Raw genomic sequence first — 115343 nt, 5'->3', positions numbered from 1 at the left:
CTACATTGCGCCTAGGCTCACGCTATAGTTTTTCATTTTTTACAAATATATTTTGTATTTATTGCGGTTAATGAAAATATTTTAAATCGTTAAGCTTCTCATAGTGAAAATAAACGTTGAGGAGGCCAAATGGCTGATTTGTTTGAGTCAATTAATTTAGCAGGTAAAACACTTAACAATCGTATAGTGATGCCACCTATGACCCGCTCACGGGCGAGTCAACCTGGGGATATCCCTAACAATTTGATGGCAACCTATTACGCACAGCGTGCAACGGCTGGTTTAATTATTAGTGAAGGGACACAAATATCGCAACTCGGTAAGGGGTATGCTTGGACACCGGGGATCTATTCAGACGCCCAAGTTGCTGGCTGGAAACAAGTCACAAAACAAGTGCATGATGCAGGCGGCGTTATGTTTGCGCAGCTTTGGCATGTTGGACGAGTATCGCACCAAAGCAATACAGGTGGGCTTCAGCCAATTTCAGCTTCAGCAATTCAAGCTCGGGGTGTAAAGGTCTTCATCGATGAAAATGATTCACCTAATTTTATTCAAGCACAAACACCAAGAGCAATGACCCTAGCAGACATCAATAATGTAATTAACGAATATCGACACGCAGCACGCAACGCGATGCAGGCAGGGTTCGACGGAATTGAACTACATGCAGCGAACGGTTATTTGATCAATCAATTTTTAGACTCTTGCTCAAATCAAAGAACAGATGGCTATGGTGGCTCAATTGATAACCGCATTCGCTTTTTGCGTGAGGTCGTGACGGCTGTGAGTGACGAGATAGGCAGTGACAAAGTGGGCGTTAGGCTTGCGCCGCTTACTACCTTAAATGGTACAGTTGATGAAAACCCTGAGCAGACATACCTCGCAGCAATTCAACAACTAAATGCGCTCAACGTGTGCTACGTACACATCGCGGAAGCGGATTGGGAAGATGCGCCAGATATGCCTCGGCGCTTTAAGCATGCAATTAGGGAGGCATTTAATGGCGTGTTAATCTATGCTGGAAAATATACGAAAGCGCGCGCCCAACAAGCTCTTGATGAAGGTTGGGCTGATATGATTGGGTTTGGCCGTCCATTTGTCGCTAACCCTGATCTCCCCCACAGGCTAGCACATAATTTGCGCTTGAATAAGCATCAGCCTGAGACATTATTTGGTGGTAGTGAACAAGGCTATACGGATTACCAAACCCACGACTCAAATTCAATTAACACAAAGTAGACTAAAAGTTGGCTTTCAATCTGCGTAAACCTTGATTAGTGCTTACGCAGTGCCAACATTTGCTGTTTAAGGTGAGAAAAATTTATCTAACTGTCGTGCTCGCCTTTCCTAAATTATTACTAACGATTATATCTACCTATACATATAGATTGGCGTTTAGCCTGTAAATAGGGAATAATGTCGCCAAATTAAAGACACATAAAATAATCTACTTCTATCAGAAAATGAAAAATATAATTCTATTTGCCATAGCACTACTCTGCACCATCTCTGTTAAAGCCCAGTTACCCGTAGAGAGTTATGCACAACTACCTAATATGAGTAAAGTTTCACTTTCACCCAGTGGTAAGGCTGTCGCCTATTTACAAAATTACGAAGGCGATCTGGTTCTAACGACTTATGACCTTAAGACGCAGAAAAAAAGATATATCCTAAAAACGGACAACAAAACCATTACGTTAAGTTGGTATGACTGGGCAACAGACGAATTGTTAATTTTCGGCGCTGATTACACTGAGGTACAAAGAGGTGTTAAGTATACCTCATCGCGTTTATTTAAATATAACTTAGCTGATGAATCAGCGAAGTTAGAGCAAATCAATCAGCCTTATCGTGACCAAGTTTTAGCACAGTTTCAGGATAGCGTGATCAGTTTACTACCAGATCAACCCAACAAGGTCCTGGTACAAGCAGATTTTGATATCGTAAATAAGCCAAGTGTTTATCTTTTGGATATCAAAAGAGATCGACGTCAACTGGTTGTTCGGGGCAGAAGTAAAATTTCCAGTTGGATAGCCGATCAACAAGGTAATGTAAGAATAGGTTACGGGTTTGAGGGGATCAAAGCTTATTACATGCTCTATGATAACGAGACGAAGGACCTAATTGATTTCTACACCTTTCAGGCTCGTGGCCCAGAAGCTATCCATATTCTTGGATTTGATAAAGATCCAAATATTATTTACCTAACCGCACTTCATAATGGTAAAGATGCGCTCTTTAAAGCAGATATTACTAAGCGCCCGCTTTTACCTCAGCTCGTTTTCTCCGATCCAGATTATGACTTTGATGGCCGCATCATTTATTCACATGACGGCAGAGCCATAGGCTTCAGCCATTCCAACCTCGATAACTCGAGAGTTTATTGGGACGAAGACCGCAAACTCCTGCAACGTTCACTTAAAGCCGCATTGCCAAGTTATGACACTGTTGTAATAAGTATGAGTGCGGATAATAAAAAATACATTGCGTACGGCGATTCTGACCAAGACTCTGGCACATACCTGATTGGTGACAGAGAAACCAGCTCTTTAGCGGGGTTAGGACGTTTATATCCAGATATTACAGGTGACAATTATTTAGGCAAACAAAGGGTATCATTTAAGGCGCGTGACGGCCTTGAAATTGAGGGGTATTTAACCCTACCTAAAGCATTCGATTCGGCTGCACCGACAATAATCCTTCCACACGGTGGACCATACTCTCGTGACTACGCTGGATTTGATTACTGGTCCGAGCTATTTGCAAGCCGTGGCTTTGTGGTTTTTCAACCTAACTTTAGAGGCTCTTTTGGCTATGGCTTTGACTTCTTTAATGAAGCAAATCAAGGTTGGGGAGGAAAGATGCAAGATGATTTACAAGATGCAGCAAATTGGTTGGTTGCAGAAAAGTATGCACTCAAAAATAAAATCTGTATAGGTGGCGCAAGTTACGGTGGCTATGCGGCACTAATGGCTGTGGTAAAACATCCTGAGACGTTTCAATGTGCAGCAAGCTTTGCTGGCGTTACAGACTTAGAATCAATAGTCAGTCGCGCGCGCTTTTTCACAAATAAAGCGCTTGTCCGTGATCAATTTGGACAAGATACTGATAAACTTAAAGTACAATCCCCTGTTAACTATGCGAAACAAATTAACCGCCCTGTGTTACTTATTCATGGTGATGACGATAAAGTCGTGCCTGTTAATCATAGTCGTGACATGGCAGATGAACTTGAAGATCATGACAAAAAGTTCAAATATATAGAGCTTGAGGATGGCAACCATTATCTGAGTTATCAAGCACACAGAGTGAAGACACTCACTGAGTTTTTAGCTTTTTTCGAAAAGCATCTAAAATAACAAAGCGCCGCAAGTAGCGGCGTTTTTTATTGAGAGCGCGACTTCTTCTGTCATAGAGTTGATGTATGATAGGCTGCTAACATAAAGGAGAATTATTGTGCAGCTCGTTAAATTATTCGTCATGGCAGTGATGCCTATGCTCAGTGTATTCCAAGCCTCGGCAGCGTCCTTTTTAGTCTTTGGTGATATGCCCTACACGGAGATAGATAGGGCCATGCTGATGCCTAATGGTGCACTGCATGAAAAGGTAAACGATACACAGCATGATTTTATGGTGCATGTAGGTGATATGAAATCTGGTGCTGAGCCCTGTACTGATCAGCTTCTTAAAGATAATTATGCCCTGATCTCAAGTGTGAGTAATCAACCTTTTATATTCACTCCCGGAGACAATGATTGGACGGACTGCGACCGTGAGACCCTAAACCCTAGGTTTGATGAACTAGAAAGATTAGACTTCGTTCGTCAACACTTTGCAGTACAAATGCCTAACCTGCCAAAGTTCAGTCGCCAGCAAACAATACCGGAAAATCAATCTTGGATAGTGGGTGCTGTACAGTTTTTAACCTTACATGTACCAGGCACCAACAGTGGTCGCAGACAAATATTATTATCTGATAAAACAGCGGTGCACGCTGAGTCCTATCGTCGTGATGTCGAGAATATGAAGTGGTTAAATAGCTTGCTAACACCAAGCCATAAAGCCGCGGTGATATTTCTACAAGCAGACTTGTATCAAAAAGAGAAGCACTCAGGACGATGTCATAAAAACTCAAAAGCTAAATGTGATGGTTATCAATTATATCGAGAGACACTTGCAGAATATGCAGCCCGACTGAGTTATCCGTTGTTGTTGATACATGGAGATACGGGAGAGTTTTGCTTTTCTGAACAGTCAAAGAATCTATGGCGTCTAAATGCTCCTGGAGACTTTCAATATTTAGATATTGCAAAAGTTAAAGTTAAAGGGGATAAAAAGAAACCGTTCAAGGTAACAGCGCTGCTCTCGCAAGATAAAATAGCTAAATGTAAGGGGCTGTAAAGCCCCTTTACGCACCTTTTACTAAGCAGTAAATTAGTGTCTCGCGAATTGCTTTTAGTACCTAAAGTAAAAGCTCGCGCTGTTTATTGTGGCTTTCAAACTGCTCTTGCTTAACTGTATTGACAAAATGCCACTCACTTTCCACCTTCTCTTTTGTGAAATTAAGCGTTAAATAACCACGCTGATGAATATTCGCATACTCAAGGTCATCGACTAGTAATTGCAATACCTCAGCAAATTGTAGCGCCTGCTCATCGCCCAATTGCAAGTAATGCTCAAGCCCAGGGGAGCTGACAGAAGCTGTTGCGTATTCTTGGCCACAAACGGTTCCGCTTGCATCGCAGAGCTTACCAGACCACGCGTTGTGCGTATCTCCAGCAACGACAACTAAGTTTTTATTGGCCGCTTTTGCTGTTTGTAAAATCACTTCACGTTCAATCGGATAGCCATCCCATGCATCCAAGTTATAAGGAGCGGTAGACGTGACTCGCGCCTTTTCTTGTTCTGACAACGTTGAATCACCAGCAAGCAGTCTGCTCTTAATTTGAGCAAGCTCTGTTAATTGCGTCGACATTTGTGCAGAAGGATTTGCAAGAGACATAAGCAGCTCGGCTGGGATCACCATTTTGGTCATCAATACTTGTTGCCCTAAGACTTGCCACTTCGCTGCCGATGTCTTCATGTTATCGGTTAGCCAAGTCAATTGATTTATACCCAACAGCTGTTGGGAAGGCGCGGTGAGATCCGCCTGAAATCCGACAAAATCCACTTGTCCTGTTGTAGGGTCAATATAATCTTGATAGTCAAGTGCTTTAGCTCGGCTCTCGTGACGAGTATCTAGCATATAAAGTGACAACAAATCGCCAAATTCAAATTTACGATAGAGGCTCTCGAGTTGATCCTTAACCATCGGACGTACTGGCATCCATTCATAGTAGGCTTGCAGTGCGGCAAGCCTCCGGGCTGTGTACTCCCCTTCCCCTTCGTTATGGTTCTCAGCACCATCCATGTATGAGTCATTACATACCTCATGGTCGTCCCATACCGCAATAAATGGCGTACTGGCGTGGAGAGCTTGCAGGCCAAAGTCGGTACGATATTTAGCATAGCGACGACGATAATCATTTAATGAAATAATCTCGTTCGCATTATCTGCATCCAGCCCTCGGCCCATAGCGTCGGCATTTTCAGTGGCATACCCACCCATCCCATATTCGTATATGTAGTCACCTAAATGTAATACCGCGTCTAAATCACTGCGTTTTGCAGCCTCTGCGTAGACATGAAAGTAACCTGCCGGATAATTTGCACAAGACATCACGGCAAGTTTTACCTGAGTGACATCGTTAACGGGTAAGGTCTTGCATTTACCTATGGGAGAATGCGTTTCCTTAGTGACAAAGCGATAAAAGTAGCGGCTATTTGCAGTCAGGCCATTAAGATCTACTTTAACGGTGTAATCGTTTTTTGCTAATGCGGCCAGCTGGTGGCTTTGTAGTAAGACACCAAAGTCTTCTGATTCTGATACTTGTAGAGTGACATCCACACTATTGGGTGTACCTTCAGGAGTGACACGCGTCCACAATATAACGCTATCAGCTAAAGGATCGCCACTTGCGACACCATGATTAAATACGACAGCAAAATCGTTGCTTGCAACGGCTTTACTATCACTACTGCCGCAACCTACTAACGAGACGCTAATTGTTGCCGCGCCAACGCCCATTAATGCACTTTTAATAAAATCTCGACGGGTAAAACTTGCCATTATCATTGTTCCTTAACTTCAAAATGCGCCATATTAGGCGCACTTATCTACTGCTCGAAGGAACTAGCTTAGTTAAGCATTATTACATTTTAACGATTGGCCTTAATTAGTGCGGATTTGGAATAACTTGATTCCTGCCATTAACTTTGGCTTCTTGTAACATTGTATCTGCGCGACGCACAATGCTTTCAACACCAGTCTCGCCCGCGCCAAATTCAGCGACCCCAAAAGAGCTGGTAATATCGACCTCCTCTGCTACGGCAATCTGAAATGATGTCTGCTCAATCAGGTTGCGTGCTCGCTCGGCAACAAGGGTCGCGCCCTCTAACCCAGTATTGGGCAGCACCAACGCGAATTCCTCTCCACCTAATCGGGCTATTAAATCCGTGTCTCTTAACATTTCAGAGAGTAATGAGCTCACATGAACTAATACCATATCTCCCGCTTCATGACCGAATCGCTCGTTAATTGCACGGAAGTTATCAAGATCTGTCAGTATCACACTAAACGGTGTTCTGTAACGTTCATATAACCTAATTTGACTATCAATTTTATCGCTTAGCTGCCTACGACTGGCGACGCCGGTTAATGGATCAGTTTTGGTAATAAAATCAAGTTCTTTACGTAAATGTTCGAGTTCGCTACACATCGCCTTTGTTGTAGTGATATTGTCTCCGTAGATAGCAAAGGCATCATCTTGCAACGGAAAACATCGTAATTTAAAAAACTCACCGTTTAAGGTATCAATTTCAATTTCTGGATAGTCTAATTCACAGCCATTGCTTAAGCCTAAAAACCACTCGGTGAGTTCATCCCCATCGAGCCTGTCATCAAACGTATCGTCTGTTTGTGGGTCGAAGATATTACTCAGTGTGCGCCCAGTTAAATGAGACGAAGGTTGTCCGATTAGCTTTGCCATTGCTTTATTACAAAATTCAAGTACCGATTTGTTGCTGACAATAGCAACTGCATCGTCACTTTTATTCAGCAACACACTCAAAAGGGATTGTAAATGGTTGACGTTAGACATAATTCAATTCCATTAGACTTTTTGTTATTTTAAATCAATCGAGAGGATTTATCTTAGATCTCACGCAAATCACATAAAAAAATCATTTGATTTTTTATTCAAGTCAATTGATTCCAATTAAGCACCAATCATATTCCATTTTACTTATATTTAATGCAACAAATGAAACGTATAGTTACCTCCATACACAAAGGAGGAACTATGTTAAAACCAACGCAACTCGCAACGATTATTTCTGCTTTGCTACTGCTAAGTGCATGTGGCGAAGCTGAGCAGGCAAGCATTCAAACTCCGCCTATTCAACCAATTGATGTAGCTGCAACACCACAAATTAGCATTGCTGATTGGCATACCTATACAACACGTCTTTCTTCTCCAAACGAAGTCGCACTTCGCGCTCGAGTCACGGGAGTGATCAGCTCGGTAAACTTCAAAGAAGGAGATACGGTGCGCCAAGGCGATGTTCTATTTGAGCTGGACGACAGAACTTTCCTAGCTGAGGTTGCCAGCCTTGCCGCACAGGTGAAACGTGCCGAAGCGGCGCTTTCGCAAGCAAAAAGTGAGTCTGCGCGAGCGCTTCGATTAAGCAAGCAAAAAGCGATTTCGACCGAAGAGGTCGATGCTCGTGTTTCGCTTACCGCGCAGCGTGAAGCCGAACTAGATGCGCTTAGGGCTTCATTTAAAGCAGCCCAACTAAACTTAGAGTTTAGTAAGATCACAGCACCAATCAGCGGCAAAATTTCCTTTGCCGAGGTCACTCAAGGTAACACCATTAGAGCAAACGACACGTTACTTACTACGATAGTTGCAACCGATAAGATGTATGCGTACTTCGATATCGATGAACGCACTTGGAATAGTCAGTTTGCATCAGTGACTGAAGGTGAGTCGCTTCCTGTGAAATTACAGCTACTGGGCCGTGAGTCACAGCCAGTTATGGGTGAGCTAGACTTTATTGACAACGCCATTGATGACCATTCCGGAACCCTAAAAGTACGCGCTTCTTTTGATAATCGCAGTGGACAGCTACGACCCGGCTCGTTTGCACGAGTGAGTCTTTCATCCGGTGAGCAAAACGATCGAGTATTAATTCCAGACCGCGCAGTTGGTACAGATCTTAAAAATCGTTTTGTTCTAGTTGTAAATGAGTCTAATACACTTGAATATCGTCTAATCACACTCGGTAATCGCTATGGCAAATTTCGCGCTGTTGAATCGGGTTTAGCCGCAGGAGAGCGTATCGCGGTGAATGGTCCAGCGCGTGTAGGCCCAGGCATGCCAATAAGCCCAAATTCCGTGACGCTTACTTTGCCAGATAACATTGCCACAGAAGTGGTTGCGATGACGCCAAGCGATTCTTCACAAGGATTAAACTAATAATGAAATTTTCCCATTTTTTCATTAAGCGCCCTATTTTTGCGGCGATGATGTCACTCGTGATATTAATCGCTGGGGCCATTTCCCTTTTTCAGCTTCCCGTGAGTGAGTATCCAGAGGTGGTCCCGCCGACCGTTGTGGTATCTGCAACCTACCCCGGTGCCAACCCAAAAGTCATTGCTGAAACCGTTGCAACGCCGCTTGAACAAGAGATCAATGGTGTTGAAAACATGCTGTATATGTTTTCTCAAGCAACCAGTGATGGTCGTTTAACACTTACCGTGACTTTTGCACTTGGTACTGACTTAGACCGAGCCCAAGTGCAAGTACAAAACCGAGTAAATAGCGCTATTCCAAGATTACCGCAAGAAGTACAACGCTTAGGGGTTGTGGCTGAAAAGGCGTCACCAGATCTCACTATGGTGGTGCACTTGGTATCGCCAAGTGGCTCGCATGATACCAGCTACCTCTCTAACTATGCCGATATTTATGTCAAAGATCAGATAGCGCGTTTGCCGGGAGTTGGTGATGTAAAACTATTCGGCGGCGGTAAATACGCGTTGCGGATATGGCTAAACCCCGAGCAATTGGCTGAAAGAAACTTAACCGCAAGCGATGTGGTCCGAGCAATCCAACAACAAAACCGCCAAGTAGCAGCTGGCTCTTTGGGTGCTCAACCCACAACCAATGAAAATCAATTCCAAATTCTGTTAAACGTTAAAGGCCGTTTGGCAGATACCAGTGAATTTGACAATATTATTGTTAGCGTATCAGGCGATGGTGCGATCACTAGACTCAAAGACATTGGCCGAGTTGAGCTTGGACAAGATAACTACGCGTTAAGAGCTTTGCTAGATGGTAACGAAGCGGTGGCAATGCCGATTTTCCAGCGTCCTGGTTCTAACGCGATAGAGCTGTCGGATCAGGTGCGTGAAACCATGAAAGAGTTATCGACACGTTTTCCTGAAGGGGTTGAATACGATATCGTTTACGATCCGACAATCTTTGTTCGCGGCTCAATCGATGCGGTAATTTCGACATTATTAGAAGCCATCGTACTTGTGGTATTAGTTGTTATCTTATTCTTGCAAACATGGCGCGCTTCGATTATTCCGCTGGTGGCCGTGCCTGTATCGTTAGTTGGTACTTTTGCTGCAATGCAGTGGCTTGGTGTTTCTATCAATACGTTGTCGTTGTTTGGTTTGGTACTGGCAATCGGTATCGTAGTCGATGATGCCATCGTCGTGGTTGAAAACGTTGAGCGTAATATTGAAAACGGCCTTGCGCCCTTTGAGGCAACTAAACAAGCGATGTCGGAGGTGACAGGCCCTATTATAGCGATTGCATTGGTGCTTTGTGCAGTGTTTATTCCAACTGCATTTATTACCGGGTTGTCAGGCCAGTTTTACAAACAGTTTGCCCTCACGATCACGATTTCGACGCTGATCTCGGCATTTAACTCATTAACATTATCACCAGCGCTAGCTGCACTACTGTTAAAACCGCACGGTGCTAAACCTGACAAACTCACAGTAGTGTTAGATAAATTGTTTGGTCAGTGGCTATTCAAACCGTTTAATCGCTTTTTTGATAAGGCAGCTCACGGCTATGTTGGACTAGTAAAAAAACTTATTAGACTGAGCACCATTGTGTTGGTGGTTTATTTAGGGTTAATTTTTGCTACTACTAAGTTGTTTAGCACCATCCCTGGCGGCTTTATTCCGCAGCAGGACAAACAGTATCTTGTTGCGATTGCCCAACTGCCAGACGCTGCGAGTTTGGATAGAACAGAAGCCGTTGTACGTGAGATGGAACAAATTGCATTACAGACTCCAGGCGTTTTACATTCTGTGTCTTTCCCTGGGCTTTCAGTAAATGGTTTTACAAACAGCCCAAATAGCGGGATTGTATTTGTTGCCCTAGACAAATTTGAAAATCGCACATCGCCTGAGTTGTATGCGTCGTCAATCGCAGCGCAGCTTAATCAAAAGTTTGCCATCATAGATGAAGCGTTTGTTGCGGTGTTCCCACCGCCACCAATTCAAGGCTTAGGCACCACTGGTGGTTTTAAACTGCAAATTGAAGATAGAGCAAACCTCGGATTTGAAAAACTATTCTCGGACTTACAAGCAGTGATAGCAAAAGCGCAGCAGCAGCCGGAGCTAATGGGACTGTACTCAAGCTTTAGGATCCAAGTACCACAAATGGACATTGATATCGACCGTGAGCAAGCTATGGTACAAGGCGTACCGCTTGAGGAGGTGTTTAATGCATTACAGATCTATTTAGGTTCAATGTACGTTAATGACTTTAACTTATTTGGCCGCACTTATCAGGTCACCGCTCAAGCTGACGCTAACTTTCGCTCAGATCCAGCACAAATTCTGTCTTACAAAGTAAGAAATAACTATGGTCAAATGGTGCCACTTGGCGCAGTACTCAAAGTCACGCCGACAACGGGACCTGATCGTGTTATGCACTATAACGGGTATCCGACTGCCGAGTTAAATGGCAGCCCTGCGCCCGGCTATTCTTCGGATCAAGCGCAAATGGCAATTGAAGCAGTGCTAAACGAAACGCTTAGCGAAGGCATGGCATTTGAGTGGACTGAAGTCACCTATCAGCAGATCCTCGCGGGTAACGTGATGGTGTATATCTTCCCACTGGTTGTACTCTTGGTGTTTATGGTTTTGGCATCGCAATACGAAAGCCTAAAGCTACCATTTGCAATCATCCTCATTGTACCAATGACCATACTGTCAGCATTAGTTGGGGTGTGGCTAACAGGGGGTGACAATAATATCTTTACCCAGATTGCACTTATCGTTTTGGTTGCTTTGGCGTGTAAAAATGCAATCCTAATGGTGGAATTTGCAAAAGAAGAGTACGAGCAAGGCAAGACTAATTTGGAGTCAATTATTGAGGCATGTAAACTACGTTTACGTCCTATTTTGATGACGTCAATTGCCTTTACCGCAGGGGTTGTACCTCTGGTACTTGCAACTGGTGCGGGTGCTGAAATGCGCGAAACCATGGGTATTGCGGTATTCTCAGGAATGATAGGGGTTACCTTGTTTGGTCTATTGTTTACACCAATTTTCTTTATGGTGATGACTAAACGAATATACACGCCAAAAATACGCGAAGCACAGAGTCCCCCTAATACTATTCCTGTAAAGGATTAATTAACTTGTAATCATGTTTAAAGGCCCTCGGGGCCTTTTTTATTCCGCTTTTTATTGCCTTGTAACCACACTATTCACCTTAACTTCATCCGTCTGCGCTAGATTATCAGATACCGTCTTTTTCTCGTCGGAGTCTGTTTATGAAATCTCAAATTGCCTTTGCTATTTTAATTACCACTGCTCTCAGTGCATGTGGCGAGGACATATCAAATCGTAAAATTGAGCTGAGTGAAACACTTAGTCGCTACCAATGCGATAATAATTCGGTGATAAAGGTTGACTACAACGATAGTAATGAGGCAATTGTCCATTTTAACGAACAAGTGGTTAAATTGAAGGTTGCTCGTTCAGCCAGCGGGGCAAAATATCAAGGTGATGGGTTTGTGTGGTGGACAAAAAATAACGAAGGTATGTTGCTTAGACAAGAACAAGATAAAAACAACCGCATCATCGCGCGTTGCGAGATGCGGCCTAATGAAGCCTTGACAGTGAAGGCGCAATCAAACTGATTATAAATGCTCGTCCCAGTAGGTAACGTCACTTATATATAAAATTAGGATGTCTTATACCGACAACTTTTCAGGTGTAGCTAAAGTACTTTTTACAAACTCAATGGCAGCGCCTACATCAGCAAATAAAACTTGATCTAATGGCTCTGGCATACCTATTTCTTTGCGCATTTTTTCAATCTGGCTTTTCGCAATTGCCGACTTCAACACATACGCAGCACTAACACAGCCCAACTGCAAACAGCGCTTTGCTGTGTTTACCAGTAACTTATAGGCTTCTGGTGTCGCAGCTATGGCCTTTTCTGAATAACTCACGTAACCCCATGTCGAGGCGTGGATCTCAGCTCGACATTGCTCTAGCGCCCTAGAAAAATAATGGATCATAGACTCATTAATGTTTCCTTCGAAACAGGCAAAGAGGATATTTTGCTCGGTCCAGAGGGTTACTTTCCCGCACCGAGTTTGATAACTATATTTTGACATTAATCCTTATCCGGCTCCTTTCGAAGTGCGAATTATACATCAGTACGATAAGGTTAAAAAAGAGCAATTGCTACTTTTTTAACCTAAATTGTATCTAAAACTCATGGCTCAGCGAGCTGCCGTTTTGCTGCCTCAGATTCTTCTTTCAGGTAGTTATTAAACGACAACCCTAGAAACTGTGGCAAAGTTGCACTGACAGCCAAAGAAGACAGAGTTCCAATGAGAATGCCGCAACATAACGCCATGGCAAAGCTATTAAGCCCAGCACCGCCTAGCGACCATATCGCTAACACAGTAGTAAGCGTTGTCAAAGAGGTGATCAACGTGCGGCTCATTGAGTCCTTTATCGCTTGGTCTATGGTCTTGCCTACGGGACTGGTCTTCCACTGCTCTTCAAACAGCAACTCCCTAACCCTATCACCAATGACAATCGAATCGTTGAGTGAATAACCAATAATCGCTAGCAGCGCTGCAAGCACAGTTAAGTCAAACTCTACTTGCGTTATTGCAAACAAGCCAAGCGTTACAATCACATCATGGAAAAGCGCGATACTTGCGGAGACGGCCAAGCGCCACTCAAATCTAAACGCCAAGTAAATCAATACACTAAGTAATGCGAATATGCCTGCAAGGCCACCTTGTTCGATTAACTCATTACCCACCTGCGCACCAAGATAACTGGCATCTAATACGCTTGCTTGCCATTGTGTTTCAAGTCCTTCTATCCACTGTTTGACGTGTGTTTCATCGGTGGACTGAGGGGTTTGGAAAACTCGCCAGCTACCATCGTTTTGTAGAGAGATTCGCGCATTTTGAACACCAAGCTCAGCTAGCTTGTTTTGCATTTCTGTTTGGCTCTTTTGCTTGGGTAAGTCGATAACCGTAACGTAACCGCCGGTAAAGTCTTGGCCTAATATAATGCCTTTTTGGGTGATGGCTATGAGACTTGCAAGGACAAGTAACAACCCTGAAATTAGCCCGACGAATCTTGCCTTTTGCGTTTTACTTGTCATTTTACTTTACGCCTTTACGTGATTTTGAATAAAGAGATTCTGATAACATACCGGAGACAACCACACCGGCGAAAATACTGGTTACTATGCCCAGCGCCAAAGTGATCGCGAACCCTTTTACTGGTCCATAACCGATACCAAGCAGGATCAGAGCGGTTATCATCGTGGTTAAGTTAGCATCGATAATACTCGACATGGCTTGTTGATAACCTTGCTTTAATGCAGTAACCATCCCAATGCCTTTACGCCTTAATTCGCGAACTCGCTCGAAAATAATCACATTGGTGTCTACGGCCATACCAATAGTCAAAACTAGGCCCGCAATGCCAGGTAAGGTAAGCACAACACCAGGAAGCAGCGACATTAATCCAATCAGGCAGACTAGGTTTACCAATAATGAGGTAATGGCTACTGCGCCTAGCTTGCGATACCACACTGCCATAAACAGTAAAGTTAGGCTTAACCCTAATGCCAATGCTTTAAAGCCACTTTCAATATTTTTTTCACCTAATGAAGGACCAATGGTTTGCTCTTTAACTATGGTGATTGGTGCGTCAAGAGAACCCGCCCGCAACAATAATGCTAACTCCTGCGCGTGTTCCATTGACTGCATATTGGTAATACTAAATCGAGTATTTAATACTTGTTGAATAGTGGCGACTGAAATCACTTCTGTGTTGCGCTTAATCTCTCCTTTCGTATCCGCGTAATATTCACTGAATACAGTGGCCATTGGTTTACCAACATTGTTTCTAGAAAATCGATTTATCTTTTCACCACCTTGAGAGGATAAGAATAGCTGCACTAAAGGCTTTCCATATTCGTCTCTTCCTGCTGTTGCAGACTCAATTTCATCACCGCCAAAAATAGCAACTGGGTCGATAGAAACCAAAGCGCCAGATTTATCCTTTAATTTTTGACCTCCCACTTCCTGTAATGCATGAAATGAAAGCTTTGCTGTTGCTCCGATAATACGCTTGGCTTGTTCCGGGTCTTGCACGCCAGGCAATTCAATTCGTATATAATTAGTGCCTTGACGTTGAGTAACCGCTTCTGTGATCCCGAGCTCCTCAATACGTGAACGTAAAGTAGACAGCGCTTGGGTCATTAACTGCTTATCGAACTCTACTTTTTTCGTTTCTGCAAAGCGGAAGTTAACTTTCGTTAAAGTGCCCTGTTTATGAGTTGTACTGGTAAACTGTGGATAAAGATCGCGCAGTGTCGCCGTAAGCGCAACTAGTTCGTTTTGTCCTTGCGCTTTTGCGACGACCTCAACCTGCTCACCACTGATAACTTGAGGAATAGATAGGTTCCGGTAACGATTTTTGATCCGTAAGCTATTGGCCTCATCTGCGAGTGACTGCAATTTATTTTCGGCCGCTTGTTCTGTGTCAACCTTGAGTACGAACAACACGCCGCCGTCCAAGTCGAGCCCGAGCTTGATAGGTTTGAGTCCAGTACTTTCTAACCACTGTGGCATCGTTGAAGCACTAATTACCTTAACACTTAGCTTGGAGTGAGACTCTGCCATATACGCACGCGCCTCAGCGGTTAGCGTGCGGTTTTCAAGTTCAACTAAATAGCCATCTTGATGAGACTCGATTTGCTTGACTTTGAATCCCTCTCCTTCTAGCTGAGATTTAAGCTCAGGCAGCGACACAACCTCGTTACTACTTGCTTGAATTTGAATCAAATTCTTATTGGGATACAAGTTTGGTAGTGCACAAAGGATCAACAGGAACACAATAAGCGCTGTGAAAAAGCGTTTTGCACGCGCTGCGGTACCACGAGAGGTTGATATCCTCGCTGGTGAATTTATATCTTTCATATTTTTCTCATTATCTATCTGAGCGATACCTTTTTGCTAACGAATAGTGGTTATACAGACGTTAGAGTGGGTATCAAAAACTACTATTTGGGTGCTTTATTGGTAGTAGATAATGATTAAGAGGCGAAGCTTAGGCTGCCTTTGAAGGTTAGGTTTGCCGGTTTACAGTTATCGATAAAGCCATTATTTGGCCGAGTATCACACATATACCAAGGCATGGGCTTAGGTCTATTGGTGTCATAGACAGAGGCCGGTACATATTTTTCTGCTGCGAGTTCAAATACAAGCGCATACTCGGCTTGTTGTTTAGGATGTAGAAAATAACTAGGGTGGCTAGTACGCTCGCGTTCCGGCAATAAGCCCTTTTCGTGATGCGTAGTTTCACCACTGAGCTTAATTGGGGTCGCAGGACGAGGTTTACTTGGTAACTGATTGAAGTCAGCGAGGCCCTTATGAGCGATGTTTTCGAAGCTCGTTATATGAGTATCAGAAGTATGGGATAAGTTATCATCAGGCGTCCCTGTCGCGCACGCAGCAGCTACCCATGATAACATGAGTAATGACATAACGGCGAAAAGGTTAGAACGCTTCATGAAAACTGACTAAACAACTTATTAGATAAAAACTGTAGATTGGGGCGATGGTAGCAAATTCAAGATAGGGGTATCAATTATAATGAATATGATAGGCATAAAAAAACCTCCGACTTGGGAGGTTTTTCTCGTCCAGCGAGTGGATTAAGGATTTACTTGGTCTTTTAGGCCTTTACCTGCTTTGAATGAAGGAATGTTCGCAGCTGGGATTTGGATTTCAGCGCCAGTTTGTGGGTTACGACCAGTACGCGCAGCGCGCTCTTTTACTGTGAATGTGCCAAAACCAACTAAAGCAACAGAACCGCCATCTTTTAGTGTGTTAGTTACTGCGCCAGTAAACGCTTCTAAAGCACGAGTTGCCGCTGCTTTTGAAATCTCTGCGTCTGCCGCCATCTTTTCAACTAGTTGAGCTTTATTCATTATTAGATTCCTATAACTTTATAATTTGCCTAAGCAAAACCTATGTTTATGCATTTTGCGTTTATGTGCAACCCCCAAATTGCGAAATTCGCCGAAATATTTATTATTTTATTGCGTTTCGCCCCGGATCCTGTGGGTTTGTAATCAAACGCTATCAATTTGCTGGCAACTGCGCAAGCTTTGTACCCCATAAAATGCGATTAAAACTCACTATCAAGTAGAATCCCACACTCCACAGCGCGCCAAAAACTGGCCAAAAAACGTACCAAGGCATTGATATAGAAATGACGCCAAAGTTAGCTGCTCCAAGATAGCTTGGTGGCGCGCAAACCAAAAATATCACTAATAATATCGGCGCCTTGAGAGCTAATAGTTTGGAAAGTGCATTATTTATTGTCAGTACCAATGCAATCCACAAAACCCAAAGCCAAAGCGGAACTAATTCACTACCTTGATAATTGATAAGCTGGGTTTTGACCGCAATCAGTTCAATGCCCACTCCTATGGCAGGGCCTACGAGCGCAAGCACCAAGTTGAGACGTTTATTTTGATGCCCTGCGAGCATGACGAGACAGCCAACCAACATCAACCAAAGTGCGTCTGCTCGAAAAAATAATGCAGCAAACCAAATACTTTGGAAGAGTAGCGCGTTAGTAATCCAATGTTTGAGTACAGACATGTGACTGATATCTTGGTTTTCTGGCGACTAAATGTACTGCACTGGTTGCTCTTTGTTTAAACGCCCCTTCGCAGTAGCATAAATAAAATTGCCAAAGGCGATAAAAGCGCTCATCGAAACGTTTACCATCAAGTGAAGGCCATGCTTTTTCAAACCGAACACGCCAATCGTATAGCGTTCTGGCGTAGTGCAGACCGATATCATGGAGTTCATGGACAACCATATCTGTGGAATTTACGATTTGTTTGCTCATTTCACTCACGGAAGGAAGACAACCGCCGGGAAAAATGTACTGCTGAATGAAATCCGATTGCTTAAGGTAGTGCTGATAACGTTGACAAGCTATAGTAATAGCTTGAATAAGCATTGCGCCTGTCGGCTTTAATAAGTCGTTACATTTAGCAAAAAAGCCCGATAAATACGCGTGTCCAACTGCTTCAATCATTTCAATTGATACCAGCTTGTCGTACTGGCCATCCAATTCGCGATAATCTTTTTTTAGTAACGTGATATGCTGCTGCAACCCTTCTTTTTCAACCAATGCTTTTACGTACGCATGCTGCTCTTCTGAAATAGTTGTCGTGGTTATATGGCAGCCGTAGTTTTTCGCAGCATAAACCGCAAATGCCCCCCACCCTGTGCCAATTTCAACAACTTTGTCAGTTGACTGAAGATCCAACCGCTCACAGATTGCTGCTAACTTATGTTGCTGCGCTTCTTCAAGCGATGCCTCCTTTGAGGGATACACTGCACTAGAATAAAGCATTTCTTCACTTAAAAACGATTCATATAGGTCGTTACCAAGGTCGTAGTGGGCGACAATGTTACGCTTTGATCCTTGTTTTGAGTTTTTGTTTTTAAGATGCTTTATCTTATTCACAATGCCGGAGAAAAATGCAAACTTATTTTCAAAGGCATCCAGCTGAGCTTGGTTTAGGACGAAGATCTCAATCAGTTTGGTTAAATCTGAACAACTCCAGTGACCAAGAATGTAAGATTCCCCCGCTCCAACACTGCCGCCAAGTGCAAATAGCTTATACATTTGAGCTGAATGAACATGAATATCAACGCTTAGGCTTGTTTCTGGGTCACCAAAACAGTATTTTTGGTCGCCTTCGACAAGTACCACTTTTCCGGTTTCTAAAGTATTCAACGCGCCAAAGACGAGTTTTTTATACAATCTATCAAACGTAGAAAGCGAAATTGATGAGGATATTATCGTGGTATTTTCCATCTTATACTCTTCCGGGATGCCCAACAAAAGGCACTTTTTTTAAGAACAACTTCAACGCTTGCCAATAAATACCTTTAGCTATGCTCCATGTCATTGCAGGAAACCGCTTGAGCAATTGATTAATATTTGCTTCATTGAGTTCCTGCTTTTTGAGCGTCATCGTGGCATCAAATAGCAACTCGTCACCTTTTCTATTTTCAATATGAATTAGTGTCTTGCTACCAGGTGGCTTCACTTTCCAATGGTAGTGCATATCCAAATTCATAAAAGGTGATACGTGAAATTCTTTTTTAAAGTTCACATCTTTATTTAATTCAACTAAATAAAAATGACGCTCATTCCAAGGCGTGTTACTTACCTCGGCAAGCATATGACTAAAACCAGAGCCCTTTTCGTCTTCAAAAAAGTAGAAATTAACTGGACTGAAATAAAAGCCTAAACAGCGTATTTGCGCCATTAAATATACTTTTATTTGTGAAGAAACGGGCTTTCCTAGTGCATTTGACTTGGCACGTGCGCGCTCAACTAAGCTTTCCCCTTCTGTGATAATATAGTCAGCTTGGTTAAACTTAAGCAGTTTTAAACCAGATGTACCAAACTTTGGTGAAACGCTATTGAGTGCGTCAATTTCACTTAAATCTAGCCACATCATATACATGGGATAGGAAAATACGTGATTGGCATGGGCAAACCGCCGATGCCTGACTTTGCCCACCAGTATTGCACTATTCAAAATGAGATACCCAATTGCTCAGCCACATCTACTGCACTTCTCACACCATCTTCATGAAAACCGTTGAACCAGTATGCACCACAAAAATAACTATGGTGTTTACCATCAATATCAGCTTTACGTTTTTGAGCCGCAATGCTGGTGGTATTGAAAACCGGATGATGATAAACAAAACGGCGGATCACTTTGTCTTCAGCTATCCCTTCATCATGATTTAACGTGACGCAGTATTGATGTTTAGCGTCAAACCCTTGCAGTATGTTCATTTGATAGGTGACAACAGCGGCTCTGTCCGTCGCTTCGTTTAATAAATAGTTCCAACTGGCCCACGCCAGCGGACGTTTTGGCAATAACCGAGTGTCAGTGTGTAGCACTACAGAGTTTGCAGTATAAGGGATGGCACCAAGTATCGCTTGTTCATCACTCGATGGGGTATTTAGTAATGCTAAAGCCTGATCGCTATGACACGCAAAGACGACTTTATCGAAGTACTCATTACTACCATCTTTGAAGATGATGGTCACACCAGCCTCATCACGAACCACTGTTTCGATGTCAGCATTAAGCACAATATTGTCTTTAAATTCTGCCACCAATGGTTGAATGTATTCCCTGGAACCACCTGGGATAACATACCATTGAGGGCGATTGGTGATGTCCAAGAGCCCATGGTTGAAGAAAAACTGGACAAAGAACTTAGCTTCAAAGTCGAGCATTTCTTTGATACTAGTTGACCAAATCGCGGCACCCATAGGCAAGATGTAATGCAATTTAAAAAATTCATTAAAGTGGTGCTTCTCTAGAAGTTTGCCGAGCGTTTCAACACCTTCATAATCGTCTTTTTCATACAGTGACTTACAGAGACCATTAAAACGTACAATATCCTTTAGCAATCGCCAGAAAGTTGGTCTCAATAGGTTACGCTTTTGCGCAAATAATGTGCGGAGTGAGTGGCCATTGTACTCAAATTTGGATTGACTGTTGTGAACGCTAAAGCTCATTTCAGTTTCTTGACGACTAATACCGATCTCAGCCAGTAGTTTTTCAAATTTTGGATAGGTTCTGTCGTTAAATACGATAAAGCCAGTATCAATCGCGAGTTTTTCGCCTTGGTGTTCAACATCAATAGTTGCCGTATGACCGCCAATATAATCATTTTTTTCAAACACTTTTACGTCATGTTGACGACTTAAAAGGTATGCTGCAGTCATACCTGAAATACCGCTTCCAATTATTGCAATCTTAGCCACGAGCTATCCTTTTTGCGAGAGGTAACCACAGCGAAAATGGTAGTAACCTGAAAAATTTTAAAAATAGGGTAAATCTTTTCGGAAAATGTATTTCTTTTTTGCGTTTCTCTATTCCTTTACTGATGTAGTCAACGGCGTCATCGACGCTTACAATAAATGGCATCGGAAAATCGTTTTTGTCGGTTAGTGGCGTTTCTACAAAGCCCGGATGAACTAAGGTTACGTCTATTTTTTTTAATGTCGCGGTCAGAGTGCGGGCTAAATAACTCACAGCCGCTTTTGACGCGCCATACGCTTCAGCACGAGGTAAAGGTAAAAAGGCACTACTGGAACTTACGATACAAAGTTGCCCGCCAACTTTCATTTTTGGGAGTAATACGTCTAGGCAGTGTCCAATTGAGATGACGTTGATATTCATTACTCGTTCGAACAAATGGCCGTCGAATTGATTAGGATTATCAATATACTCGCAACCACCTGCGTTGAGGATCACTAGATCCAAGCCGTCAATGTCTTCAAGGTTGTGCTCCAACTCATCGCGATTTGTTAGATCAAATGCCCTGCCCTTCGTCCCTACGGTATTTTCTAATTCATTTAAAACTTCCGTATTGCGACCACAGACAGTTACATGATGAGACTGCTTCGCATAGTATTCAGCAAGGCCTTTGCCTATACCTGATGTTGCGCCGGTAATTAAAATATTACTCATGCCGTGATCCTTTTGTCTAAAAGCCGAATAACCCCCCCAAGCAGGGGAATTTGGCGATATAGCATTTGCGCACTGTCGAAATAATCCCGATGCTGTGACACTTTGTCACCGATAAAATTCAGACGACTATGACCATCGACTTTGATATCCTTGCCACCATTTAGCTTGCGGTGTTGGTATGTCATAGTCCAGTAAATGAAGCTAATGTCATCAACTTCATAACTGTTGGTAACAAGAAACTCTATATCGGAGACGTTCTCATATAACCCCTGAAAATAGCTTGTTAGCGCGTCAAGCCCTTGAATTTTATGAAAAGGGTCTACAAAGCTGATGTCCTCGGTGTAGATTGAAGCCAATTTACCAAGGCTGTGCCTGTCTATTTCATTATAAATTGCCACGAATCGCTGCGTTCTGTGATCCATACCTATTTAAACCTTAAATGCGTCAAGTGCTCTCGCCCTTGCCTCTTTATGTTCAACCAGCGGTTCTGCATAATCGTCGTTTCCGCCAAATGCAGCTAGATAGTCATGAGGAAAGTGTATATGCTTCGCTGGAACATTTTTCAATTCAGGCACATATGTACGGATAAAGGAACCATCGGGATCAAACTTTTCGCTCTGCGTGATGGGATTAAAAATACGAAAATAAGGCTGTGCGTCACAACCTGTGCTCGCAGCCCACTGCCAGCCACCATTATTACTGGCAAGGTCACCATCTATTAATTTAGACATAAAATAGGCTTCGCCTTCACGCCAATCGATGAGCAGATGTTTAGTTAAAAAACTAGCAACAATCATGCGTAGTCGATTGTGCATCCAGCCGGTTTTATTGAGCTGACGCATTGCTGCATCGACGATTGGGTAGCCGGTCTGACCATTGCACCAAAGCTCAAATGCCTGATTATCGTCCCGCCATCTAATCGCGTTGTATTTATCATTGAAATTGAAGCCCTTGCATAAACGCGGATAAGCGACAATGAGATGACGATAAAACTCACGCCAGATGAGTTCGTTTACCCAACAAAACTCTGGCTTACTTGGGTTTTCAAGCACTTCAGGGTAGTGAAGTTGGATCTGCGCGATGAGCTGCTTGGGCGATATAATGCCTAATGCCAAATAGGGGCTAAGTCCCGAGGTTCCTTTGATTGCTGGAAAATCACGGTCATCTTGGTAGTCTGCTAGCTTGTTCTTAATAAAGCGATTTACTATCGTCACAATAGCATTATCATCGGCTGGCCATTTTTCTGACTCATTGGTTATTTGGAAGAAAGCCGGCTTTTTGAAATTTGCATCGTGTTGTTTGTCCAATGGCCAGCTAGGGAAGTGAAATTGCTGCCCCACGAAAAGTTTTAACCATGCTTTTTTAAATGGAGTAAACACCTTGAACATCTCACCAGACCCTGTAAGCACAGAGCCAGGTTTGGCAACGAGATCACCGTCGAATAACTTCAACGTAATCACAGTTGCACACGCTTCGTCGCGCGCCACTTCATTTACTTCGTACTCTTTATTTGCATACAAGCAATCAATGCCGTTATCGTCACAAACCGTTTGTAGCTGCTCCGGTAGCTCAGCAAAAGTAGTGGCTTCAATTATATGTAAAGTAATGCCAAATTCGCTAAGCTGATTGCCAAGTTCAAGCAGCCTGCGCTCAAGTAGGTCGAGCTGAATACTTGCAACCCTGTGTGATTGCCACTGAGATTTGCAATAAAAAAAAAGCGCATCACGTGCGCCCTCATTCACGGCTTCAATCAAAGCCTCGTTGCCGTAAACCCTGAGATCACGGCGAAACCAAAAAGCTGTTTTCATTATTAAATTCCGAATCTTAAGCGCAGTTCATTGGGATATGGGTCAAAGTACACTTGGCTTTGCAGATATTCTTTGGGGTGCACAGTAAGGTGATGTTTGAGCAAGGTCAACGGCACATACAGAGGTACGATACCTTTGCGATACTGCTCTATTGCACCACACATTTCCTGCTTTTCGATGCTTGAAAGCTCGTTCTTGAAGTACCCCTGCAGATGCGTTAGCGTGTTTGCTTGGTTTTTACGATTGGCGGGCTTGCTGAGAGCAGACATTAAACCGCTTATATACTTCTGTTTCAGTACCTCTCTATCAAATTGCTTGCCATCGCCAAGTAAACGGCCTAAGTCTTTGTAAGCTTGGTAGTTATGGCTCATCAGCAGATACTTATGTTTAGCATGAAAATTCGTTAATTCATGTAAGCCAATACTTTCAGATTGGGTCAATTCCTGCCAACTTTTATAGACGAAAACCCGCATCACGAAGTTTTCTCTGAGGTGCATGTCGTTAAGCCTGCCATTTTCCTCACAGGGTAAAAGCGGATTGTGTTTCATGATCTGCTCAGCAAAAATACCAATCCCTTCGGATGTATTTCCTGTTCCAGCCTCGTTATATACCTTGACACGCTCCATTCCGCAGCTTGGGCTTTTAGCGCAAAATATAAACCCGGAAAGGCTTTGTGTTTGAGACGTCGCAACCTTTTCACCAAATTCTTTGAGCTTTGGTGCTACGTCTTCTTTACCATCGGGACGGCTAACTTTAATAATGTCCCCGACACGGATCTGCCTGATGGTTGGTCGTGGAATTGGCATGCCTATCGCGACTTCTGGGCAAAAGCGCGTGTATTCGACATGTTCAGCGAACTCATCCATACAAAAGTTTGAACGCTTATGACCAGAGTCAAAGCGAACTTTGTCTCCGGCCAAACAAGCGCTAATACCAATTTTTATTGGTGATGAAAACTTCATTTCGCAACTATTCCTTTAATAAATTAACTTACCAATTGGGTTTAACAATTTGCTTAAGCCTTTGTTAAAGTGTAGTGCACTACTCACTACAGTAAAGCACAAGCACCCATCTTTCGTCCGCGGAGAATGGTTGTGTTTACCATCTTGCCAAATAAAGTCGCCCGGTACATATTCCCCCGCTTCATCCGCAAAATCGCCGTCAAGTAGCAAGGTAATCTCAAAGCCTGTATGGGTATGCTCAGGGATGTCACCTTCAGCGCCAATTTGGAGAAGGCTTGAACGCAGGTCCCCGTCTTCTAACAATAACCGAGAGCGGGCGATTTTGCCTACACCTGAAAATTTGGTGCGGTCGATATTCGCAATAGCACGAGGTAACTGAACATCTCTACCTTGATAGTGAAATGTTGGCTGAATATATTCTTTAACTTCGTCGATTTCATTATCCACAGTTATAGCTTGCATCATTGCTTCAAAATCGCAGCTTAATGTAGAGTCGCTTTTTCCTCCAAGCTGAATACTCGCTTCTTGCGCTTCAAGTTGTTGAGTTTTTTTCCGGCAACAAGGACACATTTCGACATGAGCTGCAATTGCAACACTGATGCTTGCGGGCAAATTGCCTTCAACAAATTGGCTTAATAATGAGTCATTCGGGTGATGCTTAATCATGCTTGATCTCCCATTTCTGCGCGAAGTTTTTGTAAAGCGAGACGTAAACGTGATTTCACTGTCCCTACAGGTATATTAAGATGCTCAGCCAATTGCTCTTGAGACATTTCTTGAAAATACACGCCTTTTACTATGTCTCGTTGTGCTGGCGGCAACTTATTAATATATTTTTGGATTTGCGCGGTTTGCAAGTGATCTTGAAAACCGTCATCGTCAGCCTGAGAGTCTTGAATTATCGGCCATATATCTTCACTGATGTGTTCTTCTTTATTACTTTTCATCTTACGCAAAGCATCGAATGACGCGTTACGCATTACAGTATAGATCCACGTTGTGGCTGCACCTTTATCATGATGATATAGGTGGGCTTTACGCCATACTGACGTCATCGTGTCTTGCACGAGTTCCATCGCTTGGGCGTCGTTACCAAATTGTTTTACGCCAAAGCGCCTAATTTTTGGTGCAAAGTACTCGAACAAGAATGCAAAGGCTTTGCGATCTCGTTTTTCTGCAACCTTAACCAAGGCGTCTGATAACGCTTGAGATGGAGTTTCTTGCACTGCTTTGCGAGTTCCTGACTGAACGTTGCAATCTGTAGATTGCTGTTGGCCTAACATAGCTCACCTTCCAATTTATAATTATAAGCCTTGATACGTAGGTCAAGCTGGAACAGATCACTATTTTTCATCTAAAACAGTATGTAAGAAATCTGCCACCTGTTCAAATGTTTGTGCCTGTTTTATTTTCAGTTTTTGAGACATAGAAATAGGTAAGATTTCTAACCACCGATAAACGACCCATAGCGGTTGTGTAAAGTGTTTCTCACGATATAAATCATCAAGAACAGGATTTGCTATAAAAACACTGTGAAGCTTATCGACAAGCGAGTCGTCAATTAAATTATATGCCGCTTCACTACATTGCCATGGCGGGCCGTCAATGATCTCGCACTTTCCGTAACGTAGAGATTGCGAGTCAACTTCTACACCATTTATCGAGACACGTGATACTGCCTCAACATCGATAAGCAACTGGCCATCGTCGTCCTGTGAGAAATCAACAATTTTTACGTGCACTCCTTCACTAGGCACATTATATGGCATGTCGTCTACGTATGGGCATAACACAAATCCTTGCTCTGTTTTAGCAGCCTCTTTTATCATATATAAGTAGCGCTGCTCGAAAATCCGCAGCCGAGTGAACCCGCCTGGGAGCAAGAATATTGGCAATGGAAATAAAGCTAGTTTCATAATTCCCGTTCAAATACTCAAAAACTAACGATAATTACGACTACGCTATTTATCTGGATCAATTCACGCCAAAATTATAATTACTCCCAAACACAGCATTTAGCTATCACGTGATTCTTTGAAAACACAACGCCCTCAGCTTGTAAACGTGACTTTTGCTCCAAAAATTTAATACTATCTTGAGGAAATGAAAGACGCCGCTGGCTATTTACTACTCTATACCATGGTAACGTTGAGCCGTGTGGTAGATTCTTTAGCAATTGACCTACCTTTCTGGCATGTTTAGGAAAGCCAGCCAATCTCGCGACTTGTCCATATGAAGCCACTTTTCCAAATGGAATGCCGCCAATCACGGTAAAAATTTTTTCAGCTAATTCTTGCTGCTCGCTGCTTTTCATATTGAATATTTAACTCTTTTAGTTTGTCCCAGAAATATCGCGCAACGGGTCCATGATGAGAAATATGTAACCGAAACGCGTGAATTTCAGCTTCAAACTCATCATTTCTATCGACTACCCTAACTCGCTGTAAAATTCCGGACTCGATCTCTTCTCGGCATAGGTCTAGACCAATCAACGCATAGCCCATCCCCTGCAACAAATAGCGCTTTATGGCCAGCGTATCATCTAGTTTCATGACATTATTGCTGTTGCGGTATGCTAGGCGTTCACTATCAAAATTAAACTTGCTCTCTTTCATTGCAAGAGAAGGGTACTGAGCAAGTTCTGCAAAACTAAGTTCGGACGGCATGTAATCTGTCAACGACACTAAACCTAGCTTTACGCGGCCAATCGCCATAGACTCTAAATCCCCAGTAGAGTGAAATAAGTCGAACCACGGGCCGATCCCTAAATTGGCTAAACCTTGAGTTACCTGCTCTAGCGCGAAAAAACGCTTACCACTAGAAATATTCATTTCCGTTGCTGGGAATTTGACAAAAGCATTGCCCAAAACTTGATCAATTTGATTCTGATATACGAGTGGTTCGTAACAGATGTTAAATCTTGGCTCGTTGCCCGCCGCAAATTCAGTCGCGAGTAATGACAGATCTCTATGATGATTCAGTAATTTTTCGGCTTCGAAGTAAAAACGACGGCCCTGATCCGTTAACACATTGCGATATTTCTCACGTTCAAAAAGGGCAAATCCCAAAGATTGTTCTAATCTTTTAATTGATTGAGAGACCGCAGGCTGCGTCTTGTGAAGCTTATTTGCTGCTTCGGTAAGGCTAGATGCCTCAACAACGGTGCAAAACGCCGCTAAGTCCGAAATCTTCATAAATAAATCTTATGCAGTATAGAATGATTTATAATTTTTATTTTATATGTAATTCCATTATTCTGCACGCATTAAAACTGACGTTGTCATGGAGAACAATATGTTAAGAATGTTTTCTGGAATTGTGTTGGCTACTTTACTAATAGGTTGCCAAGAGCAAGCAGAACAAGCCCCAACAGAAGCCCCTAACCGACCGGTTAAGATTCACACGGTTTCGGATCCAAATAGCAGCACACTCCGCAGTTTCCCAGCTGAAGTGGTGGCAAATCAAGGCTCCTATCTTGCCTTTCGTGTGAATGGCGAACTCATCGAGTTTCCAGTTCTTGCAGGACAGGATGTGCAAAAAGGACAACTCTTGGCAAAGCTTGACCCCGAAGATTTCAATCTACAATATGAACAACGTAAAGCCCAATTTGAGCTCGCTAAATCGCAGTTATCTAGAATCAAGCCATTGTTCGAAAAAGGCATCGCCACTAAAGCTGAGTTTGATAAAGCTAATGCAGACAAACAGGTTGCCGAGTCTGCTTTTAAAATTGCTAAAACGAACCTTGAATATAGCGAACTAAGGGCGCCATTTAGCGGCACTGTCGCTAAGGTATTTGTGAAAAATTATGAAAACGTGGTTGCAAAACAAAACATCTTGCGCCTTGAAACACGCGATATGATGGATGTAATTATTCAAGTGCCTGAACGAATTGTGGCTCGCGTGGATAAAGATTCAGATTATAAGCCGACGGTTGTTTTTGATGGCTACCCAAGTAAATCTTATCCTCTCACCATCAAAGAATGGGATACGCAAGCAGATCCTGCAACCTTAACCTACAAAGTCGTATTTAGCCTTCCAATTCCTGAAGATTTCAATCTATTTGCAGGTATGACGGGCCATGTGTATGTTGACCCAAGTAAAATTACTAACAGTGAAAACACAGCAATCATAGTGCCCAATCAAGCTGTTTTCTCAGATAAAGAGCAAAGTGCTAATAGTAATAGTTACGTTTGGGTATATCAAAGTGACAAACAAACCGTCACTAAACGCCAAGTTACCGTTGGCGAACTTAATCACTCTGGTATCGAGGTGTTGTCGGGCCTTGAACCCGGTGAAGAAATTGTAGCTGCCGGTGTACATTATCTACAAGAAGGCGCAAAAGTGAGACCTTGGACTAAAGAAAGAGGTCTGTGATATGAGTTTAGCCAAATGGTCAATTGAAAATAAGGTTATCAGCTGGATGTTTGCCTTACTCCTACTTATTGCAGGAGCGGTATCCTATTTGGGTTTAGGCCAGTTAGAAGATCCTGAGTTCACATTAAAAAAAGCCATGGTCGTGACCATGTACCCGGGTGCCTCACCACAGCAAGTGGAAGAGGAAGTCACCTTTCCGATTGAAAATGCAATCCAATCTTTACCCTATGTCGACTACGTTACCTCCATTTCTTCCCCGGGAAAGTCACAGATCACCGTTGAAATGAAGAGTAAGTACCGTAAGAAAGACTTACAGCAGATATGGGATGAGCTTCGCCGTAAAGTCAATGATTTAGCACCTAAATTACCCCCAGGTGTTATGTCTCCAAGTGTTATTGATGATTTTGCGGATGTGTATGGTGAGCTGTATGCTATCACTGGAGAAGGTTATTCGTATGACGAGTTAAAAGACTATGTTGACTTCTTAAAGCGTGAGTTAGTGCTTGTTGAAGGTGTCAGTAAAGTTACGGTAGCGGGTGAGCAACAAGCGCAAGTAATAGTTGAAATATCCACACAGAAATTATCGCAACTAGGCATTCCACCCAGCCACATCTTTTCGCTTCTTCAAGCACAAAATACTGTTTCTAACGCGGGAAAAATTCGTGTTGGCGATGAATCTATTCGTCTTCACCCCACCGGGGAATTTACGGATGTCTCAGAACTTGAGGGATTACTAATCTCAAAACCTGGTGCCAAAGAGCTTATTTATTTGGGTGATGTCGCCAAGGTAACACGTGAATATGCTGAAGTACCTAGCCATATTACTCGCTTTGCTCAGCAGCGCGCACTGTTGGTTGGCGTATCCTTTACCTCTGGCGTCAACGTCGTTGAGGTAGGTAAAGAAATTGAGCATCATCTACAGCAACTAGAATATCAACGTCCGTATGGCATTAAGGTCAACACAGTTTACAATCAGCCTACAGAAGTTGAGACCTCAGTTGACGGTTTTATCATCAGTCTTTTAGAGGCCGTTGCCATAGTAATTATCGTTCTGCTTATCTTTATGGGTGTAAAAAGTGGCATATTGATCGGTGGTATTTTGCTTATTACTGTGCTGGGTACCTTTATCTTTATGAAGATATTTGCCATTGATTTACAACGTATTTCATTGGGTGCTTTGATCATTGCATTGGGTATGTTGGTCGATAATGCCATTGTTGTGACTGAAGGTATTTTAATCAACATTAAACGAGGTCAATCTAAGATTAAAGCAGCTGTTAACATTGTTGAACAGACAAAATGGCCGCTTCTTGGTGCAACTATTATTGGGATCACTGCATTTGCACCGATTGGATTAAGCTCAGATGCCAGTGGTGAGTTTGCCGGCTCTCTATTTTGGGTGTTGTTAATTTCATTACTACTAAGCTGGGTCACGGCTATCACATTGACTCCATTTTTTGCCAATTTGATGTTTAAAGGACCTAAACAAAAGTCATCAGATACCAACGAAGAAGAGGACGACCCTTACAAAGGAGTGATATTTACAGTCTATAAATCGATGCTGACCTTCTGTCTTAAAAATCGTGCTATTACCATTATTGCTATGATTTTACTTTTGGTTGCTGCCGTAGTTGGCTTTAAATCCGTTAAACAGTCATTCTTTCCGGCTTCGAATACACCGATGTTTTATGTTGATTATTGGCATTACCAAGGTGCAGACATTCGAAGCACAGCGCAGAATGTAGAAAAGATCGAATCATTTTTACTGGACGATCCATTGGTTAGCGAGGTAACCACAACTATTGGTCAAGGTGCGCCTCGGTTCATGCTGACTTACTCACCAGAAAAGCAATACGATGCTTATGGTCAACTCATTGTTCGTGTGAAAGACCGAGAAGCAGTGATAACAATGATTGCTAAGCTTCGCGAGTATGAACTTAAACATGAGCTTGATGGTAAACTGAAGATTAAACGAATGGAAATCGGTCCTTCTACAGATGCGAAAATTGAAGCTCGCTTCTCAGGCCCCGACCCGGTTGTACTGCGTCAACTAGCAGAGAAAGCAAAGGATATTTTTAGCCAAGATGATCGCGCTTTTAATATCCGCGATAACTGGCGTCAGAGGACCAAATTGATCCGTCCGCAATTTAATGAGTCTAAAGCCCGTAGATTAGGGATAAGTAAGGCTGATTTAGATCAGCTATTACTTACTTCAGTATCAGGTAACAAAGTAGGTTTATATCGAGATGGTACACAATTACTACCGATTATCGCTCGCTCTCCTGAGGATGAAAGGCTCAATGTTGAAAATCTTGGTGACTTACAAATATTTAGTCCCGTACTAAATGTTTATGTCCCAGTTTCACAAATTGTTGATAAATTTAGTGTAACTTGGGAAGATAGCTTGATAATGCGCCGTGACCGTAAACGCACTATCACTGTAATGGCGGATCACGACGTTATCGGAGACGAAACTCCGGCTAAATTATTCGCCCGAGTGAAAGCTGATGTCGAAGCCATAGCACTTCCTCAAGGTTATGAAATGCAATGGGGCGGTGAATATGAGAGCTCAACAGATGCGCAGTCAGCTATTTTCGGATCCTTGCCGATCGGTTACTTAGCCATGTTTATGATCACTGTGTTGCTCTTCAACTCAGTTAAGAAACCTTTAGTTATCTGGTCTACGGTGCCACTCGCAATTATCGGGGTAACGGCAGGCCTGGTACTATTACAAGCACCATTTAGCTTTATGGCGCTGTTAGGTTTACTAAGTCTGTCCGGCATGCTGATTAAGAATGGTATCGTACTGATGGACCAAATCAATATTGAGATAGAGTCTGGTAAATCTCCTTACCAAGCAGTGTTTGACTCAGGTGTTAGCCGTGTAAGACCCGTATCTATGGCAGCCATTACAACCATACTAGGCATGATCCCACTGTTATTCGATGTGTTCTTCCAATCAATGGCAGTAACCATTATGTTTGGTTTGGGTTTTGCGACCATACTGACATTGATCGTCTTGCCAGTACTTCACTGTGTCTATTTTGGTATAAAACAACCTGCAGACTAAATTGCTAACGTAGGTCCGCTAACAAAAAGCCCCTTAACACTGTCAAGGGGCTTTACATTCAAAACATTTTTTATTTCATTTACCACTTTTATTTAAAGATAAAGTGCCTTTAACTCTTTTTGCTGGCTTTTTACCTTCGTTAGGATTTTCTCTTCTAGTATTGTTACTCGGCGTTTTATTCTTATTTCTCGCTTTGGAGTTTCCAGCAAAGCCGTCTCGATTACGATTATCGGTATCGACTTTTCTATTTCTATCACCGTAAGAACGTTTGTTTTGCTTCGGATTGTCACCTTCACCCGATTCTTTTCTAGGTTTATCAAACTGCCTTCCCGCACCAGCACCAGCTGATGCTTCTTGCGTTTTACTTGACGACTCAGTGGCTTGATTAATCGCCCGCATTTCGTTGTCGTTAAGATGACGCCACTTACCAGAACTAAGACCAGTAAGATCAATATTCATGATCCGAATACGTTTAAGATGTGTTACTTCAAATCCTAGATATTCACACATTCTACGAATTTGACGATTTAAGCCTTGGGTCAACACAATAGTAAATGATTTAGCACCGGTTTTACTGACTTTACAAGGCTTTGTGACAGTGCCGAGGATTGGAACACCTGAGGACATACGTTTTACAAAACGCTCATCAATGGGTCTATCGACCACAACCTCATATTCTTTTTCATGGTTATTGCCAGCACGAAGGATCTTATTGACCATATCGCCTTGGTTGGTCAAGAAAATTAACCCTTCGGATGGACGGTCCAAACGACCAATTGGGAAAATACGCTCAGGATAGTTAATCGCACTGACAATATTACTTTTGATTTTACGCTCGGTAGTACAAGTTACACCGACAGGTTTATTATAAGCAATAAATACGGCCTTTGGCTTTGCCTTCAGAGGCTTACCATCAATGATGATAGTGTCGGCATCAGACACTTTGGTGCCCATTTCTGGCAGAATTCCATTTACTTTGACACGGCCTGAGGCGATTAAGTCATCAGCTTCTCGACGACTGCAGAATCCAGTTTCACTGATGTATTTATTGAGGCGCTTTTGCTCTGTCACGATACAACCACTTTGAGTAAAAACCCGTATTGTAATCGCTTCAACCGCTTTACACTACTGCATTTCTACTTTTGCAAACTTTTTCTTAATAGCTCAGGAGAAAAATGATACTGCTCTTTAGGTTTTCCTCTGAGACTCATTGCCTTGTAATCAATAGATTGCCAGTTTTTCGCTGACTTTACCCAGCGATAGTCTGCTAGATTTTCCTTAGTGATCAAACTTAGGTCGAAAGCAAGCTCGGTGTGATTCTTCCAAAATGGATGCCCATAATAATGATCGTACACCGAAATCAACGCCCAAGCCCCCATCATAAAATGGCCACCAACGGATGCTTGCATCTCATTATGTTCAATAAGGTCAAAAGTATCCGACAACCAATCAAACCCTCCAAATACGATTTTTGACGTGCTTGATGCAGCTGCGGTGATAGCCCCCATCGCCATCAAATCTGACGCACACCAAATAAGGTTTGTTTTTGGATAGCGTGCCAATAGCTTTTTTGTTTTATCAAATGCTTGTTCTTTTGACCACCCTGCGTATACAGTTTGCTGAACAACCACGCCAACTTCATCAAAAAATCGCTTTGCACCGTTGCTTCTAATGTCTGACTCTGTGCCATAGTGACCATTAATAGCAATAGGATAAATTGTCTCATGACCGTTAGTTTTAGCCTGTTGGTATAGTTGCTTAGCCAAATCGTAACCAGCCTGGTCATTATCGTGATGCACTTCCCCAAGCCAATACTTATAGTGTTCTTTTGGGTTACCTATTGCGAGCCTTTCTGGGCCAGAAATCGTTTCTTCTAAAGTAATATGGTTGATCCCATACTTTTCCAAAAGTTTTAGGCTTTCTTCGGCCCCACCGGGATAATTAATGAGGATGACGTAATCGGGCGTGGCACGATAACTCAAATATTTTTTAAGTTCAGCGAGCTGAATAATTCGATTCCCTTCTCCATAGATCACATCTAATCTAATATCGAATTGATCCGCTGCCGCTTCTGTAATACCTTGAACGCGCTGCCAAAATGGCTCCCCAGGCACAGAAGGGTTAACAAACAAGACATTTAAAGACTGCTTAGCATCAATACTAAAACACACCATCCATAGCACTAACCCAATTAATACTCTTTTAATCATAACGGGCTCTTCGTAGCACTAGTACCTTCAATAACTTTTCAAATGGACCTTGCTTAAACAGCTTACAATATATCACCGCAAGGGCTAATTGAATTATAGACGCAATTATAAATGCCGAGAAATAATCCACACGATCCCAAGTACTGATAGCGCTTGGGTTTATAAAATAAAAATAACTTACAAACACAATTGACTGGAGAAGATATAACGAAAGCGCTAGACGCCCAACACATTGGAGACTCCAAAGCTGATGTTTTGCACCTCGCATTGCAGCCTTAATTACAACGACGTAAAACAACGCAACCGGTACTGCAAGGATCCAATCTAATCCTTCAAAAAACTCGACGCCTAGTTTACGCTCAAGAACAAAGCCGACAAATGACAAAATAATAGCTACAACGGCAAACAAATTAATTTTATGAACGGGTTCAGTACGCGCTAAATCAAACATACCACTTCGATATAAGCGCATACCGAGTAGCATTAACCCTGCGGTGTACCACAAAGTAATTACCGGAATGAGCAAACTGATAATGACAAAATAAAGTCCATTTAAGGTTAGCAGTTCCAAGTAGTTTGCAGGTATCTGCTGCAAGAACTCGAGGTAGATTTCTGAACTTCTATTTATTTGTGGCTCTGGATCAATTAACAGCAATAAACTAATAGCAATAGAAGGAACTAAAATAAATCCTATCGCATAGCGATTTAACTTATTGTTGCTCGCATCTACAAAGCGTAGTGCAACGAAACCGCTAAGCGCATAATTAAATAAAATATCTCCCGGCCAAATCAACACACCGTGCACCACACCAAAGACCATTAGCCATGTTAGTCGATGCCTTGCAAGGCTATGACCATCTGACTTTGCTGTCTGAATGCATAACGCCGCTCCAAATAGCACTGCAAATAAGCTTCTGAATCGACCATCAAAGAAAATACTATTAACCATTGCGAAGAACGGATCAAGATAGTGGGCTGTTTGGGCTGGTACATAGCCCAACTCAAAATTGGCCATATGTACCATATTCATGGAAAGCAAGCCAAGTAGCGCGAACCCGCGGATCGCATCCATCGCAATAATTCTATTCATCAATACACACGGTTTTTATACATATCAGCCCAGTTTATCGCAGCAGCATGAAAATCAGGAAGGTTTTCGTCTTTGTAGTTTAGATAACTGCACGCATCCTGCAGCGTCCACCAGCTCCCAGACTCATAGGCTCTGACGATATTTAAAATATAATATAGCGTATTGGGTTTGCCTATCAAAGCATCATGGAGCTGCTCAGGAAAAGGTAGTTTGTTTACAACCTGCTCCATCGGCCTATCAAGAATAGCATCGAGCAGGGAAAACAAACCCGTCATAAAACTCATATTGGTAAGTCCCGGCGAGATTTGCTGTGCGATAAGCTCACAAAATCGCGAACGAACGATAGAAAGGCGTGTTAATTCTGTCGGCTTTCCCTCAGCTACGTGAGCAGTCATAATTAAGTTTACAAACTTTTTAACACGCTCGTTTCCTAAATATACCAAGGCTTGTTTTAAAGATTCAATCCGACTCTTAATTGGAAATACCCCGGAGTTGATTAACCTGAGCAATTTATACGCAAGCGCTGTGTCTTGGGCAAACAATTCGGCTAGTCGTGTAATACTCATATTTGGTTTAAGTGCTTCTTCATAAATAAGCATGACAATCACATAATTAATAGTAATGTCTTTTTGCTCAATCATCTTTGGTTTTGCAAAGAAGTAGCCTTGAAAGAACTGGAATCCCATCTTTTTAGCTTGCTCGAACTCTTCTTCGGTTTCGACTTTTTCAGCGAGTAGCTTGATGTTCTTTCGTTCTTTGATCATATCAATCACTGGTACTATGGTGTCCAGCGGATTTTCCATCACGTCAAACTTAATCAGCCGCACAAGCTTTAAGAAAGGCTCCCACTCTCTTGAGTATTGAAAATCGTCGAGGGCAAGTCTGAAGTTACTATGAAATAAGCCTCTTATTCGCTCATAATTTTGCTTTGTTGGTGGAATAGTCTCCAATAGCTCCAATATCACATCATTTGCTGGGAGAAACTCACACAGCTCCTGACGTAACGAGTCTGGACCAATATTAATTAGCGCTTTCTTTCCCGAAGTGAGATATCGCATGCCGAGGTTAAGTTGATTATTCATTATCAGCCTGGCTGTCGCTGCATCATCTGCAATATTTGGAAAGCTATTTTTTACACCATCGCGAAACAACAATTCGTATGCAACAACTTGTTTTTTACGATTAAATATGGCTTGGCGGGCCACAAAAACCTTCAAACAAAAACTCCTTCGTACCCAAAGTGAACGATCACACTTTTGGTTTAGCAATTTTTAGATTTTAACCCTTTATGATGATAAAGAAAATCAACCTAAGCTATTAAGAATCAAAATAATAGCTTAAAAGATAATGTAAAATGATAAAAAAGAAAGGCCAAAGCTATCTTTTGATACCTTTGACCTAGTTTTTTGTGTAGCAATTGAGCTAATTGATAAATACTTAAAACAGCGGCGCAAATTTTTTTATCTACATTTTCGCTATCTATATAATTGTTCGCAGTATTTTTGTGCAACGTCAGACCAATCGAAGCGCTGCATACGAGCTTGCTGCCTGAGTTGTTGATATTTTTCGCTATCCCCTACCAGATCAGCGAGTGCTAGTTCAAAAATCGCAATAAACTGACTACCTTGCTCAGCGAGCGTTTCTCCTTCAAAGCAATAGCCGGTTTCGTTGTGTTTTACCGTATCAGATAATCCCCCCACTTTGTGCACAATGCAAGGTTGCCCAGCACGCATCGCAAGCATTTGGCTAATACCACAAGGCTCAAAGGAGCTTGGCATTAAAAACAAATCACCTAACGGGTACAATTGCTCCCCAAGAGCTTTACCATAACCATTTAAAAACAAGACATTCTCATGCCGTGCCATGACCTCGGTAAACAGCTGCTCTAGAAATGGGTCGCCAGACCCAACAATCACGACGCGTGCTCCTTGATGCTCGGCTACTTTTGCGATGTCATCAAGCACAATTCCTGATTGGGTTGGCTGTCTTAAAATAAGTGCTTTTTGATCGGTAAGACGACCAACACTTGTAATAAGCTTGCCATTAAAGGCTTCACCGCGCCAAGCGAGTATACGTTGGTGGGCTATGTAAAACCGAGATAATACTTGGCTTGATTTTGCCATCCATTGAAACACATGCAGCTCAGCAAGCGCCAAGTAGTCAGCAAAAGTAAGATTCTCGTCGCTAGCTGACTCATCATACACACAACCGTTTAAAATACCAGCTAACCGTCCTTCATGTGAAGCATGCTGCATATCACTTTCTAACCCTTCACCACCAAAAAAGCCAAGCTCTGGATGACTTGGGATCATTACTTCTTTGGCGTAATTAGGAGAAACAACATGTACTTTGTCTGAAAGATTAATAGCAGCTCGCATAGGATTAAAACAATGGGGATATTTAGGATCGCATATACTGAGTCCATCATAAGTGAGCGTGGGAAACCAAGACTCAAGACTTGAAAAATCATGGTTAAAAGGTCGGATCCCCTGAAGTGCGAGGTTATGCACCGTATAAACTGTTTTTAGCGCCTTTAACCGTTTAAACCTTGGACTAAACTGGCGTAATACAGCAACGACGGCAGCATGCCAGTCGTGAAGGTGCACTACATCTATGTCCGCTATCAACTCATGCTCGATAAGTTCAGCGACTGCCGCGCTAAAAAACGCAAATCGATTTGCATCCGTGGCAAAAGGCTGGTGAGGATCATTACAATAAATAGCACCGTGATGCTCACTAAATAACGAGTGTGAAATAACATACTGGGTGACATTATTACTTTCTTCAACGGACCAAAGAGTCGCCGTTTCTAGGTGTTGCCGAAAAGGAACGGCAATATCAGCGACTAAGTTTCGAGTTAAAGCAGCTTGGCCATAATCGGGCGTGACCACCGATACTTTTATGCCAAGCTGCGCCAGTGCGTAAGGCACATCGCGTATCACATCAGCGACGCCCCCTACCTTACAATTTGGCAACCGATCGTTTTCGGCTGCCACTAAAATTACATGCATAGTACCTCTACACGGATCATTTCTTTTGTTTTTCCGCAAGCTCTGCGAGCATATCTCGGGTCACTAATACGATCCCCTTATTCGATACTCTAAAGCCGTTCGCTTTGTCTAAATCAGTATCGTAACCAATTGTCATCCCCTCTGGTATGTGACAACTGCGGTCAATGATTGCGTTTTTAATTTTGCAGTTACGCCCGATTTTGGCACCGGGTAACACCACGGCCCCCTCAATTTCACAATACGAATGAACGTGTACATTGGAGAACAGCAATGAACGCTTAACCTTGGAGCCAGAAATAATACAGCCACCAGAAACCGTAGAGTCTACGGCCATACCGCGCCTATCATCGTCATCAAATATAAATTTCGCCGGTGGTAACTGCTCCTGATAAGTCCAAATTGGCCAATGAGGATCATAGAGATCAAGTTGGGGTTCAGGAGAAACCAACTCCATATTTGCTTCCCAGAATGAATCCAATGTACCTACATCTCGCCAATACGGCTGCCCTTCGTGTGATGGGTCGCAAAATGGATACGCATACACATTATGCTCTTCTATGATGGATGGGATAATATCATGACCAAAGTCACGCCCCGACCCTTCTCGTTCCGCATCTTTTTTTAACTGCTCGAATAAAAACTCCGTGTTAAACACATAGTTGCCCATAGATGCCAAACATACACCTGGCTTTCCAGGAATTGAGGTCGGATCTACTGGCTTTTCATCAAAGCGACGCACCCGGTTGCTTTCATCAACGGTCATTACACCAAACGTTTTTGCCGCTTCTTCACAGGGCACTTCGATACAACATACGGTCATATCTGCCCCCGTTTCTACGTGCTTTGCAAGTAAACCACCATAGTCCATTCTGTAGACATGATCACCCGATAAGATCATAACGTATTTGGGAAGCTCATGACGAATAATATCCATATTCTGGAAAACTGCGTCTGCTGTGCCGCAGTACCACTCATCACCGTACCGCTGTGATGCAGGTAATATCTCTACAGATTCTCCCAGCTCCTTTTTAAAGTGTCCCCATGCACGATTAACATGGCGAATCAGCGAATGCGACTTATACTGGGTGGCAATGCCAACTCGACGGATCCCTGAGTTAATGCAGTTAGACAGTGGAAAATCGATAATTCGATGTTTGCCGCCAAAATAAACAGCGGGTTTCGCTCGCCAATTGGTGAGCTCGTGAAGGCGCGAACCTCTTCCACCCGCAAGTATTAAAGCATATGTTTCTCGAGTGAGGGTACTAATATAACGATTCGCATAATTAGGCATTATTTCTTCTCTCCATAACTTTTTGCGGTGACTACTGCATTGGGCTCAAGCGCCAAATATCATCGCTGTAATCTTGAATTGTTCTATCGCTAGAAAATTTTCCACTGGCTGCGGTATTGAGAATACTCATGCGCAGCCAATGCTCCTTGTCTTTATATGCCTGAGCCGCGTGCTCCTGACTCTCAACGTAGGAGGGAAAATCTTGTGCCACTAACCAAGGATCAGTACTACTCTTAATTGAGTTAATTACATCATCAAAGATATTAGGCTCAAATAGGTTAAAGTGCCCACTTTCAAGCAAAGCCATAACGCGTTTTAGGTCATTGTTGCTTTCTATTATCTTAAGGGGCTGATAATTTTGGCGCACTTGCTGCGCTTGTTCCGCGGTTACACCAAATAAGTAAAAGTTGTCTGCGCCAACGCATTCTCGTATTTCGATATTTGCACCGTCTAAGGTACCTATGGTGATAGCGCCATTCATCATAAACTTCATGTTGCCAGTGCCAGACGCTTCTTTTCCAGCTGTTGAGATCTGCTCTGATAAATCTGTTGCAGGGCAAATCACTTCCATTTTTGAGACATTGTAATTGGGCATGAAAGCCACTCGGAGGTAGGGCCTCGCTGCTGGGTCATTGTTGATAACATTGGCAACATTATTGATTAATTTAATGATTTTCTTCGCCATGTAATAACCTGGTGCCGCCTTACCTCCAAACAGTACGCAACGAGGAACAAGCTCTGCCACATCACCACGACAGATCCGGTCGTAAAGATGGATAACGTGCAATACATTAAGTAGTTGACGCTTGTATTCATGAATACGTTTCACTTGAACATCAAACATCATAGTTGGGTCAAACTCTACCTGACATTCATGAGCAATTAGCTCTGCAAGACGCTGCTTGTTGTTTTGTTTGACTGTTAGCCACTGCTTTTGGAAGGCGTGATTATCGTAAAAACGACGTAGTTCACTAATTTTAGAAAAATCAGCTTGCCATCCATCGCCAATTTTATCACTAATCAATTGTGCCAGTTCTGGATTACAATGCGATAACCAGCGTCTTGGCGTCACCCCATTCGTTTTATTATTAAACTTCTCAGGGCAAAGTTGATAGAAATCGTTAAACAACCCAGCTTTTAATAACTCGGTATGTAAAGCCGCAACGCCATTGACAGAATAACTACCAACAATCGCAAGGTACGCCATGCGAATTTGAGGATGACTGGACTCCTCTATGAGTGACAGCGCACGCTGCTTTTCGATATCACCCGGCCATTTTAATGCTACTTCCGACAAAAAGCGGGCATTGATCTCATAGATAATTTCTAGCAATCTAGGTAACAAGCGCTCAAATAGACTCACAGACCAGCGCTCTAATGCTTCGGGCAATAAAGTATGATTAGTATATGCCATGGTTGATGTCGTTATCTTCCATGCGGCATCCCACTCCAGCTCGTAATCGTCTAATAAAATGCGCATTAGCTCAGCTACGGCGATACTTGGATGAGTATCATTGAGTTGGAATACGTGATAATCAGCAAAATCACTGAAATCATCGCCATATTGCTCAACCCAAGTTGCGATCACGTCTTGTAGACTCGCGCTGGATAAAAAGTACTGCTGCCTTAATCTCAGCTCTTTACCGTTTTCACTAGCATCATTGGGATACAGCACCATCGTTATCTGCTCAGCGAGATTCTTTTTCGCCACCGCTTCTGAATAACTACCGGCGTTAAATTCGCTGAGGTCAAACTCATCGGTTGCCTCTGATTTCCATAGCCTTAATGTGTTTACCACCTCATTACGATATCCAGGGACTGGGACGTCGTAAGGCACGGCGAGTATATCTTGCGTATCAAGCCACTCACGATGCTGTCTACCATTTTTGTCGGTATGTACTTCAACATGACCAAAAAACTTAACTCTCCGGGCTTGCTCTGGTGCAGCAAGTTCCCATGGATGACCTTCTCGGAGCCAGTTATCTGGCTGTTCTACTTGATGACCCTGCTCGCAGGTTTGGTTAAACATCCCAAATTCGTAACGCAAACCGTAGCCGACAACAGGAAGGGCTAATGAAGCACAGCTATCCAAAAAGCAAGCTGCTAGGCGACCTAAACCACCATTGCCAAGACCTGCATCATGCTCAGCCTGCGCGACCTCTTCAAGCTCAGTACAGTATTCTTGCAATGCCGCTTGAACTTGTTCTTCTAAGTCGAGATTTAGCACCGCATTAGACAGTGCTCTACCCATTAAAAATTCCAACGAAAGGTAAGCTGCTTTGCGCGTTTTTTTACTCTTAATGTGCTCTTTCGTTGCACGGCAGCGAGCAACTAATCGGTCACGAATGGTCAAGGCTAATGCATGGTACAAATAAAGTCGCGACTCTCCTACTTTGTCTCGACCTAAGGTGTAGTAAAAGTGACGAGTTAAATCATCACTCAAGGTGTTTTCATCTATCTTTGGTGCATCTTGCCAATGTTTCACGACACATACTGGCGCACTTTTATTAGCCATGCTTTTCGTCCCCTTTGATTGATGTAAATATCCATGCTGACTTAGCTGGAACCTGTAAATAAGAATCTAACTCTGGTCTTTGCGGCTCAACCGCGGTGGTAATTGCTTGCTGCCAATGAGATGAAAATGCACTAAGTGGCAGCTTTATTTGCAGCGCATTCTCACTGGCGTTCAGTATTATCAATAAGCTTTGCCCTAACTGCTGATCGGTGATGGTGTAACTCAACCATTTACGGCTTGGCTCTCGCCATTGTTCGGGCGATAACGGCTTTGCTTGTTCATTAAACCAATTCACTGCAAAACGACTGTCACTGTCATGGACATAAAATGAGTGAGAAAACGCGGCAAATTGTTTACGGAGCGCGAGTAAATCTTGGATAAAAAAAGTTAACATGTGGTGTTGCTGATGGTTTTTCCATGCCAGCCAGCTAGTGCAGTTGTCTTGGCAGTAGGCATTATTGTTACCATTTTGCGTATGTGCCATTTCAGTACCCGCACAAATCATCGGGATCCCTTTGGATAAAAACAAAGTGAGTAATGCATTTTTCTGCATACTGAGACGCAATTCATTGATTTGAGGGTCGGCACTGAACCCTTCTACCCCACAATTAAATGAAAAGTTTTCACTGTGGCCGTCTCTATTTGCCTCACCGTTTGCTTCATTATGTTTATGCTCGTAAGCCGTCCAATCAAACAATGAGAAGCCGTCATGACTAGTAAGAAAATTTATGGAGTTCAAAGGACCCCGTAAGTTATGTTCAAACAGATCACTGGAGCCATGAATACGCATCGCAAGCTCTGGCAATACACCCTCATCGCCACGCCAGAAGCGCCTAACAGTATCTCGATATTTATCATTCCACTCACGCCAAGGAGAAGGAAATTGTCCAAGTTGATACCCACCAGGACCAATATCCCAAGGCTCGGCAATCAGTTTTACTTTGCTAAGCACCGGGTCTTGATGGATCGCTTGCAAAAACGCATGTTGATTTGAAAATCCCGAGGCTTGACGGGCAAGGATCGTCGCCAAATCAAAACGAAAACCGTCAACTCCCATATATTCTACCCAATAGCGTAAGCTGTCCAAAACAAGCCTTAATACCACTGGATTCGAGATATTCATTGTGTTTCCACAACCCGTGTCATTAATGTAGACATTGGGTTTACTCGGCAAGGTGCTATAATAAGTCAGGTTATCAAACCCTTTAAAGCTAATTGTCGGGCCATCCAAACCACCTTCCGCAGTATGATTAAACACCACATCCAAAATAACCTCTATACCGGCTTGGTGGAGCCGCTCTACCATTACCTTAAATTCGTTGATGTCGTCGTTAACAAGATAACTTTTGTGTGGCGTAAAGAAGTTGAGGCTGTTATACCCCCAATAATTTTTTAGCCCTTTAGTCGTAAGAAATTGCTCATTGATAAACGCATGCACAGGTAGCAACTCAATTGCAGTAACACCAATATGCTTTAGATGATCGATAAAGGTTTGCTCAGCAATCCCTAAATATTTTCCTTGGTGTTTACTTGGAATATCAGGGTGTCGAACAGTTGCTCCTTTAACATGACACTCATATATAACCGTTTTACTCCACGGCGTCTTGGGTCGCTTCCCTTGATACTTTTCAATCGCCGTCACTTTGCTCTTTGGCATATCACAGGCGTTATCAGAAGGGTTTAAATGACCTACTGGCAAATGACAAAAATGCCGTTCACTCCAAGTAAATTCGCCGAAAAAGTCACGGCAATATGGATCTAAGAGTAACTTATTAGCATTGAAAAGTAGCCCTTTTTCCGCGCTATATTCCCCGTCTACCCGATAGCCATATAAGTCTCCGACTTTTGCTCCTTCAATAAACAATGACCAATTTCCGCCTTCATGCCGAAACATCCCTATCCGATTCACTTCGCTATGGCCGCTTTTGTCGAACAGACAGAGGGTTACACGTTTCGCTTTCGGTGCATAAACACAAAAGTTAACACCTTTATCACTGGCCGTCGCACCCAGCAATTGATGATCGCCGCGATAACTGGTTAGCATGCGCCACCAGAGATCAGCTGCAAATACACGGTTGCCAAAGGCGGAACTGTTATATCGATACTTTGCTCAAGGCCATGGCTTGCTATGTTTTTCGATTCAATGAGTTGTTGTTTATGTGCAACGACTCCAACGCCACTCCCCCAAAACGCTTTGTCATCCGTGTTTAAGATAACTTGATACACACCCGCTGATGGCACGCCTAAGCGGAATTGGAAATGAGTTTGTGGCGTAAAGTTTGCGATCACCACCAGCGGTGTAACACCATCTTGTCCGTAGCGTACAAAACTAAATATACTTTGCCCAGCATTCCCCCCATCAATCCAATTAAACCCTGTTGATTTGTTATCGCACTCGAATAGTTGCGGCGTTGATTTATAGGTCGTATTGAGCGCTTTGACACACTCATACACGCCTTGGTGCGCTTCACTTTCAAGCAACTTCCAGTTGAGTTGTTGGTTATGATCCCATTCCTCTCGGGGGGCAAGTTCAGCGCCCATGAACAGCAACTTTTTACCTGGGTGGGCAAACATAAAGCCATAGTAGGCACGTAAATTAGCGAATTGCTGCCAATCGTCTCCTGGCATTTTGCTCAGTAGCGCACCTTTGCCATGTACCACTTCATCGTGACTTAATGGCAGGATGTAATTTTCAGAATAGGCATACACCATCGAAAAGGTCATTTCATGGTGATGGTACTTGCGATGAATTGGGTCTTTGGACATATAGTTTAGCGTGTCATTCATCCACCCCATATTCCACTTATAACCAAAACCCAAACCATCGTGTTCAACACTGCGGGTAACACCGGGCCAAGCGGTGGATTCTTCAGCGACCATCATAATACCTTCATCAACACCATAACATTTGGTATTGACTGATTTGAGGCATTCTATTGCACCTAGATTTTCGCGGCCGCCATATTGATTTGGCACCCATTCCCCATGTTTACGGCTGTAATCCAAGTAAAGCATCGATGCCACGGCATCAACTCGTAACCCATCGATGGCGTATTCTTTTATCCAGTACATCGCATTCGACAACAAAAAGCTTTTTACTTCAGCGCGGTCGTAGTTAAAAATATAGGTGTTCCAATCTGGGTGAAATCCTTGCCGCTTATCAGCGTGTTCAAATAGATGCGTACCATCAAATTTATGTAAACCATGAGGATCTGATGGGAAATGTCCCGGTACCCAGTCGATAAGTAATCCGAGGTCTTCACGATGACAGCACTCAACAAAGTAAGCAAAATCCTCCACGCCACCAAAGCGACTGGTTGGCGAGAATAACCCCACTGGTTGATAACCCCAGGAGCCATCAAAAGGATATTCACTGATAGGCATCAGTTGCAAATGGGTAAATCCCAGTGCTTTTACATAAGGGATAAGGTCATCCGCTAATTCTCGATACGTGAGATAGCGATTACCTTCTTTCTCTCGGCGCTTCCACGAGCCCAAATGTACTTCATAAATACTAATGGGTGCATTGATTTTATTACGCAGCGCCTTTTTATCATGGTAAGCTTGGCTCAATGTGAAAGCCGCAGGTCGAGCCTGAGTTATACTCGCCGTACCCGGTGCTTGTTCCATTTTAAATGCAAAGGGGTCGGCCTTTTCTATGCGTTCCCCCTCAAATGTGGTGATTGCAAATTTATAGCAGCAGTCAACCTCCAGTGCCGGAATAAAAAGCTCCCATACACCGCTGGCTGGATGTAACCGCATTGGATGCTGAACGGCCTGCCAATGATTAAACTCACCTATCACAGAGACAGACAACGCATTTGGCGCCCAAACACCAAATCGAAACCCAATTACCCCCTCTATTTCTACTTGATGTGCACCTAAATGCAAATAAGCTTGAGCTTGTGTTCCTTCATTGAATAAGTACAAGGCATCATCAGCCAAGCAACTATCAAAACTATATACATCCCTCCCAGTGACGGTTTGTTCTGGGTAGTACACTTCAAGCAGGTAATCTTTGCTGATGTCATCCGCTTTAAAATCTAATGTGAATAGCGCACTTTTGCGAAACCGTTCAAGCGCATAGCTACTATTGTTGGTAAGTACGTTAACTTCTGTCGCACCTGGAATAAAACAGCGCACGACTGAGCGCTTCGCATCTAGCTGGTGTAGCCCTAAAAAGGCAAATGGGTCACGACACTTACCTGCTTCCAAAGCGGCTAATTGACTGATGTAGTCGTCTACGTGGGCGTCTTCTATTTTTGCTCTTGTATTCATCTATTCTTTCCTGCTGGTTATTGCATCTCGGATCAGCGGCCGAGAACTTGCAATAATTTCCGCTGATGTCTGATTAAGTCGCCTTCTCCAGTTTGGGTACTCTTGATCAGTACCAGGAATATTCACTGGTAACTTCTGTTCGTCGAGGTCATCAAACTGAATTGTCAGCATTTTTGCAGGCGACTTGGCGAGCACATTGATAAGCGCCTGATACACATCACGGGCTTCGCTCGCAAGGGCGACACTCGCCTCACCATAGCAACTAAGCCAATGACAAAGCTTCTCTCGCTCGGATGTTCGCTCTTCATCCGCTTTTGTTAGTTGGGGTTCGCTCAATAACTGATATTCACGTCTCAACCTAAGGTCATCATGGCTCCACCAGCCAAAAAATGGCGGGACGTCATGGTTAGCAACCATCAGTAACGCATTGTGCTTATAGTGCGTGGGTGCTAAAAACTGACCGTGATAATCCTTTTCGAAATAAAAAAGAATATTGCTGTATATATGCGACTCAGACATTGCTTCTTTGATTTCGATTGGAACAACCCCTAAGTCTTCACCAATGATCATCACTTGGTGCTTGACGGACTCAATCTTAAGGATCGCTAAGAGGTACTCAAATGGATAATATACATAGCAACCTGTTTGCTGCTGTTCTTGATAAAAACACCACCATAACCTTCTTAGGCCCATCACATGATCAATTCTTAATGCCCCAACACCGGTGATGTTCGCTTGGATCAGCTGTTTAAAAAATGCAAAGCGCTGCGCTTTTAACTTAACGGGGTTTAACGCTGGTAACCCCCAGTTTTGACCGAGCTCAGCCCAAGGGTCCGGAGGTGCGCCCACACGAGCATGGTCGGCATACAAATTTTTATTGCTGTTATATTCACTTGAGCCGTCAGCACAACCTACGGCTAAGTCATTGATTAAACCTACGGCCATGCCAGCATTGAGTGCCAAAGATTGGCATAGCGTTAATTGCTCAAACGCAAGCCATTGCAAAAACTTGGCAAAGTCATCGTCCTCAAATGCCTTAAGCTCTTGCTGCTTAGCTTGGCAAAATCGAGTAAAGTCAGCACGCCACGCTCCAGTTTGGTCGCACAATAACTGCCACGCAAAACGTAACGCGTTAAGCTTGCTTTCCATACAGTGAGTCATATTAAGATATGTCGCGCTCAAGTTACTCTTTGAAACGTCTAAATAGTCGGCGAACACACTCACATCTAAGCCAAATTGTTCACACAAAAGCTCGATAGAAATGTAAAAAGGATGCAATAAGCGGCGGTCATTTGGGCTGTACGGGCTCGCTTTTTCTGGTTTATCAACAAACAACAAATGCAGTGGGTTTAACAAAATGTAATCAACCCCTTCAGCTGCGCTAGCCTCTACTAATTGCTTTAGCTCATAAAAATCCGCACTTAGCTTGCTGCCAGCAGGCTTTAACGAATATAGCTGAATAGACAATCCAAGGAGCTTTTTATGTTGTTCAATAGGGTCATAACACTGTCTAGGCGTCACCCAAAGTTCTGTCTCAAACCGCGCACCATTTAACATTACCTCAGCGCTATGATAACCGACTTCGATCGCGTTTATTGGCACTTCAAATTGAACATAACGTGTATCTTGATAGCGGTAATCCCCAATCGCGACTTGCTTGTTTGGATCGCAAACACAGCAATAACCCAATGCAGGGATCGACACAGTTAATTCGTTAATGTGCAGGCCGTCATCCACCCGTATCGTGATAGTTGGTGTCTCTTTGCAAACCAAAGTAATGGCTTCAACTGGCGTGAGCCATTTGGCAATATCCAACTCAAAGTTGAGCCTGTCTATTTCGTCTGGATTACTGACATCAACACCACACTCCTGCAAGGCCTGTAGGCGAGTTTGGTGATCAAATACCACATGATCACCGGTGTATTTATGGTACTCATAACCAATACCATAGAGATATAGAAGCTGAGCAATGTTGTCCATTTATAATGTTACGCTCTCGCTGTGGACACAACGCTGTTGTCTTCTCCAAAGCCATTTGGCACATAATCATCCGCTTGATGATCATTGTCCCATACTTCGCCATCAATCAAATATCTGAAGTGGTAATCTTTGTCGGTTGGTAAACGGTGTTTAAGCTTAAACGCACTGTCTTTTTTGATGAATTTCATTGGCTCGGGTTGCCAATCATTAAAATCACCAACAAGTTCCACCGTTTTAGCTTCTGGGTGTGAAAATGAAAATGTAATTTCCGCTTCGTCTTTTGTTTTGAAAAACCGTTTAGTGAGCATATAACCCCCGTTTACCTTTTGTGAGTCCTTATTTCACAGTGACGTACGCTAATACTGCAAACGACTGGTAACTGTGTACGATTCATGTCGAGCATATTGAAATTTTAATGAAAATAAATTGCAATTAGATGGCAACTCACCAATCGCTTTAAAAATCAACAGCCCTAAGTACAGCAAACAAATATTGAGTTTGTATGACAGTACAAATTTGGTGCAATTCTGCACCGCTTTGGCGCAATCTAAATCAGATAAGCAGTGATTTCAGTTTGCTACAGGTTCCTTGCAATCACTGAGCCAATCACATTAAGAGTCAACAAGAAAGCTAGTTGAGAACGGTTATCATGTAAAGTGAATTTAACTAATAATTGATCCTGCTCATATAATGTAGTTTGCTAATTGAAATTTTGAGTACTTTTGCGCTATGAGGTTTGCAACTGAATGCTAAAGTGTGTAAAAAACTAGGTTAGCAGCTATAATTTCAGATTACATTTTTTATGATAAACATATCATCCATGTGTTATTACTTAATAATACGCAAGAGTCTGAATTACTAAGGAAAGCCTATTCATGTCAAACGCAATAAGACTAACAAGTACCCTAATTCTGGGCGCTCTATTCGTTGTCATATTGCTGCACCTGTCTTTTAAGAGCCATGTGTTTGAACTGCTCGCTACAACCTCGGCAACTGAGCACCTTACAACATCAATGGTATCACCTTGGTACTCTCCACTACTGCACGGTTTGAGCTTTGCTGCAAAAGGTAATTCCACCTACGTTGTAGTCGAATCAACGCTCGGAACGCCTAAATATCTGGATGTAAATACGGTTTGGTATGCCGTGTTTACTTCACCCATCACACTGATTGCAATCACAACATTACTTGCAATTATTGCGTACCTTTTTAAATCAGAGCGCAGATATCGTTGCCAAGACGAAGATATTAACGAGGTGAATAATGACGTTGGAGGGATATTGGCGCGTTTAGAGGTAAGCAGCGCGCCACTGCATCATAAGTCTTCTCTTGCAAAGCTCAGTCATGCGATCCACGATTTATCCAGCCATCTTGCACGAGTAAAACGCCATTCAGAGTCTCAAATTTTTCAAGACAAGCTCACGAAACTAATCGATAGGCATGCCTATATTGATCATATCGAGGCAAAGTTAAAACAAGCAGAGTTAGCACAACAAAAGTGTGGGCTGCTATTTATCGACTTAGATGGCTTTAAACAGGTCAACGATTCATTTGGCCACAGTTTTGGCGACGAAATTTTGATCCAAGTTGCCGCTAGGCTCTCAAACACTGTCCGTCAATATGGTTTGGAAGATTGCCACCCTATCCATGGCCTTGAACAAAACCTTTCAAGACTCGGCGGCGATGAATTTTCGCTATTTATTCCCAAATTAAGCGATCCGAGCTTATGCACAGAAATCGCACAGTCCATTCTAAGTGATATAGAGCGTGACTTCTTGCTTGGCAATAAGCTTGTCAAAATTGGAGCAAGTATCGGCATCGCAGTATATCCAGATAGCGCCGCAACTCCGAACTCGTTACTACAGATGGCTGATGTTGCCATGTACAGAGCAAAAACAGATGGACGTGGGATTTTTAAAGTTTACTCCCCCGAAATGGGGTCGAAAATGCGCCGTTATCACTACCTCTTAGAAGAGTTACGACTCGCTATCTCTGCGCAAAGCTTTTATCTGTCATTCCAACCGATAGTACATGTTGAAGATTGTGCTATTGACTATTTTGAGGCGCTTATCCGTTGGAATCACCCAATAGAAGGGCAAATTCCACCAGCTGAGTTTATTCCAATTGCAGAAGAATCTAATTTAATTTTAGAGCTTGGTGATTGGATCTTACTTGAGTCGTGTAGACAAATGTGTGCTTGGCATAATGCAGGGATGAAAAAGGTAAAAATCTCAGTCAATGTTTCTGGAATACAACTAAAACATAGAAAGATCTTTGAATGGGTAAGTACTGCCTTAGAAAAGACCGGCTTACCAGCCACCGCTTTGATGTTGGAGATCACGGAGTCCACTCTAATCAAAGCTAGCAATGAAACTATTTCACAATTGCAACAATGCCGAGATGCTGGAATAAGCATTGCAATTGATGATTTTGGCACCGGCTTTAGTTCGCTGAGCACCCTTGCTGATTTGCCTATAGACGTGATAAAAATTGATAAATTATTTATCACTCAAGCCAACAGCAATCCTAAATATCGTAAAATCCTCAACTCCATCAGCGAACTGGGACAACAGTTAGAATTAAAAATTGTTGCCGAAGGCGTTGAACAAACAGAACAATTTGAGCTAGTTAAAAACTTAGGGATCAGTTGTGTACAGGGATATTTAGTTAGCCGGCCTGAAAGCTCAAATAATGTGGGTAGCAAAGTGTTAAATGGCAATGTTAATCATATTGCAGCGACCGGCACCAGCATTTGGTTACCAGAACAAGTTGGATAGCTCACTGTTAAGCGGAAAAGTTAGCTACACAACATCCTCCAAGCTAAGCAATCTATTATGCTAAAAGCGGAGCAATTGGTAAGTGGTGACGAGCGCTCAAAGTATTTATCCAGACACGGTAAGGTTATTTATCGCTTAAATTTGGTTTCTAAAATAACCGACGAATTGGTACGCTCAATCCCTTCTAAATTACCAATTTCATCTAGCAGATGACTCAACTGCTCCAAACTCTGTGCTTCAACAATCGCAATCAAGTCATATTCCCCACTAATGGCATAAAGTGCTGAAACATTTGGCAACTGCTGCAATGCTAAATTCGCCTTTGTAGTGAGTTTTTGTTTTACCTTAATAGAAACGTGTGCCGATACTAAATCGTCCATATACTGCTGCGCGAACTCCACGCGATAGCCTTTGATTACGCCATTTTGCTCTAATTTTGCGATACGATTTTGTACCGTGGTTCTGGAAAGATCTAACTTACGTGCCAACTCAGAGATACTCTCCCGTGCATTATTACGCAACAATGCAATAAGCTTTTCATCTTGTAAACTAATCATTTTGCAATTTAACCATGTTAATTTGACATAAATGATAGCAAATATGTGAATTATTGCACTGCAAATTATTACAAAAGCGCGTAATAATGAAGAAATAGCAAGTTGGCTGTGAGCAGAACAACAAGTAATCAGCTTCTGCCCGACAGTAATACCGCACAATGATAACAATTTAGGAGAAAGCGTCATGCAAGCAAATCGCGAATTATTCGATGAAGTCATGGTTCCAAACTACAACCCGTCAGCAGTTATTCCAGTTAAAGGTGAAGGTTCTCGCGTATGGGATCAGACAGGTAAAGAGTTCATCGATTTTGCAGGCGGTATCGCCGTGAACTGTTTAGGCCATTGTCACCCAGCGCTTGTTTCTGCACTTAAAGAGCAAGGCGAAAAAATTTGGCATCTATCAAACGTGATGACCAACGAGCCGGCGCTTCGCCTTGCTAAAAAGTTAACTGATGCAACATTCGCAGAAAAAGTCTATTTCGCAAACTCTGGCGCCGAAGCAAACGAGGCCGCTCTTAAACTTGCGCGTCGTTGGGCTCTGGATAAATTTGGTGCAGAGAAAACACAAATTATCGCATTCAATAAAGGCTTCCATGGTCGTACTTTCTTCACGGTAACGGTTGGTGGTCAAGCAGCCTATTCTGACGGTTTTGGTCCAAAACCAGCTGATATTACTCATATCGACTATAACGATTTAGCTGCATTTGAAAAAACAATCTCAGACAACACTTGCGCAGTCATGATGGAGCCGCTTCAAGGTGAAGGCGGGATCATTTCTCCAAATGCTGAGTTTGTGCAAGCTGTGCGCGAACTATGTGATAAGCACAACGCGCTACTTATTTTTGATGAAGTACAAACCGGTGTTGGCCGAACTGGTGACCTATATGCTTATCAGGGGCTAGGTGTAACACCTGATATCCTAACTAGTGCAAAAGCACTAGGCGGCGGTTTCCCGATTGGCGCGATGCTTACCACTACTGAAATTGCAGCTCACCTTAAAGTCGGCACCCATGGCTCAACTTATGGCGGTAATCCACTAGCCTGCGCGGTAGCAGAAGCTGCATTTGACACTGTAAATACCGAATCAGTATTAGCTGGCGTAAAAGCCAAAGAGCAAGTATTCAGAGATGGTCTAAATGCTATTAATGACAAATACAATGTATTTTCTGAAGTGCGCGGTAAAGGTCTTCTTCTAGGTGCAGTGCTCAATGACAAATTTGAAGGCCGTGCACGCGACTTTCTTGTAGCAAGTGCAGAGCACGGTTTAATGTCATTAGTTGCTGGTACTAACGTAGTTCGTTTTACACCTTCTCTTGTGATCACTGACGAAGAGATCCAAGAAGGCCTTGCACGCTTTGAACAAGCGGTTGCTGCAGTAGTAAACGGCTAAGGAGCTGGGGACCTCGGTCTCCTCTTTCTCATGTTAGTATTAAGACCAATACAAAAAACTGACTTCGACTCGCTAAAAACCATTGCGGTTGAATCTGGCCATGGATTTACCTCACTGCCAGTAGATGACGAATTGTTGTCTAATAAAATTAATCGCTCAGTTGAAAGCTTTGCAAAGTCAGTGTCAAAACCATACGACGAAGGCTATTTATTCGTCCTTGAAGACACACAAACGGGCGAAATTATAGGCACCACTGCGATTGAAGCCGCGGTAGGTATGTCTGTGCCTTTATACCACTATCATCTTGGTAAAACAGTACATCACTCAAGAACTTTAGGTGTCTATAATACCGTTGATATTCTGTCGATGTGTAACGACTACACTGGAAGCTCTGAGATCTGCACACTATTTTTACGTGAAGGTCATCGCCAAGGGTTAGCTGGTCGCTTTCTTTCAAGAAGTCGCTTCTTATTTATGGCTGAACATGCAGAACGCTTTAGCGATACCGTTATTGCAGAAATGCGTGGTGTAAGTGACGAACATGGTCACTCGCCATTTTGGCAGTGGTTACAAGAGCACTTTTTTAGCATCGAATTTCCGCAAGCAGATCACTTGGTCGGTCTCGGGGACAAAGTTTTTATTTGTGAACTTATGCCCAAGTATCCCATCTATGCAAACCTACTAAGTCCAGAAGCACAAGCCGTGATAGGTAAAGTGCATGAGAAGACCAAGCCTGCTTTGCGTTTGTTACAAAAAGAGGGGTTTGAACACCGTGGCTATGTTGACTTGTTCGACGCAGGTCCAACGGTGGAAGCCAGACTAGAAAACATTAGAACGGTTAGAGAGTCGTTTAAAGGTGAAGTTGAAATAGTCGCTTCACTACCTGACAAGCTCCCTAGTCTTGCTATTTCAAATGGTCGGTTAGACGCGTTTAAAGCCACGTTTACCGATCAGGCTTATCTGTGCGAAGCAGAAGAAAAAATTCAGCTGACCGCAGAGGTAGCCAATGCGCTTGATGTCACTCAAGGTGAACTGATAAACGCATTTAAACTATAGATTTCAATGTCGTGCTGATACCAATTGGTATAAAGTTTAACAAACTGTCACCAAGACAAAAAATTAGGAAACCATTATGCACAACAACGTAGATACATTATTTGAACACCTGTGGGACAACTACCTAGAAGTAACGCCTTCTGCAGTTAAAGTTCATGAACTACTCGGCTCAACGCAAAAAGACGACGTGATCAATGACCACATTGCACTGCGTACCTTTAATATTGAAAAAGTAGGCCTGGAAAAGCTCGCTGCACATTTTAAAGCTGTAGGTTACACAGAGTGTGGCGAATACCACTTTGAAGCGAAAAAGCTATATGCCAAGCACTATGAACATCAAGATCCAACTAAACCAAAGGTGTTTATCTCTGAGCTGCTAGTTGAAAAATGTTCAGAAGAATTACAAGCTATCGTTAAAGACATGGTTGAGCAAATCGACGAGTCTGCAGTAACAGCTGAAAACTTCCTGTACTCAGGTACTCACTGGAATGTGTCTCACGAGACATACAAAAAGCTACTGGCTGAAAGCGAATACGCTGCATGGATGTCAGCGTGGGGCTACCGCGCTAACCACTTTACGGTAAGCATCAATTACCTGAAGAACTTCACTACAATTGAAGCCGTAAACCAAGCACTTAAAGACAATGGTTTTGAGCTAAACACCTCTGGTGGCGAGATCAAAGGCTCTCCAGAAGTATTGCTTGAGCAATCATCAACACTCGCTGATCACCAAACTGTGAAGTTCAGCGACGGCGAATTTAGTATTCCAAGCTGCTTCTATGAATTTGCACTGCGCTACCCAAAACCAGACGGCGAAATCTACACCGGTTTTGTTGCAGCCTCTGCTGACAAGATCTTTGAAAGTACTAACGCAAGATAGTCTCAAAAAATCAGTGCTTGCTTAAGCACTCTGCCCAAATTGCAAAGCAGCCTTACTGGCTGCTTTTTATCTTAATTTCTTCACAAACTTGTGGCAATATCTCGTCAGTTAGGCCAGCAGGCAGCTGGGTTAGCGTAGTAGTGGCCAACGTAGCTACATTTTTGCCTGCAATAATACTGTCTATCCAATCAACGAAATAAGAAACGCGACTGTATATTTCAGTCACGCCGTAACGGCCAATTCTTCCGCCCTCGACTCGAGAGCTGACTCCAAGCACAACACCTTGACCACCTTTGTATTGATAGGCTGGACCACCGCTATCTCCTCCACCCGACACACCTTCCAAAGGCAGTGCCTTGTCACCGCGGTCAAAGCTAAATTTTAAAAGCGGGCCTTTGGCTACTATCACGGTATTTTGAGCCCGTCGCATTTGGCCTTGGTTAGCTAAGTTGTCAATCGTTTGCCCAGTTATACCGGTACCTGTCCCTCCCATACCAATAAACCATAATACTTTATCAAGCTCATCTATTTTTCGGTTAATCTTGAAAGGTTTAACATCGCTTACAGCTTGCTTGAGTTTGATAAGTGCAATATCGTGGCTTTGCCCAGGCATATAACCTGTGTGAACAAAAACTTGCTCAATCAAAGTAGGGGTATTATTGATTAGTATTGTCGAATTTGGCTGAAGGCAAAATGTTGCATGGGCGGCTGTTAAGACCCACTTTGAGTCAATTAATGTACCATGACCACCATCAATATAAAAAGTTGCTAACTGAGGCAACACATTGCTCGATACCTTGTAATTGGCATCATCGACATCATGGCGAATAACAATGCTATATGAGTTAAATGAAATACCTAATATTATCAAAAGCCAAAATCGCATTTTCTGCTTCCTTGAACTAGTTTTACTGTCATTCAAACGCTAACATCCCAACTATTATTTCATCATCATGACGTTGAGTAAAAAATATAGTTAATTTTATAAGTATACAGATTCACACTAAGCTAAACGCTATTTAATATCGCTGATTGAACAGTAGATAGCAAATTCAATATCCAAACACAGAACTATATAAGATGCTTATTGCACTAATACTGGCTAGTGATTTTTCTGCCTATCAATTTCAGCTCAATTACAGAGCTAACTAATTGTTATCATATTTATCACTGTAAAAGTCAGCGTTTATTCAAACTACTTACTTTATGGTGTGACAATTTTGATTTCGCTGGTGTGCTTGGTATGCTTGAGCTGCACTAAGGATAAATAAGTTACATACGGAAAGTCACCATATGGAAAATAAACAGATACATTCACTCTCCCACTTTGCCAACGTTAACCGCCGCAATATTCTTGCCAATAAATACACAACCATTCCCAGCCTCGCATTACTGTGTGTGGTAATGACTGGGTGTGACGACCTTGGCCAACAAATAGACGCGTTTACCGGCGAGCAAGACAAACAAGTGCAAGCACTGATTGAGCGCACTAAAGCCCAAATGGTGTTTGTTGAAGGCGGCAGCTTTATGATGGGTGATGGCGGTGGTCCAAATAACTTGCCTTGGACCATAGCCCGCGACAATAAACCCGCTCATGAGGTGACTCTTACCAGCTATTCGATGGGCGCTTATGAGGTAAGCTATGGCGATTTTGATTTATATACCGCAGTAAATGACCTGCCAAAAACCGTGTGGGAAGAATGGGATAGAGATGAGATTTGGCGCGCCCCTGAATTCCCTGCTGGAGTAAGTTGGTATGGCGCAAAAAACTATTGTTTATGGCTCGCTGAGTTAACCCAGCTGCCCTTTGATTTACCCACAGAGGCGCAATGGGAATTTGCAGCACGAAACCGTGGCGAAAATATTTTGTTTGCCACCAATACCGGTATGCTTGAACTCGGTGTAAATTACTCTCTCGCCGAAGAGCCAGAACCGCATATTAGTGGCACCTATCCGCCTAACCCATTAGGGTTTTATGACTTAAGTGGCAATATGATCGAATGGGTCAATGACTGGTGGGCAGAAGATTACTATCAACTCTCACCAGAGCAGGATCCTAAAGGGCCAAAAGAAGGCACAAAAAAGGTCATGCGAGGCGGAACTTTTATGGAATCGCCACGTGGCAGTAATGTTTATACACGGCAAGAGTCAAATGAATTAGACACTAGCTACAGGGATATCGGGTTTAGATGCGCACTAAATCAGTCGACTAAATTAAGTGTGCAACCAAACTAGCTTGGTTGCACGTATACAATTAAGCCATTGCGATAAAGGGAGTTGTATTAAGCATAGCTACTGCAACCGAACCGGAGCGTGCTCGGCTTGGTAGTTTGCGTCGCCATGCATCAAACTCACTCTGCTGAGCACCTTCTAAAATACTATTAAGCTGAGACAAGCCCTCCTCTCGGCTACATTTTTCACCGCCCTCTCCCATATGCTGCAATACTTCGTCTAACTCCTCTGTGCAAAGAATATGCTTTAGTACAATAATAATCGCATTCTCGCGCTGCTCATTTAAGCCCTGCCAGCTGTAGGTATCTGAGTCGATAAGGCTAGCGAGGTTAGGGTTCGCTAATAAGTTTAGAAAAGCTCCCTTGGACTCAGGTACCGTAAATTTTAACATTTCGGGCTCTTGTAGAATATTATCCATCATACCTTTCGCGCGTTCATGGGTTAAAACAGTTCCCCGCCACCATGTATCTACTTGACGGGCGCTAGAGCCCACATATTTAATTATCTCATTACCTGTTGCTATATGCATGGCTACTGCTTTATAAAGCACGTTAAATGCCAATGGCTGTATAAACTCAAGGTAATCATAATCATTATTTTTAAGCTGGTGATAAACAAATTGGGCAAGCGTGACGATTTCATCTACACCTATCTCACAGACTAATTCTCCGCCAGCACCTACGCCCCAGATAAGTCCCAATTTCGCGCGAAGTATAAACCTTCCGTCTTCATAACCAATAGAACATCCGGCATGTGCACCAGCGCCAAATGCGCCTTCTGCCTTTCCACCTAATTTAGCTAGATCACAAAAACTAGATTTACCAGATTTTTCTGGGTTATCCCACTGCAAAGCACCAGTTAACTCACAGCCTGCGGATACCCCAGCAAATGCGCTGAGCTCGCCTTTTACAGGTTCAAACTTGCGATCGGCGCGGCTAAGTGCTTTTACTTGTTCAGGGGTTAATCCCTCAAGCATCATTTTACCTTGCTTTACTGTACAGCCTACATTCGCCGCCGCTTGTAATTTCGCGCCAGCATAGCCAAAAAAGGCAATGGTCGCATTTAATCGGAGCGCGCCTAAGTTTATCTCACGCTCTTTGGTCGAATTTTTAAGTGGCATCATAAACTTAAATTCATACCCTTTTTTATTAGGGTAGTAACCACTCATTGCAGCTTTTGCTTCACCAACAGCAAAATCAACTTTGGCATCAGCTTGAAATGAAAAGACACCATCCTTTGGGCTAAAGTTTGCCGCAATGCCTGCACCATGGGTGTAGCGCATTAATCGCGCCTCTGCACTGGCGTCAAAATAGTCGCTTTTTTCAAACCCTTTTATATTTAGATCTTTATTAAGCTCTCTAGCCCATTCGCCCCATATGGTTGTATACGTGTCGACGAGCTTCTTATCATACTTAAAATTGACCTTTAGCTTGCTCAAATCATTTTTAAGCGCTTTGTTCAGTTTCTTACGGTCTAAGTTGCCATTCGCATCGCTAAAACGACGACCGTTTCGAATGTCCGTATCAATTTTGTAGCGTCTAAAGTGGTTGGCCATTTTATCACTACGCACATAGGTATACTTTCGGCCTTTAAAGCCAATGACTTCGGTAATTTTATTAACGGTAGGGCCTGAAACAAGTGGTTTTAAAGTCTCGTTTAACGCCTTTTTTGCGTCAATTACTTTATCATCTTGTTGCGAGAGGTCTTGTTGTCCAGCCAGCGCTTGCTTAAGCTGCTCCATGGGAGGGTTAAGTACTTCCATTTCTTGCTCTAAAATATCCGCAAGTGACTGCGTGACCGCTATAAAGCTGTTATCTTCTGGAATATATAAAAAGTCAATAATTTCCAGTTGATCTTCAGATTCTTCAACTGAAAAACTCACGGAGTGCGTTGCACCTTCGGCTTCAGCAGTTAATGTATATTCCCCCGCCACAAGCGGTAGTGCCAACTCCCAATCGTAGCCTCTGTCTGGTAGATATTTGCCATTCACTTGCTCCAATATGGCTGATTTCGAGCCCGATGTAGGCCCTTTCCAGATTAGGTTAACGCTGTTGCTGTTATAGAATTGCCCTTTAACTAGTACGTCAAAGCCGGTATTCACCCTGACTTTATCACCCGCTTTGGGAGGATTTTTTATAGTAAACTGAGGATGGTTGAAGCCATATATACGGCTTTCATTTGGTGTGCCAGTATACTGCTCGACAACACTCGCGGCAGTTTCTCCCGGTCCTAATACATGATTTGCAAAACGTCTTTTAGTGGCTTGGTTTTGTTCTAGTTTTACGATCTGCTTTGGATTAGGTTGACCAATAATGACAGATGGCGCAATGGTATCTATGGGCTGTGCTGTACTTTCTAGCTTAGTGGGTGTTTTTTGAATCCCAGCGTTACTCTTACCCATTGACGGGCGCGTTGTACCTGCTCCTTGGCTACTATTGAAGCCCACACCATCATTTTTTGAGTAATCGCTTGTAGCAGCATATTTAGCTGCAGCACCTAAATGTGCACCGTTTTGGTTTAACTCTCCCGCCCCACCCGAGAAGCCTCTACTGCCACCAGAACCGAACTGACCTTCCACTTTAGCCTCAAGCGCTGACTTTTTAATAAACGCAAAGATCTCCTTTATATTGCCTTGAGAAACCGTTTTGAGACGTTGTACTTGGTTATTTGAAATAACAAGTAGTTGTCTATCGTCATGATGATGAAGTCCACCATGCCAGTAACGAGCTTCTTTTGGGTCAATACGAATATAGTCAGTGTGATGGGGGTTAAGTGCTTTAAGAATGATGTTGGGCACTTTAGCCATCGGCAATCTGGTTGGTTGTACCGAATTTTTTACGTCTGAATCTGACTGAAAAAGTGAATCATCGAATGTACCTTGCTGTGCGTCTTGCACAAGTGCAGGCCACTTGTCAAAAGGCTTCATGCCAATCCTTCCTTGTTTATTCCGGTTGTTCCTCATCAATGCAATTTGCTACTCATCAATGAGCGCGAGATTTATTCGGAGTAAATTTTATACTGATGGAATCAGTTATTCAATCAAGGAAAAATTTTGCTATTTAACTGTTCTAAATGATGAGAAGTTTTTAACGCCGTTAGCGCCTGATTAGCTCCCTCAAATTAAGGAAGTGTAAGACAAAATGGTATGACATATCATTGTCAAAAAGTCCCTGTAGAGTTTACTCTAGGTTACTCTAACACGCTCAAAAGTTAGTTGGTGCGATAATATTTTCGCTTTGAAAAGCACTTTGATAGCAACAGGGCCAACTTAACCAAAGGCGATTAAAGGAGTTAGCATGACCAGTTATGTATCAGAAATAAAAACACTAAATCGCGGACTAAGTGTTAAGCCTCCCATGACACACCCCGCTATTGATTCAAAAAAACACTACAAAAGCGAGTTAAAGTACTGGCAAACTCAACTATTACACGTGCAACAAGCCTATTTTCATCAAGGGAAACGCGCTATTTTAGTATTTGAAGGGTGGGATGCGGCTGGTAAAGGAGGTGCTATTCGCCGCATGACTGAAAAACTCGATCCGCGCGGCGTTAAGGTCTACCCAATCGCAAAACCTACGCCTGAGGAACAAGGCCGGCATTACCTTTATCGGTTTCAAACAAAGCTACCTCCTCGGGGTACTATGACTATTTTTGACCGTTCATATTACGGCCGAGTGTTGGTAGAACGGGTTGAAGCGTTTGCTAGTGAGCAAGAGTGGCGTCGTGCCTATCAAGAAATCAACGAGTTTGAGCGTCTGCTAACAGATGATAACGTCCGCATTGTTAAGCTATTTTTACACATTAGCGAAGATGAACAACTCAAGCGCTTTACAGAGCGTTTAAATAATCCGTATAAGCGCTGGAAACTAACGGAAGAAGATATTCGCAACCGCCAAAAGCGACAAGATTATGAGCAAGCAATTGATGATATGTTTGCTAAAACCGATACAAATTTAGCGGATTGGCATTTGATCCTCGCGGAGCATAAATGGTATGCCCGCGTACAAGTGATGAAAACCATTGTCGAAGCGTTAAGCAAGGGGGTTGATATTAGTCCCCCACCTATCGATAAAGCCGTTGTAAAACTGGCAAAATCTCAATTGGGTATTGTTCAAAGGGAGGACTAATCCATGAATCGTCACGACTATCTTGCATCGTACTTTAATGAGCGTGAAGGTATCCACGCAAACAGTGAGTGCAGTAAATTCGACAAAATGAGACTCAGTCCATTTCGGTTCTTTCGTGGCAGTGCCGCGCTTATGTATAAGGATTTACTGGAGCAGCAACTGCAGTTGCCTGAAGCGGCCACCAGCCTGCCACTCACCTACATAATGGGAGATTGTCATACGGGCAATTTTGGCTTTCATAGTGAAGAAGGCAGCCATGGCGATACCTTAATCTTTGAACCTAATGACTTCGATGATGCCTGCGTCGGACACGCAGTGTGGGACCTGTTTCGCTTTTTAGTGAGTTTACCGCTTACCCAACTAGAAGGTGGACGTATTCAAGAACAAGCACAAGATATTAAAGACCGAAGTAAACCTTTAGTCAGTAAAGAGCTGGTTGCCCAAGCACAATTGGACTTTTTACACAGCTATCTAAAAGCCTGTCAGTTGTCGCTGGAACATAAGGTCGATAGCAACACAGGCCTAATCGAGTTTAATAACAACCATATATTGCATAAACGATGGCAAAAAGGGTTACAAAGAATGGCGGGGGGTGCCGCGTTTACGATAAAAAGCACACTTGCTAAGGAAATCGACCTTAGCATTAAGCCGCTACGTTTTCGCGAAGACAAACTGAAGTTTAAGCAACTTGATCCCGATTTAAAAGAAAACCTTATTCATCACTTTGCGCCCTACGTTGATGACGAAATTTTAGATTGTGTTGAGCGTATCGACCAAGGCACAGGCTCATTGCATCTGAGCAGATATTACTTGTTGGTTGGCCCAAACGTGCAAAAACCCACTAAAGATATTCTGCCGCTATGCCACATTGTTGAGGTAAAACAACAGCAGCTCGCTTCGCCTCTTGCTTATTTTTCAAATTTAAGCCCTGTGAATCGCTTAGATCCCGCACACTTAACCGTCAATAGTCAAAGAAAAATGCAGCGCCGCACCGATCTCATTTTAGATAATGCACTGTGGCAAGGCAGTCACTGGCTGGTACGCTCGCGCCATCATGCTCGTGTTGGTATAGACCCAGAAGACATCACCATTGGTAAGCGTGCAGCAACTAAATCCGGCTTTAGCCAATATGCAGAAGCTTGCGGTGAAGCACTTGCCCTTTCACATATGCGAGCAGATAGACGATCGTTACAATTTCAGGAGGATGCCGTCGCCATTTTACCTAGTCTCATTGATGACCTAGTCAAATCGGCCAGTCATTACAGCGAGCAAGTCGTAGCCGACTGGCGTTGGTTCTGCGAGCAATCCTAGAGCTAAGCGATTGCGCACTCAACTTGCTTTTGCTTTGGAATGTCTACAATTAGGCCATCCTCTGCAATGATGAGTGCATTGCTAAAGTGCAACTTGGCCTCTTCAATAAGAGGCTGCATCATGCCCTCGCCATGATAGCGCACGCTAAAGTGAGTGAGCGCGAGCATGGGTACTTGATGTAGTTGTGCAAATTGAGCGATGCGCATGGCATCGCTATGTCCTGTATGAAATCCCACTTTATGAAGATCAGCAGCGGTAAAGGTAGCTTCATGAACAAGCAAATCGACCCCTTTTATCATCTGCGATAGCAAGCCGGGCTTTTCGTTATCACCACAAATTATTACAACTCGAGGTTGCCAACTATAAAAACTGTAGTCATCCGAGGTTAAAAGTCGGCCTTGGTATTCCACGTCTTGGCCCTTTTGCAACAAGTTGTAGTGGCTGCCAGACGCAATACCATCTTGCTGAAGTTTGTCTATTTTTAACTTGCGAGGAATGCACTTTTCCGTGAGCTTATAACCAACACTGGGCACTCTGTGTTGTAGCGCTATGATGTCGATGTCGCAACATTCAAGCTGTAACTTATCGTTTATTTCTTCAAGTGCGATGGTTATTAAGTCAAAACTTAGCCTCACCTCTGTCAGTGTAAAACAACTTTGCACAAAATGAATAACGGCCCTCGGTGCAATTAATTTTAGCGGCGCTTTGCGAGAGTTTAACGCCATGGATGAAATAAGTCCGGGTAATCCATAGCAATGATCCCCATGAAGATGGGTAATACAAATCGCTTCGAGATGATATAGGGTTAACTCACTGTGCAGCAGCGCATGCTGGGTCGCTTCGGCGCAGTCTATTAGTACCCAGGCTTTGGTATTTTCAAAGCTTACTGCCGCTGCCGACATATTACGTTGCTTAGATGGGCTACCTGAAGAAGTGCCAAGAAAATGTACTTTCACGCCAAAACCGTTTACTTTTTAAGTGGGTATACCATTGTACCGAATAAATAACGTAATAGCGAAGCGCGCGTGCTCGCCTTGCAACGTAATCTCTAAGGAGAAGATGATGAATTTGATACCTTCGGACAGCATGATCTTAGTGATCGATATTCAAGAAAAATTTCGTCCTCATATTGAGGTATTTGGCGATATCGAGCGCCAAGTAACCACCCTGCTACAAGCTGCAGAACATTTGGCTGTTCCTGCATTGATTTTTGAGCAATATCCCAAAGGGCTTGGCCATACAGCACCGAGCTTACTCGAATTTAATCTCCCGGTTATCGAAAAAACCGCGTTTAGTGCCTACCACATTGAATCCTGCAAACAAGCTATTCAAGAATATAAACGCGACACCATCGTCGTAGTTGGCCTCGAAAGTCATATCTGTGTACAACAAACCGTCAATGACCTGCTTGCGGACAATTTCAACGTTGTGATAGTTGCCGATGGTATTTGCTCACGCAATCCAAAACACACTGATTGGGCGCTAATGCAGATGCAGGCAGATGGCGCACGCTTTTTGGCTTTAGAGTCTATTTTATTTCAGTGGCTAAAATCAGCCAAAAATGAACAATTTAAGGCAATTTCAGCGTTAGTTAAGTGATCGGCTAGCACAGTGAAAGCGTATTCCAAGTATCGAGGTGAACGATGAAAAATGAATTAGATAGCAAGTTTTTGTTAACGGTGTTCGAGCATATTCAAAAGCACGGTGAAGTAACCGAGGAAGGCAAACGCTATGAGGGCATAGTGGCCTATTCAGATCCAGATGGTTACACCATATACCTGCAAGGCAGTGGCGTGTTGCTACGCTCTGGGTTTCATAATACTTACCACTTGGACTATGAACACGATAAGCACAAAGACGATTTTATTAAGAAGCTAGATTACATTTTTAAAGAGGCTAATGAGTAGCTTATATCCAAATACCAACCGAGGACGTCGCGTTAGACGTCCCCGCCCCGAAAGCAAACAAACCCGAGCATACCTAAACAAGGTAGTCGAAGCGCTTAGGGAAAATCCAAATAAACTCAAAATAATCAAACAGAACTGCGATGAGTTTCGAAAGCAACGCTTTTTAAAACGTGGCTTTTTGCTCGCCATTGAACGCTTTGATTGGGTGTTTGCAGTGGATGATGATGTAGAGCGGATTTGCCAGCAGATCCTCGCCGACGACTACATAGGCAAACGCCTACGCCGTTACCCTTTATTGTTTAAGGGTGTGTTAGATGATTAATCTTGTTTGGCTCAAACGTGACTTAAGAGTGTTCGATCATAGACCACTTTACGAAGCGTGTAATAATGGCAGACCAACCCTAATATTGTATGTTATTGAGCCCGAATACTGGCAACTCCTCGATACCAGCGAAAGACAGTTTCAATTTGTGAAAGAGTCGCTGCTAAACCTTGCTGAGCAGCTGCAGCTTTTAGGTGGCACGCTGACGGTTCGTCAAGGTGATATCATTGAAATACTAGAAAAGATCCATCAACACATCGCGATAGCAACCCTTTATTGCCATCAAGAAACGGGGAATACTTGGACATTTGAGCGCGATTTGCGTGTTATTGCCTGGTGCAAAGAAAGACACATATCGCATGAAGAATATCGCCAACAAGCCGTATTTAGGGGGAAAATCAATCGTGATAAGTGGCAACAGCAAGCCGAAGACTGGCTGCAAAGCGACTGTCTACCAACTCCTTCAAAAATCAACCCACTGCTGCAACATCATAGTGGTATTACACTTTTAAATGACTATCCTGGGAATGACAACAACTCCGCCCCAAAGCCACAATTAGGTGGACTCAAAGCCGCGCAGCAAACCCTGAATAGCTTTTTTAATTATAGGATAGACAACTACCTATTTGGTATCTCAAGCCCGGTAAAAGCCGTAACCAGTAGCTCCAGACTCAGCCCGTATCTGGCCTATGGCGTGATAAGCCTCAGGGATGTTTTGCAACAAACTCTTGCACTAAATGTTGACTCAAAACGCAATAAGAGCGGTTTTTTATCCCGACTCTACTGGCATAGCCATTTTGTGCAAAAGCTAGAATCAGAGCCGCTTTATGCAGAACGTGCTGTGCATGCGTCCTTAATTGATATGCGTGCGAGTGAATTTAGTCACCAACGTTATGAACTTTGGGCTCACGGTAACACGGGAGTCCCCTTTATAGATGCCTGTATGCGCATGCTGATCACCACAGGCTGGATAAACTTTCGCATGCGCGCCATGTTGATGGCATTTTCAAGCTATCACCTATGGCTTGATTGGCAAAGGCCTGCCGCAAGACTTGCCGCTCTTTTTGTCGATTATGAGCCTGGGATCCACTATCCTCAGGTGCAAATGCAGTCAGGCACTACTGGGATAAATCCGTTTCGTATCTATAACCCCATAACTCAGGGACAAAAATATGATCCTGAAGGCCAATTCATTCGCCGCTACATTCCTGAGCTTGATCATGTTCCTACGCATTACTTGCATACACCTTGGCTTTATACTGGTTTAAAAGAAGACCAATACCAGCGCCCTGCCATATTACCCGATGACGCAGCAAAAATTGCCCGTGAAAAAATCTCTACGTTTTATAAACAGCACCTAGATAAAGACGAAACAGGCAGAGTGCGTCACACTCACGCTTCAAGACGTCGTTCAAGTCGTGGGCGCAAAAAGCAAGCGAGTTCTAATAAAAATCAGCTTAAGCTATTCTAACTGTTCTGTTTTTGCACAACGCCCCACCTTTCAACCCAGAAAGAGGACAAATAGCCGCTTAAGCATGACCTCATGTAAAAAAAATGCTAAGGTTGCGCCATTTTTTGGAACTGAGAATTTAGCTATGTCAAATGCTGTAAAGACGCAAGCTGATAGTCAAGACCAACAGGGACAAAAAGGGGGATTATTTAATCGCTTCTTGGCAACTGTTGAGTTCTTAGGGAATATGCTTCCCCACCCTATTACTTTGTTTGCAATGTTTTGTATCGCCATCGTGGTATTCAGTGGTATTGCCGATTGGATGGGGTTATCTGCCATCGATCCTCGCCCAGAAGGCTCCGCAGGTCGCGACCCCGATGGTGTTATTGAAGTAGTAAGCTTAATGAGTGCAGAGGGTTTGCAACGCATTGTGACAGGTCTTGTAACTAACTTTACTGGTTTTGCACCACTTGGCACTGTACTTGTTGCATTACTTGGGGTGAGTGTTGCAGAGCACTCAGGCATGTTATCAGCAGCAATGCGCGGTATGGTAATGGGTGCATCAAAACGCTTGGTTACGTTCATGGTTGTGTTTGCTGCTATCTTGTCTAACACCGCATCAGAACTTGGCTATGTTGTGTTGATTCCACTTGCCGCAATGATTTTCCATAGCCTTGGTAGACATCCACTTGCCGGTTTAGCCGCCGCATTTGCTGGCGTATCTGGTGGCTACAGCGCAAACCTATTGCTTGGCACAATCGATCCACTACTAGCGGGTATTACGACTCCTGCGGCGCAGATGATTGACCCTAATTATCAGGTGGGTCCTGAAGCGAACTGGTACTTCATGATGATTTCAGTATTCCTAATTGCTATCGTGGGAACCTTAGTCACCGAGAAAATCGTAGAGCCGCGCTTAGGAAAATATGATCCGAAAGAAGCAAGTGTTGATTTAAGCGAAAACAATATTGAGAAGCTTTCAGTAAAAGAAAAATCAGGTCTCAAATGGGCGGGTGTATCACTCCTGTTGGTCAGCATTCTGCTTGCGTTAACCATAGTACCGGAAGATGGTATTTTACGTCATCCGGTAACAGGCGAAGTGGCAGGTTCACCATTTTTAAAAGGGATTGTGGTATTTATCTTTGTTACTTTTGCTATCCCAGGTTTTGTGTACGGCCGCGTAGTTGGCACCATGAAAAACGACCGTGATATCATTGACGCTATGAGCAAAAGCATGAGCTCTATGGGCATGTATATCGTATTGGTATTTTTTGCTGCTCAGTTTGTTGCATTTTTTAAATGGACAAATCTAGGTACTATCCTAGCAATTAATGGCGCTGCATTGTTACAGGCACTCAACCTGACTGGTCCTGAAGTATTTGTACTATTTATTCTTATGTGTGCTCTAGTAAACCTAAGCCTTGGTTCATCATCCGCTCAATGGGCAGTCACTGCACCGATATTTGTTCCAATGCTGATGCTTATCGGCTATGCGCCAGAAACTATTCAAGCAGCGTACCGAATTGGAGATTCAGTCACTAACCTCATCACTCCCATGATGAGTTACTTTGGCTTGATATTGGCGGTTGCGACAAAATACAAAAAAGACATGGGTATAGGTACCCTAGTGGCAACTATGTTGCCGTACAGCATGTTCTTCTTTATCGGCTGGGTAGCGCTATTCTACGTGTGGGTATTTGGCTTTGGCCTGCCTGTGGGGCCAAACTCTCCTATCTACTATACACCGTAGGTAACAGTTTAAAATTATCTAAATGCCAGCATTTGCTGGCATTTTTATTTGTGAAAACCCCAACCCTCACCTAAAGTTGAATAGGAGACAACGAAGAAGGAGCCGATTTTGGATACCAATAACATTGATATTATTGCATTGGTATTGAGCTAACTTCACGTGATCACTGTTATTTTATGCCCTTTTCCTGAGTGATACACGTGACCTAACATTAGGTGAATTATGTATACACTCTTTTACTATCCACAAAGTGCGAGCCTTGCACCTCATATTTTATTAGAACTCATAGGCGAGCCGTATCAACTTGAACTAGTTGATATCAAAAAAAATGCCAACCGTAGTGCGCAATATTTAAAACTCAGTCCTGCTGGGCAGGTGCCAGCGCTCGTTGATGACGATTTTACCTTATTTGAAAGCGCTGCCATTTCTCAGTACCTTGCAGAGAAACACATCGACAAGCAGCTTATTCCAACTGAGCTAAAACTGAAATCACAGTGCCTGCAATGGATGCATTTTATGAGCGCTTCTATTCACAGCGACTTATTGATGTACACCTACCCAGAACGACATACCCAAAGTGCCTTGATGTATGACGATCTTATTCGCTCACAGCAAGGTCGATTAGAACAAGGTTTTGGCATCGTAGATGCTCTACTCCAAGACAATCATTACCTGTTTGCAAATCAATTTACACTATGCGACAGCTATTTATTTATGCTTTGTGAACGTGCGAAGACATTTTTAGAAAGAACTCCTTCACTTAAAAATTTACGTCGTTATTATCGCCAAATTTCGGCAACACCAGCTATCAAAAAAGCCTTAGAAATGGCTGAGTTTTAGCCTGAACGATTAACGTTAATAAGCACAATACCGGTCAGCACAGCAATCACGCCCAAGACCTTTTGTAGGTTAATAGGCGTATAAGGTACACCGAAAAGTCCAAGCTGACCGATCACCATAGCAACCACCATTTGACCACATAAGTAATAAGCCATCAGGTTGCCAATACCCATTTTGGGGATCAAAAAATAGCATAGCCCTACCCCCGTGGCACTTAGCACCCCACCAAAACACCACAAATACCAAGGTACGGCTTTCAGCTCTGACGGGGCTGGCAGCACATTATCAGATACCCGAAAGGCAATAAAGGCATAGAATGCGCTGACGGTAAATGCTACGCCAGCAGCTAATATCGGACTTTTTAACAAGCCGCCAAGTTGTGCATTCATACTCGCTTGCACCGCAATAGCGCCACCTGCGAAAATAGCAAGTAACCCAAAGATCATAACATCATCTCTTCGGTCAGTTGTTCTTGGGTCTTTCTAACCTTTGGTGCAATCGCACTTTTATCTGAAGCACAGCGGATCCCAAGCGGCACAACCAAAACCGTACTTAGCTGCTTTTCAGCAAGGCCCAGTTTTACATCAATCGCTTTTTTCTCAATTCCTGTTATTGGACAAGCATCTATTTCCATACTTGCCGCAGCAACGAGTAAAGTACCTAACGCTAGATGGACTTGCTCTGAGCACCAACGATACTGAGCCTCTGGACCCATCCCTCCAAGCACTTCTTTCATCCCAGCAGCCATCTGAGAATAGACATTATCGCTTAAGTCTCTATTACTCTTAAAGTCGGCCATATACCTGTCTATTTGTCGCTCCAGCGGCGACATGTCTGCTGCAAACAGTAAAAGGTGGCTATTATCTACCACTTTCTGTTGTCCGTAAGAATATGGAAACAAGGCTTGTTTGGTTTTTTGATCTGTAATTTGTAATATTTTGTATGATTGCAAACCATAAGAGGACGCACTCAAACCAGTAAGCTCAATTAATTTGTCTACCTTACTTTGCTCTACTGACAACGGTGAAAATTTGCGGACGGCGTAACGCCAATTTAATAATGATTCTAATTGTGATGTATTCATAAGTTGCTCTCCATTATGTGTTGAGGCAACTTTAACAAGGTGAAGAGCTTGGCTCATTTACCTATGTAAACGAGCCAGAGTTTTTTAACGATTTTCTTATCCGACTTAACTGCGTAGGAGTGATCCCAAGGTGTGACGCTAAATGGTATTGTGGTACACGCTCAGCAAGTTCTGGCTGCTCTTTTAAAAATGAAAGATAACGCTCCGTGGCATCTAACTGCACCATATAAAGTTCTCGCTTATCCTTTTCTAACAACCAGTTCTTCTCAAGATACAATATTTGAAACCGCATTAATTCCGGATTATCCATAAGCAGTGCTCTAAACTGTTTAAAATTAATTAGCACAACCTCAGTCGGTTCTAAGGCTTGGATCCCCTGATTAGCTGGTTCAGCACGGTGTAAAGCATGCATCACACCAGGAAACTCCCCAGCTACAAAAAAGCGTTTGTTGTATTCCTGCCCAGCAGCATTGGTGTTTACTAATCTAACTAACCCTTGATGTAAAAATGCAAAAGTTGTTAGGTATTCACCCTCTTGGTATAGCCACTCATCTTTCTCGAGTAGTTTGATGCTGGTGATCGCAGCAATAGCGGACCAGGTTTCTTGAGAAAGTGGATAATAGGCGTCTACTGCTTGTTTTAATCTTGTTAGTGCATCCATGAGTTCTAGCTTTATGATATTATTCGGATTAACTATTCCTATTTGCAGTGTCTATGTCAATCTCTAGCCATTACCAAGCACAAATTGAATGTGGAAATCTTACTCCTGATGCAGCGCAGCAATCTGCAATTTCAGCGTTAGATACCCTTTCTCATTCACTCGCTAGTGGTCATTCGACTAAAGGCATCTATTTTTATGGCCCTGTCGGGCGTGGCAAGACAATGCTGATGGATTGGTTTTATGAATTCACTAACGTCACAGATAAAACCCGCCTTCACTTTCATCACTTTATGCAGCAGGTGCATAAAGAACTCAATCAAATACAAGGCGTGAAAGACCCTTTAAAGCGGATCGCCAAAAATTGGGCAGAGCACACTTCGTTATTGTGCTTTGATGAATTTTTTGTCACCGATATCGGCGATGCCATCATCATGGCGAGATTGTTTGAAGCCCTTTTTGAAGCTGGCGTGACCTTAGTTGCAACCTCTAATTGTCACCCAACCGAGTTATATAAAGATGGATTACACCGAGACCGCTTTGAGCCGACGATAGCACTGCTTATAAGTCACTGCGATGTGATATCAGTATGTGGTGAGATAGATCACCGATTTAGCAAAGGCACAAAGGCAAACCACTACTTCGTCAGTGATAAACAAGCGTTTGGGGACGCCTTTATTAATGCCGGTGGCATATTCAAACCGGGCGTCCTGGAGATTAATCATCGTCTAATTAACGTGCTTGGCGCAAATGAAAGCATCGCGTGTTTTGATTTTATGGAGATCTGTTCAAGCCCTCGCGCTACCAATGACTATATCGAACTTGCACAGCAATTTAGCTGTATTTTTATCTCTGAGTTACCGCTACTTGGTGTTACTCCTGAAAACAAAGATGTAGCGCAAGGAACTGAGGAAGGCTATATCCGCCCAAGTGATACAACACAAGCTAGAATTGGTGATGATGAAGCCAGACGCCTGATTGCACTTATCGATGAATGTTACGAAGCCAAAGTACAGGTTGTCTTTTTGGCAGATGCGCCGATTGAGCAAATTTACCAAGGAGAGCAACTGGCATTTGCATTCGCTCGCTGTATTAGTCGAGTGACAGAAATGCAAAGTTGGTCTCTTCGCGCCTGCTGAGCTTACAATCTTTGTGATTATATAAATTACAACCGAGTGCAAACCTGGTGCAATTAATAATAAAAAGGGATATTTTCATTAAGAAAACCACACTCATTGCTCTTTTTATCTCATTCCCTTCACTAACAACAGAAGCACTATGCGACAACACGTGCATTTCCCGGTCGAAACGTTGCATTCAATACAGAGTAAATAATTTAAGGAAAATCATAATGAAAGTTCGATATGCACTGCTGCCACTCACGCTGGTTTCAAGTCTTTGCTCCGCAGAAGCACTGAGCTACAAGGTTAATGCTTACTTCGAGGCGCAAAAAGCCGTTGAACACCAATATTCAAAAGAGTCTGATGTTACCCACCTACTTACGCTTTTAACGCCAGACGCCTCATTCGAGCACCCTCGCTTTAATGCCGTATTATCAAAAGAAGAGTATAAGAAAGGCTTACTCAGCTATCTAGGCCAATACGGAAAATGCGATATCGAAGTCACAAACATCATTGAAGGCCTTAATGCGGTGACCGTTGAGTATTTGCATCCTTGCGTTGATCAGCAAGGCAACACGGATGAAAAAGAAAATAAGCAAAAGCTTATGACACTGTTTGAGTTTAGCGGCGGAAAAATAAAGCGCATTCGCCACTATTTTTAAGTGGTAATAAATACCCAACAAATAGACCACATCGACTACCTAAGTGGTCTATTTACGCATTTTGATTGTCACTCACCAAGTAGTTTAGTTAACCGCTCTTTGCGAGCAACAAAGACATCGTAGCCACCATCACCCTTCGATGACAATGCCAGCGCTTTGTTTACTTGCTCTAAAGATGCTTGGTATTGTTTGTCGGTTTCATAGCCATATGCTAAGCCGTTGTAGGCATCTGCATTATTTGGATAGCGTGAAACGCCAAACTTAAACAACTTAATTGCTTCTTTTACGTTACCCACGCTTACGTGGTAATAGCCAAGTTCTCTGATCACGGCTTCCTGAGGCTCAAAAACCTCGCCATATTGAGCGGATAGTTGTTGATAATACTTAGTAATAGAGCTTAATTCACCAGTATACGCACGCGCAGGCATTTGGGTTGGCAAAAACAGCTTTTGATACGCGCTAAACATACCAGCTGCAGACACAAGTCCATGAGGAACATTGTCGTAGGCCTCACTGAAAAAGCGCAAATCTTGTGGTTGATTCTCTGCTAAAAAGCGCGCCATATCGTCGTACCTTTCGCGCATCACGCCGCCTTCCTCACCAATTGTGATATATAGAAAGTTATCTAACTGCTTCGTTTTGGAAATAAACGCTTTAGTACTCTTTGCTGTCGCGCCAAAGTTCCACCATACCGCTGGACTATAAGCTATATGTGCTTGAAATAGCTCAGGCTTTGCCTGCAAAGCATAAAGCGCAAAAGTACCCGCTGCAGATGCACCTGCAATAACTTTAAAATCATGAGTGCGATAGGTCTGGTTCACATAAGGAATAAGCTCAGTCTCGATAAACTCTAAAAACTTGGGTGCTCCTCCACCAATATCCATAGGTCCTGCAGGCTCTTTATTCTTAGTTGGATAGAGATCTCTTAACCTGTCTGTATTTTCGATTGCAACAATAATAACTTCAGGTGCCGCAGAAACGTTTGCTCCGTGCAAACGCTCAAGTACTGCGGTCATCAACGGAAGGTTGCCTTTACCATCAAGGCGATAAATCACAGGGTATTCTTTATTGGGGTTGGTGTGATAGCTTTTGGGTAGTTGAATTGTAAAAGTTCTCTTTTCATCAAGCACTTTTGACATCAAGGTTTTTGTTTGTTGCTCATATCCTTGCTTTGTCTTTTCTTCGGACTCGGCCATCGCTGCTCCCGAAAAGAAAGCCGCAAAAATCACAGCAAACAAGCACCGAACTGCGTTACCTATTTTCATTATTATTATTCCATTTATTTGATTTCACTAACAAAGCTAGCATAACGGTTCAGGAATTGATAGCACCCCTCGTCCCTCTTTTTGCAGGCTTACGTTTGAGATAGTCTGCGCATGCACTTAAACGGAGAAATACAGCAAAGCGGCAATCACAAAGAAAACAACCCACTCAAAAAACACCGGCAACAATAACGCTGCCGGAATTATCATTTATGCCACTTCCTTTTATGGTTTGACCTAAAAAAGCGCTCAACTAACGCAATGGTTGGTTACTTACTCAAACCATCGACGTTTTTATCCAATACACTATAAATGGCTTTCATGGCGGGATCTACACCATTGAAGTAGCTCGTAGAGTCTGGCAATACCGGCATATGTGGTGCAATCCAAATACGGTGGTCTTCTGCGCGAGAAGTTTGATGAAACTGCGACGAAACGAGCCCAAACACCCCACTGAACGGTAAACGGAACCTTCCAGCTTCACCAATATGATTTGGCCGAGAGCCACTTGGTTCTCCAACCAAGATTGCATTGGTAAAACTATCGATATTGGTTAAGAGGTTTTGCGCTGCTGAAAAGGTATTACGTCCCATCACTACAAATAACTTGCCTGCTGGCTTTGCCGCTTCAAAATAAATAAGTGCCTTTAGTAATGGTGGTAAGATGGAGCCATTGCCACCACTATTGTGTCGTAAATCCAGCACCAAGTGGCTTACTTCAGCGTGTTTTATTTTCTCTATCAACTCCGCACTAAATTGCGCTAGCGACTGCGTTTTCATCTGTGCAACGGCATTAAACTGTACGTACAAAATCCCATTGCTCTTATCCACTTCGTACCAATAAGGTTTAGTGACGTTTTGCAGATATTGTGGGCTTTTTTGATGATTTTCTGGCAAAGTCGGAAAGCCGCGAAATTCAAATGTTCGACCTCTAAGGCGAATGGTCTTTTGCATATTCTGTGCATTTTCTACCGTGATAGACGCCTCATTTGACGCATCGCTTAACTCTAGTCCTGCGAGTACTTCGGGCATGGCGAGGTAATAAGGCGCAAGCCAAAGCTGCTGCATTTCATTATCTCGTGGATTAATTTCGGCAACTTTCGCCATTGCTTCTGCGGTTGGTGTTTGTCCAAAGGCTGTGACTTTATGGCCGATTAAATCACTAAACTCAGCTTCAGCATCAACAATGTAAAGGCCATCGATAAAGGCATAAAACTGCACTGGCAAACGAGTGAAATTCCCTTTTTCTCCGAAGGTCGGTACGATAAAGTTATGCCCGTTACCAAGCCTGCCTATCATTTGCATCATACCGAAGACAATTTGCTGATCAGTTAACTTGGGTATATCTGAGCGCAAATTATTTGCCAATGTAATTAAATCCGGGTTGTTACTTGCCTGTTCGTTAACATGCAATCGCTTAATTTCTGAGAGTAAGAAATCTAAATCCGCATTCCACTGTTGCTCTCGGGTGAGCGAAGTGTCTTTATAATTACCTGTAAGGTGCTGAAATTGCTGGTTACCTTTGATGGGGTCGAAAACACTTTTATTTGCTAAGCTACTGCGTTCGTCATACCGCGCTGACAAAGACTTACTCAGCCACTCATTAGCTTCATCCACTTTACTTAGCGCGGCATACGCGCCTGCAATCTTTATCATAATGTCATTTGAGGGGCGTGAACCAGTAGGTACATTGGTTAGGTTTACGCCCAGTGACAACGCCTTTTTCAGCGCAATGATAGCTTGCTCATATTGCGCTAATTGTATTTGCGTTAATCCCAATAGATACCAAGTGTCTCCGTCATCTTGATACGACCTAGTGAGCTTTTGTAGTTGTGGTAACGCCTGTTGCCAATTTTTGCTGCGTACCAACGCTAGTGCATTTATCCGTGTATTTAGATAATCCACTGGGGATTGAACATTTAGTTGCTGAGCAACATGCGCTTGTTCGCTCGTTGATGTCAGCGCCCGAATAGGTTCAGCCTTTGCAGGCTGCGCGATAAACAAACTACTAAAAGCCAGGCAAGTGGCCACATGAGTGAGAAAACTTGAATACATCATCTTTATCCTTGTTATCGATTTAACCCAAGATTACCTATAACGACTTAATATGGCGTGCAATATCAGGATTTTGTACTTCTACAACTCTTAACAAACACTCAAAAAAAGGCTAAGCAATTGTTTAATATACTTATATTAATTTTGAAAATTGACTCGGAGTGTAACCCGTTTGCCTTTTAAAAACACTGTTAAACGAGGATTTTGAGTTAAACCCAGCATTCATTGCTAGCGCTAACAAGTTGGGCGTTATTTGCTTTTCGCACTGCAGTTGCTGTTTTACCTCATCGACCCGCAGGCTATTGATATACTCATTAAAGTTGTAACCACCACAAGTATTGATGGCCCAAGAGATATCCTTTACCCCAAGTCCAACTACCTCAGCAACATCGTGAATAGTCAATCGTGGCTGGCGATATAAATAGTGCTGCATAATCGTGTTATGAATTGCATTGAATATCTCGGTTGGATCCTCTAACTGTTTATTCGCCTTATTGAGCGTTACTTCTTGAGCTTGCGTTATCGAATCTTCGAGGTGTGGTTGATTGTGTACTTTGACAACTAGGTAAAGATTAATTGCAAGTAACCACACTAAGTCAATAAAATACCAGAGTGCTTTAGTGCTGATACCGTTGTATGTTTGCATATTAAGCCTGACCAAATCCACCAGAGCAAAGATCATAAACAAGACAACCGTTGTTCTGATCCATTGTAAATCGCGCGTACTGACGTCCGCTCTGATCTCCGCGGATGCTCGCTGGTAACTACCAACAAGTTGTACCGTAAAAGCAAAATAAATCAACTGACTAACTGTACCAAACGCAATCACAAGCGGGGTGTATTCAGTAAATGGAAGCGCCAGCAAAACAGGTAAGAAATGGACTAACCTTCGCTCTTGCTTATGTTGATTGGCGTGCAGTAAATTTTTAAACAGAAAATAGACTAAAGGCCCAGTAGCTAGGGTAAATACAGGCGTGATAAGTAAATAACTTCTAACCCCTAACGTTTCTTCAGCGAAGTTGGTTGCCATCAGCACACATTGAAATAACAAATAAATGACGAGCATTCGTGCGCGTGGTTGATTGGCAAAAATTAATATTGCGAGGAGATAAGCCCCAACAGAGACGAGTTGAATTCCATTAACTGGAACAATGTGAAATGACTGAAGCACAAGCCGTATTTTTATAATTATTTTTCGCTATTGTACGCCACATTGGCTAAAAACAACAACGCCAGCGTGCTAGCTGGCGTTGTAAATAAAGCAAAAAAACAATCTTACTTCTTCTTTTGCTGCTTACGTACATTTGCAATACGAGAGCGGTTTTTTAATCTTGCTTCTGCACTGGCTTGATTCGAAGGCTTATTCACCCGCGCCTTACGACGTTGATGCGCTGGTTTCTTCTGGATTGTTTCAACCAGTCTTTCACGGTTTGCCACTTCGTAGCCTGGCAGATAATAGCGTGAAATTTGCTGCTCGATTAACTGCTCAATATGAATAAGATCAGATTCTTCTTCACGGCTTACAAAGGTGATCGCATAACCAAACTGACCAGCACGACCAGTTCTTCCGATGCGGTGAACATAATCTTCGGCAAGATAAGGCACATCGTAGTTAACCACACGTGGCAGACCAACGATATCCAATCCGCGGGCTGCGACTTCGGTTGCAACCATCACGCGTACTTTGCCTTCGGTGAACTCTCTTAAAGCGCGACGACGAGCGCCTTGAGTTTTATCGCCATGACATACATTTGCATCTATGCCATCCAGCTTTAGCTCTTCAACTAGCTTGTCTGCGGTTTCTTTCATATTGACGAACACCAGCACTTGTTGCCAATTTTTGGTCCCGATAAGCTCTGATAGTAACTCGCGCTTACGTTCTTCTTTAACTGGATAAACAACGTGGCGAACCGTGTCGGCCGTACTATTTTCAGGCGTCGCTTGGATTAATTTAGGGTGATCCAAGACTTGTTTCGCGAACTGTTTCATTGCCGACGGGAAAGTTGCAGAAAACAACAATAGCTGCTTTTGTTTATCCACCAGCTCAATGATTTTTTGCATGTCGGTGATAAAGCCCATGTCTAACATGCGGTCGGCTTCATCTAAGACTAAATGTTTAACGTTACTTAACGTGACATTACCTAAGCGGATATGATCTAACAAGCGCCCAGGGGTCGCTACTAAAATATCCACGCCCTGCTTTAAGCGCTCAGCTTGGCCATTGGCGTTAACCCCGCCAAATAGTGCCTGCACTTTTAAGTCTGTGTACTTTGTAAATGTCGCACAGTTGTTGGCGATTTGCTCGGCAAGCTCACGCGTTGGCGCTAAAATCAACGCTCTTGGCGTCGACTGTGCTTCAGCCTCAAGCAATTTTTGGATGATAGGCAAGGCAAAAGCTGCGGTTTTCCCAGTTCCAGTTTGCGCTGTTGCGAGCACATCACTACCTTGACGGACAGCTGGGATAGCCGCCTGTTGAATTGGCGTTAATGTATGAAAATTGATGTCTTGCAGCGCATCTAAAAGAGGCTGTGCGAAACTAAATGAAGAAAACGTTGCCATAATAACCTACGACCGAGTCAAAAACGGTCGCAGATTATAAATGACAAACCGACTTTTAACAAAACTTAAGCAAGGTTTCGTCAATTAATTTTGCTGTCGAGCCGACAAAGTCACTTTCTTTTAACTGAGAAAGGAGTTCAATCCCCTCTTTTTGCTGTGCTTGCGACAGTGGTACATAAGGCAACCTAAATACCGGTTTGACCGCGCCTGTCATAATCAAAGCCGAATTGATAGCAATTGGATTTGGTTCGCAGAAGAGCCAGTTCATTAACGGTTGCAGTGACTGGTTAAGCGCTTGGTTAGGCGTATCCATCAGTTGTCTGAATAAGCCCGGAATGATGTTTGAAGCAACTGAAATAACACCGTGAGATTGGCTGTTATGGCGGCTATCGTGAGCTTGGTCGTCGTTACCTGACCAACACGCAATGCCTTTCGCTTCATAGTGCGCGATACGCTCATCACCCGCACATTCTTTCATGCCGACGAAATGTTTATGACCTGCTAGTGGCTCAATAATATCTGGTGTTAGATCTTGTCCAGTTCTGCCCGGTACGTTGTAGATGAAAGCCGGGCCGATCTCCAATACTTCGTTTAAGTGCGCTTTTACTCCCGCAATTGAAGTTTTACCATAGTACGGATTGATCTGCAGTGCGCAGTGCATCCCTGATGCAAAGCCATATTCCGTTGCTTTTTTTGCTTCGCGGGTATTATTACTGCCAGTATTTCCGACGATTAGCAGCTTATCACCAAACTTATTTGCCGAGTGGGCAATCAGCATTAGGTGTTCTTCCCAATTCATCAATTGCCCTTCGCCAGTTGTCCCAGCAACGACAATACCATCAACGCCCGCTGCAATTTGCGCTTCAACAAGCTTGTCATAGGTATCTAAGTCAATTTCACCAGCCATAGTGTAAGGTGTTTTGATCGCGGTAATTAAACTCGCTTTTTTTATTGATTGAATTTGATGCATGGTCTTTCTATTACTCTTCCAGTTGACAGCCATTTTTACCATAAATATGACTGAGATCCGACCCATTAAACCCAGTAAATCAATTAAAACCAATGAATTTTACACTCAGCGCTTGTTATTTGCGTAAAGATCCAGCAGAATCTCAATTACTGTATATTTATCCAGTTTATTTTATGGGACTGACACATTTTTTAAATACGCACTTTTATACCACGGCTGAGCTGAGCAGCAGCTTAAAGATATCTGAAGAACAACTGTCTGATTGGCAACAAATGAGTCTATTTCCCAATCCCAGTTACAGCATTCAGAACCAAATTAAGTGTAGCTCTTACTTTGGCCTTTACGAGTGTGAAGAATACACCGATTTTTATGCTCGTGGTTTATTAAACTGGGGACAGCTATTGTTGAAGCACAAAGTTGACCAATCAAGTACTGCATTTGAATTGTTTCAACAACGCTACTGTGATGCATTGGCAAAGTGTATTGAAAAAGGCTTTTATACCGAAGATCCAAGTTTTAGTGATGACCTCACAGAGCATGTACAACAAGTTTGGCAACAGTTTTTATGTGGCAAATATGGGGTGATCAGCCAAAATGGTCTAGTAGAGGAAGCGCTTTATATTGATCTAGGCCGAGCGATTATCGACGATATCACAGAAGCAAGAACCGCAAGTAGTATTGCTCCAGAGCAGCGTAGTCAAGTACACAACGCCATGAAGCTACTAAACAAAGCGCTAGCGGCCAATACTCAAGCTGAGCAAACAGAGTCGCTACGCACTCGATACATTGACCAATTGATTAGTAAGTACGACTTATCAATCAAATAATCTGTTGTCTGGCGCACAACAGTTCTGCCAGACAATCTATGCTTACTTATATTTGTTGTTCGATGTGTGCACGAATTATCTCAAATGCTTTTAAGACCTTTAACTGATCTTTACATAAGCTGTCGTACCAAGCATCGAATAGTTCATCATCTTGCTCACTGAGTGTTTGATACTGCGCCAGTAGTGTCACTATGTCACTATGTGTACACGAGAGTGTGTCTAACTCTTGCTGTAAGGCGCTGTCATCGCTACTTTGAAGCTTAGCCAAAATTGAGTTATCTAACTCAGCATGTTTATCCATAATAAATGCTCTATATCTGTATTGCGTTGGCGAACAAAGTACTTTCGCGAACGTACTAGGTTTTAATTATTTGCTAGACCTCTCTCATCTAGTTAAGGTTATTAACCATTAACCTCAATTGAACCCACTCTTTTATCTCATATCTATCAAACCAACAGGCTTACATCGATAGCTATATTCCAAAAAAGTCTATTCGCTACTATTCCGGTTAAGGGCCAACACCAACATGACTACTTGAGAAACTATCTAGAACTAGTTATATCAGGCAATTTTAAGGAAAGTAAGCCCCTTTTAATCAACTGGTCAAGATGCACTCAGTTTAGTTCCGCATGCGTTGACAAATTAGGCGTATCGCACTAAATGGCGGCAACAACAAATTAGTTGTTGAGAATAGTTTTTATTTAATTTATATTGATACAGTATAACAACACATTATTTAGGAGTCGTTGTCGTGAAACCAAATATCCACCCTGATTATCAACTTGTTGCCTTCCATGATACATCGGTTGATAAATACTTTATTGTCGGTTCAACCATTAAATCGGACAGAACTGTTGAACTAGACGGTAAGACTTACCCTTACTTCCCAATTGACGTCTCTAGTGCATCTCACCCTTTCTATACAGGTAAACAGAAGTTGGTGGCAAGTGATGGTCGAGTTGCACAATTTAACCGCCGCTTTAAAAACCTTGCGACTAAAAAAGGATAAACCAGATGAAAGTACTGAGCTCACTCAAAAGCGCTAAAAATAGACCGGGGTGTCAAGTCGTAAAAAGACGTGGTCGGGTTTACGTAATTTGTAAATCTAATCCGCGATTTAAAGCGGTTCAAGGTAAAAAGAAGAAGAAACGTTAAAAGTCAAAATAAGCACTTTTTAAGGTGGGCATTGCCCACCTTTTAACTAAAAAGCTATTCTTTTGCTTCCCACAATGAGAATTCGCCTAGCTGAATTAGGCGTCCGCTAGCGCCGCCAATTCCACCGCCTTCACGGGTATGCTCAAGTTCCAAACGATAATGGGTATACGCATTTGGACTCTCGATAGCAAAGCTATAGTATTCCATCGTATTAGGTAGTTCGCTGAACTGTTGAGTATCTAGTGTAATCCAATTCGTACCATCATTTGAGCCCTGTAGCTGCCACGCGTTAGGAAAGCGATGAGGGTTGTCTCCCGCTGTCGCTAATGAGTAGTATTTTGCTGTTTTAGCGCTGTCAAACACATAGTTAACCTGGGCCTTATCAACCTGTTTTATCGGCAACAAGTCAGGTGCATATTGTGCAAGCCAAGCAGGGGCTTCCAACACCACATTAAATTTAGAGGTAATATTTCTATCATTAAGCTTATCTGCCCCCTCATTAAAAGGCACAAGTGCGGTTCCGTTTGTTGTTACCTGAGTGCTAGTGGGTGCAAAGTTCTGATACCCAAGTGGTACTGGTGGTAACTTACCGACGCTTGCAAGGTAGACTTGATACTCTTCAAATACCGCATCAATGCCACGCTGTTCACCAAATATAGATTTAAAAGCGGTGTCTAAACTCCACGGATCAAGCGTTTTTGCTGCCGCATTAAACTTGCGGATAAAATCCGTGTTACGATGACTGTTTTCTACCCACTCAAAGAAGAATGCTGTTTGATCGTAAGCATCAACATTGTAGTGCTCCATCCAGCGAACTCCAGCGCGTCTATGCTCTAAGTAACCAGCATCTATTCGAATAAAGTTAGCCAGCGCTTCAAGGTAGGTATGATAATCCGTGCCCGGACGATATTCTCCTTCTGCCGGAACACTATTGTAGCCATGAGTCAGCTCATGCCACAGCACGCCAATGACTTCGTTACGAATAGCCTCATCTCCAAGACCCTCTAGGTTGGCGATGTGCTTAACATCAAACCTAAGCTCCATAAATTTGCCTTCACCGGCCTTTGAAGCAGGCGCATCAAAGTCTCCAGTGATAAAAGTAACGTGCTCAAAAACATTGATTTCGGTTACATTATTAAATAAGCGCTTGGCAATCTTCAAAGAGATCTCATGAATAAGGGCATTTAGATCTGGTACCGCACGTTCAAGCGCCAGCTGTCCTGGGTGCTCTGGTAGTTCCTTTTTTACTTCAATTGCAGGCTCTGGAAACCCTGCCCATGGCGAGACTGGATCCCACACACGGATAAAGTCTTGCTGCACTAATGCCGCTTCCCCTTTGTCGTTACTTGCAACCAGTGTGATGGTTTTTGGCCCTAATGCCTCAAACTTAACCAATGGGTTTTGCTCTGTACTTGTTGCAGGAATACCATCTTCAAATGTCCACTGCCAGTGAGTCGGATTAACCAACGACTCATCTCTAAAAACAATATACTCAGAGACTTCAGGAGTCGTGTTTGTCGCATTAAATGCGACGATAGGAATATCCGATACCGTTTTGATTTCGAGTTCCGCTAGTTGCGTAATATCAGCACCATAGCTATCTGTACCACCATGTACTAAATCAAATTTGAAGTAGCGATACTTTTCGCCGCTTTCGGCCAATTCAAAATTGCGAGTCAGTCCTCGAGCAGAGAATACTTCTCCCGCTCTTGAGTCCAGCTCAACCCACTCTGTTTTATCATTTGAGCCATATACGACCCACTGTTTTGGATCTCGGTTCGCTTCATCGTTTGCTGACGTAAAGCTATATTCTCTAAGTTCAATCTCTGTCGCGGCTTTAAACACTACAGTGACGTTTGACGCAAAAGCCAGGAATTTTGTACTCGTGTTAGCGTCGATAAGTTTGTCGACACTTTCACCTGCAGGTGAGGCTTGTACACCATCCGCTAAAATAGCCTCAATCTCAACTCCAGTATCTGAGGTGATATTACGCAGTGCGCCAGAGTCTGGCTGCCCGGATGATTGAGTTTGTTCAGGCTTATCACGTTCAACAAATTCAGACCCATCATTACAGCCTATAAGTGTCGCAGCGACGGCCATTGCCACCGCTGATAGCATTAATTTTCTCATTTCGTTACCCTTTATTATTAAAATTGGTAGTTAACTTTTAGTAAGAACTCGCGCCCGTTCGTGTCGTAATTACCCGCTTTATAGAATGGGTAGCTTCTAAACGAGGCGTCCTGAGGCGGCATCGCATTTAATAAGTTTTGAACCGTAAACATCACTCGCGTGTTGTCATTGATATAGTGACCAATGGTTAGGTTATGCTTTATCCATGCTGGTAACTTTTCTCTTTGACCAAAATCAGCACCGTTCCAATTTTTTCCTTTATAATTTACCTGCCATGAAATTGCGGTCTTCTCCAACTGCCAAGTCAGGTTAAACGATGCCATATCTTTGAAGTTATAGTTATCTTGACTGTCTAGCACATCTTCAAGAGGATCTTCGGGACGAAGCTTTTCTTTTTTCTTTAAAACATGGCTGTAGTCAAGCTTATAAATGAAATCGCCAAATTCTGACTCATACGTGCCCTTCACACCAAAGTTGACGCCGCCATGCTGCCTTTCCGCGGCGTTTATATAACCTTCTCTGATAATAGCTGCGGTGTACGGTAACCCTTTTTTCGTGTTTCCTAACCAGTCGGTTGCCAAACCATCTTGGTCAAAACGCTGTACTCTGTCTTGCATATTGGCGCATTTAGCTGAAGACGAATCGATTAGGCCGTTTTCACACTTCCAGACATTATCAAGAATTTCGCCAGACCCAAGTCGAGTAATTTTGTCTTTTAAGACAATGTCATAAACATCAACATTGAATGACAGCTCAGGGGAGTACTCATACACCAGACCAAAGGTTAATGAATGACCAGATTCTTCTTTTAAAGTTGGGTCGCCTGCCGAGATTGTCTCAAAGTCAGCATCTAGCTTTGGCTCGTTGATATTTGTTGTGTCTAAGTCTGCACAACTGATAGTTAATGCATCAGCATTATATTGAGCGGGATCCCCTGTGGTTTGAAAACGTAGACAAGCATCTGCAATCACTCTGTCCGAGCCTCGTCCAAAGTTACCAGCAAACCCTTGATATACTGAACTCATGCTAGGACCACGGAACGTTGTTCCATATGCACTTCTTAGCATCAACGCGTCAGTGGGAGAGTATTTAAAACCAACTTGATAAGTGAATGCTCCACCAACATCAGAAATATCATCATAGTGGTCATAACGCAGTGCTATTTCACTAGAGATCTGTTCAGTAATAGGGATCATAAATTCTGTCGCAGCTGCATAACGGTTACGCTCACCATCGGTGATAACACCAGTTAGACCGACAAATTCTTTATTTAGTATTCTGCTATCTGGCGTCGCGCTCGTCCCTTCTTTCATCAGCTCAATATACGCTGCAAAAGACACAAATCCAGCTGGCAATTCAAATAAATCCCCGGACAGATCTGCAGTTAGGGTTTCATTGAACGATAAGCCATCGTAGGTTGCCCAATCAGCCATGTTATACATATTGTCTTGGGTCAGAGGCGCAAAAAAAGCTTGGTAATTCGGACGGTAGATTGGCATGCCATCAACCTCTCCCAACTTTGGTCCTTTTAGCCAGTTATTTCCTTCAACCGTGTGGTGCAAGTACCTATCAGAGAAATCGTATTGTGAACGGCTAAAACCAACGGAGTAATAGTAGTCTGCTATCTCCCCTTCAAGACCAAAACTAAATGAATAAGATTTATCATCGTATACCCGACCTAAACCATCATTTGTATATTCTGAATCATTCACTATTCGCCACATATACTTAACTGGAGCGCCATAGCCACCAGCTTTATTTTTGATATCAGGATCCCAATACATGGATCCGTGAATTGACTCTGCATGAGCAAAGAAGAATGGATTTCGTGCCCCTTTCTTTTCTTGGTCGATATAAAATCCGTTAACAAAAAAGCTGTGTTCGTCGTTGATACTGTACACCGAGTTGATATACAAACTCATGGTTTCAACTTGGTTACGGAGCAAATTATTACCGGTTTCATCCCACCCACAGCTTAGGCCGTAGTCATTGCGGCTAATAAAGTGCTGAACCGCAGTCGGGTGTGGATTGTCATCTGTGTTGCAGTACTGCGCTGAATATTGATTTTTGAACTCGGTGTTTTCTGCCCATACGGTAATTGAACGATTGAGCTCTCGCTTGTTTGTTGGGTCTGGATTATCCCAAACACTGTCATGAAAAGGTCTGTCGGCACCAGTTAACGCCTCTTCCGTCTTGTATTCTAGTGAGTAGTCAAACGTAAAGTTGTCTTGCTCAAAACCACCGACAAACGACAAGCCTTTTTTATCCCCTGTACCATAAGTATCTTGGCCGTAGAATGCTTCAACGACATGCTCGTCCATACCTTTTTTGGTAATAATATTGACTACTCCAGCCATTGCGTCCGAACCATAGATTGCAGAGCCGCCGCCAGATTGAATATCGATGCGTTCAACCATCGCCGTTGGCAACATATCGAGATTAACAAAATTAGTTTGGCCACCGTAAGGCATTGGGTAATAAGCCAAGCGCTTGCCATTAACGAGAATAAGTGTGTATTCAGGTCCAACACCTAATAGGTTTAACTCTTTGGCACCAGGTGTATAGGAGCCAGTTTCTACTTCACCGAGAACAGCGCCACTGGCTGCGGAAATGCTACTCAGTGCGTCATATACTGTGTTAAACCCACTTCTGACCATATCAGCGGAAGAGAGACTTTGAACATTGGTCACACCTTCAATGGCGATACGCTTGATACGAGATCCTGTCACCTCAACGCGTTCTATTTCTTTTGCTTGTTCTTCTGTTGCGGCTGTTACTGAGTTAGTTGCTACCGCTGCTAGAACAGCAGCGGCGATCAGGCTATGTTTATATATTATTGTTGTCATAAGACCCCCACAATTTAAAGGAACGTTCCAATTTTTTTATTAAAATTTTATTCCTCCCGTAGCAAAACCAACAAAGCTTCAGGAAGAAATCAAAAAAGGAACGTTCCAATTATGAGCAATAAAACAAGTCTGTCAACAAATTATGTACATTTACAGCACAGTGATGACAAATTGTAATTATTTAGTCCTTACTGATTCACTGCAATTTCTCGGCAGTTAGCTCACTTTGATAGCGAGACCAGAGCTTATCAAGAGACTCTCCAGTAACTGACTTTATTGCATCTGCAAATGACCAATCCTCTATTTCTACCGCAGTTTGATTAAAACGATAGGCAAAATCTGGATATGACTCAGCGAGCCATGCGAGAAAGAACCCGGTATTTGTGTATCCGCCAACCCAAGAATCCGACGGCTTAGGTGAACGGGTTTTATGATATCCCGCTTGAATGCGAATGAGATCCGCCATTCCTTCAATAAATGCATGTACATCGGGCTCAGAATAACTTCGCTCTTTTGGAAATAGCTGATATCCATGGGTAAGTTCGTGCCAGAGCACACCAAGGAGTTCGTATTCCACTTGCTCATCTGGTTGTGCAGCCAGTTTTTCGGTGATGTACTTTGAACTAAACACGATTTCCATATTTGTTTCGTCTCCAGAGCGATACGCTATTGTGTCCATCCACTTTAGCCTAAATGTAACTTGCTCAAACTCTGGCAGCTCTGCAAAGTGTTTGTACAACCTAGGGGCCAGTTGGCGAGTTACGTCATCCACCGTACTGGCTATATCAGGAAATAGTGCTTGCAGACGTTTCGACCCTGCCGACTCAGTATCTTCGATAACCACTTTGACCTTTGGCGGCTCAAAGCCTTTCCATGGTTGAGCTGGATCGTATATTTTTAGATAGTTTGCTCGGGTTTTAAGGTCGGAGCCATGCGCATTTTTAGTCATTAGAGTAACATCGTAGTTACCTGGCTTGTCATAAACTACTTCAACACTTTTTGTGGTTGGCAGCATCGTTTTGCCCTCAACCTTCCAACTCAGCTCTGTAGGTGAGTTTGCAGATATCGACTGCAGAGAAATTGGCTCATTAAGCTTGGCGACGGTTTTATCTGCAGTAAAATTTGCCAGCGGTAAGTTTGTTTGTGCATAGAGCGCCAGATCAGCGATTTGCAAAAAGCGGTCGCCCCACTGTGTTTTACCTTCTTGTGCTACAGTAAAGCGCACGTACCTCGCATCCGTTGTTTTGGGTAGGTCAAAAGCGAGCGTTTCACCCCGTCTTGAAAATACCATATTGTTGCGCTTATCAACCTCTTGCCACGCCTTGCCATCTATAGATACGGCTACAGTCCAATGCTTTGGGTCTCGGGCGGGTGCATCTTGGGCTGAGGTGAGACTATATTGTCTGAGCGCTTTTACGTCTTTCAGATCAAATACAATCTCAACTCTGGATTGCTTAGATAAGAATTTGCTTTTTTGTGACCTATCAACTAATTGCTCTATCCCCTCACCTTGGATCTGCTCCTTTACGTCACTCGTTACAGAGAATGTATCGCGTTCGGTGATGTCGTAGAGCGCATTGGCATTCGCTAATGAGGAGCTACAAAATGAAAGTAAAATTAGACTGGCTAATGAGGAGGTTTTCATTGAAATTTCCCAGATTAAAAACAAACATACTGGATCGTTCCAATTGATAATGCAACTTCTTTTGAGTAGATTTTTGCGTAATTTCTAATAAGTGCAGAAAAGGATAAGGCTATTTCATCGCTTTTGGATCTTATGGAGGACTAACGAGCCTGAGAGATAAAGCCACGGCTCGCTAGTATTTTGTCATGTTCAACTAAAGCCAAGATCGATAAGCCAAGCTGTTGTGATAGAACAAGAAATAACCACAGCGATAGGATAACTATTCGAATCTCAGGTTAACTACCGAATAATAATTCCCAAAAGCTCGGCGGCTCATGTAGTTTGTGGTATTGCTTTCTCAACTTATCAATTTTTAATAGCATTTCACGGGCTTTCTCAACTCTTCCCGAGTCTACTTCTTGGCTCGCTTTAGTAATGGTTTCGAGTACTTTATTCAAGCCCTCAACTGACTCGGCAGACACCTCTTGCTTAAACTGAAATTGCTTGCTTTCATTAACGAGTGTCGTTAGCTCAGTTAAGTGCGCTTGCATTTCATGAGCTGATTGCGCTTCCATAGCCTGCTTATAAATATGCCCCATTTCCTTCATGGTTTTATTCAGTTCACTTGACTCATGCGCAACCCCTGACATCGAAAACAACAACACGAATATAAATACGATTTTTCTCATCAAAGTCCCCTTACTCTTTGCCCGCTAGTATAAAGCAATTAACGCATGAGCTAAATTCAATGCTATGAAAAATATGCTTACCCTGAATAGCATTCAAAACACAGGCAGATAACGCTACAATTCTAGCGCAAACTATACTTGTAGCGTATTTAGCAGCACACTTTTTGAATATCAAAAAATGTAGAGACTTATGATCCGAAAATTGTTGTTCATCTTTTTACTCTTATCGCCGATGGCCGCGCTATCTGCACAACGATTCAACGTTCAATTTGTAAACCCCGGCTTTGCAACAAAAAACCCGACTGGGGACTTTTGGTATAACGTCAGCAACGTGATGACTGCGGCCGCTACTAACATGAATATTTCCCTCAAAATTAGTTATGCACAGCGCAACCATATTCTGATGAAATCGCTCGTAGAGCAAGCCTTGAAAAGTGATGCTGATTACCTTGTGCTGGTTAACGAAAAGTCGAGTGTCGTTCCCTATTTGTTAAACACTAAAGCCACCAACATTAAGATTATTTTCTTGCTTAATGGACCGACCAAAACAGAGGAAGTGGCTTTGTTAAAGGCAGGACACCAAATTATTGGCACCATTGAGCCAGACAATTTCCAAGCTGGTTTTAAATTAATGCGTCAACTTGCGCGAAAAGCGCTTAGGTCCTCCAATCCATCGCAACATGTATTAGCTTTGCTAGGTGACGTGGCGACGACTGCGGCATTAGACCGACAAAAAGGCATGCGTGCTTATCTTGAGCACCATACAGAGCTAGAATTAATCGCAGAGGCAAATTGTCAATGGTCTCAGAATGAAGCTTATCGACTCACTAAAGCGTGGTTACAGCGAGATCCCGCAATCACAACAGTTTGGGCTGCCAATGATCCTATTGCTTATGGCGCATTACTCGCTGCTAAAGAATTAAACCGTAAGATCGTCATAGGTGGGATTAACTGGGATGAAGGTATTGCGCCTAAGTTAGATGTTTCGATTGGAGGGCATGTGTTGCTTGGGGCCTATACCTTAGCTCGACTAGCACAATATCATAGAGACTTCACACCAATAGACAGCGTAACCTTATCTATTTTCGAATCGTTGAATGACGCTTCCCTACCTTTGTATCATGCCATACATGGAAACTTTCCTGAACACCTGGACTTTTTACGTTACATTAACGATCCAGCGCAATTTACCATTACAGAACTAACTCACTCACTTAATAAAAATAATCACAATAATAATGTAAAGAACTGAGGATTTAAGAAAGATTAATTAATGCATTAAACAAAACCAAGAAATATAATGCAATTTAAACCTGTTTGATCTTCGCACATTGACAGCGATGTCAACACCTGTTTTAGTAACAAACGTAAACAACATGTAAAACAGGTGAAATATGAAAAACAGTAATATAGTAGTAAAACTTCTTAAGCTTTCAACCCTCAGTGCCTGCGTTTGTGCAAGCCTTTCAGTTGCTCACGCAGATACACAGCGCGTTATCGTCACGTTAAAAGACAGTGCAACACCAAATGTTCTGCCAGTGCGCTTAAATCAAGCAGAAACGGTGCAGTTTAAAGCACAGGCGTTGTCTGAAGTTGCTTACTCAACCTTAGGTACAGCGGCAGTCAACACATTGCCAAGCATTAATGCATATGTTGCCGAAGTTTCTTCTGCGCAAATGCAACAACTACAAGCAAGCGGCAATGTTGCGCAAGTAGAAATTGACCCTAAACGTTATTTGCCAAGCGTAGAAACTTCAGCAATTGATTTACTTGCTGAAACCACACCTTACGGTATTAATATGGTGCAAGCTAACCAAGTATCTGATGGCTACAGCGGCAACCGTAAAGTCTGTATTATGGATACAGGTTATACGCTAGGTCATCAAGACTTACCTAACACAGGCGTTACTGGTAATGACGGCTATGGTAACTACGACACAGGTGTGTGGAGTAACGATGGTAACGGCCACGGAACACACGTTGCCGGCACAATCGCCGCTTTAGGTGGTAATGGTACAGGTGTAGTTGGGGTAAATCCATCAGGGCAACTAGGTCTTCATATTGTTAAGGTGTTTAATGACCAAGGCCGCTGGGCATATGGTTCCGATCTCATTAAAGCAATTGAACAGTGTGAGCAGGCTGGCGCCAATGTAACCAGCATGAGTTTAGGTGGTAGCGGCAGCTCTACAGCAGAGCGTAATGCGTTTGAACAAAGTTATCAGCGCGGCATGCTACATATTGCAGCTGCTGGCAACGCGGGTAATAGCTCGTTGAGCTACCCGGCATCGTATAATGCAGTCGTGTCTGTAGCAGCAGTAGACCGTTCTGAGTCAAAAGCCTCTTTCTCTCAATACAACAGCCAAGTAGAAATTGCAGGCCCAGGTGTTGGTGTAAACTCAACATGGAATAATGGCGCGTATCGCAGTATTAGCGGGACTTCAATGGCAACGCCGCATGTCTCTGGTGTCGCTGCCTTAGTGTGGAGCCACTTCCCGCAATGTACTGCTCAGCAGATTCGCCAAGTGTTGAATACAACAGCAAAAGACAAAGGCCAAGCAGGCCGTGATACGTCTTACGGCCATGGTATTGTACAAGCAAAAGCGGCGGTTGATTATTTAACAAATAATGGTTGTGATACCTCAGGTGCAGTCAATGCAAACTTTAACTTCAGCGTGTCCGGCCTCACAGCGACATTTAACAACCAATCAACAGCAGGTAGTTATCAGTGGGAGTTTGGTGACGGTGCAACAAGCTCACAAACCAACCCATCACACACCTACGCTAGTGCTGGTACATATCAAGTGACACTCACTGTGACAGCTGCAAACAACAGAACTGCTTCTAAGACCCTAGCAGTTACCGTTAGTGATGCACCGGCTGGGTGTAATGGTATCCAAGAATGGAGTGCAACTAAGTTCTATAATACGGGCGACCGAGTTTCATTCAAGGGTTTTGAATACCGTGCTACGTTCTGGTCACAAGGCGCAAGCCCTGAGATCTACTCAAACGTTTGGACTAAAGTCGCGCAATGTAAATAAGTGCGTTGTTTTAAGTGGCGCTTAAGCGCCACTATTTAACGCCAACATTGCACTACAACACAGAATAACGGAGATTATAAGCCATTCTTTTGTTGAAATTACCTCTTTAAAGAACCACATCCCAAGCACACTCGCACTGACTATGCCAATGGCTCTTTTCAACCCCTCAACAAGCCCCGGCTGAATTTCCGTTAACGCCTGCAATTGAAAGAGAACTGCAGCAGCGAATACCACCGAAGAAATAGCCCAGAGTAACCAATGTGCGCGGAAATTTTGATTTTTAAACTGTGGTCGGAGCAAGATCAGATTAACAAAAAATACCATAAAGGTTAGAAACCCAGCATGAAAAGAGAGCGAGCTGTATTGCAAAGCCTCTTTATCGAACACGATACAAAGCCCCCAGCAAACAGAGGTGATTGCAACTTGTTTTGCACCAGGTTCTTGAAAAGAGAATCTGCCTCCTTGCAATAAAAACGAAGCGAGGACAATCGCAGCAATTAGCACTGACTGCAGTAGGGTTAAAGGTTCTCCGAGCAGCAGCCAAGCAAACACGCCAGCAAGTGCTGGAGTGATGGATAAAAGAGGCAGGATAACCGCCATGCGTCCAAGCGCAAGTGCCTGAATAAAGTTTACACTACCAATTGCAGCCAAAACTCCGCTCGCTATCGCTGGCGCTAAATAAGCGGAACTTGGGAGCTGTTTGTCAACAACCAACCAATAACCAATGTATGCAGGTAAGACTAAGAGACTAAATATCACCGACATTTGCGCGGCTGAATAATAGCTTGCTAGCCTTTTTCGTAAAAAATCAAATGCAGCCCAATTTAACGCACTGAATAAGGCTATAGCCATTGGTTATCCCTGTTGTAATGCAATTTCCGTTTGAAATTTCATGTAATCATTAATTTTTACATGGTCCGGTTTCCAACCCAACAGAAAACGATAAAAGTCAGCCCACACTACCGGCCACAACAATTCCCACTCGGAAAGGATCTGAGCAATATCAATCGAGGCCGCTTTGCCCAATAATTCTATTCTCAACATATCCAAATACAACTTGAGATACTCATCGGCATGGAGGAGCTGCGCTTTTTCGTCCAGTACAGACGTAATAAACAGCATTAAATCTGACACACCAATCCCCTTTCCGACGTACTGAAAATCGAATCCTAGCGCTTGGTCACCGTTGAAGGCAAAGTTAGCAAGTTTAGCGTCGCCATGGATCCAAGTATGCCAATGGCTATTTTTGATGCGATCTCGTAATCGAGGTGCCGCTTGTTTAATACTACTGTGCTGCATTCGCTCAAGCTCATCTGGCCGTGTATCTAGGTGCCAATAGTTTCCTTGTTCCCACACATGCTCTGCGGGGCTTTGTAAAAAGTGAGCATGGAATTTAGCTAACCACCCTATCACCGCTAATATTTGTGACTCGGACGGCTTAGTAGTTTGCGAAAAACCTTGAGTTGAGAAGTCTCTAAAGATGATGTAGTCCATCCCTTCACTTACCCCTTCACCTAAATAACTAGGCGTATTGCAGGGTGAGAGTAACTCGCATGCATGATGCTTGTAAAAGTGACGTTCTACCTGATAAGACTTAGCTTTACGCGCAAGCGCCACTGAAGATTGTTCAATTCTCTGATGTGCAATGTCACTGGGGACTTTAGTGCGCTTAATTGCAAGCTTCCCAGCATCATGATCGATAAATAACATATCACCACAACCGCTCCATAATTGTTGCTCTTGCTGTGTTGAAATAGGCACAGAAATTACATCGCTTGGAATACTTATTTTCACTGTGTTACACCTTTTTGTTATTTAACCTGAGACTTGTTCAATAAAAGCCAATCTTTTTATTGTCCAATTCAGGTTACTCAAACACAGTACAACCCTTTACTTACTATCACGAATACCGACTTGCATAACTAAGAGATCTCTTTTAAGGCGAGAAAATCTTGTCGATAACACCGCTTCCGCATCCTGCTCACGCCAAGGTACCTACATCCATGTAGGCAAGGCAAAAGTTTTGCTATTTAGTTGTTCTAAATAACAAAACTTTAACGCTGTTAGCGTCAGATATGCGCCTTCAAATTGAGCGAGTATTAAGGCAAATTGGTACAATAAGCAAACCGTTTTACAGTGCTCGTTAATTATAGCTGGTGTTATTATCTTTACCCAACATGAAAAAGCCCTTAACCGAATGGTTAAGGGCTTTTACTTTTACAGAAAAGTTATTTGTTTAACTTACTCATTCACTGCTTGCTTGACTGTTTCTTTCGCGCTTTGTTCATCTAACAAGTTTAAATCGAAGTCGAACTCATCCACTCGAATTGCTTTTTCACGCTTGCGGTTGTAATCAACCAGTTTTGCGTACTCCTCCTCGTTGATAAGGTTACCAACGAGTGCATTATCTAAGGTTTGTTCGAAACGAACACCTGGTTGGATCTCACGCTTGCGAACTGCCTTTTTAACTTTGGCAAGCAGGTCAAGACAACCCATCTTAGCTTTATATGCTTGCTCATTGATATCATGACCATCACCCGCTGTCGGTTTCACAAGATGAGTAAGCTGCGCTTTGAACGGTGTATCCATTTGCGCTGCAGCGGCTAACTCTCTGATCATATCATCATTAATCTTAGGCATTTGTTTACCACTAAACTGCATCGTGATCACACGCATAAATTTACGAGTACCACTTGCCGGGAAGTTGTCTAAGAACTTATGCAGCGCTTCTTCAGCACTCATAAGTGCATGCCTTGTCGCATAATGGAAATAAGGTGCTGCTTGCTCACGCTCTGCTACCGCTACTTTCTGCTCATAGTATTTGATTGAAGCCATCGCTGCATATAAGTGACTCATTACATCACCAAGGCGTGCTGACAGCATTTCTGCTTGCTTCAGTTTTCCGCCTAGCACAAGTAGTGAGAAGTCTGCATATACCGCAAGCTTCGCTGCTAATCTATGCGCGGCTTTTTCATAAGCACGCACTTCTGGTAATGGTGACTTTGCATCAGCAGTGAAAGGCATAAGGCCGTATTTGAAAGCGCGTAAGCTGTTGGCAACGCTATAGCTAACTGTTTTTGTCAAAATACCACGGAATTTACTGTCGGCATCTTTCTCTTCACTGTGAATAGATTCAACCATCGACTGTAGATATGGGTGACAGCGCATTACACCTTGACCAAAGATCATCAAATTACGCGTTAGGATGTTTGCACCCTCTACGGTGATTGCTATTGGCTGAGCGACATAACCGCTTGCAAGGGTATTCTGAGGACCGTTTTGAATGGCCTTACCCGCTAGGATATCCATTGCAGAGTCCAACACATCGCGACCAGTTTCAGTCATGTGGTATTTTGCGATTGCTGTTACTACAGATGGCTTAAGGCCCATGCCTAAGCCTTCTGTTGTTAACACTCGCATTGCCTCTTGCATGTATGCTTTGCCTGCAATGTCCGCAAGCTTTTCTTGAATACCTTCAAACTGGCCGATCGAAAGGCCAAATTGCTCACGTACCGCAGCATATTCAGATGCAGATTTCAGTGCGACTTGGCTAGTTGATACGCCTAGCGCTGGTAATGAAATACCACGTCCAGCACCTAAGCAGCTAACCAACATCTGCCAGCCGCGACCGATATTCTGCTGGCCACCGATAATAAAGTCCATTGGGATAAAAACTTTTTCACCACGCGTTGTGCCGTTATAGAAGCGTATTCCCATAGGGTCATGACGATTACCAAGTTGCACACCCGGATGGTCATGTGGAATTAACGCACAGGTGATCCCTAGTTCTTTCTTACCGCCTAGTAATCCCTCAGGATCCAATACTTTAAATGCTAAACCGAGTACTGTCGCAATCGGCGCAAGTGTGATGTAGCGTTTGTCCCATGTTATTTCAAGACCAAGTACTTCTTCGCCGTTGTGCATGCCCTTTTTAACAATACCTTGGTCCGGAATGCCACCCGCATCTGAACCGGCTTCAGGGCTTGTTAACGCGAAACATGGAATATCACGACCGTTTGCTAAGCGAGGAAGATAGTGCGCTTGCTGCTCTTTAGTACCGTAATGTAACAATAACTCACCCGGACCTAGTGAATTAGGAACCATCACCGTTACCGCTACCGCAGAGGATTTAGTCGCAATTGTACCTACAATCGTTGAGTTTGCATAAGGGCTAAACTCTAGACCGCCGTATTCTTTTGGAATGATCAAAGAGAAAAATCTCTCTTTTTTCAAAAATTCAAGCACATGCTCTGGCAGGTGTTTGCCATTTTGAATTTCCGAGTCATCGATCATACCCATTAATTCTTTAACTGGACCTTCTAAAAAGGCTTGCTCTTCTGCGCTTAACTTAGCTTCAGGTACAGCACGCAGCGCTGAAAAGTCAGGCTTACCTTGATAAATTGACCCTTCTAACCAAACATCACCGGCATCTAATGCTTCTTGTTCTGTGATTGAAATGCTTGGGAGGATCTTTCTTAAATTCGTTCTTAGGCTCATAATTAACTCATCCGACCAGATAGATATACTTACATTACGGCATAAAAATTCGTTTAGATCAATTACTCTATCTAACTTTTTAACGCCTTTTTTACCGAATTATCGAGTGATTAATATAAATGACTGCGAAATTAATGGCTTACATCTGTAAGTTGAAATTGAGATTTTGCCTATTATCATGACAAAATCACTTGTAAGCATGACAAAACATTCCCTATATTTCGTAAGGAAGGATGGCGGACTTGTTAGTTATTGCTCAAGCGCAGATTACTCAGCACCACACAGTTTATGCATCTATCTATTACCTATAACATATAGAATGACTATCCGTAGCATCTCATAAAGACAATGTCTGCAATAACTCAAAGTTATTTAGCTAAGGTGAAATAGCCAAGATAACAATATGGATTAATAAGTTCGAGGTGAGTGAGCTCTTAGGTGGCGCACTATCCCAGCTTCTTAAATTTAGAAGTTTCATCTAAAAACATTAATGCCCGCCACACAGGCGAGTGTAGTAAGTGCGCATCTAATGAGCCGAATAGTGCCTCTTGTCATGTGTTGATCAGCCATGCCGCGATCAGAAAACATATCAAGGAAGTAAGTACACCAACAAATGGGATTTTAAACCAATAATTTCTGGCCAAGATTAAGTATGATATGCCAACAACAATTGGTAGCAGTGAAAACCAAAGAGAGCCTTTGATAACCTCAAAGTTGTTAACGGCCAATGGAATATAAATAGCAGCCAACAACATCGCACCCAAGCTGTGGCTAGCATTAAAGCCTATCCAAGCACGCCACATTGTAGTTTCTTTGGTGATTAATGGTGACGTATTTTTCATGGCGGCAACTACAGCAGCATCATGAGGATTAAATTTTTCAGTGAAAAACGTATACACCAAATGAATTGAACCCAAAGCACCGAATATCGATACTCCAATTATAATTAGTATTTGATCCATGTATCCTCACTGATATCTCGACACCCAGTTTTTATTAAACCAAAACAGGTTGGATCATGGAAACTATTTTTCCAGTATCAACGATATTACCTTCGCACTTGCTTTCTAGCATATCGATTCAATCAGCTAATAATCCGATCCCTGTTTTTTGTCTAAAGCGATAGTGGCAGTTTTGAGTTATGGGAAAATTTACTGACTAATAAACCTGAGCTGCGGATAATTAATGCCTTTCTAGCAGCCCGTTTTAGCGCTGACTGCGTTGAATTCACTTCCAATAGCCAGATATTGGTGCGTAAATTCTCCTTGCCTACAGGATGTAGGTACCTTAGCGAGAGCACGACGCGGAAGCGGTGTTTTCCCTAAAACTCTCTGGCTAGACAAGGAAAAACTAATTTATTCTTTAGAAACAATGAGTTGAAATATTTTTTTATCCAAACCTCAGGTTAATAAGCAAATTGTTGAAGCTGTGCTTTTATGAAATGAAGAATTAAAAATTTGCGACTTTCGCTTTACAAATCGCTTTTATATCTGAGGGCGCAATAACCACTTCGACTCCCCGCTTGCCTGCACTAACATAAATTTGCTCGAATGCTAAAGCACTCTCGTGAAGTAAAGTTGGCAGCTGTTTTTTCTGTGCAAACGGGCTTATTCCACCAATTAAATAGCCAGTAACCTTTTGCGCGATCTGATGATCAGCAAGCTGTGCTTTCTTCCCTTTACATACTTTGGCAAAAGCTTTTAAATCAACTTGTTGCGTGGCAGGAGAAACGGCTACATGCAATTCACCATCAACGTCAATCAACAGTGTTTTGAACACTTTTTCTCGGTCTAGATTGAGCTTTTTCGCAGCTTCATTAGCAAAGTCATGATCGTTAGGATCGTGCTCAAATTGCAGCACTTGGAACGCCACTTTCGCCTTCTTAAGTAGATTTATTGCAGGTGTCATTACAAACTCCGTTTAGCAGGCATCAGTTATATCAAGAAATAAAGATTCATGCTATCGCCTTGCGATAAGGCGCACCAATCGCCAAAACAAAAATGCCCGCTATCGCAGCGGGCATTTTCAAACAAGTTCGGGTTACTTGGTCAAGTCATCAAAGAACTTCTTAACGCCGTCGAAAAAGCCTTGAGCTTTAGGACGATTCTTACCGTTGTTTTCACCCATAGACTCTTCAAACTCTTGAAGAAGCACTTTTTGGCGCTCGTTCAAGTTTACTGGCGTTTCTAGGACAACTTTACAAATTAAGTCACCTACCGCACCACTGCGCACAGACTTAACGCCTTTACCACGCATACGGAACATTTTGCCTGTTTGACTTTCTGATGGAATTTTCAGTTTCGCACGGCCATCTAAGGTCGGTACTTCAATCTCACCACCTAGTGCCGCCGTTGTGAAGCTAATTGGCACTTCACAATATAAGTTATTGCCATCGCGTACAAAAATTGGGTGCTCTTTCACACTCACTTGTACATATAGGTCACCAGCTGGCGCACCATGTGCACCCGCTTCGCCTTCTCCAGATAAGCGAACTCTGTCACCCGTATCAACCCCGGCTGGGATCTTAACATTAAGTGTCTTCGTTTTCTCTACACGGCCCTGTCCGTGGCAACTGTTACACGGGTCTGAAATGATCTGACCTGTACCCTGACAGGTTGGACAAGTTTGTTGTACCGCAAAGAAGCCTTGACGCATTTGTACTTGACCTGCACCATGACAGGTTGTACAAGTTTTAGGCTTAGAACCGGCTTTCGCACCACTACCATCACATGGTTTACAGCTCACCCAAGTTGGCACTTGGATATCAACTTCTTTCCCACGTACCGCTTCTTCAAGACTTAACTCTAGGTTATATCTTAAATCCGCACCACGCTGTTGTCTTGATTGACGACGACCACCGCCGCCACCAAAGATATCACCGAATACGTCCCCAAAAATATCGCCGAAGTCGCCAGCGCCGCCAAATCCACCATGACCAGCACCACCACCTTGTTCGAAAGCTGCATGGCCGTATTGATCATACATCTGGCGTTTTTGACTATCAGTCAATATCTCGTAAGCTTCTTTTACTTCTTTGAATTTCGCTTCGAGTTCAGCGTTACCAGCAGTACGATCAGGGTGATATTTCATTGCAAGGCGTTTATACGCCTTTTTAATGTCACGTTCACTGGCGTCTCTCGCAACACCTAATACTTCATAATAGTCAGGTTTAGACATTTTTATCACACTACTCTTTCTTGGCAACTTACATCGTTGCAAACTCTGCCGAGCCCTGTCGCTTGCAAATTAATGCCAGACAACAGTCTAATTTATAAACACGTAGGGCGCGACAAGCCATACAGCCAGCGCGCCCTCCTTCAAGACCTACAATTACTTGTCGTCTTTAACTTCTTCAAATTCAGCGTCAACTACGTCGTCGTCTTTTTTCGCTGAACCTTGTTGGGCACCTGCATCACCGCCAGCTTGTTGAGCCTGCGCTTTTGCTTGAGCGATTTCCATAAGCTTCTGAGATTTCTCTGCTAGTGCTTGTGTCTTAGCATCGATTTCTTCTTTGCTGTCGCCCTTGATTGCCGTTTCTAGCTCGCCAAGTGCAGCTTCAATTGCTGTCTTGTCATCAGCTGGAAGGTCGTCACCCGCTTCTTCAACTTGTTTGCGTGTAGCATGAACAAGCGCATCAGCTTGGTTACGAGCGCCAACTAGCTCTTCAAACTTTTTGTCTTCTTCAGCATTTGCTTCTGCATCACGTACCATTTTCTCTACTTCATCGTCACTTAGACCTGAAGAAGCTTGGATTGTGATCTTCTGCTCTTTACCTGTATCTTTGTCTTTCGCAGATACGTGTAAGATACCATCTGCATCCACATCAAAAGTAACTTCGATTTGTGGCACACCACGTTGCGCCGGGCGAATACCTTCTAGGTTGAATTGACCTAGAGATTTATTATCGCTTGAACGTTTACGCTCACCTTGTAGTACGTGAATTGTTACTGCTGACTGATTGTCTTCTGCTGTTGAGAAAGTTTGCGACTTTTTAGTAGGAATAGTCGTGTTTTTCTCGATTAGCGCAGTCATTACTTGACCCATAGTCTCAATACCTAGAGATAGAGGACAAACGTCAAGTAGTAGTACGTCTTTCACGTCACCCGCAAGTACACCACCTTGAACAGCAGCACCAACCGCTACCGCTTCATCAGGGTTTACGTCTTTACGAGGCTCTTTACCGAAGAACTCTGCAACTTTCTTCTGTACAAGTGGCATACGTGTTTGACCACCAACTAGGATGATATCATTGATGTCGCTTACAGAAAGATCAGCATCTGCTAGTGCACGTTTTAGCGGCTCGATTGATTGCGCAACTAAGTCTTCAACTAGTGACTCAAGTTTTGCACGAGTTAGCTTAACGTTCATGTGCTTAGGACCTGTTGCATCAGCAGTAACATAAGGTAGATTTACCTCAGTTTGCTGTGCAGAAGACAGCTCGATCTTCGCTTTTTCTGCTGCTTCCTTAACACGCTGCATCGCTAGCGGATCAGTTTTTAGGTCGATGCCTTGGTCTTTCTTAAATTCTGCAACTAGGTAGTTGATAACGCGGTTATCAAAGTCTTCACCACCTAAGTGAGTGTCACCGTTAGTTGCTAGAACTTCAAACGTGTGCTCGCCTTCAACTTCATCAATCTCGATGATTGAGATATCGAATGTACCACCACCTAAGTCGTATACTGCAACAACGTTGTCACCTTGTTTCTTATCCATGCCGTAAGCAAGTGCTGCGGCTGTTGGCTCATTGATGATACGCTTAACTTCAAGACCTGCAATACGACCAGCATCTTTAGTTGCTTGACGCTGTGAATCGTTGAAATATGCAGGAACAGTGATAACGGCTTCTGTTACTGCCTCACCAAGGAAATCTTCAGCTGTTTTCTTCATTTTCTTAAGAACTTCAGCTGAGATCTGAGGTGCAGCTCTTTTCTCACCACGTACCTCAACCCAAGCGTCGCCGTTGTCCGCTTTTACGATGTTGAAAGGCATGATGCTAAGGTCACGCTGTACTTCCTCATCTTCAAAACGACGACCAATTAGACGCTTGATAGCATAAAGTGTGTTTTTAGGGTTAGTTACCGCCTGGCGTTTCGCTGGCTGACCTACAAGTGTTTCACCATCATCTGTAAATGCGATAACAGAAGGAGTTGTGCGGTCGCCCTCAGCATTTTCAATAACGCGCGGCTTATCACCATCAAGTACCGCTACACAAGAGTTAGTAGTACCTAAATCGATTCCAATAATTTTACCCATGAATCATCTCCGACTTCAAAATTCGTTGTTCAGTTAGTTGATTTGATAAATAAGGTCACCGATTTGTAATTCAAGCGTCACAACTAAAAAAAAATGAAAAAAATTGAAATTTTTTTGCTTTTCGAACGTTTCGGTCAAAAAAGCACCCTTAATTGCTTATTTTGAAACAAGTGAAGAAGAAAATACGATGTATTTGACGCTTGATTACCTGGTTAGACCAGTTATGCTAAGTGCAACATAATAAAGAATGAGAAATGACAACATGACGTTTGATGAAATTATTCAGTCGGAGCATTTACAGCAAGCGCAAACACAAATGACGTTTCCTGCAAGTTGGTGTCAAGGCCGTACTGCGTTTGGCGGACTGTCTGCTGCAATCGCGGTGCAAAGCATGAAGCATCAACTGACAGAGCCTCGTAGATTGCTCTCTGTGAGTGTAAACTTTGTAGGGCCGCTGCTAGAAGGCACACCATTTACAGTTGCAACTACCATTCTGCGTAGCGGAAAAAATGCCACGCAAATGCAGACGCAGCTGATCCAGTCAGGCAAAGTTTGTCTTATTGCTATCGGTTGTTTTGGCAAGGATAGAGAATCCGCTATCCAAGTTACAAATGTCGATAACCCTACTCTTTCAGCTGTTAATCCAAAGGCAGTTCTTCCATACCAAGAAGGTGTGATGCCTGCATTTTTCCAGCATGTCTCGCTCAATGCTCAGCAAGGCGCTTTGCCATTTTCCGGTGCACCATCTTCAAACCTAGGTGGCTGGATGCGATTTAAAGCACAAACTACATCGGTAAATGAACTACATACACTGGCTCTTGCTGATTCATGGCCGCCAACATTACTTCAGATGTGTAAAGCGCCAAGCCCCGCCAGCAGTATGTCTTGGTACATAGAGTTTTTGTGTGATATTTCACTCGACTCAGAGTCTTGGCTGGGCTTTGAAGCCGTTACTCACCATAGCCAAAATGGTTATGGTATTGAAGATGCAAAAATTTGGTCGCAAGATGGAAAGCTGCTCGCCCTAAGTCGCCAAACCGTCGCAGTATTTGATTAACATTGATAAATTTGGGCGCATCAAGCAAACTAGCATAAAAGGAAATCAACGGATTTTTGTGTGATTACAGCTTGCCCTGAATGCGATACGCTTGTTGAAATAGACTCTATCGAGTCCCAAAAGCGTGCGGTGTGCCCAAACTGTCGATGCGTCTTATGCCATGTACAAGGACGCCAAAACCAATTAGTACAAGCCTTCAGCTTTTCTGCGTTATTATTCTTATTCGCAAGCTTATTTCCAGACTTTATTTCCTACACGCAACACGGTATCACTCAAGTTGTGAGCCTCTGGCAAGCGCTCATATTGTTAGCTGAACATTACAGCTATTTTCTCGCTGGATTATTTGCCTTCACTATTTTAGTTATGCCTGTTGCCGTATGCTCGTTGCTACTACTTGCACACACCGAGTATTGGCAAATCATCAATGCGCACAATGCTAGGCATTTAGCAAAATTACTCTCAGCACTAAAACCGCTTAATCTCACCGATATATTTTTAGTAGCCGTGCTCGTGAGCGCTTTTAAATTAATGTCTTTCGCTGAATTGGAGATGGGCCTTGGATTTTGGGCTTATATTTTATTCGTTTTGTGTTTTATTGAAGCCCTCTCACTTTTTGATCACGAGTATATGTGGCGTAATCAGACTCAATGTAATCGTCACTTAGTGGAACCGAACAATTTATCTTCCACGCTAAAACGTTGCAAGGTTTGTGGCTTTTTGGGTGAAGGTGAAAAGTGTCAGCGCTGCTACGCCAAACTAAAATACCGAAAGTCTCAATCTACGCAAAAAAGCTTAGCTTGGATGCTCACCAGCGTCGTGCTACTTGTGCCAGCTAATTTTCTACCCATCATGGATACCATTAGTCTTGGGCTTCATACGCCTGCGACTATTTTCTCAGGCGTTCAAGTGCTTTGGGAAGCCGGTTCTTACCCCGTCGCAACACTTATTTTTCTCGCAAGTATATGTATTCCTATCGCAAAAGCGTTACTATTGAGTTACTTACTAGTAAGAGTTAAAAAACCCAAAGACCCAATCACAGCAACAAAAGTGTACCGCTTACTCGAATTCATTGGCCGCTGGTCCATGATTGATGTGTTTGTAGTGATTATTTTAGTGTCTCTGGTGCAACTTGGTACGGTGCTAAATGTAGAACCAGAAATTGGTATCGTGTTTTTTACTTTGATGGTGCTTTGCCAAATCGCTGCCGTTAATAGTTTTGATCCAAGATTATTGTGGGATAAAAATAATCAATGACTACTCAAGCTGATATAGAAGACAAACCAAAGTTTTCAGTGATATGGATTATTCCAATTATCGCGTTGCTCATCACAGGCTGGATGTTATATCAACATCAGGCAAATAAAGGCCACACTATTTTTATAAAAATGACTGATGCAGATGGCATTATTGCCGGCAAAACTGAAGTGAGAGTAAAAAGCGTTAAAGTCGGGTTAGTGGAGTCGTTAAAGCTTGAATTAACACAAAACGCTGTGGTTGCAAAAGTTAGGATTTTGCAGCCCTATCGTGATTTATTGGCTGAAGACTCTTCGTTTTGGGTAGTAAAACCTCGAATTGACGAATCCGGCATCTCAGGCATGAATACGTTACTCTCTGGCGTATATATAGAGCTTTCTCCTGGTGAAGCAAAAACACGCTCGAGCATCTTCACCTTAATGGATGAGCCTGCATTAATTGGCTCAGAGGTACACGGAAAACGTTATCAACTTGTGGCTTCTGATGCTGAAGTTTTAGACGTTGGATCCAGTATTTTTTTCCGCAATTATAAAGTGGGTCAAGTTGAGTCAGCGCATTTTAGTGTTGAAAGCTTGAAAATGGAGTACGGTATTTTTATCTATTCGCCGTACGATACGCTCATCACAGATAATGCTATTTTCTGGGTGAGTTCCGGTATTGATTTTAAGCTATCAACAGAGGGCGTTGAAGTTTCGACAGGATCACTGGCAAAAATGATCAAGGGTGGGATTTCTGTTGACTATCCACCAACTATGCCGAGCGGCACAGTAGCGCTCGAAAATAAAACCTACGCTCTACACAAAAACTTTTCGATGGCTTTAGAACAGCGATTTGACCATTTTGATTATTACCTTATTGAGTTTGAGCAATCAATTCGGGGTCTTCGAGCTGGTGCACCAGTTGAGTACCGAGGTATGCGTATTGGCACCATAGAACAAGTACCAGCAACCGGTGTTAGTGACGATCGGCCCTTATACTTTCAGCAAAACAACACCTCCGTACCTGTATTGGTTAAAATTGAGTATGGCCGCATCTATGAGGACGCACAGCTTGCACAAGCATATTGGTCAGAAAATATAGACAAATGGATTAGCAGTGGCCTTAGAGCATCACTAAAAAGTGGCAATTTGTTAACAGGTGCTGTATATATAGAATTAGACTTCTATCCAAATGCGGAAGTAGTTAGTTCAGACAAAGCAACTATTTATCCCGTATTACCGAGTGTTCCAAGCGGTATTACGGCACTTTCTGAACAAGTCACGAGCTTATTGAACAAGTTAAATGGGTTACCTCTTGAAACAACTGTTAAGGAGTTAGAGGGTGCCCTTCAGCAACACAGGTTACTAGCAATGGAAATGAATCAACTCGTAGAGTCTATCAATAATAATAAATTAACAGACAAAGTTGGCAGTAATTTAACAAGCTTAAAAGATACGCTTAGCCAGCTCACCTCAAGCCTAAAGCAGTTTGAGCAAACCATGACACAGTACCAAAAAGGCTCGGGTGTTATGGATCAGCTCAGTAATACCCTCGAAGAACTTGAAAGTCTGTCCAATCGCTTAAAACCTATTTCCAAAGGGCTGAATGAACAACCGAATATGCTTATTTTTAATAAAGAAAGTGGCGCGGATCCGCTACCGAGGAAGAATAAATGAAATCGGGGTTAGTGACTTTTCTGGTGCTATTATTTTTAACGGGCTGTATTACCAACCCTTCGCAGCCCGTCAACTATTATCAGTTAGAAGCTCAAAGTATAGAAAACAAACAAAACGCTGAGCTTAATCAGATACTTTTGATTGATAAAGTTCAGTTAATTGAATTGTTCGATCAACAAGCATTAGTGCAATATCAACCAGAGAACAAAGTAAATATCGCTAACTTTCACTTTTGGGCTCAGCCACCTTCCGATATGTTGACATGGAACTTAGTCAATTCATTAAATGCCACCAACAAGACCACTGTAATGAAAAGCGATAAGTTTTATCGTAATACGCAAGAGCATCAACGCCTAGTTGTAGAAATTAATGAGTTTGCGGGACACTTTGAAAAAGGCGCTGTAATGAGTGGGACTTGGTATCTTTATCAGTACAAAGAAGGGAGCTATCAGCTAACTCAAGTGCAGCCATTCCAATTTGCAACAGCTCTTGAGCAGGATGGCTTTAGCGCACTGGTGGCGGCACATCAGAGAAATTTTTCTCAACTAACGACACAAATAAGTCAGCAATTATAATTGGCACCTAAATACGACTACGGGTGTAAAATCGTCATCAATTATTATTTTGCCAACAGGCCTAAATCCTGCCTTACTGAGCAGATTCATGCTAGCTGTATTACTCTCTAATGTGATAGCGCTCAGCTTCGGGTGGCTCTCTTCTGATCTAACATATTCCATTAGCAATCTGGCGGCCTCGGAAGCATAACCCTTGCCAGTAAAATCATCTAAAAACGCATAACCTAGGTCCGGAATATTAAAAAAGGGTCTTTGATACAGGCCACACACGCCAATACTCGTATTGCTGCTTGCTTCTACCACGATGTAAGCTGCAGGTGTGCCAATTTGATAGGGAATAAGATAAGCTTGCTCGATATGCTCCTCAGCTTGTTGTTGCGTTTTTATACCTTTATCCCTGATATTATCGATAAAGCTTTTTTGATTCAAAAGCCTAAGTAAAAATCCCGCATCATTTAAATTTGCCTTTCTTAAAAATACCCTTTCTCCTGTCGCAATCTTCATCTAGTCTCCGAAAATATCTAAATAAACTTCCATTGTTACTTTAGCATTTACACAAGCGAATAAAAAAGCTGGGAAACGAATTAGCCCAGCTTTTGATTACTATTGAAATATCAACAGGCTACTGTTGGTATTTGACGTTTTTGTACATTTGTTCAACTGAGTTTAGCTTAGTTTGCTTCGGTAAATCTGCAAATGGCTCGGCTTGGAACTTAGCGCCACGTAATTGAATATTGAGTCTAGCAGCATCGGGGTTCATTACAGTTTGCTGATAGTACGCTTTAATATCTTCTAATGTGACCGCTTCAACTGCAGCAACTAGCTTAGCTTCAGAGTCAAATGCCATATTTTCTTTGAACCAATCGCCCATTAACGGTTGTAGCTCTTCAGAAAGATTTTTTGGCTCTTCAGTTAATGAGACTAGCACTGCATTTTTTAACTGCTCGAAAGTCGTCTTATCTAGCGCTGCTAAATCTTTAGCGTATTCATCTTTATACGCGTCAAAGCGAGCTTGCATACTCTTAGCATCTTTTACCGGTGTCTGAATATAAAAGCCTAGCGCTGAATACTCGTCAATAGCGACGCTCGTTGCACCAACTGCATACGCCAGCTGCTCTTCAGTTCTCAGACGTTCAAATGCCGCCGTTCTTAAGTGCCCTTGAAGCACCATCGCCGCCGCCTTTTGCGCATAGCCTTTAATTGGGTGCACTGCAAAATCGATTACAGCGACATCTGCAACATCAATGTCTTGCTGCCATACGAGTGTCTGATTTTGCTCTGGTTGCCAATATTTAGCACGTGCATACTCAGTCACTTTTTGGCGTTTGGGCAGTGCATTATCAAGCGTCTCTTTTACCGTTTGTAAATCCGCTTTATCGTAGTTGCCATAAGCAAAAACACGAATTTGATTATTCGTTAGAGTTTGATTTTGCACTTTATCTAGATCAGCAAGAGTCAAAGACTTAGCTGCTGATATCAACGCAGAATCATCATAACTTCCTGAACGGATAAGTTTTTGATAAACACCGAAAGCTTGTCTGAATGGGAATTCTTTCTCTTGATTTTTAATGCCACGTACGTAACGATCAATGGCTTGGTCAAATGCTCGTTTATTCGTTTCTACACGAATACCTGAGAGTGCATCCTTTAACAATAAAGCTTGCTTATCAGTAAAGCCTGAAATATCTAGCATAACCCCATTTGCGGGAGTCAGTCCAAGATGCATACCCGCAATGCTGGCTTCCGTCATTAGCTTTGCTTTATCCAAACGGTATAAGTCTGCCCAAACCGACAGCGCAACCTCGGTTTTGATGTCTTTCAATGCACTTGGATTATTGACGTAAATTTTCAGACTACCCTTAGGCTGTTGATAGAAACGCTCACTCGCAGCATGCCAAACTGTTACGCCATCAGCGTCAATCACCTTCTGAACGCCCTTTTTCGCATCGTCTGCCGATGTTTTTAGTGCGAAGTTTTCAGGTAGCAAGGTATTTACACTAGGAAGTGCCAAATCGAAATTTGCCTCTTCTTTCCATTTATCAAAATCACTACGCTTTAAATCTACAATCTGATATTCACCATCATAGAAGTGTAGTTTTGCATTAGTAGGTTCATCTTTACTGATATACCATACTCGCATTTGCTCGGGTGTTAGTTGTTCCAAGACTGCCTTGACAGCGTTAGCATCAAACTGTGCATAGTAGTAGCTCGCATTAATAGCATGGTTCATTGGGTACTGCTGCATGCTACCTGCAAGGTTACTGACGTAACCAAACTCATCGCCCTTTTCTAAAAACCTAAATTGATTATTTAGCGATGTTTGAATTTCCTTAAAGTAACGGCTGTCGACTCCTTTATCACGGATCATATCGATATAATCCAGTACCGTACCTGTAATTAACTCACGTTGCTTTAAGCCTTCATCGGTTAACTGAATATCAATCTGTAATGTGCCGTAGTTACCGTAGCTGTTTGGTGTCGCGAAGGCACTTAACGATGAAATTAAACCTTTATCTTTTAGTACTTGAGCTGGGCTTCCGGCCATTTCATTACTTAGAAGATAAGTAATGAAATAATTTGGCTTAACCGCAAACGCACTTGCGTTGTTTTTGATAGTAAAATCAAGCTGTAAGGTCTTAACATCTTCATTCGGTTTATAATGGACCAGCTTTTGTCCAACGTTATCGAAGTTAAGCGATTGTTTAACCTCTGGCTTCTCGATGTTTTTATTCTTAATTGTCGTGAAGTGCTTTTTCGCTTTGGCCTCCATCTGCTCAATCGGCTCGTTAGAAATCATGGCTAACTTCATGATATTCGCAGAGTAGTACTTATCATAAAAAGCAACGGTCTCTTGATGCAGTTTACTGTCTTCTTTATCTCCTAACGTTTCTAGGTTGCCGATAAGAAAACGATTAGCGGGATGGTCACCCATCATGTTTCGTGCGAGCTTAAATTGACCAAAAAAGTCCATTTCACGACGCATGGACCACTCTGCGTTGACTGCGTTTTTTTCTTTTTCTGTGTATTCAGGGTAAAGCTTTGGAGATTTAAAAAAGTCGGAGAATCTGTCTAACGCCTCGTCATAGGCATCGTTGTTCACTTTGAACATATAGTTAGTAATATCCAGCCAAGTGTATGCATTATGCGCCCCACCGTTTTTGGTCATAAACTCAGAATAACCTTTACTGTCTGGATATTTTTCTGTACCAAGGAATAGCATATGTTCAAGATAGTGTGCCATTCCTTGTTGGGACATCGGGTCATGAAGTAGACCTACGCCAACGCTCAGCGCTGCCGCAGACTTTGATACCGACGGATCTGATACCAAGATAACATCAATACCATTTTCCAAAGTTAGCGTTTGATATTGTCTATCATCATTTGGACTCACGACAAGCTGCTCTGAAAGGAGGCTCTGAACGCTGCCAGAATTATTAAGCGATGATGTTGTGCTACATCCAGTCAAAACTGCTAAGGTAAGCGTACTGATCGCGAATAGCTTTTTCATAAAACAATCCATTCTTGTGATAATTACTTTTTAAGACCAGACTATCATCGTCATTCAACTAAGCTTTTGCAATATAGAAATTTTTTGTTTTGTAACACATCGTAAATTGGAGGGATCATGCAAATATCTATTTATCTATTACTTGCCGCGTTATTTTTACAAACTCTGTTAACCTTAACCATCATGGTGATTATGGGTAAACGCCGCTTTAAAGCAGTGCGAGAAAAACAGATCCAGTTTGACCAATTCAAAACCATGGCGCTGGACAATGGGCCAGAAGAAGTCATATTGGCATCCAGAAACTTTACTAATCAATTCGAAATTCCCGTATTGTTTTTTGTTGTTTCTCTTACCGCACTCGCGATGAAACTCGTTACCTTGTGGTTCAGTACTTTCGCTCTACTGTTTGTAATTAGCCGTATTGCACATACTTATGTTCATATCGGTAGCAATCACCTCAGAACACGTTTTCGCCTCTACCTTGTGGGTTGTATCTTTATTATTCTTCAGTGGATCACATTAATTTTAACACTTATATAACTAAAAACTATAAAAACACCATTTGTTTTATCTAATTGTTCTTTTCTACTTGACTCAGTTTGTTAGCATGGCGATGGTTAAAAGAACAACAGGGGCACATAGATGAAACAGGATAATGATATCTGCGATTTTGGACTTCATGCAGGAGAACCATACTCAACTCTGCCAGCGAGCTTTTTAAACTGGATGATAGAAACAGGTCATGCAAAATGTGAGTTTGCAAAGTTTGAACTAGACAGAAGGGTATCTGCAGTTGCACAAAACGCCAAAAAATATAGTAATTTTGAGTGTTAGCACTATTAAAATAATTCTAATGTTCTAGAATACGCGCATAATTTATCAAATAGCTTCTAAATTATGCGCAACTTACTTATTCTTTCCACGGCTGTGCTATTATCGGCGTGCCATTTTTCCTCCCCAAAGCAGTCGCAACAAGCAGAATACTTAACCGTATTACACACTAACGATAATCATGGTCGTTTTTGGCAAAATGAAAAAGGTGAATATGGCATGGCTGCCAGAAAAACCTTAATTGACCAATTAAAAAGCGATGCCGAGAGAGCAGGTCATGCCGTCATATTGCTTTCTGGAGGCGATATAAACACGGGTGTACCAGAATCTGATTTACTATTTGCTGAACCTGATTTTAGAGGAATGAGCAGGCTGGGTTATGATGCCATGGCGATTGGTAACCATGAATTTGACAACACACGAGATGTACTAGCCAAACAAATTGAGTGGGCAAGCTTCCCTGTACTATCAGCAAATATTCTTGATAATACAAATCAAATGCCTGCATACGAGCCTTACACGATTATTGAACGTGCAGGATTGACCATTGCCGTACTTGGACTTACCACAACTGATACCGTCAAAATTGCCAATCCAAAACATGTTCATGGTTTGACTTTTATTGAACCTTTAGCAGCCACAGAAAACTGGGTCCCTAAAATCAAAGCCAAATATCAGCCAGATGTGATGATAGCTGTGACACACATGGGTCACTATCACGGTGCTAATCATGGGATCAATGCACCTGGTGATGTAACGCTCGCACGCCAACTTCCGACTGGTATGCTTGATTTGATAGTCGGTGGACACTCTCAAGAGCCGGTCTGTGTAGATGACAATGGTAACGCGGATATTGCATTTGCTCCTGGTAAAACATGTAAGCCGGATAAGCAAAATGGTGTTTGGATTATGCAAGCACATGAGTGGGGTAAGTATGTAGGCAAAGCCGTTTTTAGGCTTGATGGTGATACCAAAACCTTGATCAGCTACAACTTGATCCCAGTAAACTTAAAAGACAAATCCGGAGCAGTTATTGGCGCAACTATTCAAGAAGATCCGCAAATGCTTGCTTTCTTAAAGCCGTTTCAAGAAAAAGGACAAGCACAAATTGCTGGCGCTGTGGGATACGTTGATAGTTTCTTAGATGGGCGTCGCAGTACAGTTAGATTTAAGCAAAGCAATCTAGCTGATTTAATCATTAACGCGCAAATGGCAGCTGTTGAAGCAGATTTTGGCATTATTAGCGGTGGCGGGATCCGAGATAGTATTGAGCAAGGTGATGTGAGTTACAAAGATGTACTGAAAGTTCACCCTTTTAAAAATCGTATTACGTACATAGATTGGAAGGCCAGCGACCTTATTGACTATTTAGATATTGTCGCTAAGTTCCCACCTGACTCTGGTGCTTACTTACAGTTCCACCATATCACGTTTGACATTAAGAACAATAAAGTAACCAATGTGCGCATAGCGGGCAAACCATTGACTGACAGTAAAACCTATCGTATGAGTGTGAATAGCTATAACGCATCTGGTGGTGACGGTTATCCAAAGATTAATCACCTTCCAGAATACACTGCGACAGACCTTACTGATGCACAGGTCTTAAAAGATTACTTCCAAAAGAACAGCCCAATAAAGGCTGTAGATTTATAAAAAGGCAACCCTGTAGAGCGGTGTAACGCACCGCCTACAGCAATCTATCTTATTTACCAATAATCTCAATATCTGATTTTTTCACTCCACTCAGTCCATAACTATGCAGCTTAGAACGTGAGCCCTCTCCGTGTGCTTTAGGGGGGTAGAAAAGCACCTTTTTCTCTGGAAATGCTTCTAGTACCTCATCAAGCGCAGCTCTGATTTCACTTAGTGTTTTCTCGAGGCTATTGGTAAAATTAGGTCTTTTTCTAATAGTATGACCAAGCTCAACCAAACGGTAAAAGTATTTATCAGCGAGTTCCAATAATTCATTTGGCATTTCTTTATTTTGATTGAGAACAGTATCGGGATTTGCATCACAAAATTCAACAAGTGCCAAATAGAAGCATAATGGCTTATTAGCAAGCTGGACGCTTACTAGTTTATCTCTATTCGTCGTCACTGTTTTTGAATACAAATCAATAACGAGCTTAAATTCAGGTAAATTTTCTAGTGTAGTGTTTAAATTTACTCTCGATTCAGTAGCCTTTCTACTCACCCAGTTAAATACCGCGACGCCGATAAGTGCCATAATCAGAGGAAAAATATAGGTAGATTTTGGTTTGGTGTCATCTACTACAACCGCCACATAGAAGTTTCTATGTGGTGCAGATAAAGTGAGTAACTCGCTTTTTTCTCCCTGCCCTGCTCCGGACGTATTAATGTCGAGAACAGTTAAACGGGCACCTTGTGCTTCCAAAGCAAGATTTAGAGAGTTTATATATTCTCTTAACTCTGTTTCATTGCCGGCATAATGTAAAAAAGGATCCGCAACAGGTAAACGATTCATATCAATAGCAACACGAAGTGCAACCGCTTCTTTTTGTTGCTTCAAAACACGCTTAGTTTCTATGCTTTGAGAAATGTAAAAAATGCCGCTAAACAATAATGCCAAAGCAATAAAAATGGATATATTACGCTGGCTAATGTCCATCTTCTTCTCCAACAAAGCCATAAGGTAAGGCTTCACATTGCCAGTATCTATCTACCTTATCAAAGTAACTAGATGTTCTTAATTGCGCTACTTGGTTAATAACTCCTTGCATTGCACAAGCCAAATCAGTGTTATTGTTGCTCATTTTTAAATACCATTTACTTCCACTGACATTATTTGCAATTGGCGTTATGTAATTCTTAGAGAAACGTTTATCATCTTCTTCGGACCAGTAAGATGCAATAATATCGACTTCGCCAGCCGCTAAACGATCGCGGAGTGCTTGATGCGAGCTCAAATAGGTAATATCGAGCGCATTAATATCTATATCTAATTCTTTAAACGCACTTTTGGGCAATATATGACCAGAGCGGCTTGTAGGATAGTCAAGCAAACCTATTTTTTTATCTAAGAAATAAGATTTAGATAGTCGGGGTTTTTCTGTGTTTGAAATGAAAAAGGCAGAATAGGCCGGATACCCTATGACAGGCTTATAACTATGCGTTGATTCAGCCATCAGAGCCGACATGATATTATCTTTCGTTAAAATAAGATCGGCTATCCCCTTTGCTAAGAATTCAATTTGTTCAGCTAAGCTCCCTCCCCAATACACTTTCACTTGTCCATACTGTCTGGTCACAACCTCATCCTCACAGGCTCGAACTAATACATCTAACGCAAGACTCTTAATCGGAACATGTATTTTCAAAGTATTGATATTAGACACTGAACGTGTTTTGCAGGTATTTGAGTACTGAACAACAGGATCAAGAATGAGGGGCTTTGCCGATATTAATCGAGCCCCTAAAACCCAGCACAATAATGCGCTTATAAACAACAAAGATACAATTGTTGATTTACCAGTCAAAATGTTACTATGTATCACTAATTGGAATAACCTACCCTTTCTTGACTTCTATTAGATCAATTTTCTTTACTCATTGCAATAGGTAATTTTACTAATAACCTATAAATAATTGAATTTATTACTTTATTGACAGGAAATTATGAATCTTATTGAGTCCTTTTATTTTGTTGAAAAATGCGGACAATTGGCCTCACTTTTTGGTTGGGAAGATTGTTCCCTTTTCTACAAGAGATACAAATGTTACGTAAAAGCTTGTCATTACTTTTTGCGGTAGGAATGACGTTCACTGCGTCAAATGCGTACGCATGGGGCCAAAATGGCCACAGAATTATCGGTGAGCTAGCTGAAGCACACTTAACCGAGCAGACGCGTGTTGCTATTCAACCCTTATTAGAAGGTGACTCACTAGCGGAGATATCTACTTGGGCAGATGAAATGCGGTCGGATCCAAGCACGTTTTGGCGCAAACAATCTTCGAAATGGCATTACATCAATATCGAAGACCCTAAAAACATGCACCAACATGTCCATTCAAATCTAGACGATAAAGAAAAAGTAAAAAATATTCTAGATGGCATTTATTACTCTATTAACACTCTCCAATCCGACTCCAAATCCATAGACGAAAAACGTTTTGCATTGCGCTTCCTTGTCCACCTTGTCGGCGATAGTCACCAACCTTTCCATGCCGGCAGAGGCAAGGATCGCGGCGGAAACATGATTAAAGTAAAGTTTTTTGGTAGTGACTCAAACCTACACAGTACCTGGGACACCAAATTAATCGAAAATGAAAATCTTTCATTTACAGAATTTACACGTTTTATTCAAATCAAAAATAATGAAATAATTGCTGAATACTTAGACAGCTCACCAGCCGACTGGTTGCTTGAGTCAAATAATATTGCCGAAAAAGTTTATAACAGCAATGAAACTGAAATAAGTTACGGTTACATTTATAAATATATGCCAACAGTTAAATTTAGACTGCAACAAGGCGGAATTAGATTAGCTGGTTTATTAAATCAAATTTTTGATAAGGAATCGCAGCCATTAAAAGAAGCATTAAAAAAGACTTCTAACACTGCGATTATAAAATAACTTTAGTAAGTTCTGAAATATACGGGAAACAACATAATGAATACTCTTTTACGCAAAACAGCACTGTCTCTTGCTATTGCAGCAAGTTTAGCTGCAAGCGGCTTTGCTCACGCAAACGACACAGCTTCTAGCTTAAAAGGTCAAGTCGTAGGCCCTATGGGTAATCCAGCTACTGGTACAAAAATAACAATTATTCATACCCCTTCGGGCTCCGTAAAAACAGCCACAGTAAATGAAAGCGGTGTATTCTCTGCAAAAGGCCTTCGCGTTGGTGGTCCTTATCAAATTATTATTGACTCTGATAAATTTGAAGATACTAGAGTTGATGATGTTTATCTATCTTTAGGTAAAACCTACCCTGTTTCAGTTCAACTGCAATCACTACAAGACATTGAGCAAATAGTGGTGACTGGACGTCCTTTAACTGCACAATCTGGCGGAACAGGTCCCGCATCTCACTTTTCTCTGGCTGAATTACAAAATAAGCCTGCGATTAATCGTGATTTGAAAGATATTGTACGTACTGACCCTAGAATCTACGTAGATGAGAGCAGTTCAGGCGCTATTTTATGTGCAGGAGGTAATCCTAGGTTCAACAGTTTAACTGTTGATGGTATGCGAATGAACGATAACTTTGGCTTGAATAGCAATGGTTACCCAACTGAGCGTATGCCTTTTTCTTTTGATTCTATTGATCAAGTCGCTGTAGAACTTGCGCCATTCGATGTTCAATACGGAGGCTTTACTTCGTGTAACATCAATGCCGTAACAAAGTCAGGTACGAACACATTAACGGGTGGTCTATTTTTTGACTATACCAGTGATTCGCTATCTGGTGATAAAATTGATGGCCAAAAACAAAATATTGGCGATTATGACGAGAAACGTTACGGTTTTAACGTCGGCCTACCGCTGATTAAAGACTCACTGTTCCTATTTACAAGCTATGAAAAGTTAGAAGGATCAGAGATCTTCGAATATACACCGTTCGCAAATGGAAAAATCAGTCAGGCCAGCATCGACCGTATCACCGCT

General features: G+C 42.7%; 97 protein-coding genes (2 of these 97 cut by a window edge). 38 read left to right on the top strand and 59 right to left on the bottom strand.

Annotated elements, in window-relative coordinates; all coding sequences use genetic code 11:
- From CWC29_RS18875 to CWC29_RS18860, 4 genes are all read left to right on the top strand, one after another.
- Positions 1-28: the 3' portion of a LysR substrate-binding domain-containing protein gene (locus CWC29_RS18875; RefSeq protein ID WP_138522945.1), read on the top strand. It extends 860 nt beyond the left edge of the window; the window shows 28 of its 888 coding nt (coding positions 861-888); its start codon lies off the left edge, out of view; its stop codon occupies positions 26-28.
- 101 nt (positions 29-129) lie between these two features.
- Positions 130-1239, top strand: coding sequence for an alkene reductase (locus tag CWC29_RS18870; protein WP_138522944.1), 1110 nt, complete (start codon positions 130-132; stop codon positions 1237-1239).
- A 224-nt stretch (positions 1240-1463) separates the two neighbouring features.
- Positions 1464-3359 carry an alpha/beta hydrolase family protein gene (locus CWC29_RS18865; protein ID WP_138522942.1) on the top strand — a complete coding sequence of 632 codons (1896 nt, stop codon included), beginning with the start codon at positions 1464-1466 and terminating at the stop codon, positions 3357-3359.
- 97 nt (positions 3360-3456) lie between these two features.
- Entirely contained in the window at positions 3457-4401 is a 945-nt protein-coding gene (locus CWC29_RS18860; protein WP_138522941.1) for a metallophosphoesterase family protein, read from the top strand.
- A 61-nt stretch (positions 4402-4462) separates the two neighbouring features.
- On the opposite strand, the gene CWC29_RS18855 is transcribed toward CWC29_RS18860, so the two are convergent.
- Positions 4463-6169 carry an alkaline phosphatase D family protein gene (locus CWC29_RS18855; RefSeq protein ID WP_138522939.1) on the bottom strand — a complete coding sequence of 569 codons (1707 nt, stop codon included), beginning with the start codon at positions 6167-6169 and terminating at the stop codon, positions 4463-4465.
- A gap of 106 nt (positions 6170-6275) precedes the next feature.
- The gene (locus tag CWC29_RS18850) at positions 6276-7199 is read right to left on the bottom strand and encodes a sensor domain-containing diguanylate cyclase (protein ID WP_128726561.1); all 924 of its coding nucleotides are present in this window, start codon (positions 7197-7199) and stop codon (positions 6276-6278) included.
- A gap of 201 nt (positions 7200-7400) precedes the next feature.
- Here CWC29_RS18850 and CWC29_RS18845 point away from each other — a divergent pair, with 201 nt between their 5' ends.
- The 3 genes from CWC29_RS18845 to CWC29_RS18835 all read left to right on the top strand — a co-directional run bounded on the left by CWC29_RS18845 (position 7401) and on the right by CWC29_RS18835 (position 12270).
- Positions 7401-8576 (top strand): efflux RND transporter periplasmic adaptor subunit, encoded by a 1176-nt coding sequence (locus tag CWC29_RS18845; protein ID WP_138522938.1) that lies wholly within the window; start codon positions 7401-7403, stop codon positions 8574-8576.
- Between the two features lie 2 nt (positions 8577-8578).
- Complete coding sequence (locus tag CWC29_RS18840) at positions 8579-11761, top strand: efflux RND transporter permease subunit (protein WP_128726563.1); 3183 nt, start codon at positions 8579-8581, stop codon at positions 11759-11761.
- A gap of 140 nt (positions 11762-11901) precedes the next feature.
- Positions 11902-12270, top strand: a complete 369-nt coding sequence (locus tag CWC29_RS18835; protein ID WP_138522936.1) for an MliC family protein — start codon at positions 11902-11904, stop codon at positions 12268-12270.
- Positions 12271-12324: 54 nt separating this feature from the next.
- On the opposite strand, the gene CWC29_RS18830 is transcribed toward CWC29_RS18835, so the two are convergent.
- The 18 genes from CWC29_RS18830 to CWC29_RS18745 all read right to left on the bottom strand — a co-directional run bounded on the left by CWC29_RS18830 (position 12325) and on the right by CWC29_RS18745 (position 27176).
- On the bottom strand, positions 12325-12753 hold the full coding sequence (locus tag CWC29_RS18830) for a hypothetical protein (protein WP_128726565.1): 429 nt from the start codon (positions 12751-12753) through the stop codon (positions 12325-12327).
- A 101-nt stretch (positions 12754-12854) separates the two neighbouring features.
- Positions 12855-13766, bottom strand: coding sequence for a protein translocase subunit SecF (gene secF / locus CWC29_RS18825; RefSeq protein WP_128726566.1), 912 nt, complete (start codon positions 13764-13766; stop codon positions 12855-12857).
- A gap of 1 nt (position 13767) precedes the next feature.
- Positions 13768-15594, bottom strand: coding sequence for a protein translocase subunit SecD (secD, locus tag CWC29_RS18820; protein WP_138522935.1), 1827 nt, complete (start codon positions 15592-15594; stop codon positions 13768-13770).
- A 116-nt stretch (positions 15595-15710) separates the two neighbouring features.
- Positions 15711-16187, bottom strand: a complete 477-nt coding sequence (locus CWC29_RS18815) for a hypothetical protein (protein ID WP_128726568.1) — start codon at positions 16185-16187, stop codon at positions 15711-15713.
- A 144-nt stretch (positions 16188-16331) separates the two neighbouring features.
- On the bottom strand, positions 16332-16607 hold the full coding sequence (locus CWC29_RS18810) for an HU family DNA-binding protein (RefSeq protein ID WP_088532597.1): 276 nt from the start codon (positions 16605-16607) through the stop codon (positions 16332-16334).
- A gap of 154 nt (positions 16608-16761) precedes the next feature.
- Positions 16762-17286 (bottom strand): DUF2878 domain-containing protein, encoded by a 525-nt coding sequence (locus CWC29_RS18805; protein ID WP_138522933.1) that lies wholly within the window; start codon positions 17284-17286, stop codon positions 16762-16764.
- Entirely contained in the window at positions 17258-18520 is a 1263-nt protein-coding gene (locus CWC29_RS18800) for an SAM-dependent methyltransferase (protein WP_138522932.1), read from the bottom strand. Before CWC29_RS18800 ends, CWC29_RS18805 begins: the two co-directional genes overlap by 29 nt.
- Position 18521: 1 nt before the next feature.
- The gene (locus CWC29_RS18795; RefSeq protein WP_128726571.1) at positions 18522-19253 is read right to left on the bottom strand and encodes a DUF1365 domain-containing protein; all 732 of its coding nucleotides are present in this window, start codon (positions 19251-19253) and stop codon (positions 18522-18524) included.
- On the bottom strand, positions 19250-20503 hold the full coding sequence (locus CWC29_RS18790; RefSeq protein ID WP_128726572.1) for an NAD(P)/FAD-dependent oxidoreductase: 1254 nt from the start codon (positions 20501-20503) through the stop codon (positions 19250-19252). Before CWC29_RS18790 ends, CWC29_RS18795 begins: the two co-directional genes overlap by 4 nt.
- Positions 20496-21212: an SDR family NAD(P)-dependent oxidoreductase gene (locus CWC29_RS18785; protein WP_128726573.1), complete on the bottom strand. Its 717-nt coding sequence runs from the start codon at positions 21210-21212 to the stop codon at positions 20496-20498. The genes CWC29_RS18790 and CWC29_RS18785 overlap by 8 nt, the downstream gene beginning before the upstream one ends.
- Positions 21209-21634, bottom strand: coding sequence for a nuclear transport factor 2 family protein (locus tag CWC29_RS18780; protein WP_138522930.1), 426 nt, complete (start codon positions 21632-21634; stop codon positions 21209-21211). Before CWC29_RS18780 ends, CWC29_RS18785 begins: the two co-directional genes overlap by 4 nt.
- A gap of 6 nt (positions 21635-21640) precedes the next feature.
- Entirely contained in the window at positions 21641-23020 is a 1380-nt protein-coding gene (gene phrB / locus CWC29_RS18775) for a deoxyribodipyrimidine photo-lyase (RefSeq protein WP_128726575.1), read from the bottom strand.
- 2 nt (positions 23021-23022) lie between these two features.
- Positions 23023-23982: a YbgA family protein gene (locus CWC29_RS18770; RefSeq protein ID WP_138522929.1), complete on the bottom strand. Its 960-nt coding sequence runs from the start codon at positions 23980-23982 to the stop codon at positions 23023-23025.
- A 15-nt stretch (positions 23983-23997) separates the two neighbouring features.
- Positions 23998-24648 carry a ChrR family anti-sigma-E factor gene (locus CWC29_RS18765; protein ID WP_138522928.1) on the bottom strand — a complete coding sequence of 217 codons (651 nt, stop codon included), beginning with the start codon at positions 24646-24648 and terminating at the stop codon, positions 23998-24000.
- Positions 24645-25265 (bottom strand): sigma-70 family RNA polymerase sigma factor, encoded by a 621-nt coding sequence (locus CWC29_RS18760; RefSeq protein ID WP_010377183.1) that lies wholly within the window; start codon positions 25263-25265, stop codon positions 24645-24647. Before CWC29_RS18760 ends, CWC29_RS18765 begins: the two co-directional genes overlap by 4 nt.
- A gap of 60 nt (positions 25266-25325) precedes the next feature.
- The gene (locus CWC29_RS18755; protein ID WP_138522927.1) at positions 25326-25898 is read right to left on the bottom strand and encodes an LON peptidase substrate-binding domain-containing protein; all 573 of its coding nucleotides are present in this window, start codon (positions 25896-25898) and stop codon (positions 25326-25328) included.
- A gap of 80 nt (positions 25899-25978) precedes the next feature.
- On the bottom strand, positions 25979-26296 hold the full coding sequence (locus tag CWC29_RS18750) for an MGMT family protein (RefSeq protein WP_138522925.1): 318 nt from the start codon (positions 26294-26296) through the stop codon (positions 25979-25981).
- Entirely contained in the window at positions 26265-27176 is a 912-nt protein-coding gene (locus CWC29_RS18745; RefSeq protein ID WP_128726581.1) for a LysR family transcriptional regulator, read from the bottom strand. The genes CWC29_RS18750 and CWC29_RS18745 overlap by 32 nt, the downstream gene beginning before the upstream one ends.
- A gap of 100 nt (positions 27177-27276) precedes the next feature.
- Between CWC29_RS18745 and CWC29_RS18740 the strand changes: the two genes are divergently transcribed.
- Both CWC29_RS18740 and CWC29_RS18735 read left to right on the top strand, forming a co-directional pair.
- A complete protein-coding gene (locus tag CWC29_RS18740; protein ID WP_138522923.1) occupies positions 27277-28356 on the top strand; it encodes an efflux RND transporter periplasmic adaptor subunit in 1080 nt (359 codons plus the stop codon).
- 1 nt (position 28357) lies between these two features.
- Positions 28358-31426 carry an efflux RND transporter permease subunit gene (locus tag CWC29_RS18735; protein WP_138522921.1) on the top strand — a complete coding sequence of 1023 codons (3069 nt, stop codon included), beginning with the start codon at positions 28358-28360 and terminating at the stop codon, positions 31424-31426.
- A gap of 75 nt (positions 31427-31501) precedes the next feature.
- Here CWC29_RS18735 and rluF read toward each other — a convergent pair whose 3' ends face one another.
- The 11 genes from rluF to CWC29_RS18680 all read right to left on the bottom strand — a co-directional run bounded on the left by rluF (position 31502) and on the right by CWC29_RS18680 (position 48109).
- Positions 31502-32497, bottom strand: coding sequence for a 23S rRNA pseudouridine(2604) synthase RluF (gene rluF / locus CWC29_RS18730; RefSeq protein WP_128726584.1), 996 nt, complete (start codon positions 32495-32497; stop codon positions 31502-31504).
- 65 nt (positions 32498-32562) lie between these two features.
- A complete protein-coding gene (locus CWC29_RS18725; protein ID WP_128726585.1) occupies positions 32563-33636 on the bottom strand; it encodes an ABC transporter substrate-binding protein in 1074 nt (357 codons plus the stop codon).
- Complete coding sequence (locus CWC29_RS18720; protein ID WP_235956690.1) at positions 33629-34726, bottom strand: DUF418 domain-containing protein; 1098 nt, start codon at positions 34724-34726, stop codon at positions 33629-33631. Before CWC29_RS18720 ends, CWC29_RS18725 begins: the two co-directional genes overlap by 8 nt.
- A complete protein-coding gene (locus CWC29_RS18715; protein WP_128726586.1) occupies positions 34726-35943 on the bottom strand; it encodes an EAL and HDOD domain-containing protein in 1218 nt (405 codons plus the stop codon). The genes CWC29_RS18720 and CWC29_RS18715 overlap by 1 nt, the downstream gene beginning before the upstream one ends.
- A gap of 258 nt (positions 35944-36201) precedes the next feature.
- Positions 36202-37737, bottom strand: coding sequence for a glycogen synthase (locus CWC29_RS18710; protein WP_128726587.1), 1536 nt, complete (start codon positions 37735-37737; stop codon positions 36202-36204).
- Between the two features lie 16 nt (positions 37738-37753).
- A complete protein-coding gene (gene glgC, locus CWC29_RS18705; protein WP_128726588.1) occupies positions 37754-39028 on the bottom strand; it encodes a glucose-1-phosphate adenylyltransferase in 1275 nt (424 codons plus the stop codon).
- A 31-nt stretch (positions 39029-39059) separates the two neighbouring features.
- Positions 39060-41543 carry a glycogen/starch/alpha-glucan phosphorylase gene (locus tag CWC29_RS18700; RefSeq protein WP_138522919.1) on the bottom strand — a complete coding sequence of 828 codons (2484 nt, stop codon included), beginning with the start codon at positions 41541-41543 and terminating at the stop codon, positions 39060-39062.
- Positions 41536-43587 carry a glycogen debranching protein GlgX gene (gene glgX, locus CWC29_RS18695; RefSeq protein ID WP_128726590.1) on the bottom strand — a complete coding sequence of 684 codons (2052 nt, stop codon included), beginning with the start codon at positions 43585-43587 and terminating at the stop codon, positions 41536-41538. Before glgX ends, CWC29_RS18700 begins: the two co-directional genes overlap by 8 nt.
- Positions 43581-45821, bottom strand: a complete 2241-nt coding sequence (gene glgB / locus CWC29_RS18690) for a 1,4-alpha-glucan branching protein GlgB (RefSeq protein WP_138522917.1) — start codon at positions 45819-45821, stop codon at positions 43581-43583. Before glgB ends, glgX begins: the two co-directional genes overlap by 7 nt.
- Positions 45822-47801, bottom strand: coding sequence for a 4-alpha-glucanotransferase (gene malQ / locus CWC29_RS18685; protein WP_138522915.1), 1980 nt, complete (start codon positions 47799-47801; stop codon positions 45822-45824).
- 8 nt (positions 47802-47809) lie between these two features.
- A complete protein-coding gene (locus tag CWC29_RS18680; RefSeq protein ID WP_128726593.1) occupies positions 47810-48109 on the bottom strand; it encodes an isoamylase early set domain-containing protein in 300 nt (99 codons plus the stop codon).
- 567 nt (positions 48110-48676) lie between these two features.
- Between CWC29_RS18680 and CWC29_RS18675 the strand changes: the two genes are divergently transcribed.
- Complete coding sequence (locus CWC29_RS18675) at positions 48677-50578, top strand: putative bifunctional diguanylate cyclase/phosphodiesterase (protein WP_138522913.1); 1902 nt, start codon at positions 48677-48679, stop codon at positions 50576-50578.
- Between the two features lie 128 nt (positions 50579-50706).
- Here CWC29_RS18675 and CWC29_RS18670 read toward each other — a convergent pair whose 3' ends face one another.
- Positions 50707-51135 (bottom strand): Lrp/AsnC family transcriptional regulator, encoded by a 429-nt coding sequence (locus tag CWC29_RS18670; protein WP_128726595.1) that lies wholly within the window; start codon positions 51133-51135, stop codon positions 50707-50709.
- A 184-nt stretch (positions 51136-51319) separates the two neighbouring features.
- Here CWC29_RS18670 and CWC29_RS18665 point away from each other — a divergent pair, with 184 nt between their 5' ends.
- From CWC29_RS18665 to CWC29_RS18655, 3 genes are all read left to right on the top strand, one after another.
- Positions 51320-52525: an aspartate aminotransferase family protein gene (locus CWC29_RS18665; RefSeq protein WP_128726596.1), complete on the top strand. Its 1206-nt coding sequence runs from the start codon at positions 51320-51322 to the stop codon at positions 52523-52525.
- Between the two features lie 30 nt (positions 52526-52555).
- Positions 52556-53581: an arginine N-succinyltransferase gene (astA, locus tag CWC29_RS18660; RefSeq protein WP_128726597.1), complete on the top strand. Its 1026-nt coding sequence runs from the start codon at positions 52556-52558 to the stop codon at positions 53579-53581.
- Positions 53582-53657: 76 nt separating this feature from the next.
- Positions 53658-54461 carry a DUF1338 domain-containing protein gene (locus tag CWC29_RS18655; RefSeq protein ID WP_128726598.1) on the top strand — a complete coding sequence of 268 codons (804 nt, stop codon included), beginning with the start codon at positions 53658-53660 and terminating at the stop codon, positions 54459-54461.
- A gap of 52 nt (positions 54462-54513) precedes the next feature.
- Here the strand turns inward: CWC29_RS18655 and CWC29_RS18650 are convergent, their stop codons facing one another.
- Positions 54514-55347, bottom strand: a complete 834-nt coding sequence (locus CWC29_RS18650; protein ID WP_138522911.1) for a trypsin-like serine protease — start codon at positions 55345-55347, stop codon at positions 54514-54516.
- Positions 55348-55754: 407 nt separating this feature from the next.
- Here CWC29_RS18650 and CWC29_RS18645 point away from each other — a divergent pair, with 407 nt between their 5' ends.
- The gene (locus CWC29_RS18645) at positions 55755-56696 is read left to right on the top strand and encodes a formylglycine-generating enzyme family protein (protein ID WP_138522909.1); all 942 of its coding nucleotides are present in this window, start codon (positions 55755-55757) and stop codon (positions 56694-56696) included.
- Positions 56697-56715: 19 nt separating this feature from the next.
- Here CWC29_RS18645 and CWC29_RS18640 read toward each other — a convergent pair whose 3' ends face one another.
- Positions 56716-59619 (bottom strand): hypothetical protein, encoded by a 2904-nt coding sequence (locus CWC29_RS18640; RefSeq protein ID WP_138522907.1) that lies wholly within the window; start codon positions 59617-59619, stop codon positions 56716-56718.
- A gap of 370 nt (positions 59620-59989) precedes the next feature.
- Between CWC29_RS18640 and CWC29_RS18635 the strand changes: the two genes are divergently transcribed.
- Positions 59990-60820 carry a polyphosphate kinase 2 family protein gene (locus tag CWC29_RS18635; protein ID WP_138522905.1) on the top strand — a complete coding sequence of 277 codons (831 nt, stop codon included), beginning with the start codon at positions 59990-59992 and terminating at the stop codon, positions 60818-60820.
- Between the two features lie 3 nt (positions 60821-60823).
- On the top strand, positions 60824-62131 hold the full coding sequence (locus tag CWC29_RS18630; RefSeq protein WP_138522903.1) for a DUF2252 family protein: 1308 nt from the start codon (positions 60824-60826) through the stop codon (positions 62129-62131).
- A gap of 2 nt (positions 62132-62133) precedes the next feature.
- On the opposite strand, the gene CWC29_RS18625 is transcribed toward CWC29_RS18630, so the two are convergent.
- Positions 62134-63087: a ribonuclease Z gene (locus CWC29_RS18625; protein ID WP_328820804.1), complete on the bottom strand. Its 954-nt coding sequence runs from the start codon at positions 63085-63087 to the stop codon at positions 62134-62136.
- A 103-nt stretch (positions 63088-63190) separates the two neighbouring features.
- Between CWC29_RS18625 and CWC29_RS18620 the strand changes: the two genes are divergently transcribed.
- From CWC29_RS18620 to CWC29_RS18595, 6 genes are all read left to right on the top strand, one after another.
- Positions 63191-63730: an isochorismatase family protein gene (locus CWC29_RS18620; RefSeq protein ID WP_235956689.1), complete on the top strand. Its 540-nt coding sequence runs from the start codon at positions 63191-63193 to the stop codon at positions 63728-63730.
- A gap of 44 nt (positions 63731-63774) precedes the next feature.
- Positions 63775-64038 (top strand): DUF3081 family protein, encoded by a 264-nt coding sequence (locus CWC29_RS18615; RefSeq protein WP_128726604.1) that lies wholly within the window; start codon positions 63775-63777, stop codon positions 64036-64038.
- A complete protein-coding gene (locus tag CWC29_RS18610) occupies positions 64031-64360 on the top strand; it encodes a hypothetical protein (protein WP_128726605.1) in 330 nt (109 codons plus the stop codon). The genes CWC29_RS18615 and CWC29_RS18610 overlap by 8 nt, the downstream gene beginning before the upstream one ends.
- A complete protein-coding gene (locus tag CWC29_RS18605) occupies positions 64353-65831 on the top strand; it encodes an FAD-binding domain-containing protein (protein ID WP_138522901.1) in 1479 nt (492 codons plus the stop codon). Before CWC29_RS18610 ends, CWC29_RS18605 begins: the two co-directional genes overlap by 8 nt.
- Before the next feature lie 124 nt (positions 65832-65955).
- Positions 65956-67560, top strand: a complete 1605-nt coding sequence (locus tag CWC29_RS18600; RefSeq protein ID WP_171040286.1) for an AbgT family transporter — start codon at positions 65956-65958, stop codon at positions 67558-67560.
- A gap of 222 nt (positions 67561-67782) precedes the next feature.
- A complete protein-coding gene (locus tag CWC29_RS18595) occupies positions 67783-68400 on the top strand; it encodes a glutathione S-transferase family protein (protein ID WP_138522897.1) in 618 nt (205 codons plus the stop codon).
- Here the strand turns inward: CWC29_RS18595 and CWC29_RS18590 are convergent.
- From CWC29_RS18590 to CWC29_RS18580, 3 genes are all read right to left on the bottom strand, one after another.
- Positions 68397-68846, bottom strand: coding sequence for a DMT family transporter (locus CWC29_RS18590; protein ID WP_138522895.1), 450 nt, complete (start codon positions 68844-68846; stop codon positions 68397-68399). The two genes, CWC29_RS18595 and CWC29_RS18590, sit on opposite strands and share 4 nt — an antisense overlap.
- Entirely contained in the window at positions 68843-69484 is a 642-nt protein-coding gene (locus tag CWC29_RS18585; protein WP_138522893.1) for a nitroreductase family protein, read from the bottom strand. The genes CWC29_RS18590 and CWC29_RS18585 overlap by 4 nt, the downstream gene beginning before the upstream one ends.
- A gap of 61 nt (positions 69485-69545) precedes the next feature.
- A complete protein-coding gene (locus CWC29_RS18580) occupies positions 69546-70145 on the bottom strand; it encodes a Crp/Fnr family transcriptional regulator (protein WP_138522891.1) in 600 nt (199 codons plus the stop codon).
- Between the two features lie 53 nt (positions 70146-70198).
- On the opposite strand from CWC29_RS18580, the gene zapE reads away from it, so the two are divergent.
- Complete coding sequence (gene zapE, locus CWC29_RS18575) at positions 70199-71281, top strand: cell division protein ZapE (protein WP_138522889.1); 1083 nt, start codon at positions 70199-70201, stop codon at positions 71279-71281.
- A gap of 212 nt (positions 71282-71493) precedes the next feature.
- Positions 71494-71925, top strand: a complete 432-nt coding sequence (locus CWC29_RS18570) for a nuclear transport factor 2 family protein (protein WP_138522887.1) — start codon at positions 71494-71496, stop codon at positions 71923-71925.
- A 68-nt stretch (positions 71926-71993) separates the two neighbouring features.
- Here CWC29_RS18570 and CWC29_RS18565 read toward each other — a convergent pair whose 3' ends face one another.
- The 5 genes from CWC29_RS18565 to CWC29_RS18545 all read right to left on the bottom strand — a co-directional run bounded on the left by CWC29_RS18565 (position 71994) and on the right by CWC29_RS18545 (position 78770).
- Positions 71994-73190 carry an alpha/beta hydrolase-fold protein gene (locus CWC29_RS18565; RefSeq protein ID WP_128726614.1) on the bottom strand — a complete coding sequence of 399 codons (1197 nt, stop codon included), beginning with the start codon at positions 73188-73190 and terminating at the stop codon, positions 71994-71996.
- A gap of 266 nt (positions 73191-73456) precedes the next feature.
- A complete protein-coding gene (locus CWC29_RS18560; RefSeq protein ID WP_235956688.1) occupies positions 73457-75244 on the bottom strand; it encodes a TPR end-of-group domain-containing protein in 1788 nt (595 codons plus the stop codon).
- A gap of 130 nt (positions 75245-75374) precedes the next feature.
- Entirely contained in the window at positions 75375-76271 is an 897-nt protein-coding gene (locus tag CWC29_RS18555; RefSeq protein WP_128726615.1) for a helix-turn-helix domain-containing protein, read from the bottom strand.
- Between the two features lie 245 nt (positions 76272-76516).
- Positions 76517-77800 carry a DEAD/DEAH box helicase gene (locus CWC29_RS18550; RefSeq protein WP_128726616.1) on the bottom strand — a complete coding sequence of 428 codons (1284 nt, stop codon included), beginning with the start codon at positions 77798-77800 and terminating at the stop codon, positions 76517-76519.
- Positions 77801-77855: 55 nt separating this feature from the next.
- Positions 77856-78770 carry a 4-hydroxy-tetrahydrodipicolinate synthase gene (locus CWC29_RS18545; RefSeq protein WP_128726617.1) on the bottom strand — a complete coding sequence of 305 codons (915 nt, stop codon included), beginning with the start codon at positions 78768-78770 and terminating at the stop codon, positions 77856-77858.
- A 173-nt stretch (positions 78771-78943) separates the two neighbouring features.
- Between CWC29_RS18545 and CWC29_RS18540 the strand changes: the two genes are divergently transcribed.
- Positions 78944-79597, top strand: coding sequence for a DUF6058 family natural product biosynthesis protein (locus CWC29_RS18540; protein ID WP_128726696.1), 654 nt, complete (start codon positions 78944-78946; stop codon positions 79595-79597).
- A 46-nt stretch (positions 79598-79643) separates the two neighbouring features.
- Here the strand turns inward: CWC29_RS18540 and CWC29_RS18535 are convergent, their stop codons facing one another.
- On the bottom strand, positions 79644-79898 hold the full coding sequence (locus CWC29_RS18535) for a hypothetical protein (protein ID WP_128726618.1): 255 nt from the start codon (positions 79896-79898) through the stop codon (positions 79644-79646).
- A gap of 451 nt (positions 79899-80349) precedes the next feature.
- Here CWC29_RS18535 and CWC29_RS18530 point away from each other — a divergent pair, with 451 nt between their 5' ends.
- Both CWC29_RS18530 and ykgO read left to right on the top strand, forming a co-directional pair.
- Positions 80350-80607 carry a type B 50S ribosomal protein L31 gene (locus CWC29_RS18530; protein WP_010373063.1) on the top strand — a complete coding sequence of 86 codons (258 nt, stop codon included), beginning with the start codon at positions 80350-80352 and terminating at the stop codon, positions 80605-80607.
- A gap of 5 nt (positions 80608-80612) precedes the next feature.
- Complete coding sequence (gene ykgO / locus CWC29_RS18525; protein WP_010373066.1) at positions 80613-80753, top strand: type B 50S ribosomal protein L36; 141 nt, start codon at positions 80613-80615, stop codon at positions 80751-80753.
- 54 nt (positions 80754-80807) lie between these two features.
- Here ykgO and CWC29_RS18520 read toward each other — a convergent pair whose 3' ends face one another.
- The 4 genes from CWC29_RS18520 to CWC29_RS18505 form a co-directional block, all read right to left on the bottom strand.
- On the bottom strand, positions 80808-82883 hold the full coding sequence (locus tag CWC29_RS18520; protein ID WP_128726619.1) for a basic secretory protein-like protein: 2076 nt from the start codon (positions 82881-82883) through the stop codon (positions 80808-80810).
- A gap of 17 nt (positions 82884-82900) precedes the next feature.
- Positions 82901-85729 carry a TonB-dependent receptor plug domain-containing protein gene (locus CWC29_RS18515; RefSeq protein ID WP_138522885.1) on the bottom strand — a complete coding sequence of 943 codons (2829 nt, stop codon included), beginning with the start codon at positions 85727-85729 and terminating at the stop codon, positions 82901-82903.
- 196 nt (positions 85730-85925) lie between these two features.
- Positions 85926-87374, bottom strand: a complete 1449-nt coding sequence (locus CWC29_RS18510) for a basic secretory protein-like protein (RefSeq protein WP_138522884.1) — start codon at positions 87372-87374, stop codon at positions 85926-85928.
- 275 nt (positions 87375-87649) lie between these two features.
- On the bottom strand, positions 87650-88042 hold the full coding sequence (locus CWC29_RS18505) for a cytochrome b562 (protein WP_138522882.1): 393 nt from the start codon (positions 88040-88042) through the stop codon (positions 87650-87652).
- A gap of 190 nt (positions 88043-88232) precedes the next feature.
- On the opposite strand from CWC29_RS18505, the gene CWC29_RS18500 reads away from it, so the two are divergent.
- On the top strand, positions 88233-89294 hold the full coding sequence (locus tag CWC29_RS18500; RefSeq protein ID WP_138522880.1) for an ABC transporter substrate-binding protein: 1062 nt from the start codon (positions 88233-88235) through the stop codon (positions 89292-89294).
- 142 nt (positions 89295-89436) lie between these two features.
- Positions 89437-91080, top strand: coding sequence for a S8 family serine peptidase (locus CWC29_RS18495; protein ID WP_138522878.1), 1644 nt, complete (start codon positions 89437-89439; stop codon positions 91078-91080).
- A gap of 21 nt (positions 91081-91101) precedes the next feature.
- On the opposite strand, the gene CWC29_RS18490 is transcribed toward CWC29_RS18495, so the two are convergent.
- The 7 genes from CWC29_RS18490 to dnaK all read right to left on the bottom strand — a co-directional run bounded on the left by CWC29_RS18490 (position 91102) and on the right by dnaK (position 100830).
- On the bottom strand, positions 91102-91932 hold the full coding sequence (locus CWC29_RS18490) for an EamA family transporter (RefSeq protein WP_138522876.1): 831 nt from the start codon (positions 91930-91932) through the stop codon (positions 91102-91104).
- A 3-nt stretch (positions 91933-91935) separates the two neighbouring features.
- The gene (locus tag CWC29_RS18485) at positions 91936-92874 is read right to left on the bottom strand and encodes a phosphotransferase (protein WP_138522874.1); all 939 of its coding nucleotides are present in this window, start codon (positions 92872-92874) and stop codon (positions 91936-91938) included.
- Positions 92875-93321: 447 nt separating this feature from the next.
- Positions 93322-95577 carry an acyl-CoA dehydrogenase gene (locus CWC29_RS18480; protein WP_138521350.1) on the bottom strand — a complete coding sequence of 752 codons (2256 nt, stop codon included), beginning with the start codon at positions 95575-95577 and terminating at the stop codon, positions 93322-93324.
- A 551-nt stretch (positions 95578-96128) separates the two neighbouring features.
- The gene (locus tag CWC29_RS18475; RefSeq protein WP_128726628.1) at positions 96129-96539 is read right to left on the bottom strand and encodes an LIC_13387 family protein; all 411 of its coding nucleotides are present in this window, start codon (positions 96537-96539) and stop codon (positions 96129-96131) included.
- A gap of 487 nt (positions 96540-97026) precedes the next feature.
- Positions 97027-97485: a Cys-tRNA(Pro) deacylase gene (gene ybaK, locus CWC29_RS18470; protein WP_128726629.1), complete on the bottom strand. Its 459-nt coding sequence runs from the start codon at positions 97483-97485 to the stop codon at positions 97027-97029.
- A 132-nt stretch (positions 97486-97617) separates the two neighbouring features.
- Positions 97618-98754: a molecular chaperone DnaJ gene (gene dnaJ / locus CWC29_RS18465; protein WP_128726630.1), complete on the bottom strand. Its 1137-nt coding sequence runs from the start codon at positions 98752-98754 to the stop codon at positions 97618-97620.
- Between the two features lie 153 nt (positions 98755-98907).
- Positions 98908-100830: a molecular chaperone DnaK gene (gene dnaK / locus CWC29_RS18460; protein ID WP_128726631.1), complete on the bottom strand. Its 1923-nt coding sequence runs from the start codon at positions 100828-100830 to the stop codon at positions 98908-98910.
- A gap of 262 nt (positions 100831-101092) precedes the next feature.
- On the opposite strand from dnaK, the gene CWC29_RS18455 reads away from it, so the two are divergent.
- Genes CWC29_RS18455 through CWC29_RS18440 form a run of 4 tightly spaced genes read left to right on the top strand, consistent with a single transcriptional unit; the run spans position 101093 to position 105371 of the window.
- The gene (locus tag CWC29_RS18455; protein ID WP_128726632.1) at positions 101093-101887 is read left to right on the top strand and encodes a thioesterase family protein; all 795 of its coding nucleotides are present in this window, start codon (positions 101093-101095) and stop codon (positions 101885-101887) included.
- Positions 101888-101947: 60 nt separating this feature from the next.
- Complete coding sequence (locus tag CWC29_RS18450; protein WP_128726633.1) at positions 101948-103141, top strand: PqiA/YebS family transporter subunit; 1194 nt, start codon at positions 101948-101950, stop codon at positions 103139-103141.
- Positions 103138-104796: an intermembrane transport protein PqiB gene (pqiB, locus tag CWC29_RS18445; RefSeq protein ID WP_128726634.1), complete on the top strand. Its 1659-nt coding sequence runs from the start codon at positions 103138-103140 to the stop codon at positions 104794-104796. Before CWC29_RS18450 ends, pqiB begins: the two co-directional genes overlap by 4 nt.
- Entirely contained in the window at positions 104793-105371 is a 579-nt protein-coding gene (locus tag CWC29_RS18440; RefSeq protein WP_128726635.1) for a PqiC family protein, read from the top strand. The genes pqiB and CWC29_RS18440 overlap by 4 nt, the downstream gene beginning before the upstream one ends.
- On the opposite strand, the gene CWC29_RS18435 is transcribed toward CWC29_RS18440, so the two are convergent.
- Positions 105366-105875, bottom strand: a complete 510-nt coding sequence (locus CWC29_RS18435; RefSeq protein WP_128726636.1) for a GNAT family N-acetyltransferase — start codon at positions 105873-105875, stop codon at positions 105366-105368. The genes CWC29_RS18440 and CWC29_RS18435 overlap by 6 nt on opposite strands.
- A gap of 118 nt (positions 105876-105993) precedes the next feature.
- Positions 105994-108879 (bottom strand): insulinase family protein, encoded by a 2886-nt coding sequence (locus CWC29_RS18430; RefSeq protein WP_138521352.1) that lies wholly within the window; start codon positions 108877-108879, stop codon positions 105994-105996.
- Between the two features lie 117 nt (positions 108880-108996).
- On the opposite strand from CWC29_RS18430, the gene CWC29_RS18425 reads away from it, so the two are divergent.
- The 3 genes from CWC29_RS18425 (at position 108997) to ushA (ending at position 111366) form a co-directional block, all read left to right on the top strand.
- Positions 108997-109419 carry an MAPEG family protein gene (locus CWC29_RS18425; RefSeq protein WP_128726638.1) on the top strand — a complete coding sequence of 141 codons (423 nt, stop codon included), beginning with the start codon at positions 108997-108999 and terminating at the stop codon, positions 109417-109419.
- Between the two features lie 102 nt (positions 109420-109521).
- Positions 109522-109713 (top strand): hypothetical protein, encoded by a 192-nt coding sequence (locus CWC29_RS18420; protein WP_138521354.1) that lies wholly within the window; start codon positions 109522-109524, stop codon positions 109711-109713.
- Positions 109714-109776: 63 nt separating this feature from the next.
- A complete protein-coding gene (gene ushA / locus CWC29_RS18415) occupies positions 109777-111366 on the top strand; it encodes a bifunctional UDP-sugar hydrolase/5'-nucleotidase UshA (protein ID WP_138521356.1) in 1590 nt (529 codons plus the stop codon).
- A 49-nt stretch (positions 111367-111415) separates the two neighbouring features.
- Here ushA and CWC29_RS18410 read toward each other — a convergent pair whose 3' ends face one another.
- Both CWC29_RS18410 and CWC29_RS18405 read right to left on the bottom strand, forming a co-directional pair.
- Entirely contained in the window at positions 111416-112342 is a 927-nt protein-coding gene (locus CWC29_RS18410; protein ID WP_138521358.1) for a hypothetical protein, read from the bottom strand.
- Entirely contained in the window at positions 112332-113210 is an 879-nt protein-coding gene (locus tag CWC29_RS18405; protein ID WP_209319183.1) for a PhnD/SsuA/transferrin family substrate-binding protein, read from the bottom strand. The genes CWC29_RS18410 and CWC29_RS18405 overlap by 11 nt, the downstream gene beginning before the upstream one ends.
- Positions 113211-113447: 237 nt before the next feature.
- Here CWC29_RS18405 and CWC29_RS18400 point away from each other — a divergent pair, with 237 nt between their 5' ends.
- Together CWC29_RS18400 and CWC29_RS18395 are read left to right on the top strand one after the other, a co-directional pair.
- Positions 113448-114308 (top strand): S1/P1 nuclease, encoded by an 861-nt coding sequence (locus CWC29_RS18400; protein ID WP_138521360.1) that lies wholly within the window; start codon positions 113448-113450, stop codon positions 114306-114308.
- A gap of 36 nt (positions 114309-114344) precedes the next feature.
- Positions 114345-115343, top strand: the start of a protein-coding gene (locus CWC29_RS18395; RefSeq protein ID WP_138521362.1) for a TonB-dependent receptor. 2094 nt of this gene lie beyond the right edge of the window; only the first 999 of its 3093 coding nucleotides appear in the window; its start codon is at positions 114345-114347; its stop codon lies off the right edge, out of view.

The sequence above is a fragment of the Pseudoalteromonas galatheae genome, from assembly GCF_005886105.2.
Taxonomy (GTDB): Bacteria; Pseudomonadota; Gammaproteobacteria; order Enterobacterales; family Alteromonadaceae; genus Pseudoalteromonas; species Pseudoalteromonas galatheae.
This window is presented reverse-complemented; position numbering and strand designations above follow the sequence as displayed.

Bases quoted from the DNA above. Each gene is read 5' to 3' on its own strand.
- CWC29_RS18550 (WP_128726616.1), bottom strand. From the start codon at position 77,800: ATGGCAACGTTTTCTTCATTTAGTTTCGCACAGCCTCTTTTAGATGCG.
- CWC29_RS18440 (WP_128726635.1), top strand. From the start codon at position 104,793: ATGAAATCGGGGTTAGTGACTTTTCTGGTGCTATTATTTTTAACGGGC.
- CWC29_RS18865 (WP_138522942.1), top strand. From the start codon at position 1,464: ATGAAAAATATAATTCTATTTGCCATAGCACTACTCTGCACCATCTCT.
- CWC29_RS18535 (WP_128726618.1), bottom strand. From the start codon at position 79,898: ATGGATAAACATGCTGAGTTAGATAACTCAATTTTGGCTAAGCTTCAA.
- CWC29_RS18765 (WP_138522928.1), bottom strand. From the start codon at position 24,648: ATGATTAAGCATCACCCGAATGACTCATTATTAAGCCAATTTGTTGAA.
- CWC29_RS18630 (WP_138522903.1), top strand. From the start codon at position 60,824: ATGAATCGTCACGACTATCTTGCATCGTACTTTAATGAGCGTGAAGGT.
- CWC29_RS18565 (WP_128726614.1), bottom strand. From the start codon at position 73,190: ATGAAAATAGGTAACGCAGTTCGGTGCTTGTTTGCTGTGATTTTTGCG.
- CWC29_RS18610 (WP_128726605.1), top strand. From the start codon at position 64,031: ATGAGTAGCTTATATCCAAATACCAACCGAGGACGTCGCGTTAGACGT.
- CWC29_RS18505 (WP_138522882.1), bottom strand. From the start codon at position 88,042: ATGAGAAAAATCGTATTTATATTCGTGTTGTTGTTTTCGATGTCAGGG.
- glgX (WP_128726590.1), bottom strand. From the start codon at position 43,587: ATGCTAACCAGTTATCGCGGCGATCATCAATTGCTGGGTGCGACGGCC.
- CWC29_RS18675 (WP_138522913.1), top strand. From the start codon at position 48,677: ATGTCAAACGCAATAAGACTAACAAGTACCCTAATTCTGGGCGCTCTA.
- secF (WP_128726566.1), bottom strand. From the start codon at position 13,766: ATGACAAGTAAAACGCAAAAGGCAAGATTCGTCGGGCTAATTTCAGGG.
- CWC29_RS18605 (WP_138522901.1), top strand. From the start codon at position 64,353: ATGATTAATCTTGTTTGGCTCAAACGTGACTTAAGAGTGTTCGATCAT.
- pqiB (WP_128726634.1), top strand. From the start codon at position 103,138: ATGACTACTCAAGCTGATATAGAAGACAAACCAAAGTTTTCAGTGATA.
- CWC29_RS18585 (WP_138522893.1), bottom strand. From the start codon at position 69,484: ATGAATACATCACAATTAGAATCATTATTAAATTGGCGTTACGCCGTC.
- CWC29_RS18725 (WP_128726585.1), bottom strand. From the start codon at position 33,636: ATGATTAAAAGAGTATTAATTGGGTTAGTGCTATGGATGGTGTGTTTT.
- zapE (WP_138522889.1), top strand. From the start codon at position 70,199: ATGTCAATCTCTAGCCATTACCAAGCACAAATTGAATGTGGAAATCTT.
- CWC29_RS18455 (WP_128726632.1), top strand. From the start codon at position 101,093: ATGACGTTTGATGAAATTATTCAGTCGGAGCATTTACAGCAAGCGCAA.
- CWC29_RS18680 (WP_128726593.1), bottom strand. From the start codon at position 48,109: ATGCTCACTAAACGGTTTTTCAAAACAAAAGACGAAGCGGAAATTACA.
- CWC29_RS18580 (WP_138522891.1), bottom strand. From the start codon at position 70,145: ATGGATGCACTAACAAGATTAAAACAAGCAGTAGACGCCTATTATCCA.
- CWC29_RS18800 (WP_138522932.1), bottom strand. From the start codon at position 18,520: ATGGAAAATACCACGATAATATCCTCATCAATTTCGCTTTCTACGTTT.
- CWC29_RS18425 (WP_128726638.1), top strand. From the start codon at position 108,997: ATGCAAATATCTATTTATCTATTACTTGCCGCGTTATTTTTACAAACT.
- CWC29_RS18475 (WP_128726628.1), bottom strand. From the start codon at position 96,539: ATGGATCAAATACTAATTATAATTGGAGTATCGATATTCGGTGCTTTG.
- CWC29_RS18635 (WP_138522905.1), top strand. From the start codon at position 59,990: ATGACCAGTTATGTATCAGAAATAAAAACACTAAATCGCGGACTAAGT.
- CWC29_RS18760 (WP_010377183.1), bottom strand. From the start codon at position 25,265: ATGTTAGGCCAACAGCAATCTACAGATTGCAACGTTCAGTCAGGAACT.
- glgB (WP_138522917.1), bottom strand. From the start codon at position 45,821: ATGAATACAAGAGCAAAAATAGAAGACGCCCACGTAGACGACTACATC.
- CWC29_RS18855 (WP_138522939.1), bottom strand. From the start codon at position 6,169: ATGGCAAGTTTTACCCGTCGAGATTTTATTAAAAGTGCATTAATGGGC.
- phrB (WP_128726575.1), bottom strand. From the start codon at position 23,020: ATGAAAACAGCTTTTTGGTTTCGCCGTGATCTCAGGGTTTACGGCAAC.
- CWC29_RS18510 (WP_138522884.1), bottom strand. From the start codon at position 87,374: ATGAAAACCTCCTCATTAGCCAGTCTAATTTTACTTTCATTTTGTAGC.
- CWC29_RS18770 (WP_138522929.1), bottom strand. From the start codon at position 23,982: ATGAAGTTTTCATCACCAATAAAAATTGGTATTAGCGCTTGTTTGGCC.
- CWC29_RS18420 (WP_138521354.1), top strand. From the start codon at position 109,522: ATGAAACAGGATAATGATATCTGCGATTTTGGACTTCATGCAGGAGAA.
- CWC29_RS18620 (WP_235956689.1), top strand. From the start codon at position 63,191: ATGATGAATTTGATACCTTCGGACAGCATGATCTTAGTGATCGATATT.
- CWC29_RS18670 (WP_128726595.1), bottom strand. From the start codon at position 51,135: ATGATTAGTTTACAAGATGAAAAGCTTATTGCATTGTTGCGTAATAAT.
- CWC29_RS18745 (WP_128726581.1), bottom strand. From the start codon at position 27,176: ATGAAGATTTCGGACTTAGCGGCGTTTTGCACCGTTGTTGAGGCATCT.
- CWC29_RS18515 (WP_138522885.1), bottom strand. From the start codon at position 85,729: ATGACAACAATAATATATAAACATAGCCTGATCGCCGCTGCTGTTCTA.
- CWC29_RS18810 (WP_088532597.1), bottom strand. From the start codon at position 16,607: ATGAATAAAGCTCAACTAGTTGAAAAGATGGCGGCAGACGCAGAGATT.
- CWC29_RS18520 (WP_128726619.1), bottom strand. From the start codon at position 82,883: ATGAGAAAATTAATGCTATCAGCGGTGGCAATGGCCGTCGCTGCGACA.
- CWC29_RS18500 (WP_138522880.1), top strand. From the start codon at position 88,233: ATGATCCGAAAATTGTTGTTCATCTTTTTACTCTTATCGCCGATGGCC.
- malQ (WP_138522915.1), bottom strand. From the start codon at position 47,801: ATGGACAACATTGCTCAGCTTCTATATCTCTATGGTATTGGTTATGAG.
- CWC29_RS18850 (WP_128726561.1), bottom strand. From the start codon at position 7,199: ATGTCTAACGTCAACCATTTACAATCCCTTTTGAGTGTGTTGCTGAAT.
- CWC29_RS18755 (WP_138522927.1), bottom strand. From the start codon at position 25,898: ATGAAACTAGCTTTATTTCCATTGCCAATATTCTTGCTCCCAGGCGGG.
- astA (WP_128726597.1), top strand. From the start codon at position 52,556: ATGTTAGTATTAAGACCAATACAAAAAACTGACTTCGACTCGCTAAAA.
- CWC29_RS18805 (WP_138522933.1), bottom strand. From the start codon at position 17,286: ATGTCTGTACTCAAACATTGGATTACTAACGCGCTACTCTTCCAAAGT.
- CWC29_RS18665 (WP_128726596.1), top strand. From the start codon at position 51,320: ATGCAAGCAAATCGCGAATTATTCGATGAAGTCATGGTTCCAAACTAC.
- CWC29_RS18710 (WP_128726587.1), bottom strand. From the start codon at position 37,737: ATGCATGTAATTTTAGTGGCAGCCGAAAACGATCGGTTGCCAAATTGT.
- glgC (WP_128726588.1), bottom strand. From the start codon at position 39,028: ATGCCTAATTATGCGAATCGTTATATTAGTACCCTCACTCGAGAAACA.
- CWC29_RS18815 (WP_128726568.1), bottom strand. From the start codon at position 16,187: ATGAAGCGTTCTAACCTTTTCGCCGTTATGTCATTACTCATGTTATCA.
- CWC29_RS18780 (WP_138522930.1), bottom strand. From the start codon at position 21,634: ATGGATCACAGAACGCAGCGATTCGTGGCAATTTATAATGAAATAGAC.
- CWC29_RS18600 (WP_171040286.1), top strand. From the start codon at position 65,956: ATGTCAAATGCTGTAAAGACGCAAGCTGATAGTCAAGACCAACAGGGA.
- ykgO (WP_010373066.1), top strand. From the start codon at position 80,613: ATGAAAGTACTGAGCTCACTCAAAAGCGCTAAAAATAGACCGGGGTGT.
- CWC29_RS18400 (WP_138521360.1), top strand. From the start codon at position 113,448: ATGTTACGTAAAAGCTTGTCATTACTTTTTGCGGTAGGAATGACGTTC.
- CWC29_RS18650 (WP_138522911.1), bottom strand. From the start codon at position 55,347: ATGCGATTTTGGCTTTTGATAATATTAGGTATTTCATTTAACTCATAT.
- CWC29_RS18845 (WP_138522938.1), top strand. From the start codon at position 7,401: ATGTTAAAACCAACGCAACTCGCAACGATTATTTCTGCTTTGCTACTG.
- CWC29_RS18655 (WP_128726598.1), top strand. From the start codon at position 53,658: ATGCACAACAACGTAGATACATTATTTGAACACCTGTGGGACAACTAC.
- CWC29_RS18555 (WP_128726615.1), bottom strand. From the start codon at position 76,271: ATGGCAACCAACTTCGCTGAAGAAACGTTAGGGGTTAGAAGTTATTTA.
- CWC29_RS18480 (WP_138521350.1), bottom strand. From the start codon at position 95,577: ATGAGCCTAAGAACGAATTTAAGAAAGATCCTCCCAAGCATTTCAATC.
- CWC29_RS18840 (WP_128726563.1), top strand. From the start codon at position 8,579: ATGAAATTTTCCCATTTTTTCATTAAGCGCCCTATTTTTGCGGCGATG.
- CWC29_RS18410 (WP_138521358.1), bottom strand. From the start codon at position 112,342: ATGGACATTAGCCAGCGTAATATATCCATTTTTATTGCTTTGGCATTA.
- CWC29_RS18640 (WP_138522907.1), bottom strand. From the start codon at position 59,619: ATGAAGCCTTTTGACAAGTGGCCTGCACTTGTGCAAGACGCACAGCAA.
- ushA (WP_138521356.1), top strand. From the start codon at position 109,777: ATGCGCAACTTACTTATTCTTTCCACGGCTGTGCTATTATCGGCGTGC.
- CWC29_RS18785 (WP_128726573.1), bottom strand. From the start codon at position 21,212: ATGAGTAATATTTTAATTACCGGCGCAACATCAGGTATAGGCAAAGGC.
- CWC29_RS18720 (WP_235956690.1), bottom strand. From the start codon at position 34,726: ATGAATAGAATTATTGCGATGGATGCGATCCGCGGGTTCGCGCTACTT.
- CWC29_RS18830 (WP_128726565.1), bottom strand. From the start codon at position 12,753: ATGTCAAAATATAGTTATCAAACTCGGTGCGGGAAAGTAACCCTCTGG.
- CWC29_RS18740 (WP_138522923.1), top strand. From the start codon at position 27,277: ATGTTAAGAATGTTTTCTGGAATTGTGTTGGCTACTTTACTAATAGGT.
- CWC29_RS18435 (WP_128726636.1), bottom strand. From the start codon at position 105,875: ATGAAGATTGCGACAGGAGAAAGGGTATTTTTAAGAAAGGCAAATTTA.
- CWC29_RS18615 (WP_128726604.1), top strand. From the start codon at position 63,775: ATGAAAAATGAATTAGATAGCAAGTTTTTGTTAACGGTGTTCGAGCAT.
- secD (WP_138522935.1), bottom strand. From the start codon at position 15,594: ATGAAAGATATAAATTCACCAGCGAGGATATCAACCTCTCGTGGTACC.
- CWC29_RS18540 (WP_128726696.1), top strand. From the start codon at position 78,944: ATGGGACTGACACATTTTTTAAATACGCACTTTTATACCACGGCTGAG.
- CWC29_RS18495 (WP_138522878.1), top strand. From the start codon at position 89,437: ATGAAAAACAGTAATATAGTAGTAAAACTTCTTAAGCTTTCAACCCTC.
- CWC29_RS18835 (WP_138522936.1), top strand. From the start codon at position 11,902: ATGAAATCTCAAATTGCCTTTGCTATTTTAATTACCACTGCTCTCAGT.
- CWC29_RS18870 (WP_138522944.1), top strand. From the start codon at position 130: ATGGCTGATTTGTTTGAGTCAATTAATTTAGCAGGTAAAACACTTAAC.
- ybaK (WP_128726629.1), bottom strand. From the start codon at position 97,485: ATGACACCTGCAATAAATCTACTTAAGAAGGCGAAAGTGGCGTTCCAA.
- CWC29_RS18645 (WP_138522909.1), top strand. From the start codon at position 55,755: ATGGAAAATAAACAGATACATTCACTCTCCCACTTTGCCAACGTTAAC.
- dnaK (WP_128726631.1), bottom strand. From the start codon at position 100,830: ATGGGTAAAATTATTGGAATCGATTTAGGTACTACTAACTCTTGTGTA.
- dnaJ (WP_128726630.1), bottom strand. From the start codon at position 98,754: ATGTCTAAACCTGACTATTATGAAGTATTAGGTGTTGCGAGAGACGCC.
- CWC29_RS18590 (WP_138522895.1), bottom strand. From the start codon at position 68,846: ATGATCTTTGGGTTACTTGCTATTTTCGCAGGTGGCGCTATTGCGGTG.
- CWC29_RS18545 (WP_128726617.1), bottom strand. From the start codon at position 78,770: ATGCATCAAATTCAATCAATAAAAAAAGCGAGTTTAATTACCGCGATC.
- CWC29_RS18750 (WP_138522925.1), bottom strand. From the start codon at position 26,296: ATGAAAAGCAGCGAGCAGCAAGAATTAGCTGAAAAAATTTTTACCGTG.
- CWC29_RS18490 (WP_138522876.1), bottom strand. From the start codon at position 91,932: ATGGCTATAGCCTTATTCAGTGCGTTAAATTGGGCTGCATTTGATTTT.
- CWC29_RS18735 (WP_138522921.1), top strand. From the start codon at position 28,358: ATGAGTTTAGCCAAATGGTCAATTGAAAATAAGGTTATCAGCTGGATG.
- CWC29_RS18700 (WP_138522919.1), bottom strand. From the start codon at position 41,543: ATGGCTAATAAAAGTGCGCCAGTATGTGTCGTGAAACATTGGCAAGAT.
- CWC29_RS18560 (WP_235956688.1), bottom strand. From the start codon at position 75,244: ATGATGTATTCAAGTTTTCTCACTCATGTGGCCACTTGCCTGGCTTTT.
- CWC29_RS18430 (WP_138521352.1), bottom strand. From the start codon at position 108,879: ATGAAAAAGCTATTCGCGATCAGTACGCTTACCTTAGCAGTTTTGACT.
- CWC29_RS18570 (WP_138522887.1), top strand. From the start codon at position 71,494: ATGAAAGTTCGATATGCACTGCTGCCACTCACGCTGGTTTCAAGTCTT.
- CWC29_RS18595 (WP_138522897.1), top strand. From the start codon at position 67,783: ATGTATACACTCTTTTACTATCCACAAAGTGCGAGCCTTGCACCTCAT.